The 109,949-nt window shown below is 63.4% G+C and carries 120 protein-coding genes and 1 tRNA gene (2 of these 121 only partly in view); 45 read left to right on the top strand and 76 right to left on the bottom strand.

Annotated elements, in window-relative coordinates:
- The 8 genes from HGP13_RS02645 to gcvA form a co-directional block, all read right to left on the bottom strand.
- Window positions 1–334: the start of an HAD-IA family hydrolase gene (locus HGP13_RS02645; RefSeq protein WP_172221129.1), read on the bottom strand. 350 nt of this gene lie to the left of the window's left edge; 334 of the gene's 684 nt are visible here — the first part of the coding sequence; the start codon lies at window positions 332–334; its stop codon lies beyond the left edge, outside the window.
- Between the two features lie 15 nt (window positions 335–349).
- Window positions 350–1,828: a mannitol dehydrogenase family protein gene (locus HGP13_RS02640; RefSeq protein ID WP_172221126.1), complete on the bottom strand. Its 1,479-nt coding sequence runs from the start codon at window positions 1,826–1,828 to the stop codon at window positions 350–352.
- 154 nt (window positions 1,829–1,982) lie between these two features.
- Window positions 1,983–2,753: an L-iditol 2-dehydrogenase gene (locus HGP13_RS02635; protein ID WP_172234594.1), complete on the bottom strand. Its 771-nt coding sequence runs from the start codon at window positions 2,751–2,753 to the stop codon at window positions 1,983–1,985.
- Window positions 2,754–2,755: 2 nt separating this feature from the next.
- Window positions 2,756–3,754, bottom strand: a complete 999-nt coding sequence (locus tag HGP13_RS02630) for an ABC transporter ATP-binding protein (protein WP_172221123.1) — start codon at window positions 3,752–3,754, stop codon at window positions 2,756–2,758.
- A 50-nt stretch (window positions 3,755–3,804) separates the two neighbouring features.
- Window positions 3,805–4,629: a carbohydrate ABC transporter permease gene (locus HGP13_RS02625; RefSeq protein WP_172221120.1), complete on the bottom strand. Its 825-nt coding sequence runs from the start codon at window positions 4,627–4,629 to the stop codon at window positions 3,805–3,807.
- Between the two features lie 11 nt (window positions 4,630–4,640).
- Complete coding sequence (locus HGP13_RS02620; RefSeq protein WP_172221116.1) at window positions 4,641–5,513, bottom strand: sugar ABC transporter permease; 873 nt, start codon at window positions 5,511–5,513, stop codon at window positions 4,641–4,643.
- Window positions 5,514–5,652: 139 nt separating this feature from the next.
- A complete protein-coding gene (locus HGP13_RS02615; RefSeq protein WP_172221113.1) occupies window positions 5,653–6,963 on the bottom strand; it encodes a sugar ABC transporter substrate-binding protein in 1,311 nt (436 codons plus the stop codon).
- Window positions 6,964–7,187: 224 nt separating this feature from the next.
- Window positions 7,188–8,093: a transcriptional regulator GcvA gene (gene gcvA, locus HGP13_RS02610; protein WP_172221110.1), complete on the bottom strand. Its 906-nt coding sequence runs from the start codon at window positions 8,091–8,093 to the stop codon at window positions 7,188–7,190.
- A 110-nt stretch (window positions 8,094–8,203) separates the two neighbouring features.
- On the opposite strand from gcvA, the gene HGP13_RS02605 reads away from it, so the two are divergent.
- The gene (locus HGP13_RS02605; RefSeq protein ID WP_172221107.1) at window positions 8,204–8,389 is read left to right on the top strand and encodes a hypothetical protein; all 186 of its coding nucleotides are present in this window, start codon (window positions 8,204–8,206) and stop codon (window positions 8,387–8,389) included.
- Window positions 8,390–8,453: 64 nt separating this feature from the next.
- Here HGP13_RS02605 and HGP13_RS02600 read toward each other — a convergent pair whose 3' ends face one another.
- Window positions 8,454–9,413, bottom strand: coding sequence for a sugar-binding transcriptional regulator (locus HGP13_RS02600; protein WP_172221104.1), 960 nt, complete (start codon window positions 9,411–9,413; stop codon window positions 8,454–8,456).
- Between the two features lie 245 nt (window positions 9,414–9,658).
- Here HGP13_RS02600 and HGP13_RS02595 point away from each other — a divergent pair, with 245 nt between their 5' ends.
- Entirely contained in the window at window positions 9,659–10,291 is a 633-nt protein-coding gene (locus HGP13_RS02595; protein ID WP_172221101.1) for an HAD family phosphatase, read from the top strand.
- Here HGP13_RS02595 and HGP13_RS02590 read toward each other — a convergent pair.
- The 9 genes from HGP13_RS02590 to ureC all read right to left on the bottom strand — a co-directional run bounded on the left by HGP13_RS02590 (window position 10,288) and on the right by ureC (window position 17,016).
- Window positions 10,288–11,055, bottom strand: coding sequence for a class II aldolase and adducin N-terminal domain-containing protein (locus HGP13_RS02590; protein WP_172221098.1), 768 nt, complete (start codon window positions 11,053–11,055; stop codon window positions 10,288–10,290). The genes HGP13_RS02595 and HGP13_RS02590 overlap by 4 nt on opposite strands.
- Window positions 11,056–11,142: 87 nt before the next feature.
- Window positions 11,143–11,784: an urease accessory protein UreG gene (gene ureG, locus HGP13_RS02585; RefSeq protein ID WP_172221095.1), complete on the bottom strand. Its 642-nt coding sequence runs from the start codon at window positions 11,782–11,784 to the stop codon at window positions 11,143–11,145.
- A complete protein-coding gene (locus HGP13_RS02580) occupies window positions 11,781–12,221 on the bottom strand; it encodes a DUF3995 domain-containing protein (RefSeq protein ID WP_172221091.1) in 441 nt (146 codons plus the stop codon). The genes ureG and HGP13_RS02580 overlap by 4 nt, the downstream gene beginning before the upstream one ends.
- A complete protein-coding gene (locus tag HGP13_RS02575) occupies window positions 12,218–12,889 on the bottom strand; it encodes an urease accessory protein UreF (protein ID WP_172221088.1) in 672 nt (223 codons plus the stop codon). The genes HGP13_RS02580 and HGP13_RS02575 overlap by 4 nt, the downstream gene beginning before the upstream one ends.
- The gene (locus HGP13_RS02570) at window positions 12,882–13,502 is read right to left on the bottom strand and encodes an urease accessory protein UreE (protein WP_172221085.1); all 621 of its coding nucleotides are present in this window, start codon (window positions 13,500–13,502) and stop codon (window positions 12,882–12,884) included. Before HGP13_RS02570 ends, HGP13_RS02575 begins: the two co-directional genes overlap by 8 nt.
- A complete protein-coding gene (locus HGP13_RS02565) occupies window positions 13,499–14,104 on the bottom strand; it encodes a glutathione S-transferase family protein (protein ID WP_172221082.1) in 606 nt (201 codons plus the stop codon). The genes HGP13_RS02570 and HGP13_RS02565 overlap by 4 nt, the downstream gene beginning before the upstream one ends.
- A 44-nt stretch (window positions 14,105–14,148) precedes the next feature.
- Window positions 14,149–14,688, bottom strand: coding sequence for a hypothetical protein (locus HGP13_RS02560; RefSeq protein ID WP_172221079.1), 540 nt, complete (start codon window positions 14,686–14,688; stop codon window positions 14,149–14,151).
- 56 nt (window positions 14,689–14,744) lie between these two features.
- Window positions 14,745–15,239, bottom strand: a complete 495-nt coding sequence (locus tag HGP13_RS02555) for a DUF29 domain-containing protein (protein ID WP_172221075.1) — start codon at window positions 15,237–15,239, stop codon at window positions 14,745–14,747.
- Window positions 15,240–15,300: 61 nt separating this feature from the next.
- Window positions 15,301–17,016, bottom strand: coding sequence for an urease subunit alpha (gene ureC / locus HGP13_RS02550; protein ID WP_172234593.1), 1,716 nt, complete (start codon window positions 17,014–17,016; stop codon window positions 15,301–15,303).
- A gap of 158 nt (window positions 17,017–17,174) precedes the next feature.
- Between ureC and HGP13_RS02545 the strand changes: the two genes are divergently transcribed.
- The gene (locus tag HGP13_RS02545; protein ID WP_172221072.1) at window positions 17,175–17,552 is read left to right on the top strand and encodes a hypothetical protein; all 378 of its coding nucleotides are present in this window, start codon (window positions 17,175–17,177) and stop codon (window positions 17,550–17,552) included.
- Window positions 17,553–17,626: 74 nt separating this feature from the next.
- Here the strand turns inward: HGP13_RS02545 and HGP13_RS02540 are convergent, their stop codons facing one another.
- The 5 genes from HGP13_RS02540 to HGP13_RS02520 are packed head-to-tail and all read right to left on the bottom strand — an operon-like array spanning window position 17,627 to window position 19,997.
- A complete protein-coding gene (locus tag HGP13_RS02540; protein WP_172221068.1) occupies window positions 17,627–17,932 on the bottom strand; it encodes an urease subunit beta in 306 nt (101 codons plus the stop codon).
- 4 nt (window positions 17,933–17,936) lie between these two features.
- Window positions 17,937–18,524, bottom strand: coding sequence for a HupE/UreJ family protein (locus tag HGP13_RS02535; protein ID WP_172221065.1), 588 nt, complete (start codon window positions 18,522–18,524; stop codon window positions 17,937–17,939).
- A gap of 34 nt (window positions 18,525–18,558) precedes the next feature.
- Window positions 18,559–18,813, bottom strand: a complete 255-nt coding sequence (locus tag HGP13_RS02530) for a DUF1272 domain-containing protein (protein ID WP_172221062.1) — start codon at window positions 18,811–18,813, stop codon at window positions 18,559–18,561.
- A gap of 10 nt (window positions 18,814–18,823) precedes the next feature.
- Window positions 18,824–19,126, bottom strand: a complete 303-nt coding sequence (locus tag HGP13_RS02525) for an urease subunit gamma (protein ID WP_172221059.1) — start codon at window positions 19,124–19,126, stop codon at window positions 18,824–18,826.
- A 28-nt stretch (window positions 19,127–19,154) separates the two neighbouring features.
- Window positions 19,155–19,997: an urease accessory protein UreD gene (locus tag HGP13_RS02520; RefSeq protein ID WP_172221055.1), complete on the bottom strand. Its 843-nt coding sequence runs from the start codon at window positions 19,995–19,997 to the stop codon at window positions 19,155–19,157.
- Window positions 19,998–20,199: 202 nt separating this feature from the next.
- Between HGP13_RS02520 and HGP13_RS02515 the strand changes: the two genes are divergently transcribed.
- The 3 genes from HGP13_RS02515 (at window position 20,200) to HGP13_RS02505 (ending at window position 22,575) form a co-directional block, all read left to right on the top strand.
- The gene (locus tag HGP13_RS02515; protein ID WP_010912831.1) at window positions 20,200–20,454 is read left to right on the top strand and encodes an acyl carrier protein; all 255 of its coding nucleotides are present in this window, start codon (window positions 20,200–20,202) and stop codon (window positions 20,452–20,454) included.
- 4 nt (window positions 20,455–20,458) lie between these two features.
- The gene (locus HGP13_RS02510; protein WP_172221052.1) at window positions 20,459–21,667 is read left to right on the top strand and encodes a beta-ketoacyl-[acyl-carrier-protein] synthase family protein; all 1,209 of its coding nucleotides are present in this window, start codon (window positions 20,459–20,461) and stop codon (window positions 21,665–21,667) included.
- Between the two features lie 203 nt (window positions 21,668–21,870).
- On the top strand, window positions 21,871–22,575 hold the full coding sequence (locus HGP13_RS02505; RefSeq protein ID WP_172221049.1) for a glutathione S-transferase N-terminal domain-containing protein: 705 nt from the start codon (window positions 21,871–21,873) through the stop codon (window positions 22,573–22,575).
- A 50-nt stretch (window positions 22,576–22,625) separates the two neighbouring features.
- On the opposite strand, the gene HGP13_RS02500 is transcribed toward HGP13_RS02505, so the two are convergent.
- From HGP13_RS02500 to HGP13_RS02490, 3 genes are all read right to left on the bottom strand, one after another.
- The gene (locus tag HGP13_RS02500) at window positions 22,626–22,934 is read right to left on the bottom strand and encodes a hypothetical protein (protein ID WP_172221046.1); all 309 of its coding nucleotides are present in this window, start codon (window positions 22,932–22,934) and stop codon (window positions 22,626–22,628) included.
- A gap of 93 nt (window positions 22,935–23,027) precedes the next feature.
- Entirely contained in the window at window positions 23,028–23,639 is a 612-nt protein-coding gene (locus HGP13_RS02495; RefSeq protein WP_172221043.1) for a nucleoside triphosphate hydrolase, read from the bottom strand.
- A 96-nt stretch (window positions 23,640–23,735) separates the two neighbouring features.
- Window positions 23,736–24,836 (bottom strand): hypothetical protein, encoded by a 1,101-nt coding sequence (locus tag HGP13_RS02490; RefSeq protein ID WP_172221040.1) that lies wholly within the window; start codon window positions 24,834–24,836, stop codon window positions 23,736–23,738.
- Window positions 24,837–25,077: 241 nt separating this feature from the next.
- On the opposite strand from HGP13_RS02490, the gene HGP13_RS02485 reads away from it, so the two are divergent.
- The 3 genes from HGP13_RS02485 (at window position 25,078) to HGP13_RS02475 (ending at window position 27,651) form a co-directional block, all read left to right on the top strand.
- Window positions 25,078–25,971 carry a D-alanyl-D-alanine carboxypeptidase family protein gene (locus tag HGP13_RS02485; RefSeq protein WP_172221037.1) on the top strand — a complete coding sequence of 298 codons (894 nt, stop codon included), beginning with the start codon at window positions 25,078–25,080 and terminating at the stop codon, window positions 25,969–25,971.
- 321 nt (window positions 25,972–26,292) lie between these two features.
- A complete protein-coding gene (locus HGP13_RS02480; RefSeq protein WP_172221034.1) occupies window positions 26,293–27,222 on the top strand; it encodes a DUF1003 domain-containing protein in 930 nt (309 codons plus the stop codon).
- 352 nt (window positions 27,223–27,574) lie between these two features.
- Window positions 27,575–27,651, top strand: a tRNA-Arg gene (locus HGP13_RS02475).
- A 220-nt stretch (window positions 27,652–27,871) separates the two neighbouring features.
- On the opposite strand, the gene HGP13_RS02470 is transcribed toward HGP13_RS02475, so the two are convergent.
- On the bottom strand, window positions 27,872–28,240 hold the full coding sequence (locus tag HGP13_RS02470; RefSeq protein WP_172221031.1) for a zinc ribbon domain-containing protein YjdM: 369 nt from the start codon (window positions 28,238–28,240) through the stop codon (window positions 27,872–27,874).
- Between the two features lie 116 nt (window positions 28,241–28,356).
- On the bottom strand, window positions 28,357–29,460 hold the full coding sequence (locus HGP13_RS02465) for a LacI family DNA-binding transcriptional regulator (RefSeq protein ID WP_172221029.1): 1,104 nt from the start codon (window positions 29,458–29,460) through the stop codon (window positions 28,357–28,359).
- Window positions 29,461–30,062: 602 nt separating this feature from the next.
- Here HGP13_RS02465 and HGP13_RS02460 point away from each other — a divergent pair.
- The 3 genes from HGP13_RS02460 to HGP13_RS02450 all read left to right on the top strand — a co-directional run bounded on the left by HGP13_RS02460 (window position 30,063) and on the right by HGP13_RS02450 (window position 33,734).
- Window positions 30,063–31,025, top strand: a complete 963-nt coding sequence (locus HGP13_RS02460) for a sugar-binding protein (RefSeq protein WP_172221027.1) — start codon at window positions 30,063–30,065, stop codon at window positions 31,023–31,025.
- Between the two features lie 115 nt (window positions 31,026–31,140).
- Window positions 31,141–32,679 (top strand): sugar ABC transporter ATP-binding protein, encoded by a 1,539-nt coding sequence (locus HGP13_RS02455; protein WP_172234592.1) that lies wholly within the window; start codon window positions 31,141–31,143, stop codon window positions 32,677–32,679.
- A 59-nt stretch (window positions 32,680–32,738) separates the two neighbouring features.
- Window positions 32,739–33,734 (top strand): ABC transporter permease, encoded by a 996-nt coding sequence (locus HGP13_RS02450; protein WP_172221025.1) that lies wholly within the window; start codon window positions 32,739–32,741, stop codon window positions 33,732–33,734.
- An 11-nt stretch (window positions 33,735–33,745) separates the two neighbouring features.
- On the opposite strand, the gene HGP13_RS02445 is transcribed toward HGP13_RS02450, so the two are convergent.
- The 11 genes from HGP13_RS02445 to HGP13_RS02395 all read right to left on the bottom strand — a co-directional run bounded on the left by HGP13_RS02445 (window position 33,746) and on the right by HGP13_RS02395 (window position 44,506).
- Window positions 33,746–33,961: a hypothetical protein gene (locus HGP13_RS02445; RefSeq protein WP_172221023.1), complete on the bottom strand. Its 216-nt coding sequence runs from the start codon at window positions 33,959–33,961 to the stop codon at window positions 33,746–33,748.
- Window positions 33,958–34,713 (bottom strand): COG4280 domain-containing protein, encoded by a 756-nt coding sequence (locus tag HGP13_RS02440; protein ID WP_172221021.1) that lies wholly within the window; start codon window positions 34,711–34,713, stop codon window positions 33,958–33,960. Before HGP13_RS02440 ends, HGP13_RS02445 begins: the two co-directional genes overlap by 4 nt.
- A 191-nt stretch (window positions 34,714–34,904) precedes the next feature.
- Complete coding sequence (phnN, locus tag HGP13_RS02435; RefSeq protein ID WP_172221019.1) at window positions 34,905–35,534, bottom strand: phosphonate metabolism protein/1,5-bisphosphokinase (PRPP-forming) PhnN; 630 nt, start codon at window positions 35,532–35,534, stop codon at window positions 34,905–34,907.
- Window positions 35,531–36,670, bottom strand: a complete 1,140-nt coding sequence (locus HGP13_RS02430) for an alpha-D-ribose 1-methylphosphonate 5-triphosphate diphosphatase (RefSeq protein ID WP_172221017.1) — start codon at window positions 36,668–36,670, stop codon at window positions 35,531–35,533. Before HGP13_RS02430 ends, phnN begins: the two co-directional genes overlap by 4 nt.
- Before the next feature lie 37 nt (window positions 36,671–36,707).
- On the bottom strand, window positions 36,708–37,415 hold the full coding sequence (locus tag HGP13_RS02425; protein WP_172221014.1) for a DUF1045 domain-containing protein: 708 nt from the start codon (window positions 37,413–37,415) through the stop codon (window positions 36,708–36,710).
- Between the two features lie 152 nt (window positions 37,416–37,567).
- On the bottom strand, window positions 37,568–38,380 hold the full coding sequence (iolB, locus tag HGP13_RS02420) for a 5-deoxy-glucuronate isomerase (RefSeq protein WP_172221011.1): 813 nt from the start codon (window positions 38,378–38,380) through the stop codon (window positions 37,568–37,570).
- Window positions 38,381–38,384: 4 nt separating this feature from the next.
- Window positions 38,385–38,603 (bottom strand): DUF3329 domain-containing protein, encoded by a 219-nt coding sequence (locus HGP13_RS02415; protein ID WP_172221008.1) that lies wholly within the window; start codon window positions 38,601–38,603, stop codon window positions 38,385–38,387.
- Window positions 38,604–38,664: 61 nt separating this feature from the next.
- Window positions 38,665–39,582 carry a myo-inosose-2 dehydratase gene (gene iolE / locus HGP13_RS02410; protein WP_172221005.1) on the bottom strand — a complete coding sequence of 306 codons (918 nt, stop codon included), beginning with the start codon at window positions 39,580–39,582 and terminating at the stop codon, window positions 38,665–38,667.
- Between the two features lie 105 nt (window positions 39,583–39,687).
- Complete coding sequence (gene iolD, locus HGP13_RS02405) at window positions 39,688–41,538, bottom strand: 3D-(3,5/4)-trihydroxycyclohexane-1,2-dione acylhydrolase (decyclizing) (RefSeq protein WP_172221002.1); 1,851 nt, start codon at window positions 41,536–41,538, stop codon at window positions 39,688–39,690.
- A gap of 32 nt (window positions 41,539–41,570) precedes the next feature.
- Complete coding sequence (gene iolC / locus HGP13_RS02400) at window positions 41,571–43,505, bottom strand: 5-dehydro-2-deoxygluconokinase (RefSeq protein WP_172220999.1); 1,935 nt, start codon at window positions 43,503–43,505, stop codon at window positions 41,571–41,573.
- 155 nt (window positions 43,506–43,660) lie between these two features.
- Window positions 43,661–44,506: a MurR/RpiR family transcriptional regulator gene (locus HGP13_RS02395; protein WP_172234591.1), complete on the bottom strand. Its 846-nt coding sequence runs from the start codon at window positions 44,504–44,506 to the stop codon at window positions 43,661–43,663.
- Window positions 44,507–44,663: 157 nt separating this feature from the next.
- Between HGP13_RS02395 and HGP13_RS02390 the strand changes: the two genes are divergently transcribed.
- A complete protein-coding gene (locus HGP13_RS02390) occupies window positions 44,664–45,773 on the top strand; it encodes a Gfo/Idh/MocA family oxidoreductase (RefSeq protein WP_172220996.1) in 1,110 nt (369 codons plus the stop codon).
- A 4-nt stretch (window positions 45,774–45,777) separates the two neighbouring features.
- Here HGP13_RS02390 and HGP13_RS02385 read toward each other — a convergent pair whose 3' ends face one another.
- Window positions 45,778–46,476, bottom strand: a complete 699-nt coding sequence (locus HGP13_RS02385) for a YafY family protein (RefSeq protein WP_172220993.1) — start codon at window positions 46,474–46,476, stop codon at window positions 45,778–45,780.
- 129 nt (window positions 46,477–46,605) lie between these two features.
- Between HGP13_RS02385 and HGP13_RS02380 the strand changes: the two genes are divergently transcribed.
- On the top strand, window positions 46,606–47,241 hold the full coding sequence (locus HGP13_RS02380) for a LysE family translocator (RefSeq protein WP_172220990.1): 636 nt from the start codon (window positions 46,606–46,608) through the stop codon (window positions 47,239–47,241).
- Between the two features lie 37 nt (window positions 47,242–47,278).
- Here the strand turns inward: HGP13_RS02380 and HGP13_RS02375 are convergent, their stop codons facing one another.
- The 8 genes from HGP13_RS02375 to HGP13_RS02340 all read right to left on the bottom strand — a co-directional run bounded on the left by HGP13_RS02375 (window position 47,279) and on the right by HGP13_RS02340 (window position 55,668).
- Window positions 47,279–48,370 (bottom strand): 3-deoxy-7-phosphoheptulonate synthase, encoded by a 1,092-nt coding sequence (locus HGP13_RS02375; RefSeq protein WP_172220987.1) that lies wholly within the window; start codon window positions 48,368–48,370, stop codon window positions 47,279–47,281.
- 202 nt (window positions 48,371–48,572) lie between these two features.
- Window positions 48,573–49,367: an SDR family oxidoreductase gene (locus HGP13_RS02370; protein ID WP_172220984.1), complete on the bottom strand. Its 795-nt coding sequence runs from the start codon at window positions 49,365–49,367 to the stop codon at window positions 48,573–48,575.
- 30 nt (window positions 49,368–49,397) lie between these two features.
- Window positions 49,398–50,393 (bottom strand): inositol 2-dehydrogenase, encoded by a 996-nt coding sequence (gene iolG / locus HGP13_RS02365; protein ID WP_172220981.1) that lies wholly within the window; start codon window positions 50,391–50,393, stop codon window positions 49,398–49,400.
- A gap of 124 nt (window positions 50,394–50,517) precedes the next feature.
- Window positions 50,518–51,285, bottom strand: coding sequence for an ATP-binding cassette domain-containing protein (locus HGP13_RS02360; RefSeq protein ID WP_027040720.1), 768 nt, complete (start codon window positions 51,283–51,285; stop codon window positions 50,518–50,520).
- Between the two features lie 2 nt (window positions 51,286–51,287).
- The gene (locus tag HGP13_RS02355) at window positions 51,288–52,364 is read right to left on the bottom strand and encodes an ABC transporter permease (protein WP_172220978.1); all 1,077 of its coding nucleotides are present in this window, start codon (window positions 52,362–52,364) and stop codon (window positions 51,288–51,290) included.
- Between the two features lie 115 nt (window positions 52,365–52,479).
- Window positions 52,480–53,421: a sugar ABC transporter substrate-binding protein gene (locus HGP13_RS02350; protein ID WP_172220975.1), complete on the bottom strand. Its 942-nt coding sequence runs from the start codon at window positions 53,419–53,421 to the stop codon at window positions 52,480–52,482.
- A gap of 352 nt (window positions 53,422–53,773) precedes the next feature.
- On the bottom strand, window positions 53,774–54,565 hold the full coding sequence (locus HGP13_RS02345) for a hypothetical protein (RefSeq protein ID WP_172220972.1): 792 nt from the start codon (window positions 54,563–54,565) through the stop codon (window positions 53,774–53,776).
- A 71-nt stretch (window positions 54,566–54,636) separates the two neighbouring features.
- On the bottom strand, window positions 54,637–55,668 hold the full coding sequence (locus tag HGP13_RS02340) for a LacI family DNA-binding transcriptional regulator (RefSeq protein WP_172220969.1): 1,032 nt from the start codon (window positions 55,666–55,668) through the stop codon (window positions 54,637–54,639).
- Window positions 55,669–55,837: 169 nt separating this feature from the next.
- Here HGP13_RS02340 and HGP13_RS02335 point away from each other — a divergent pair, with 169 nt between their 5' ends.
- Genes HGP13_RS02335 through HGP13_RS02325 form a run of 3 tightly spaced genes read left to right on the top strand, consistent with a single transcriptional unit; the run spans window position 55,838 to window position 58,509 of the window.
- Window positions 55,838–56,929, top strand: coding sequence for a fatty acid desaturase family protein (locus tag HGP13_RS02335; protein ID WP_172220966.1), 1,092 nt, complete (start codon window positions 55,838–55,840; stop codon window positions 56,927–56,929).
- Window positions 56,930–56,959: 30 nt separating this feature from the next.
- Window positions 56,960–57,274, top strand: coding sequence for a MocE family 2Fe-2S type ferredoxin (locus tag HGP13_RS02330; protein WP_172220963.1), 315 nt, complete (start codon window positions 56,960–56,962; stop codon window positions 57,272–57,274).
- Complete coding sequence (locus tag HGP13_RS02325; protein WP_172220960.1) at window positions 57,271–58,509, top strand: FAD-dependent oxidoreductase; 1,239 nt, start codon at window positions 57,271–57,273, stop codon at window positions 58,507–58,509. Before HGP13_RS02330 ends, HGP13_RS02325 begins: the two co-directional genes overlap by 4 nt.
- 14 nt (window positions 58,510–58,523) lie before the next feature.
- Here HGP13_RS02325 and HGP13_RS02320 read toward each other — a convergent pair whose 3' ends face one another.
- The 5 genes from HGP13_RS02320 to hslV all read right to left on the bottom strand — a co-directional run bounded on the left by HGP13_RS02320 (window position 58,524) and on the right by hslV (window position 62,701).
- Window positions 58,524–59,483: a DUF1402 family protein gene (locus HGP13_RS02320; protein WP_172220957.1), complete on the bottom strand. Its 960-nt coding sequence runs from the start codon at window positions 59,481–59,483 to the stop codon at window positions 58,524–58,526.
- Between the two features lie 233 nt (window positions 59,484–59,716).
- The gene (gene hslU, locus HGP13_RS02315; RefSeq protein WP_172220954.1) at window positions 59,717–61,030 is read right to left on the bottom strand and encodes an ATP-dependent protease ATPase subunit HslU; all 1,314 of its coding nucleotides are present in this window, start codon (window positions 61,028–61,030) and stop codon (window positions 59,717–59,719) included.
- 4 nt (window positions 61,031–61,034) lie between these two features.
- Window positions 61,035–61,634, bottom strand: coding sequence for a DUF2585 domain-containing protein (locus HGP13_RS02310; RefSeq protein ID WP_172220951.1), 600 nt, complete (start codon window positions 61,632–61,634; stop codon window positions 61,035–61,037).
- 4 nt (window positions 61,635–61,638) lie between these two features.
- Window positions 61,639–62,160: a GNAT family N-acetyltransferase gene (locus HGP13_RS02305; protein WP_172220948.1), complete on the bottom strand. Its 522-nt coding sequence runs from the start codon at window positions 62,158–62,160 to the stop codon at window positions 61,639–61,641.
- Entirely contained in the window at window positions 62,150–62,701 is a 552-nt protein-coding gene (gene hslV / locus HGP13_RS02300) for an ATP-dependent protease subunit HslV (RefSeq protein WP_172220945.1), read from the bottom strand. Before hslV ends, HGP13_RS02305 begins: the two co-directional genes overlap by 11 nt.
- A 224-nt stretch (window positions 62,702–62,925) precedes the next feature.
- Here hslV and hisB point away from each other — a divergent pair, with 224 nt between their 5' ends.
- Genes hisB through coaA form a run of 9 tightly spaced genes read left to right on the top strand, consistent with a single transcriptional unit; the run spans window position 62,926 to window position 68,671 of the window.
- Window positions 62,926–63,525 (top strand): imidazoleglycerol-phosphate dehydratase HisB, encoded by a 600-nt coding sequence (gene hisB, locus HGP13_RS02295; protein WP_172220942.1) that lies wholly within the window; start codon window positions 62,926–62,928, stop codon window positions 63,523–63,525.
- A gap of 4 nt (window positions 63,526–63,529) precedes the next feature.
- On the top strand, window positions 63,530–64,006 hold the full coding sequence (locus tag HGP13_RS02290; protein ID WP_172220939.1) for a DUF2628 domain-containing protein: 477 nt from the start codon (window positions 63,530–63,532) through the stop codon (window positions 64,004–64,006).
- A gap of 1 nt (window position 64,007) precedes the next feature.
- Window positions 64,008–64,658: an imidazole glycerol phosphate synthase subunit HisH gene (gene hisH, locus HGP13_RS02285; RefSeq protein ID WP_172220936.1), complete on the top strand. Its 651-nt coding sequence runs from the start codon at window positions 64,008–64,010 to the stop codon at window positions 64,656–64,658.
- A gap of 6 nt (window positions 64,659–64,664) precedes the next feature.
- Window positions 64,665–64,955: a DUF1330 domain-containing protein gene (locus HGP13_RS02280; RefSeq protein ID WP_172220933.1), complete on the top strand. Its 291-nt coding sequence runs from the start codon at window positions 64,665–64,667 to the stop codon at window positions 64,953–64,955.
- A 1-nt stretch (window position 64,956) separates the two neighbouring features.
- A complete protein-coding gene (hisA, locus tag HGP13_RS02275) occupies window positions 64,957–65,706 on the top strand; it encodes a 1-(5-phosphoribosyl)-5-[(5-phosphoribosylamino)methylideneamino]imidazole-4-carboxamide isomerase (RefSeq protein WP_172220931.1) in 750 nt (249 codons plus the stop codon).
- Complete coding sequence (locus tag HGP13_RS02270) at window positions 65,703–66,539, top strand: arginase family protein (protein ID WP_172220929.1); 837 nt, start codon at window positions 65,703–65,705, stop codon at window positions 66,537–66,539. Before hisA ends, HGP13_RS02270 begins: the two co-directional genes overlap by 4 nt.
- The gene (gene hisF, locus HGP13_RS02265) at window positions 66,536–67,330 is read left to right on the top strand and encodes an imidazole glycerol phosphate synthase subunit HisF (protein WP_172234590.1); all 795 of its coding nucleotides are present in this window, start codon (window positions 66,536–66,538) and stop codon (window positions 67,328–67,330) included. The genes HGP13_RS02270 and hisF overlap by 4 nt, the downstream gene beginning before the upstream one ends.
- A gap of 33 nt (window positions 67,331–67,363) precedes the next feature.
- Window positions 67,364–67,687 (top strand): phosphoribosyl-ATP diphosphatase, encoded by a 324-nt coding sequence (locus tag HGP13_RS02260; protein ID WP_172220927.1) that lies wholly within the window; start codon window positions 67,364–67,366, stop codon window positions 67,685–67,687.
- Between the two features lie 24 nt (window positions 67,688–67,711).
- Entirely contained in the window at window positions 67,712–68,671 is a 960-nt protein-coding gene (coaA, locus tag HGP13_RS02255) for a type I pantothenate kinase (protein ID WP_172220925.1), read from the top strand.
- Window positions 68,672–68,742: 71 nt separating this feature from the next.
- Here the strand turns inward: coaA and HGP13_RS02250 are convergent, their stop codons facing one another.
- From HGP13_RS02250 to HGP13_RS02235, 4 genes are all read right to left on the bottom strand, one after another.
- Window positions 68,743–70,284: a DegQ family serine endoprotease gene (locus HGP13_RS02250; RefSeq protein WP_172220923.1), complete on the bottom strand. Its 1,542-nt coding sequence runs from the start codon at window positions 70,282–70,284 to the stop codon at window positions 68,743–68,745.
- Window positions 70,285–70,541: 257 nt separating this feature from the next.
- Entirely contained in the window at window positions 70,542–71,264 is a 723-nt protein-coding gene (locus tag HGP13_RS02245; protein ID WP_172220921.1) for an MBL fold metallo-hydrolase, read from the bottom strand.
- Window positions 71,264–72,430 carry a diphosphate--fructose-6-phosphate 1-phosphotransferase gene (locus HGP13_RS02240; RefSeq protein ID WP_172220918.1) on the bottom strand — a complete coding sequence of 389 codons (1,167 nt, stop codon included), beginning with the start codon at window positions 72,428–72,430 and terminating at the stop codon, window positions 71,264–71,266. Before HGP13_RS02240 ends, HGP13_RS02245 begins: the two co-directional genes overlap by 1 nt.
- A gap of 189 nt (window positions 72,431–72,619) precedes the next feature.
- Complete coding sequence (locus HGP13_RS02235) at window positions 72,620–73,390, bottom strand: L,D-transpeptidase (RefSeq protein ID WP_246707261.1); 771 nt, start codon at window positions 73,388–73,390, stop codon at window positions 72,620–72,622.
- A gap of 238 nt (window positions 73,391–73,628) precedes the next feature.
- On the opposite strand from HGP13_RS02235, the gene HGP13_RS38500 reads away from it, so the two are divergent.
- Both HGP13_RS38500 and HGP13_RS02230 read left to right on the top strand, forming a co-directional pair.
- Complete coding sequence (locus HGP13_RS38500) at window positions 73,629–73,751, top strand: hypothetical protein (RefSeq protein ID WP_281410987.1); 123 nt, start codon at window positions 73,629–73,631, stop codon at window positions 73,749–73,751.
- A 157-nt stretch (window positions 73,752–73,908) separates the two neighbouring features.
- Window positions 73,909–74,532, top strand: coding sequence for a LysE family translocator (locus HGP13_RS02230; RefSeq protein WP_172220915.1), 624 nt, complete (start codon window positions 73,909–73,911; stop codon window positions 74,530–74,532).
- Window positions 74,533–74,588: 56 nt separating this feature from the next.
- Here the strand turns inward: HGP13_RS02230 and HGP13_RS02225 are convergent, their stop codons facing one another.
- Window positions 74,589–77,378, bottom strand: coding sequence for an autotransporter outer membrane beta-barrel domain-containing protein (locus tag HGP13_RS02225; RefSeq protein WP_172220912.1), 2,790 nt, complete (start codon window positions 77,376–77,378; stop codon window positions 74,589–74,591).
- 226 nt (window positions 77,379–77,604) lie between these two features.
- Between HGP13_RS02225 and HGP13_RS02220 the strand changes: the two genes are divergently transcribed.
- A complete protein-coding gene (locus HGP13_RS02220; protein ID WP_172220909.1) occupies window positions 77,605–78,927 on the top strand; it encodes a tetratricopeptide repeat protein in 1,323 nt (440 codons plus the stop codon).
- Window positions 78,928–79,008: 81 nt separating this feature from the next.
- Window positions 79,009–80,463 (top strand): xylulokinase, encoded by a 1,455-nt coding sequence (gene xylB, locus HGP13_RS02215; RefSeq protein WP_172220906.1) that lies wholly within the window; start codon window positions 79,009–79,011, stop codon window positions 80,461–80,463.
- A gap of 32 nt (window positions 80,464–80,495) precedes the next feature.
- Here xylB and HGP13_RS02210 read toward each other — a convergent pair whose 3' ends face one another.
- Complete coding sequence (locus tag HGP13_RS02210) at window positions 80,496–80,858, bottom strand: nuclear transport factor 2 family protein (RefSeq protein ID WP_172220903.1); 363 nt, start codon at window positions 80,856–80,858, stop codon at window positions 80,496–80,498.
- 113 nt (window positions 80,859–80,971) lie between these two features.
- On the opposite strand from HGP13_RS02210, the gene xylA reads away from it, so the two are divergent.
- Both xylA and HGP13_RS02200 read left to right on the top strand, forming a co-directional pair.
- Window positions 80,972–82,297 carry a xylose isomerase gene (gene xylA / locus HGP13_RS02205; protein ID WP_172220900.1) on the top strand — a complete coding sequence of 442 codons (1,326 nt, stop codon included), beginning with the start codon at window positions 80,972–80,974 and terminating at the stop codon, window positions 82,295–82,297.
- A 203-nt stretch (window positions 82,298–82,500) separates the two neighbouring features.
- The gene (locus HGP13_RS02200; protein ID WP_172220897.1) at window positions 82,501–82,704 is read left to right on the top strand and encodes a hypothetical protein; all 204 of its coding nucleotides are present in this window, start codon (window positions 82,501–82,503) and stop codon (window positions 82,702–82,704) included.
- 14 nt (window positions 82,705–82,718) lie between these two features.
- On the opposite strand, the gene HGP13_RS02195 is transcribed toward HGP13_RS02200, so the two are convergent.
- Window positions 82,719–83,699 (bottom strand): GlxA family transcriptional regulator, encoded by a 981-nt coding sequence (locus HGP13_RS02195; RefSeq protein WP_172220894.1) that lies wholly within the window; start codon window positions 83,697–83,699, stop codon window positions 82,719–82,721.
- A gap of 79 nt (window positions 83,700–83,778) precedes the next feature.
- On the opposite strand from HGP13_RS02195, the gene HGP13_RS02190 reads away from it, so the two are divergent.
- From HGP13_RS02190 to HGP13_RS02155, 8 genes are all read left to right on the top strand, one after another.
- Complete coding sequence (locus HGP13_RS02190; RefSeq protein ID WP_172220891.1) at window positions 83,779–84,702, top strand: 3-keto-5-aminohexanoate cleavage protein; 924 nt, start codon at window positions 83,779–83,781, stop codon at window positions 84,700–84,702.
- Window positions 84,703–84,716: 14 nt separating this feature from the next.
- Window positions 84,717–85,346, top strand: coding sequence for an HD domain-containing protein (locus HGP13_RS02185; RefSeq protein WP_172220888.1), 630 nt, complete (start codon window positions 84,717–84,719; stop codon window positions 85,344–85,346).
- Entirely contained in the window at window positions 85,343–86,437 is a 1,095-nt protein-coding gene (locus HGP13_RS02180) for a carnitine 3-dehydrogenase (protein ID WP_172220885.1), read from the top strand. The genes HGP13_RS02185 and HGP13_RS02180 overlap by 4 nt, the downstream gene beginning before the upstream one ends.
- Window positions 86,438–86,441: 4 nt before the next feature.
- Window positions 86,442–87,605, top strand: coding sequence for an acyl-CoA dehydrogenase (locus tag HGP13_RS02175; protein ID WP_172220882.1), 1,164 nt, complete (start codon window positions 86,442–86,444; stop codon window positions 87,603–87,605).
- 58 nt (window positions 87,606–87,663) lie between these two features.
- Window positions 87,664–89,742: an acetate--CoA ligase family protein gene (locus tag HGP13_RS02170; RefSeq protein WP_172220879.1), complete on the top strand. Its 2,079-nt coding sequence runs from the start codon at window positions 87,664–87,666 to the stop codon at window positions 89,740–89,742.
- Entirely contained in the window at window positions 89,735–90,517 is a 783-nt protein-coding gene (locus HGP13_RS02165; protein ID WP_172220876.1) for a carnitinyl-CoA dehydratase, read from the top strand. Before HGP13_RS02170 ends, HGP13_RS02165 begins: the two co-directional genes overlap by 8 nt.
- Window positions 90,518–90,612: 95 nt before the next feature.
- Complete coding sequence (locus tag HGP13_RS02160) at window positions 90,613–91,551, top strand: alpha/beta hydrolase (RefSeq protein WP_172220873.1); 939 nt, start codon at window positions 90,613–90,615, stop codon at window positions 91,549–91,551.
- A gap of 624 nt (window positions 91,552–92,175) precedes the next feature.
- Window positions 92,176–92,496, top strand: coding sequence for a hypothetical protein (locus HGP13_RS02155; protein WP_172220870.1), 321 nt, complete (start codon window positions 92,176–92,178; stop codon window positions 92,494–92,496).
- Here the strand turns inward: HGP13_RS02155 and dapA are convergent.
- The 7 genes from dapA to HGP13_RS02120 form a co-directional block, all read right to left on the bottom strand.
- Window positions 92,455–93,387 (bottom strand): 4-hydroxy-tetrahydrodipicolinate synthase, encoded by a 933-nt coding sequence (gene dapA, locus HGP13_RS02150; protein ID WP_246707260.1) that lies wholly within the window; start codon window positions 93,385–93,387, stop codon window positions 92,455–92,457. The genes HGP13_RS02155 and dapA overlap by 42 nt on opposite strands.
- 32 nt (window positions 93,388–93,419) lie before the next feature.
- Entirely contained in the window at window positions 93,420–93,833 is a 414-nt protein-coding gene (locus HGP13_RS02145) for a hypothetical protein (protein WP_172220863.1), read from the bottom strand.
- A gap of 38 nt (window positions 93,834–93,871) precedes the next feature.
- On the bottom strand, window positions 93,872–94,093 hold the full coding sequence (locus HGP13_RS02140) for a hypothetical protein (RefSeq protein WP_246707259.1): 222 nt from the start codon (window positions 94,091–94,093) through the stop codon (window positions 93,872–93,874).
- A 16-nt stretch (window positions 94,094–94,109) separates the two neighbouring features.
- Complete coding sequence (locus tag HGP13_RS02135) at window positions 94,110–94,301, bottom strand: hypothetical protein (RefSeq protein ID WP_172220856.1); 192 nt, start codon at window positions 94,299–94,301, stop codon at window positions 94,110–94,112.
- Window positions 94,302–94,493: 192 nt separating this feature from the next.
- Window positions 94,494–96,152 (bottom strand): FAD-binding dehydrogenase, encoded by a 1,659-nt coding sequence (locus HGP13_RS02130; protein WP_172220852.1) that lies wholly within the window; start codon window positions 96,150–96,152, stop codon window positions 94,494–94,496.
- A 40-nt stretch (window positions 96,153–96,192) separates the two neighbouring features.
- Entirely contained in the window at window positions 96,193–97,179 is a 987-nt protein-coding gene (locus tag HGP13_RS02125; RefSeq protein ID WP_172220849.1) for a Gfo/Idh/MocA family oxidoreductase, read from the bottom strand.
- 112 nt (window positions 97,180–97,291) lie between these two features.
- Window positions 97,292–98,182 carry a LysR family transcriptional regulator gene (locus HGP13_RS02120; protein WP_172220846.1) on the bottom strand — a complete coding sequence of 297 codons (891 nt, stop codon included), beginning with the start codon at window positions 98,180–98,182 and terminating at the stop codon, window positions 97,292–97,294.
- Window positions 98,183–98,278: 96 nt separating this feature from the next.
- On the opposite strand from HGP13_RS02120, the gene HGP13_RS02115 reads away from it, so the two are divergent.
- The gene (locus HGP13_RS02115) at window positions 98,279–99,274 is read left to right on the top strand and encodes an aldo/keto reductase (RefSeq protein WP_172220843.1); all 996 of its coding nucleotides are present in this window, start codon (window positions 98,279–98,281) and stop codon (window positions 99,272–99,274) included.
- A gap of 212 nt (window positions 99,275–99,486) precedes the next feature.
- On the opposite strand, the gene HGP13_RS02110 is transcribed toward HGP13_RS02115, so the two are convergent.
- The 9 genes from HGP13_RS02110 to infC form a co-directional block, all read right to left on the bottom strand.
- Window positions 99,487–100,089: a nucleotidyltransferase family protein gene (locus HGP13_RS02110; RefSeq protein WP_172220840.1), complete on the bottom strand. Its 603-nt coding sequence runs from the start codon at window positions 100,087–100,089 to the stop codon at window positions 99,487–99,489.
- A 68-nt stretch (window positions 100,090–100,157) separates the two neighbouring features.
- Window positions 100,158–100,742, bottom strand: coding sequence for a 2OG-Fe(II) oxygenase (locus HGP13_RS02105; RefSeq protein WP_172220837.1), 585 nt, complete (start codon window positions 100,740–100,742; stop codon window positions 100,158–100,160).
- A gap of 12 nt (window positions 100,743–100,754) precedes the next feature.
- On the bottom strand, window positions 100,755–103,163 hold the full coding sequence (gene pheT / locus HGP13_RS02100; RefSeq protein ID WP_172220834.1) for a phenylalanine--tRNA ligase subunit beta: 2,409 nt from the start codon (window positions 103,161–103,163) through the stop codon (window positions 100,755–100,757).
- A complete protein-coding gene (locus HGP13_RS02095; protein WP_172220831.1) occupies window positions 103,160–103,582 on the bottom strand; it encodes a GFA family protein in 423 nt (140 codons plus the stop codon). The genes pheT and HGP13_RS02095 overlap by 4 nt, the downstream gene beginning before the upstream one ends.
- Window positions 103,579–104,676, bottom strand: a complete 1,098-nt coding sequence (pheS, locus tag HGP13_RS02090; protein WP_172220828.1) for a phenylalanine--tRNA ligase subunit alpha — start codon at window positions 104,674–104,676, stop codon at window positions 103,579–103,581. Before pheS ends, HGP13_RS02095 begins: the two co-directional genes overlap by 4 nt.
- Window positions 104,677–104,818: 142 nt before the next feature.
- Window positions 104,819–105,220 (bottom strand): 50S ribosomal protein L20, encoded by a 402-nt coding sequence (gene rplT / locus HGP13_RS02085; protein ID WP_023672281.1) that lies wholly within the window; start codon window positions 105,218–105,220, stop codon window positions 104,819–104,821.
- An 88-nt stretch (window positions 105,221–105,308) separates the two neighbouring features.
- On the bottom strand, window positions 105,309–105,512 hold the full coding sequence (gene rpmI / locus HGP13_RS02080; RefSeq protein WP_006201248.1) for a 50S ribosomal protein L35: 204 nt from the start codon (window positions 105,510–105,512) through the stop codon (window positions 105,309–105,311).
- Window positions 105,513–105,694: 182 nt separating this feature from the next.
- Window positions 105,695–106,321 (bottom strand): isoprenylcysteine carboxylmethyltransferase family protein, encoded by a 627-nt coding sequence (locus HGP13_RS02075; protein WP_172220825.1) that lies wholly within the window; start codon window positions 106,319–106,321, stop codon window positions 105,695–105,697.
- A gap of 167 nt (window positions 106,322–106,488) precedes the next feature.
- Window positions 106,489–107,025 (bottom strand): translation initiation factor IF-3, encoded by a 537-nt coding sequence (infC, locus tag HGP13_RS02070; RefSeq protein ID WP_010912915.1) that lies wholly within the window; start codon window positions 107,023–107,025, stop codon window positions 106,489–106,491.
- 221 nt (window positions 107,026–107,246) lie between these two features.
- Here infC and HGP13_RS02065 point away from each other — a divergent pair, with 221 nt between their 5' ends.
- The 4 genes from HGP13_RS02065 to HGP13_RS02050 all read left to right on the top strand — a co-directional run.
- The gene (locus HGP13_RS02065; protein WP_172220822.1) at window positions 107,247–108,017 is read left to right on the top strand and encodes an alpha/beta hydrolase; all 771 of its coding nucleotides are present in this window, start codon (window positions 107,247–107,249) and stop codon (window positions 108,015–108,017) included.
- A 2-nt stretch (window positions 108,018–108,019) separates the two neighbouring features.
- Window positions 108,020–109,162: a benzoate/H(+) symporter BenE family transporter gene (locus tag HGP13_RS02060; RefSeq protein ID WP_172220819.1), complete on the top strand. Its 1,143-nt coding sequence runs from the start codon at window positions 108,020–108,022 to the stop codon at window positions 109,160–109,162.
- A gap of 117 nt (window positions 109,163–109,279) precedes the next feature.
- Complete coding sequence (locus tag HGP13_RS02055) at window positions 109,280–109,756, top strand: DUF2852 domain-containing protein (protein WP_172220813.1); 477 nt, start codon at window positions 109,280–109,282, stop codon at window positions 109,754–109,756.
- 98 nt (window positions 109,757–109,854) lie between these two features.
- A protein-coding gene (locus tag HGP13_RS02050; protein ID WP_172220810.1) for a M48 family metallopeptidase crosses the window boundary here: on the top strand, window positions 109,855–109,949 show its start. The gene runs 664 nt beyond the window's last position; only the first 95 of its 759 coding nucleotides appear in the window; its start codon is at window positions 109,855–109,857; the stop codon falls past the right edge of the window.

Below are 109,949 nucleotides of genomic sequence, written 5' to 3'. Positions count from 1 at the left end.
GTTCCAGCGTGCCCGAGGAGGCGACGCATAACGGCAGGCCGAGCTTCGGCAACATCTCCTTGACGCCGGGAATAGGCTTCAGCTCCTCACGGAACTTTCGCATCAGGTCGACGCGCATGGCGGTCAGATGCTGATCGGTGATCTCCAGGCCGAAGTCGCGGCCGAGGATCTCGCGCACGCTTTTCATGCTCTTGCCGAGGAAATGCTCGTAGGCGGCGTCCTCACTGATGCTGCCGCCGGCAAATTCGATCATGCCGAGCAGCGCCGAGACGGAGAGCGCTTCACTGTCGACCAGCACGCCATCGCAGTCGAAGATGACCAGTTCAGGCGTCATGACGGCTGATAGCTCTCAGAGCTTGCCGGCGATGTAACGCGTCAGCGTGGCACGCGCGCCGTTCGCCCACAGCACGTTGAGCGCATGGGCGAAGGCCTCGACAAACGCCGTGGCGCGGCCGACATCGCCATAGATGTCTTCCATCGCGAGCCAGGCGGCCGGAGCGTCCTTTGCCGCCATTGCCGTTGCCTGCAGCCGGTCCCAGCTCGGGTCGTTGGGCTCGATGACAGCGCCGCTGTCGGTCGTGCCGAAGCAGTAGCGGCACCACAGCGCCGATTCCAGCGCCAGGCCGGCGACGCTGTTCCCTGACTTCAAGCGGTCGGCGATGGTCGGGATGATGAATTTCGGCTGGCGGTTGGAGCCGTCCAGGCAGAGCCGGCGGATGGTGTCGCCGATCTTGGGATTGGAGAAGCGCTTCTCGATGAGCTGGTAATAGTCTTCCAGCACCGTGTCCGGCACCGGCGGCACCGTCGGGATGATCTCGTCATGCTCGAGCTTGTCGAGAAAGCCGCGCACCAGCGGCTCCTGCATCGCCTCATGGACGAAATGGATATCCATCAGTCCGGCCGGATAGGCAATGGTGGCGTGGCCGCCATTGAGGATGCGGATCTTCATCAGCTCATAGGGCGCGACATCCCTGACGAACTGCACGCCGACCTTTTCCAGCGGCGGACGGCCATCGGTGAAACGGTCTTCCAGCACCCATTGCCGGAACGGCTCGCAGAACACCGGCCAGTTGTCCTCGATGCCGAAGTCCTTGGCCAGGATGCCGCGTTCGCGGTCGGTGGTGGCAGGCGTGATGCGATCCACCATGCCGTTCGGGAAGGCGACATGCTCGCTGATCCAGTTCGCCAAATCCTCGTCGATCAGCCGTGCCAGACCAATGACGCCGTCGGAGGTGACGTGACCGTTGTGAGGGATGTTGTCGCAGGACATCACGGTGAACGGCACGGTGCCCTCGTCGCGCCGGCGCACCAGCCCGGCCAGGATGAGGCCGAACACCGTCTTCGGGGTGGCGCCCGGCTGGGTGTCGGCGACGATGTCGGGATGAGCCGGGTTGAAGACGCCCGACGCCGGGTCGATGAAGTAGCCGCCTTCAGTGATGGTCAATGAGACGATCTTGATCGCCGGGTCGGCCAGGCGTTCGATGATGCCGGCCGCATCGCCCGGCATCAGGAAGTCGATCATCGCGCCGGTGACTCGGGCGCTCATATGGCCGTCATCCTGCTCGACCACCGTGGTCAGCCAGTCCTGCTCTTCCAGCTTGCCGCGGCCGATCTTCTCGCCCTCGAACACGCCGGCGCCGACCAGCGCCCAGTCATGGCCGATGCCCGCATTGAACAGATCGTCGAGATAGACCGCCTGGTGCGAGCGATGGAAGTTGCCGACACCAAAATGCACGATGCCGGCCTTCAGCCTGGCACGGTCGTATTTCGGACCGGCAACCTTGGCGGGGAGGTTGGCGAGCGTGGCGGAAGAGAGTTTCACGGTCATCTGTTTACCCTTTGGCCGAGCTTCGGCCTCGTTACTCCGCCTCTCCCCGTCCTCGTGGGAGAGGGTAAGGGACGGCACATGCCTTGCGAGGCCGATACGGCCTCTGATGTTGGCCTCTGCCTCTCGCGGAGGGACGAGAAGAGGCCGGCCCCCCTCAACTCATCCACTGGCCGCCATCGACATTGTAGGTCTGGGCGACGATGTATTCGGCGTCAGCGCTGGCCAGAAACACCGCCATGCCGGCGAGGTCCTCGGGTTTCCCCATCCGGCCGTAAGGTACCCCTTCGCCAACAAGTCTCTTCTTCTCGCCCTTCGGCCGGTTCTCGTATTTGGCGAACAGCGAATCGACCTCGTCCCACATGTCGCTGTCGACGACACCGGGTGCGATACCGTTGACGTTGATGCGGTGCTTGATCAGGTCGAGCCCCGCCGACTGGGTCAGCGAAATGACCGCGGCCTTGGTGGCGCAGTACACAGCCACCAGCGGCTCACCACGCCGTCCGGCCTGGCTTGCAATGTTGATGATCCTACCGCCCTTGCCCCGCGCGATCATCGATCGGGCGGCCGCCTGCAGCATGAACAGCGTGCCGGCGACATTGACGGAGAACAGTTTTTCGTAACTTGCCCGCGAGATCTCGACGATCGGCGCGAGGTCGAACAAGGCGGCATTGTTGATCAAGATGTCGAGGCCGCCGGCCCTGCTCTCCACCGCCTTCACAGCGGCGTCGATGGAGGCCTGATCGGTGACATCGAGTTTGACGGCATAGGCGCTGCTGCCGATCTCGGCGGCCGTGTTTTCGGCAGCCCCGAGATTGATGTCGGCAATGGCGACGGTGGCACCCTCGCGCGCATAGGCCTCGGCAAACGCTTTGCCGATGCCACGGGCCGAACCCGTGATCAGCGCCGATTTGCCGGCCAGGCGCATGCTCACATCGCCTTTCCGTCGGCGCCGAAGCGATGCAGCTTGGCCTTGTCGGGCGTGAGGTAGATGGTGTCGCCGTGATGCACGGCGAGCTCGCCATCGGCGCGCACCGTCAGCGGCCCGACGCCGTCAGCTTGAACGTGCAGGAACGTGTCGGATCCGAGATGCTCGGCGACGCCGACAGTGGCCTTCCATTCGCCTGCCGTGGTCGAGATTTCCAGGTGCTCGGGACGGATGCCGATCGTCTTGGCGCCATATTTGGCGGCCGGTGCGCCTTCGATGAGGTTCATCTTCGGCGAGCCGATGAAGCCGGCGACGAACAGGTTCTTCGGCGTCTTGTAGAGTTCCATCGGCGAGCCGACCTGCTCGATATTGCCTGCGTTCAGCACGACGATCTTGTCGGCCATTGTCATGGCTTCGACCTGGTCGTGGGTGACGTAGATCATCGTGGTCTTGAGCTGATGATGCAGCTCGCTGATTTCCAGCCGCATGGTGCCGCGCAGTGCGGCGTCGAGGTTGGACAGCGGCTCGTCGAACAGGAAGGCGGTCGGCTGGCGCACAATGGCACGGCCGATGGCGACGCGCTGGCGCTGGCCGCCGGAAAGCTGGCCGGGCCGGCGTTCCAGGTAGTTGGTGAGGTTGAGCACCCGCGCCGCGTCTGCCACCTTCTTGTCGATGGTGGCCTTGTCTTCGCCGGCCATCTTCAGCGGGAAGCCGATGTTCTTGGCCACCGTCATGTGCGGATAGAGCGCATAGGACTGGAACACCATGGCGAGCTTGCGCTTGGCCGGCGCCTCGCCGGTGACATCACGGCCGTCGATGTTGATGGTGCCGCCGCTGGTGTCCTCCAGCCCGGCGATCAGCCGCAGCAGCGTGGACTTGCCGCAACCCGACGGGCCGACGAAGACGACGAACTCGCCATTCTCGATCACCAGGTCGAGGCCGGGGATGATGGACGTCGATCCAAAGGACTTGGAGACGTTCTTGAGCGTGATGTTTCCCATGGTTTCCTCCCCGAGGGGTTATTGTCCGTCGTTCGTTGCGTGCGGCGGTCTTATTTCACGGCGCCGAAGGTCAGGCCGCGCACCAGCTGCTTCTGGCTGAACCAGCCCATGATCAGGATCGGCGCGATCGCCAAGGTCGAGGCTGCCGAAAGCTTGGCCCAGAACAGGCCTTGCGGGCTGGAGAAGGAACTGATGAAGGCGGTCAGCGGAGCAGCATCCGTGGTGGTCAAACGGATGGTCCAGAACGCCTCGTTCCAGGCCAGGATGATGTTCAAGAGCATGGTCGAGGCAATGCCTGGCACCGCCATCGGGGTCAGCACATAGATGATCTCATTCCACAGCGAGGCGCCGTCCATGCGCGCCGCTTCCAGGATCTCGCCGGGGATTTCGCGGAAGTAGGTGTAGAGCATCCACACCACGATCGGCAGGTTGATCAGCATCAGCATGACCATTAGGCCGATGCGGCTATCGAGCAGTCCGAGATTGCGGAAGATCAGGTAGATCGGGAACAGCACCGCGACCGCCGGCATCATCTTGGTGGACAGCATCCACATCAAAATATCCTTGGTCCGCTTGGTCGGCGAGAATGCCATCGACCATGCCGCCGGTATGGCGACGAGCAGGGCCAGGATGGTCGAGCCGACCGAGAGCAGCACTGAATTGAAGAAGAACTTGAAGTAGCCGCTCTGCGCCTGAACCTCGGTGTAACTCTCGAATGTTCCCGACGGGATCAGGTTGAAGCCCTGGATCGCCTCCTGCTCCGACTTGAACGAGGTGATGATCGTATAGAGAATCGGGAAGAAGATCAGCAGCGCGACGATCCAGGCCGCAGCCGTCGCGATCGTCTTGTGCTGGGTGGTGACTGCACGGGCCATCTTGTCCTCCCTTATTTGTCGAGGTTCTTGCCGACCGCGCGCATGGCGAAGAAGGCGACGATGTTGGCGAGAATGACGGCGATCACACCGCCCGCGGATGCCTGACCGATTTTGAACTCCAGCAGCGCCTTCTGGTAGACGAGGAAGGGCAGGTTGGTGGAGGCGTAGCCGGGGCCGCCATTGGTGGTGACGAGGATCTCGGCATAGACCGAGAGCAGGAAGATCGTCTGGATCAGGATGACCACGGTGATGGCGCGCGACATGTGCGGCAGCGTCAGATGGATGAAGCGGCTGACAAAGCCGGCGCCGTCCATTTCCGCGGCTTCCTTCTGCTCGCCGTCGAGCGATTGCAGCGCGGTCAACAAGATCAGCGTCGCGAAAGGCAGCCACTGCCAGGCGACGATGATGATGATCGCGGTCATCGGATGCTGCCCGAACCAATCGATCGGTTGCGCCCCGAAGAAGCGCGCTATATCGGCGAACACCCCGTATTGCGGGTGCATGATCATGTTCTTCCAGACCAATGCGGCCACCGGCGGCATGACGAAGAACGGTGAAATGACGAGGATGCGCACGATCCCCTGTCCCCACATCGGCTGGTCGATCAGCAGCGCCAGCAGGATGCCGCCGATCACCGTGATCAGAAGCACGCTGACCACCAGCGTGAGCGTGTTGAGGATCGATTGCAGGAAGGCGGGGTTGGAATAAAACAGCGCGTAGTTGGAGAAACCGACAAACCCGTCGCGGATCGGATTGAGCGGATTGTACTGCTGGAAGGAGAACCAGATGGTGATGACCAGCGGCACGATCATCCAGACGAACAGCAGCACAACGGATGGCGCCATCATGAAACGGGCAAGCGAACGGGTCTGCTGAGTAGCCATGACGGTCACCCTCCAAGTTCAGCTAGATTTTTAGAGTTGTGCCAGATTTTCCAGGATTGTGAAGATGGCCGCCCGAACTGGGACTCGGGCGGCCATTGCCGGTCATGCTACGCGACCGGCTTCGGCACCGGGAGGAGCCTTACTTGATATAACCGCCTTCGGTCATCGTCGCGGTGGCGGCGTCCTGGGCCTGCTTCAGTGCGTCGTCGACGCTCGACTGGCCGGCAAGAGCCGCCGAGAAGAGCTGGCCAACAGTGGTGCCAAGGCCCTGGAACTCAGGGATGGCGACGAACTGCACACCGACATAAGGCACCGGCTTGACGGTCGGGTGCGTCGGGTCGGCGGCGTTGATGGAGTCCAGCGTCATCTTGGCGAACGGAGCCGCCTTCTGGTACTCCGCATTGGCGTATAGCGAGGAGCGCGTGCCCGGAGGAACGTTGGCCCAGCCTTCCTTCGAAGCGACGAGTTCGGCATAGTGCTTGCTCGTCGCCCACGAAACAAACTTCTCGGCGGCGTCAGCCTTCTGCGTACCGGCCGGAATGGCCAGCGACCATGCCCACAGCCAGTTGCCGCGCTTGCCGAGTCCGTTGTCAGGCGCTAGCGCATAACCGACCTTGTCGGCGACGGTCGAGTTCTTCGGATCCGAAACGAAGGACGCCGCGACGGTGGCGTCGATCCACATGCCGCACTTGCCCTGCTGGAACAGCGCCAGGTTTTCGTTGAAGCCGTTGGACGACGCGCCCTCCGGACCGTCGGCCTTCATCATGTCGACATAGAACTGCAGCGTCTTCTTCCATTCCGGCTGGTCGAACTGCGGCTTCCAGTTCTCGTCGAACCAGCGGGCGCCGAAGGAGTTGGACATGGCGGTCAGGAAGGCCATGTTCTCGCCCCAGCCGGCCTTGCCGCGCAGGCACACGCCGTTCACGCCATTGGCGCGGTCGGTCATCTTGTCGGCGGCCTGCTTGATGAAGTCCCAGGTCGGCGCGTCGGGCATCTTCAGCCCTGCCTTCTCCATCAAATCCTTGCGGTACATGACGAAGGAGCTTTCGCCGTAGAAGGGCGCGGCATAGAGCTTGCCGTCGACCGAAAGACCGCCGGCGATGGCCGGGATGATGTCCTTGGCGTCATAGTCGTCGCCGAGCTTATCGAGTGGCAACAGCCAGCTCTGCTTGGCCCAGATCGGAACCTCGTAGGTGCCGATGGTCATCACGTCGTACTGGCCACCCTTGGTGGCGATGTCGGTGGTGACGCGCTCGCGCAGCACGTTCTCTTCAAGTGTAACCCAGTTGAGCTTGATGTCGGGGTTAGCCTTGGTGAAGTCTTCCGTCAGCTTCTGCATGCGGACCATATCGCCATTGTTGACGGTGGCGATGGTGATGGATTCGGCATGTGCGGCGAAAGCGAGAGCGCTGGCCGACAACAAGCCCAGGGTGAGCGTGCGCAGTTTCATCAAATTCCTCCCATGAACCAAGATGAGCATTTGCCTTGGCTTTGAGCAATTACTCACCTGGCGTGAATTATGTCAAGCCGGATTCGATGCTGCAGTGCAGCACTCGGTCTTCCCGGCGCGCGAGGGACTCACGAAAACTCGGGGCGGCAAGCCGCGCCCCCGTGCCGAATTTCAGGCGACGGGACAGGAAGACATGGAGGCCTGAAGCGGCTGCGCTGCGCCTGTCAGCAGGCGATCTCGGCCAGCAGCCAGTCGCGGAAGGCGCGGATCTTCGGCACGTTGCGGCGCGCTTCGGGATAGACCAGCCAGTAGGCATGGCCGTCGTCGCCGACCAGGTCGAACGGTTGGATCAGGCGACCTTCGGCGAGCTCCGCCTTGAACAGCGCCCTGGTCAGGATCGCCACGCCGTGACCGGCAATGGCCGCATTGGCCTCGTAGGCCTGCGCGCCCATGCTGCTGCCGGGCCGCGTGGCAAGGTCGTGCGCGTGCACACCTGCCGTCTCGAACCATTGCGTCCACCAGACGTCGCCCGGATCGAGGATCGGCAGCCGCAACAGGTCGGCCGGCTCCTTGACGCCGCCGATGCTTGCCGCCAGCTTCGGGCTCAGCATCGGCGTGAAATCGGCGTCGAGCAGCTTGTGGGCTTCCAGGCCCGGCCATTTGCCGCCGCCCGAGCGGATGGCGAGGTCGATATCCTCGCGGGCGAAATCCGTCAGCCGGCTCGACGTCTCCAACCGCACGGCAAGCGCGGGATGAGCCATCTGGAACGAGCCCAGATGATGCGCCAGCCAGTTCGAGGCAAAGGTGAGTACCGTGGTGACGCACAACAGCCCGTCCGCGCCGCCGCGCGCCGCGGCATAGGCCTGGCCAAGAATGGCAAAGGCCTCGCTGACGGCGGGCGCGAGGCGCTGTCCGGCTTCGGTCAACTCGATCTGCCGCGGCCGGCGCAGGAACAGCGGTGAACCGACGCGCTCCTCCAGCACCTTGATCTGATAGCTGACCGCAGCTTGTGTCATGCCGAGTTCCACGGCGGCCTTGGTGAAGGAAAGCTGCCGCGCCACCGCTTCGAACACCCGAATCGCCTGCAGCGGCGGGAGTTGCGAAAGCTGTGGCGAGCTCAGATCGGGCATAAGGCCTCCTTATGGGTCCTTATCGACGTTCGATTGGCAAAGCTGCCCGGCAAGACCGACATTCAGTGTCAGCCCGTCATTCGGGTTCAGGATAGCGAAGGTTCACGATCATGACCATGGCGCAACAAAAATGCACTCCCGCTCCCGATCACCGCTGGATTTCGTGGCTCACTGACGGATTCGGCTGGTTCGCGACCAGAAAAAAGGCGCATCTCGACATCAGGGACCTGTCGCCGCATTTGCAGCGCGACGTCGGTTTCCTCGATGGCAACGACCCCTTTGGCAGGCATAGATAGGATTGTTGGCTTTATCGAAAAGCAGTTGCGGTACCGTGACGGCTCGCAAGCGCAGCGGCGCCGGTCAGATGGCGGCCAAAAGGGCCGCGGCCGTCCGCTCATCGGTGATGAGCCCGTTGATCAGCCGCCGGTTGGCCGCAGCCAGGATACCCGGCAGCTTGCGCTCGCCCATGGCGAGCGCAATGACAAGTGATTTTTCGCGTGACGGCAACGACGCCGATGACACCCGGTCGTTGGTGATCCCCTCGATCATGCGGCCTTCCCTGTCGAACACCCAGCCGACGATTTCGGCGACGCCGCCAGCCTTCTGCAGCGCCTTCAACTCGCTTTCGGAAATGAAGCCATCCTCGTAGAGCGGTGCCCTGGGACCGAGATCGCCAATGCCGATGAAGGTGACGTCGGCCTCCGCCGCCAGCGCCAGCGTCGGCTGGATCATCGGCTGGTTGAGCAGCATCTCGCGCTCCTCCGGCGACGAGGCGATGACCGGCAGCGGCATCGGGAAGGAGCGCGCCTTGACCCGGTCGGCCATGGTGAAGATGACGTTGTAGAAGGCGGCCGAACCATCAGGCGAAATGTTGCCGGTCAAGGAGACCACCTTGTGCTGCGGGCATTCCATCGGCGGCAATTGTTCGATCGCCGCCTTCAACGTACGCCCGGTGCCGATGCCCATGACGATCGGCGTCGGCGAGCGCAGCCGCCGCTCGATCTCGGCGGCCGCAGCCTCGGCGATGCCGATGGTGGTGGAGGATGAATTCGGATCGCTCGGCACCACCTCGACCAGGTCGAGCGCGAAGCGTGATCTCAGCCGGGCCGCGAGATCAAGGCAGTTGGCGATCGGATGGTCGACACGAACCTTGATCAAGCCTTCCGACACCGCCAGCGAGACTAGTCGCTGCGCCGTCTGCCGCGAAATGCCGAGCGTGGCAGCGATCTGGTCCTGTGTGTTGCCGGCAACATAATAAAGCCAGCCGGCGCGCGCCGCGTCGTCCAGCCTGTTGCTGCCGCCGTCCTGCCGGGTATTCACGTCCTGCCTCCCAAGGCCGCCGTTCATCGAGGCGGTCCGCTCCTAGTTTCGCAGGGAACGGCGGTCTGCGCAATTGTCAATATAAAGGGCAATTGTTCGCAACTGCGAGACCGGTATTGTCCCGCCATCAGTCTCCGGCTGGAGAAAGCAAGGCGGCTTCGGTTCCAGTCGCAGCCACCTTCTGTGATCCCGACGGTTTATCTCCTGGCGCAAACCCTTTAAGGGATCGAAAAAAGGAGCGCTGCATGACACCGAAGGCGGTTTTCTGGGACATGGACGGCACGCTGGTCGACAGCGAGCCGCTCCACGAGGCGGCCCTGGTGGCGGCGATGCGCAATGTCGGTCTCAAGCCGCCTGCCGACCTGCATGAGCGCGTGCTCGGCGTCGCCGCCTGGCCGGTCTATGAAATGATGCGCGACGAATTCGGCTTGGACCTGCCCTTCGACGATTGGATCATGCGCAAATACGAGCACTATCTGCCGCTGATCGAGGGCCTAAAGCCGCGCCCTGGCGCCATCGAGGTCTTCAACGAATTACGAGCGCTTGGCGTACAGCAGGCGGTGGTCTCCAATTCGGACCGGATGATCGTCGACGCCAATCTGCGCATGGTCGGCCTCTTCTATCCCGGCATGAAGACGATCAGCCGCAACGACGTGCGCGATGGAAAACCGCACGCAGAGCCTTTCCTGCGCGCCGCCTATCTGGCCGATGTCGATCCCGCGTACGCGGTCGCGGTCGACGACAGCTGGCCGGGCGCCATGGCGGGGCTGGCGGCAGGCATGAAGACGATCTTCTGGCCGGAAAAGCCGATGGAAGGACCGCCCGGCGCCGTCGTCATCAACAGCGCCGAGGAATTGCGCGCCGAACTCGGCCTTTAATTCCGGTAGACGGGTTCCTGCTCGTCGAGGATCGCCTTCAACTCGGCGAGATGACGTTCGGCCTGGCCGGGATAGTCGTCCATCTCGCTCGCCGCCTTCTCGGCGATCGCGTCGGACAGTGTGCGCAGCGGCCGGCCGGTCCACAGCGCCTTGATATAGGTCTCGGCGGCTCGCTCGAAATAGAACATGCGGTTGAAGGCATCGGCGACCGTGTCGCCGATGACCATCACACCGTGATTGCCCATCACCATGACCTTGACCTTGGGATCGGTCAGAAGCTGCGAGCAACGCTCGCCTTCTTCCTCGAAGGCCAGCCCGCCATAATGGGCGTCGACGACATGGCGGTTGAAGAACATCGCCGAATTCTGGTCGATCGGCGGCAGCGTCGAGTCGGCGAGCGAGGCCAGCACCGTGGCGTGGATGGAGTGCACATGCATGGCGCAGCGCGCATGCGGCACGTTGCGGTGGATGGCGCCGTGCAGGCCCCAGGCGGTCGGATCGGGCGCGTTGGGGCCGGTCAGCGTTTCGGGATCGTTGGCGTCAATCAGCAGCAGGTCGCTCGCCTTGATGCGCGAAAAATGCACCTGGTTGGGATTCATCAGGAATTTGGTGCCGTCCTCGTTGACCGACAGCGAGAAATGATTGGCCACCGCCTCATGCATGTTGAGCCGCGCCGTCCAGCGGAAGGCCGCGGCGAGATCGACGCGCTCTTCATAGTAGGGCAGGTTGGTCAGCGTTTCTTTCTGCAGGCGGGCAATGCTCATGGAAAATCCTCCGGTTTTGGCGAGAATGCCGCGACCGACGGCTGCCCGCAACGGGTTTTGGTTGGTGCAGGGAGAGCTTCTTGTCTGTCAGGCTGCGGTACTGGTGGCAGCCGCGGTCCTCAGCCCGCCATGCTCGACGATGAAATCGATGACCTCCTGCAACCCCTTGCCACGTGAAAGGTCGGTGAAGCCGAACGGCCGCTTGCCGCGCATGCGGCCGGCGTCGCTCTCCATCACGTCAAGGTTGACGTTCACATAGGGCGCCAGGTCGCTCTTGTTGATGATCAGGAAATCGGAGCGGGTGATCGCCGGTCCGCCCTTGCGCGGGATCTCCTCGCCCTGGCAGACCGAGATGACATAGAGCGTCAGGTCCGCAAGGTCCGGCGAGAAGGTGGCGGCCAGGTTGTCGCCACCGGATTCGATGAAGATGATGTCAAGATCGGGGAATTTCCGGTTGAGTTCGGCGATCGCCTGCAGATTGATCGAGGCGTCTTCGCGGATGGCGGTATGCGGGCAGCCGCCGGTCTCGACGCCGACGATGCGGTCCTCCGGCAGCGCCTGCAGCCGGGCCAGCATCATGGCGTCTTCCCTGGTGTAGATATCGTTGGTGACGACCGCGATCGAGAATTCGTCGCGCAGCGCCTTGCAGAGTTTTTCGGTGAGCGTCGTCTTGCCGGAACCGACAGGGCCGCCAATACCGATGCGAAGAGGGCCGTTGGCTTGGGTCATGTCGGGAACTCCATGATGGCGAGGATGGCGAAGCCGAGCCCGATCAACAGGCAGAGCGGCGAATAATAGCTGGTATCGAGCCGCGCGAAAGGCTGCTCGGGCGCCAGCCGCCGCCACCACGGCGTGAAGCCGGCTATGCCGCGCCCCAGGAACACCAGCCCGATGAGCAGCGCGGTGGCGGCAAGGCCTTCCCTGGGGAAGGGCGAGGCAAAGAAGCCGATGAGCGCCAGCGGCCAGAGCGTCGCCAGGCCGAGACAGGCGGCAATGGCGAAGCTGGCGAACGGCGTCGGCATTTCATCGACGCCGCGAAAACCGACAACAGCGTGGGCGCAGGACGCCGCATCCCTGCCCGGCCAGATGCCGCCAATGCCCCAATAGACATGCAGGGCGGTGATCAGCAGCAGGACGAAGGATAGGCCAAAGGCGAGGACGATCATGAGCGGAACAGCCGCGAATACTGGGTTTCGTGCTTCATCGCCATGACGTCGGAGACGAAGGCACAGCCGCCGAGATCGTCCAGTGTCGAACGGGACGCGCGGGCGGCGGTCGCCAGAGCCAGCGGCTCGAAGCCGGCCAGAAGTGTGGTGGCCTCGCTCTGGCCGACGACACCGAGCCTGATCGTCGCCTGGACGAGATTGGAGAAGAAGGTTTGCAGGAAGGCGGCCAGCGCATCCTGCAGCGCAATGCCATTGCCACCGGCAATGGCGCCGACAGCGATGCAATAGGGGCATTCGGCCGGCAAGCGCTCCAGCACGGGATTGGGCCAGGCGGCGGCAGCCTTGAGGAAGGCTGAACCTTGCAGCATGGTCTCGGTGTGGCGCTCGCGTGAGCCGGCGAGCGCCTCGGCCAGTGCGGCGACGACGTCGAGATCGCCGGCGTGACGTGCGCAGCGCCAGCTCTCGGCAAAGAGCACCGCATCGTTCCAACCTGAACCCATTTCAACCAGCGTCTCCAACCAGCCGGCAAGGCTGGCGGCATCGGCCACCAACCCATCATGCACCGCGCGCTCCAGGCCGTGGCTATAGGCAAAGCCGCCGACCGGGAAGGCCGGCGACAGCCACGCCATCAGCCGCAGCAGGGCGATGTTCGAAGGCTGGTCAGTCATGATCGTGGTGATGGCCGGCGTGCGAATGGCTGTGAGCGTGGGAATGCGATTCGCTGTGCGAATGGGAATGTGCCTCACCATGGCTATGCGCGTGCGCCTCGGCATGGCTGTGATCGTGGCCATGGTCATGACCATGGCCGCCGCCATGCCCGGAATAGGCGCCGCGAACCGGCTTGAACGGTTCGGAGACCTCGCGCACCGTGGCGCCAAGCCCCTCCAGCATCGCCTTGATGACGTGATCGCGCAGGATGACGATGCGATCCGCCTCGATGCCTGCCGCGAGATGACGGTTGCCGATATGCCAGGCAAGCTCGGTCAGATGTACGCCGTCACGGGCGCGGATGTCATAGACCTCCTCCGGCGCCGCAAGGATCTCGACATGACGGCCATCCTCCAGCACCAGTCGGTCGCCATCGTTCAGGGCAACGGGTTCGGGCAGGTCGACCAGCACCTTGCTGCCGTCGGCAAGTTCGATGGCACGGCGGCGCAGATGCCGCTCGTCATGAGGGAGAACCGCTTGGCCGGAGGGCGCCGTTTTTCCGGCATTGCCGGCGGGCAGTACGGAGACGGCGCGCGGGAATTTGGTGAAGTCGGTGTTGAGGTTGAGCTTCATTTCATGGAGCCTCCGTTGGCTTGTGCCCGCGCACGGGCGGGCCGCGCCAGCACGCGGTCGAGATAGGCGTTGACGCGGTCGGACTCGATCGGAAATTTTCCGGCGCGGGCCCAACTGCCCATGTCGCCGAGCAACACGTCGACGGCGGAAAATCGCTCGCCGAGCGCAAAATTTTTGTCGCCAAGCCGGCGGTCCAGCGCCTTGGCTTCCGAAGCAAAATCATAGGCCGCCGCGGGGCCGACATCGACCCGCACTTCCCTGGGCAGCAGGAAGCGGTGGCGCAATTTGTTCCACAGCGGCGCCTCGAACTCGCTCTGGGCAAAATGCATCCAGGAATCCATCTCGGCACGGCCGGCGACACCTGGATTGGCGCCCATGCCTTTGTCCGCGTGCTTGTCGGCCAGATAGACGCAGATCGCCGCCGAATCCGTCACCGTCAGCTCGCCGTCGATAAGGATCGGCACCTTACCCGACGGATTGAGCGCATAGGCTTCCGGCGAGCGCAGTTTGACCTCGACGAATTCATAGGGCTGCCCGAGTTCCTCGAGCATCCAGAGAACGCGGCTGACCCGGGACCCCCGCGATCCGATGGCCTTGTACATGGTAAAATCCTGCCTTTCCCTCGACTCTAGACCATCCGCTGTAGTCATACGATCGTGTCGAAGAGCCGCAGGATGAACGATATCTGATAGATCAGCGTGCCGGCGACGAAGGCGATGTGAAACCGGCGGTTGCGCACCAGGATGGCGGCAATGCACAGCGCGACGAAGACCGGGGTGCGAAACAGATATTCGTTGCCATAGCGGGCAAAGTGCTCGGGCCCCTTCAGCAGCGTGTCGACCACGTCGAGCAGATAGGTCGTCGCCAGGAGGCCGAAAAACCAGGCGCGGCGCGAATAGAAGAAATCCTCGTAGCTGGTGTAGTCCAGCATCGAATCCGGAAACAGCAGCGCACAGAGCAGGAACAGCGTGATCGCGTAGAAGATGAGGAATAGATACTTGCCGAAGGTCCAGGTCTCGATGGCGTAGAGGCCGAACTCCCACCACCAGAAATGCACCAGCAGCAACAGCATGGAGCCGACCCAGGCCAGATGCACGGAATAGAGCCGGTACTGGCCGGGATGCTGGACGATGCGGGCGAGCCCCGATAGCAGGCGGGTGACGCCAAGCCCGATCACCATGCCCATGACGATGCGGATATGTGGGAAGATGTCGTGGGGGAGGCTATTTCGCTGGCCATGCCCTAGTCGCGAATGAGTTGATCCGGCAACCAAGGCGCGCCAGGGAAAAATTCCTGATTGAGCACGTCGGCAATTTGATAAGGACAATCGACGGGGAAATTCCTTTCGGGCATACCCGTTTCGTCAATCGCTTTCAGTCGGGCAAACTCGAATTCGCCAGAAAGCTGCGTTCCCGGATAGGTCTTGAGGCTTGGACTTTCGTCGATCAGCTTCTTGATCTGATACCGCTGCTCTCGAATGGTGAGCAACCAACCTGCCTTGCGTCGTTCCGCCTGGAATTGCCACTTCAGCAGATGCAAAAGCAGCGTGCCAAGTCTGTTCGCAATCTCCCTCTTGTCACTCCGCCCCAAACTCTCGATCTCCTCGGCAAGATTCTCGCGATCGAGGTCGGAAAGACGACCTTCGCGCAATAGCGCGCCCTGTTCGGCGCACCACTGAGCATAGTCTGTCTCAATGGGTGTAGACTTATGTCGCCGCTGTATCTGGATCTTGTTCATGGTCGCATAATGCGCCGTTTTCGATCCCAAGCCAATCGTTACCCGCCAATCACTATTCGCATCAAAACAGAAAATACCGCTGCGCCATCGGCAGCACCGTCGCCGGCTGACAGGTCAGCAATTCGCCGTCGGCGCGGACTTCGTAGGTCTCGGGATCGACCTCGACATGCGGCGTGGCGTCGTTGAGCACCATCGAATGTTTGCCGATGCCGCCGCGCGTGTTCTCGACCGCCACGAACTGCTTGTCGACACCAAGCCTCCCGTGCAAGCCGGACTCGAGTGCTGCCTTCGAAACGAAAGTCACCGACGAGTTGGTCCTGGCCTTGCCATAGGCGCCGAACATCGGCCGGTAATGCATGGGCTGCGGCGTCGGGATCGAGGCGTTGGGGTCGCCCATCGGGGCGGCGGCGATCATGCCGCCGATCAGCACCATATCCGGTTTCACACCGAAGAAGGCCGGATTCCACAGCACCAGGTCGGCGCGTTTGCCGACCGCGATCGAGCCGATATCCTTCGACAGCCCATGCGCGATGGCCGGGTTGATGGTGTATTTGGCGATGTAGCGGCGGACGCGGAAATTGTCGTTGTTGCCGGTTTCCTGCGGCAGCGAACCGCGCTGGCGCTTCATCTTGTCGGCGGTCTGCCAGGTGCGGATCGCCACTTCACCGACACGGCCCATGGCCTGGCTGTCCGACGAGATGATCGAGAAGGCGCCGATGTCGTGCAGGATGTCTTCCGCCGCGATTGTCTCCTTGCGGATGCGACTTTCGGCAAAGGCGATGTCCTCGGGGATCGACGGCGACAGATGGTGGCAGACCATCAGCATGTCGAGATGCTCGGCGAGCGTATTGACGGTGTAGGGTCGCGTTGGATTGGTTGACGACGGGATGACGTTGGGCAAGCCGCAGACCTTGATGATATCGGGCGCATGGCCGCCGCCGGCGCCCTCAGTGTGGAATGCGTGGATGGTGCGGCCCTTGATCGCCGCCACCGTGTTTTCGACAAAGCCCGATTCGTTCAGGGTGTCGGTGTGGATCATCACCTGGACGTCGTACTCGTCGGCGACCGACAGGCAGCAGTCGATGGCCGCCGGCGTCGTGCCCCAATCCTCATGCAGCTTCAGCGAACAGGCGCCGCCCAGCACCATTTCCTCCAGCGCCGCCGGCAACGACGCATTGCCCTTGCCCGACAGGCCGATATTCATCGGAAAGGCGTCGAAGGACTGGATCATGCGCGCCATATGCCAAGGTCCCGGCGTGCAGGTGGTGGCCAGCGTGCCATGCGCAGGGCCGGTGCCGCCGCCGAGCATGGTGGTGATGCCGCTCATCAGCGCTTCCTCGATCTGCTGCGGGCAGATGAAGTGAATATGCGCGTCGAAGCCGCCGGCGGTCAGGATCTTGCCCTCGCCGGCGATGATTTCGGTGCCCGGGCCGATGATGATGGTGACACCGTCTTGCATGTCCGGATTGCCGGCCTTGCCGATCGCGGCGATGCGGCCGTCCCTGAGGCCGATATCGGCCTTGAAGATACCGGCGCTGGCGTCGACCACCAGGGCGTTGGTGATGACGGTATCGACCGCGCCCTGGGCGCGGGAAACCTGGCTCTGGCCCATGCCGTCGCGGATCACCTTGCCGCCGCCGAATTTCACTTCTTCACCGTGAATGGTGAGGTCCTTTTCAACCTCGATGAAGAGTTCGGTGTCGGCCAGCCTGACCTTGTCGCCGACGGTCGGGCCGTACATCTGGGCGTAGGCGGCGCGGGTGATTCTGGCCATCAGCGATTGCTCCCGGAATGCGGTGTGATTGAGCTGCACATTGCCGCCATCCAATGGTCACGCAATGACCCGCTGGGCGACACCTTCTGATCCGATTTGGCGGTTGAGGTTGACAGGTCACCCCAAAACCACAGTTTGCCAAATCGATGGAAGGAAAATCCATGCGCAAAACGATAGTTCTTGCAGCCGCTGCCAGCCTGATGCTGGCCGGTGCCGCCAGTGCCCAGCAGCAACCTGCTCCGGCCACGCCTGCCCCCGCTCCGGCCACGCGCGCCCCCGGCGGTCAGCAGGCCGCGCCGGCGATCCAGAGCGTCAACATTGTCGACATCACCGAGCTGCCAAAGGACACCCAGACGCAGGTCAATCAGGTGATCGCCCAGCGCGGCGATCAAGGCCTGCAGAAACTGCGCAGCTCGATCGACGCCACCCCCAAGGTGAAGTCCGCCCTCGAGGCCAAGGGAATGACCTCGGCGCAAGTGGTCGCGGCCAGTATGGAGCCCAATGGCGCGCTGACCTTGATCACCAAGAAGGCCAGCTGACGAAGCGGGGCGGCGGGCCGGTATCCGGTCCGCCGGCCGCATCGAAGGGTCGCAAGCGGTCGACGCCACCGGTCTCACAGCTTGCCCATCACCTTCTGCTGGAATCCATAGACCTCGCGCTTGCCGCCAAGCGGCACCAGCGTGACGTCGCGTTCCTGTCCGGGCTCGAAGCGCATGGCGGTGCCGGCGGCGATGTCGAGGCGCATGCCGCGCGCCTGTTCGCGGTCGAACTTCAGCCCCTCATTGGTTTCGTAGAAATGGTAGTGGCTGCCGACCTGGATCGGCCGGTCGCCACTGTTTGCGACTTTCAGCGTGACGGTCGGCAGGCCGTTGTTGAGCTCGATGTCGCCTTGAACGGGGATGATTTCGCCGGGGATCATCTGATCACACGACGCCGAAGGCGAGGCCGACGCCGATCGCCGCGCAGGCCGCGCCCGCGACACGGGCCAGACCACGGAACCTGAGACCGAGGCTCAGGCCGGCGGCGATGCCGGTGGCATGAAGCAGCGCGGTGGCGACGGCAAAGCCGGCCATGTACTCGAACCCGCCGGCGTTTTCCGGCACTTCGGTGCCATGGGCATGGCCGTGGAACAGCGCGAACAGGCCGATAATGGCGACACCGGCCAAGATGGGCAGGTCGATGGCCAGCGCCATCAGCAGGCCAAGCGCCACGACGGAGGCCAGTATGCCAGGCTCGACGAAGAGCACCGGCACATGCGCCATGCCGAGGGCCGCGCCGCCAAGCATGACGCCGACAAAGGCTGCCGGCCACGCCCAGATCGCCCTGCCGCCCTTGAGGGCAGCCAACAACCCGACCGCGATCATCACGGTCATATGATCGAGGCCGGACAAGGGATGCATGAAGCCGGCCGTGAAGGACGACGTCGTACCGATACCGACATGGGCGTAGGCGGGCATGGCCGCGGCCAGAAACAGGATCGCCGAGAGGGACAGTCGTTTGGCAGGGATCATTTCTATTTGCCTTCCGTTTCCAGTGTCACGGTATTCACGCGGCCTTGCGCGGGCCGCAGCCCTCGGCCTTGAGGACGCGCTTGGTCGAAGCCGGATATTTCTTCAGCATCGCGGCGGGACGGATCGGCCGGCCCGAAAAATTGCCGCCGCAATTGGGGCAGACGCCGTCCAGCACATGTTCCACGCAATCGGCACAGAAAGTGCACTCGAAGGTGCAGATCAGCGCATCCGCCGCCTCCGGCGGCAGGTCCTTGTCGCAGCACTCGCAGTTCGGGCGCAGGTCAAGCATCCCGGTCTCCTCATCTGATGGGCTCGTGCACGGTCACCAGTTTGGTGCCGTCGGGGAAGGTGGCTTCCACCTGCACGTCATGGATCATTTCGGCGATGCCCTCCATCACCTGCCCGCGGGTGACGACATGAGCGCCGGCCTCCATCAGTTCGGCCACCGGGCGGCCGTCGCGGGCGCCTTCGACGACGAAATCGGTGATCAGCGCGATCGCTTCCGGATGGTTGAGCTTGACGCCGCGCTCCAGCCGCTTGCGTGCCACGATCGCCGCCATGGCGATCAGCAGCTTGTCTTTTTCCCTCGGTGTCAGGTTCATGCGGTTTCCAAAGATGAGGCAGACAGAATCACAGTGACCATAATTTGGGCAGTCCCGCCCTTCCGTTGAGCAATCCGACGAGCGGAACCAGCCGCTGGCGCATTTGGTAGCCGTCCTCGGCGTAAAGCCTCGCAAGAAGCTTGCCAGATGCCTTCACGCTCCAGGCGCTGGCGCCGCCCTGGTCGCCGACGATTTTCCGGACCGGGTCGAGCAAAGCCTCGGCCCGCGGCGACACCAGCAGCAGCGTTGCCACCGCGATTGCGCCGTCGGCCGCCGCCGGACGGGCCAGGGTCGCGGCGATATCTGGGCCGATGCGGAAATCCTCGGCATGGATGAGCAAACCATCCTGGCGAACACGCCAGCGGTCGTGAAAAGTGCCCTGCGCGGCATGTTCGCCCATGGCCAGGCGACCGAAGACGGTGGCCTCCAGCACCAGCGCCTCGGCCCCCGCGGCAAGCTCGACATCCAATGTGCGGGCAAAGGCCGCCCGGTCGAAGACGATGGTTTCCTGCGGCAGCCAGGCGATGCGGCCGTTTTCGCCGACGCTCAGCCTGACCCGCACCTGGGCATGGTCAGATGCGGCGCGGTAGACCTTCTCGCAGGCCTGGGTGGTTATCGACGCCGAGGCTTCTGCGCCGACATCCACTTCCCAGCCGATGCGGTCGCCGCCGGTCAATCCACCGGCGGTGTTGATCAGCACCGCCTCCAGCGGATCGGCCGAAACCGCCGGCAGCCTTATCTTGGCGGAGCCGTCCTGGTAGAGGCGCCGCAGCCGCGTGCGGCCGTCCACGCTGGCGCAGCCCAACTGCGCCAGACCCGCGGCGCGCTGGGCCAAAGGGGCCGAAAACTTGGTATATTCGATCGTATCCACGCCGTCAGGTTAAGCACTGTGGCGGTTTTGTCGATATATAGCTTGTTGCTTGATGGCGTTTCCGTTTCTATAGAGGGAGCCACCTCGGTACGGTCAGGCGATGCTTGGCGGGGGTAGAAGGCGACAATCGCGGCCTGATATCGAGGACAAGAAGGCGCTGTTCAGTTGGCGTCGGGTAACGACAAAGTGGGGAAGAGACCGAATGGCTGACCAACTGGCAACGGATATTATCGAGAAGATCAAGGCCCATGCCGAGCCGGGCGGTGAGGAAATCACCACCAGCACCGAATTGACGTCGCTAGGCATCCATTCGCTCGAGTTGACGGAGATCATTTTCGATCTCGAGGAGCAATATGGCATCGAGATCGAGATGAACACGGTCGATGCCTGGAGCAATCTGAAGAATGTTGGCGACATGGTCGAGGCCGTTCGCGCGCTGATCGCGAAAAAAGCCTGACCAAATGCTGAAACGCGTCGTCATCACCGGCCTTGGCGGGCTATGCGGACTCGGCACCAATGTGCCGGCTATCTGGGGTGAGATGCGCGCTGGCCGTTCGGCCATAGGCCCGATCGAAAATCATTCCCTGCACGATCTGAAGGTCAGGACCGGCTGCGAGGTCAAGGTGCTGCCCGATCACGGCATCGAGCGCAAGCAGCTGGTTTCGATGGACCGCTTCAGCCTGCTGGCGGTGATTGCGGCCCGGGAAGCCTTGCAGCAGTCCGGATTGGCCGCTCATGCCGACAACACCTATCGCATGGGCACCATTGTCGGCGTCGGCGTCTGCGGCTTCGAGACGGTCGAAGAGAATTATCGCGCCATCCTGGTAGAGGGCAAGAATCGCGCCGGCATCTTCACCGTGCCCCGGGTCATGCCGGGCGCCGCCGCCGGCCAGGTCAGCATGCACCTTGGCCTGCGTGGGCCGGTGTTCGGCGTCACTTCGGCCTGCTCGTCGGCCAACCACGCCATCGCTTCGGCTGTCGACCAGATCAGGCTCGGCCGTGCCGATGTCATGGTCGCCGGCGGCACCGATGCGCCGCTGGTCTGGGGTGTGCTCAAGGGCTGGGAGGCATTGCGCGTGCTGTCGCCGGACACCTGCCGGCCTTTCTCGGCCGACCGCCAGGGCCTGGTGCTCGGCGAAGGCGCCGGCATGGCGGTTCTGGAAAGCTACGATCACGCCATGGCGCGCGGCGCCACCATCCTCGCCGAAATCGCCGGCGCCGGCCTTTCGGCCGATGCCTCCGACATCGTCGCCCCGACCATTGAGGGACCGGAAGCTGCCATGCGCTTCTGCCTCGCCGATGCCGGGCTCAATCCCGAAGACGTTGATTATCTGAACGCCCACGGCACCGGCACCAAGGCCAACGACCAGATAGAGACCAACGCGATCAAGCGCGTCTTTGGCGAGCATGCGCGCGCGCTGTCGATCTCCTCGACCAAGTCGATGCATGCCCATTGCCTGGGTGCGTCGGGCGGGCTGGAGATGATCGCCTGCGTCATGGCCATCCGCGAAGGTGTCGTGCCGCCGACCGCGAATTACCGCGAGCCCGATCCCGATTGCGATCTCGACGTGACGCCCAATGTCGCGCGCGAGCGCAAGGTGCGCGCCGCGATCAGCAACGGTTTCGCCTTCGGCGGCACCAACGCGGTGCTGGCCTTCAAGGCAATTTGATCCCGGGCGGTCACCACCGCACCGGGCGGTTGCCACCTGCTCGGGCGGTCAGTCGCATCTCCCCCACGTTCGATTCGATTGACTGTCCGTGCATGGCGAAACTGTCGCCGCCATATTGATCACGTCGTGTCGTACGCCTAATTCTTGGCCGACCCGCCAACACTGCGCCGCTCGTCGCAAATCCCCCCGCCCAGGAGTTTTCAATGGCCGACCTGTCCGCCTTTCCGATCACCACCCGTTGGCCGGCCAAACATCCCGACCAGATCCAGCTCTATTCGGCAACGACGCCGAACGGCGTGAAGGTATCGATCGCCCTGGAAGAGATCGGCCTGCCCTATGAGCCGCATCTGATCAACATCGGCAAGGATGAAAGCTGGACGCCGGAGTTCCTGTCGCTCAACCCCAATGGCAAGATCCCGGCAATCATCGATCCCAACGGCCCGGACGGCAAGCCGATCGGCCTGTTCGAATCCGGCGCCATCCTGCTCTATCTCGCCGAAAAGACCGGCCTGCTCATGCCGGTGGATGCGGCGCGGCGCTACGAGACGATCCAGTGGGTTTTCTTCCAGATGGCGTCGGTCGGGCCGATGTTCGGCCAGGTCGGCTTCTTTCACAAATTCGCCGGCCGCGAGATCGCCGACAAACGGCCGTTGGAGCGCTATCGCGACGAATCGCGGCGGCTGCTCGGTGTGCTTGACCGCAGGCTCAAGGGCCGCAAATGGATCATGGACAATGACTACACCATCGCCGACATCTCGCTGCTCGGCTGGGTGCGCAATTTGATCGGCTTCTACGAAGCACGCGACCTCGTCGGTTTCGATGATTTCGCCAATGTCGCTGCATGGCTGGAGCGCGGCCTGGCCCGGCCGGCGGTGCAAAAGGGCCTGACCATTCCTGCAAGGGGTTGAAACGAGCCCGTTGATTGCCTTTGGCCGGGCGGACGGTGCAGGCCCTTTTGCTACTTCGCCTTGGCTTTCGAACCGCCCCTGCCGAGCACGGAAGCGGCCAGCGAGACGGCACCGCGCGCGGTTGCGACCACGGCGCCCGCGGCAATGTTCGCCGCCGTCCTAACGGCACCGGGCTTGGCCGGCGCCGGTCTGCGCGCGCTGGCGGTCTTTGCGGCCGGCACGACCTTTCTAGGTGCGGCCTTGCCGAAAGCGCCCTTGGCGTCTTTCGAGCGTTCGGCAATCGCTGGGCCAGCACCGGCTTTCGCCTGAGTTGCCTTCGCAGGCCTGGTCTTCGCGGGTTTTTTTGCCTTGGTTGCCATCGGAAAATCCCTTACGCCGAACAAACGGTTTCTCAGGCATAACGGCGGGAAACTCTTAAGGTTCCCGTCAGAAAATACCGAAAATTAAGCGTGTTAACCAATGACCAGGTCGGCGGCCCGGCGCCGGGCCAGCACGCGTTCGATATTGGGCATGTCGTTGGACGCGATCCAGGCGCGCGCATCCTCATCTGAACGGCCATGGCCGTGCCAGCGCTCCATCAAGCGGCGCTCGAGCTCATTGCGCGGCACGTCGACGAAGATCGAGAAATCGAACAGCGGCGCCAGCCGCGACCACGGCTCCTCGTCGAGCAGCAGGTAATTGCCTTCGACGAGGATGAACTTGGTCTCGGTGCCGACGATTGCCGCGGCGGCGCGCGACAGTTCCATGCCGCGGTCGAAGACGGGAATGGCGATGTCGGGTTCGCCGGCCCGGATGCGCTTCATCAGGGTTTCGAAGCCGGCAAAGTCGAAGGTTTCCGGCGCGCCCTTGCGCGCCCGCAGCCCGCGCGCGTCGAGCACGATGTCGTCATAGTGGAAGCCGTCCATTGGGACGACTTCCACCGCCCCTTCCGGCAAAAGGTCATGTAAGCCGGCCGACAATGTCGACTTCCCCGACCCCGGCGGCCCGGCAATGGCGACGATGAAGCGCTTTGCCTTGCCGGCGCGCTTGAAGATGGTGGCGGCGAGATGGGCGATTTCGGACATGGGAGCCTCACTTGCCCTGATGATAGGCACGATGTTTCCGCCGCATCTTGGCGGCAGTCGGTGGAAATTTCAAACCCCGCGCTGGCACAACCCCGCTTAGGCGGCAACAGGCTGACCAATGCGCAGGAACGCGCTGTCGAACGGCACATTTGATGTCGAGCCGCCGGCCGAGAGCCGCATTTGGCCGTCGGCGGTGATAATTTCCTGCGGCGGTTGGCCGCCGGACAGGGGCAGGGCGCCGATGACGTGGCGGAACGAAAAGCTGTGGCCTTCGCCGAGCGCAAAGGCGGTCGCCACGCCTTCGCGCTTCAGCCAGTTGTCGCCGATCGAGGCGGCATGGCCGACAGCGGCGCGTCCGTCCTCGATGCCGAGCACGCCGAGATGCCGGCCGCTCCAAGGCGCGTAGTCGCGCCCGCCATTGCTGAGCCACAGCATGGTGATGGGCAGCTCGGCCGGGTTTTTCAGCACCAGCACCAGGTCGTCCTCGGCCTGGCGCGCCAGTGTCGTCCAGCCCGGTCCGCCATGGTCGGCCTCGACCAGGGTGATGAAATCCTCGCGCCGATCACCCATGCGGTATTGCGTCAGGTCGGCCGTGCCGCCGGCGGCGGCGGGAAAATGGTTGAGGTCGGAGGATCGCGCCGGATAGGCCAGCATGAAGCGGCCGCGCGCCGGATCCGGCTCCAGCGGATCGTCCAGCGTTGCGGCAAATCGCTTCGGCGAAAAGGCCAGTCTGCCGCCACCTTTCATCACCGTCATCGGGTGATGGGCGACGGAAATCGCGCCGGACCCGCCGGAAAACACATGTTCCTGATAGAGGAAGGGATGGCCGTCGATGAGCGTAAAGATCTTGTCGACGCTGGCGCCCATGACCTTGTGCCGCAGCCGGAAGACCGCGCGCCATCCGCCCTCCGTCGCGCCGCTCTCGGTGACGTCCCAGGCGCTGTTGGCGGTCCAGCCATGCAGCGGCGCCTCCTCGACGTCGCTGCGCGAAAACGGCGCGCACAGGAAATCGCCGGAGAGCCGCACCGTGCCTTGCGGCAGGTCCGGAGGCAGCGTCTCGCCGGCATCGACCCAGGGGGCGCGGTGCAGCGGCTTCAGCTGGCGTCCGCCACTCTCGACGGTCATGTCGGCGATATGGCCGACGGTGAGGTCGAGCGAAACCGAAATGCCCCGGGCCTTGATCGTGCTGATGGTCATTGCGTTCTCACCGATTCTAAAGGCGCAAACAGAAGCCTTTCGGCGGGGATTGCGCAAGCACCGCAACCGGCATTTTGCATCAGGTCTTGGTTCCTCGCCCCGCTTCGTGAGGCGAGGAACCCAAATCCCGCGAAGGCTCGACAATCCTGGGTCTGTCAGCCATTAACCAAATGGACGCATCAAGCGCGTTACGTTAGCTTCGCCTCATCTCAGCAACAGCATCGCCAGAACAGTCCTGCCCTTGTCCAACCTGCGTCCCTTTCCGCTCCTCCAGAGAATTTTCGTCGCCCTCGGCCTGTTGCTGCTGGTCGCCGGCTGCTCGACCACGACCCCGCCGGACCAAGTGCTGGCCGTGCCGGCGCCGCCGCAAAAGTATGCGGCCATCGTCGTCGACGCCAAGACCGGCAAGCAGATGTTCGAGGTCAACTCGACGGCGCAGCGCTATCCGGCGTCGCTGACCAAGATGATGACGCTCTACCGCCTGTTCGAGGCGATGGAGTCCGGCCGCGTCACCAAGGAAACGCAGATCCCGGTCTCCGACCATGCCGCCTCCCAGCCGCCGACCAAGATGCGCTTCCGCCGCGGCGAAACGATCGATGTCGATTCCGCCATCCGCGCCATCGTCGTCAAGTCGGCCAATGACGTGGCGGTGGCGGTCGGCGAATATCTCGGCGGCTCGGAGGACCAGTTCGCCGCCATGATGACCTCCAAGGCGCGCTCGCTCGGCATGTCCAGCACCACCTTCCGCAACGCATCCGGCCTGCCCGACGACAGCCAGATGACGACGGCGCGCGACATGGCGGTGCTCGGCATGGCGCTGCGCCAGCGCTTTCCCCAGCATTTCCACTATTTCTCCGAAAGCGACTTCATGTTCCGCGGCAAGCTCGTGCGCGGCCACAACGACATGCTCGGCCGCGTGCGCGGCGTCGACGGCATCAAGACCGGCTATATCAGGGCTTCCGGCTTCAACATCGTCACCTCCTACAATGCCGACGGCCGCCAGCTGATCGTGGTGGTTATGGGCGCCGACTCCGCCCGCCAGCGCAACGACCATGTCGAGGCGCTGATCCAGCGCAGCCTGTCGCCGACCATGGATGGCACCAAGACCAGGCTGATGTTCGCCGAACAGCAGTAGTCCTGCGGCCTGAGCCAACAAAGGTGGGCAGCCGGCTATTGTTTCATGACTGTCACGCAATTGTCCGGAAGCCATGGCATAGGCTGCGAAAACCGACGATGGCTATGCGCCGCCCCGTTGGCGTATCGTCTGCCTGCGACAGGCAGAAGGCCCAAGGTGTGTTGAGATTCAGGTCAGGCCGAGCCGAAAACGATGGCTTTCGAGTACCGGAGCGGAGCGTACTTTTCGTACGTGAGCACCGGAAGCGCAGAAAGCCGTCGTTTGCAGGCCGGCCTCACCTGAATATCATCACACCTTAGCGCCACAGCAGGAGCCCGCACCATGAGCACTGTCCCCAAAACGCCAGAGCAGAAGGCGGCGGACAATGAGAACGACAGCGGCGGCGAATATTTCGAGGCGCCGACCACTGAAGAAGACCTGCACGAGGTTTCGGACGAGCATTTCGACACGCCCGAAGTGCCGGACTCCGAACCATCGGGCCCCGGCGCATCGCGGATAAAGCCGAGGAAAAAACCGTCGGCGATCTCGGGCCGCAAATTCCGCAAGCGCGACCTCGTGCGCATCGACACGCTGCGCCCGAGCCTCGCCGACCGCATTCACGCCGACCACCCGGACCTGCCCAGGGGCGCCCGCATCAGCCGCGAGGAGCTCGGCCGCTACCGCATGCGCTACATGGAGGAGCTGCTGCAGCAGGAGCACGGCGAATTCTCCGAGCTCGACCGCCAGGTGGTGGAATCGATCGCCAGGCAGGACACGATTTCCGAAAACTCGGAAGAGGAGTTCGAGGAGCACCGGACGTTCCCCGACCGCGTCTCCGACAACATGGCTGCCTTCGGCGGCAGCTGGTGGTTCCTGATCTCCTTTGCCAGCGTGCTTTTGGTCTGGATCGGCATCAACCTGTTCGAGGGCTTGAATGGCGCCTTCGACCCCTATCCCTTCATCCTGCTCAACCTCCTGCTCTCCTGCATCGCCGCCATCCAGGCGCCGATCATCATGATGAGCCAGAAGCGCCAGGAGGTGAAAGACCGCTTGCGCTCCTTCAACGAATACCGCGTCAACCTCAAGGCCGAGCTCGAAGTGCGCCATCTCCACGAAAAACTCGACTACCTCATCTCGCGCCAGTGGACGCGGCTGGCGGAGATGCAGCAGATGCAGCTCGAGGCCATGCAGGAGCTGGCAGGCGCCAAGAAGGTGAAGCGGGCCGTGCGTGGCGCGAGAAGGCGGACGGTGAAGAGTGAGGCGGGGCAGTGACGCCTGAAGGGCAGGGAGCCCGCAAAAGACCGGAGGCGATCATGACAGCGATCTCGCGATCGGTTGCCCGGTGACGGCAATTATGCTATAAATTCGCCTATGGTGCTGATTTGCGCCAGCGACCCGCCGCGGAGGCGGGTTTTTCGTTTCAGGCGCCACCTTCTTCCCTCAGGCGCCTTGGCGTCCCGGAGTCTTCGAGGATCAAGGGTGGCATCAGCAATCCCGAAAACGCGTTAATCCGGGTTCACAGCCCTGCAGCCCGCCAATTGCCCGTTGAAGCCCGCGCCGGCTTCCGCTAAGAAGCCGTGACTTGCCGGTTCATCGGCTGGTTCGTTTTCCGGCCCGCCGGGAAGCACCCGTAGCTCAGCTGGATAGAGCGCTGCCCTCCGAAGGCAGAGGTCACAGGTTCGAATCCTGTCGGGTGCGCCAATAAAATCAGATCCCTTCCGGGCATGTGGGTTACGGTTTATACCGGAGACATGGGTAACACTTTTGGCCCGAAGGGGTTTTGGAGTGGTTCGAGCCTGCACGTCTCATCATCGAAACATCCCAAATCGTTGTCCATGAAGGAAGCCAGCCAGATTAGGTCCTCGACCTGCCCTGGTCCCGTGCTGACCGCGTTTACAGCATCGCGGCCAGCCGGTAACGCTCACCGCTTGCGCACGAACTCCGTGCGAAGGACGAGGCCCTTGATCGCCTCATGCCGGCAATCGATTTCATCCGGATTGTCGGTAAGCCGGATCGACTTGATCAGTGTCCCCTGCTTCAGCGTCTGACCGGCGCCCTTCACCTTGAGGTCCTTGATCAGGATCACCGAATCCCCGTTGGCAAGAACATTGCCGGCGGCATCGCGTGGCACAATGCGCCCCGCCTCGGCGGAGGCAGCGATCTCCGAGGCCGGACGCCATTCACCGGTGGCCTCATCGTAGATGTAGTCTTCGTTTTCGTCGGCCATGATCGCCTCTGTCGCTCGAGTTGGACACCTTCCGACCCGATGCGGCGGTCTGGCGCGAGCCATCTATATCAGGCGCGGCCTATTCTCAACCGTGGCTCCCGGGTCGATGCCGGCAACCGCGGACCGCAGGGGGTGCGCCGATGAGCACGCCGAGACCGACGGTCAGCCTTCTCGACCCGTCACGCTCCCGCCACCGCCCGCACACTCTCCCTTTCCACCAAGGGGCACTCCAGCTTAGTGATGGGATAACGCCCCTGCCCGGGCGCCGCCGGCGCTTCGAGCTGCTCGATCGCCCATTGGCCCATCGCCATATGCGGCAGGATCGAGGTCGTCAGCGGCGGGAACAGGTGCCGGGCGATTTCCTCGTCGTCATAGCCGACCACGGAAATGTCCTGGGGGATGTGCAGACCGGCTTCCTTCAGCGCTTCGTAGCAGCCGATCGCGGTGCGGTCGTTCTGGCAGAAGATCGCCGTCGGGCGGTCTTTTAGGGCCAACAACTTCACGGTCGCGGCATAGCCGGCACTGGCCGACCAGTCGCCCTCGACCACCAGGTCCGCGTCGAACGGGATGTCGGCGGTGGCAAGCGCGCGACGATAACCCTTCAGCCGGTCCTGTGCGGCCTGCATCCACGGCTCGCCGGTGATGGTGGCGATGCGGCGGTGGCCGTAGCTGATCAGATGCCGGGTCGAGCTCTGGCCGCCGGCGATCTCGGAAGGCACCACGGCCGGGAAGGCGTAGTCGGCCGTGTAGCAATTGAGCAGGATCACCGGAATGTCGAGGCTGTAGAGGAAATCGGGCGCCGTGATCTCGCGGGTGAAGATGGTCATGTAGATCAGCGCCGAAATGCCCCGCCGGGTCAGTGCCTGGATGGCGCGCGGCTCCATCACGGCGTCGCCCATGGTCTGCGCCACCAGCAGCACATTGCCGGCATTCCACGAAGCCTGGCGCGCGCCTTCGATGGCGACCACCGCCTCCGGGCTGGTCGCCAGCTGGTCGACGGCGAAGCCGATCACCCCGTCAAGCCCATCGAAGGCAGCAACAGGCTTGCGCAGCGCCGAGAAAGCCGGCGCGCTGTAGCCCAGCGTTCTTGCGGCCTCGATCACCCGTTCGCGGGTCTGCTGCGACAGCCGGATGCCTGGCGAATTGTTGAGGACGAAGGAAACGGTCGCCTGCGAACAGCCGGCGGCCCTGGCGATGTCGGTCATGGTGACCCGCCCCTTGGGCTTTGCCGGCGCCTTGCGGCGCTTCGCGATCTCGATGGCCGGATCCCTGGTCTCGCTCATTGCATCCGTGTCCCCAATCCCCAGCCTGTCTAGCGTCAGCCTGCCGGTCCGACAAGGCGGCGCGGCGGCGTCAATTTATAGGAATCGTGCTGCATTTATATTTATTAGTACACTGTTGATCCATCGGTCATGCGGCTCCGGGCATTCAGAAAGGCAGGAACAGAAAGGCTTTGACTGCCGCGCTGGCAAGGCAGCCCATCATTGGCAGATCGGTTGCGACGTCGCACCGATGTGTCCAGGCACGGGTCGGAACTAATACTATTTACTAATACAATGATGCGCTGTAACGTCAATCCGTCGCGTCCGGCCCGATGGATCCCGGGTGCGGCGGGAGTACTCGTGAATGGTCCGATGGTGAGCGGATATTGCCTCCGCAAGCCTTATAGCAGATATGTGATATGTCAGACAAATCGGACTATTTACGAATGAGGGATGAGTCTCTAAAGTCCGTGACCGTGGCAGGACGACGCCATTCTTTCAGTGCCGGGAACCCCTGAGGAGGAGGGGCGTCCAAGCCACAAACGGCAAATCCAGGTGAGCAAGGCAATTCTAGTGAGCAAGACCGGTCAGCCCGAAGGCTGGACCAAAACGGGAGGTTGAACATGAAATCCTTGATACGCAATGCATCCGTGGCCACCGCAGCTCTGCTGCTGGGCCTCACGGCGACGGCCATCGCGCGCGCCGACGACAAGCCGACGCTGGCCTTCGTCGTCAACGGCGCTTCCGATTTCTGGAAAGCGGCCGAAGCCGGCGTCAAGAAGGCGCAGACCGAACTGCCCGGCTACACGCTGGAACTCAAATATCCGGAACAATCCTCGGTCGCCATCCAGCAGCGGCTGATGGACGATCTGGTGACGGCCGGTGTCAAGGGCATCATGGTCTCGGCCGTTGACCCGAAGACCTCGACCGACGGCCTGAACAAGATCGCCTCGGAAACAGCGCTGTTCACCACCGACAGCGACGCCCCGCAGACCAAGCGTGTCGCCTATATCGGCTCGTCCAATGTCGATGCCGGCAAGCAGGCGGCCGAAATCGCCAAGAAGGCGATGCCCAATGGCGGCAAGTGCCTCGGCTTCGTCGGCCTGCTCGGCGCCGACAATGCCAAGGAGCGTATCCAGGGCATGAAGGATGGTCTGGCCGGCACCAAGATCGAACTCGTCGACGTGCGCGGCGACGACATCGACCAGGCCCGCGCCAAGAAGAATGTCGAGGACGCGCTGGTCGCCAGCCCTGACGTCACCTGCATGGTCGGCTTCTACTCCTACAACACGCCGCGCATCTATGAAGCGCTGCGCGATGCCGGCAAGCTCGGCGCGATCACGGTCGTCGGTTTCGATGACGATCCGATCACGCTGGGCGGCGTCAAGGAAGGCACCATTGCCGCTACCGTCGTACAGCAGCCCTTCGAATGGGCCTATCAGGGCATGAAGCTGATGGCCGCCTATCTCAAGGGCGACAAGTCGGGCATCCCGGCCGGCAACCTCATCATCATCCCGACCAAGATCATCGGCAAGGATGACGTCGACGCCTATGCCGCCAATCTGAAGGCAATGTCTGGAAACTAAGACCACAGGCAGTTCAGCCGGCTCAACTCTGCTTGAGCCGGCTGCGCGCATTGACGAAGCCTGCTGAGACCGTCAGTCTGCCGATGGTTCTGCTCGCCAATCGCTGTCAGGCATGATGAATTATTCCGACACATCCATCGCCACGACCACACCGTTCCTCAGCCTCGAGAACGTGCGCAAGACCTATCCGGGTGTTGTCGCGCTCGATGGTTTTTCGATGGAGGTGAGGCCGGGCGAGGTCATCGGCCTCGTCGGTGAGAACGGCGCCGGCAAGTCGACCTTGATGAAGATCCTCGGCGGCGTCACCACGCCGGACACCGGCACGATCACGGTCGACGGCACCGCCCATAAAGGCCTGAGCGTCGAAGGCAGCCTCGGATCCGGCATCGCCTTCGTCCACCAGGAACTCAATCTGTTCGATAATCTCGACGTCGCCGCCAACATCTTCTTTGGTCGCGAACCGCTGCGCGCCGGGCCGCTCAAGCTTGTCGACCGCACGAAGCTGCGGGAGATGGTGGCGCCGCTGTTGAAACGCGTTGGCGCCAATTTCACCGCCGACGCGCAGGTCGCCGACCTGTCGCTCGCCCAGCAGCAGATGGTCGAGATCGCCAAGGCGCTGTCGATCAAGGCAAGGCTGGTCATCCTCGACGAGCCGACATCCAGCCTGCCGCTCGCCGAGACCGACAAACTGCTCGACGTCATCAAGGCGCTGAAGGCCGACGGCATCAGCGTCATCTTCATCTCGCACCGCCTGCACGAGGTCGAGCGCGTCGCCGACCGCGTCGTCGTGCTGCGCGACGGCATGTTGGCCGGCACGCTGCAGAAGCGCGACATCGGCCATGACCAGATGGTCAAGCTGATGATCGGCCGCATGCTGAAGGAGCGCGAGAAGGCCTCCGAGTCCGCGCGGGCGCCGGGCGCCGTCGCCCTTGCGGCCAAGGCCATCCGCACCCCCACCTATCCCAGCCGGCCTGTTAGCCTCGATGTCAGGCGCGGCGAGATCCTCGGCCTTGCCGGCCTGGTCGGCTCCGGCCGCACCGAGCTGGCGCGTGTGTTCTTCGGCATCGACGGCAGCCTTGGCGGCACGCTCGAACTCGACGGCAAGACGCTTGTGCTGGGCTCGGCCGCCGACGCCGTCGCGCACGGCATTTTCCTGGTGCCGGAAGACCGCAAGCTGACCGGCATCCTGCTCGATTTGTCGATCGCCCAGAACATCTCGCTGCCCAATTTGCCGGCGCATGCCAAGCGTTCGCTGGTGTCAGCAAGTGCCGAAACGGCAACCGCCGAAAAGCAGAAAAAAGATCTCGGCATCAAGGCGCCCTCGGTGCAGACGCGCACCGGCACGCTATCGGGCGGCAACCAGCAGAAGGTCGTACTCGGCAAGTGGCTGGCCATGAACCCGAAGGTGATGATCCTAGACGAACCGACGCGCGGCATCGATATCGGCGCCAAGGCGGAAATCTACGGGCTGATGCGCGCGCTGGCCGACGCCGGCGTCGCCGTGCTGATGATCTCAAGCGACATGGAAGAGGTGATCGGCGTGTCCGACCGCATCGCCGTCATGCATGAGGGCCAGATCTCGGGCATTCTCGACAAGGACCAGTTCAGCCAGGAAAACGTGCTGCTGCTGGCGGTGGGCAAGCAGCCGAAATAATCTTTGCCACGGACCCCGCCGAAGCGCGGTCCGCTCGGGCAGGCATTGGGGAGACGACGATGAGCAAGAAAGATCTCGGCCTGCTGATCCTGATCCTGGTGGTGGGCGCAATCGTCGCCATCATCAATCCGCGCTTCCTGCTGCCGATCAACCTCGCCAACACCTCGAACCTGATCGGCCTCTTCGGCATACTGTCGATCGGCCAGGCCTTCGTCATCATCACCGGCGGCATCGAATTGTCGGTGGGCTCGGTGGTGGCGCTGCTGGGCACGCTGTTCATCGACTTCATCGCCGTCCGTGGCATGGGATGGCCTGTCGCCTTCGTGCTCATCCTGGTGCTCGGCGCCATCATCGGCCTGGCGCATGGCTGGCTGATCACGCGGCTGAAATTGCAGCCCTTTGTCGTCACGCTGTGCGGCCTCTTGATCTATCGCGGCGTGGCGCGCTTCTACACCGGCGACGGCACCGCCGGTTTCGCCTTCGGCCAGAATTTTCCGGACCTGGAATTCCTCACCGCCGGCCGGTCCTATGGCGTGCCCAACAGCTTCATTGCGCTGATCGTCATTGCCATCATCATGTGGGTGGTGCTGCACCGCTCGGTGTTCGGCCGCTATCTCTACGCCATCGGCAAGAACGAGGAGGCGGCTAAATATTCCGGCATCCGCACCGGCCGCATCGTCATGGCCGCCTATGTCATCTGCGGCGTGCTGACGGCGCTGTCGGCGATCTATTTCGCCATGTACACGCGCTCGATCTCGCCGGCCAGCCACGGCCAGTTCTATGAGCTTTATGCCATTGCCGCGGCCGTGCTCGGCGGCTTCTCGCTGCGCGGCGGCGAAGGCTCGCTGATTGGTGTTGTCCTCGGCACAGTGCTGCTGCAGGAGCTGCAGAACCTCGTCAATCTGCTCGGCATCCCCTCCTCGCTCAACTTCGCGGTGATGGGCGGCGTCATCCTTATCGGCGTGCTCGTCGACCAGCAATGGGGCGTGTTCCGGGCACGACGTCTGATGATCGACGCGGCCCGCAAGAACGTAGCCGGTGCCCCGGCGGAATAACGCCTTGCCGCCTATCGGCTGATCGTGCGTGCCGCGCGGCGAACGCTTTGCAGCAGGATGCCGAGGCAGCCGACCAGCAGCAACGCACCGCCGAGCAGCGGTGGCAGCGCGAGCAGCTTGACCGCCGCGGTGACGGCGGCCACCAGCACCAGCGCCAGCAGCGCCAGACTACCGTCATCAACGAACATGCCGAAGAATTCTCTGGCAACAAGACGAATGGCGTTCATCGGGCGAGCCCTCCGGCGGTTACGGGGTAGGCGCTGCGCAACCAGCGCACCATGGCAAAGGAAGCCAGCGCGACGATGGCGAAGATGGCGAGCAGAGCGAGATCGGCACTCGGCCAGTCGGCGCCGATGCCTTCGCCGGTCCAGAAAATGCCGAAGCTGGTCAGCATCAGCCCGACGACGAATTTGAGCGAATTCTCCGGCACGCGCGCCAGCGGCCGGTGGACCACCAGCCCGATGAGCATCACCAGGATGAATGCCGCCAGCGCACCAAGGCCGGCATACAGCGTCTGCCCGTGGGCAGCACCCACGGCAATGACGATGAACACCACCTCGACACCCTCGAGCAGCACCGCCTTGAACGAGGCCAGTCCTGCGAGATAGTCGGCGCGGCGGTCATTGGCCTGCTGGTGCAAGGCGGCGGTCTCCTCAGCGAAGGCCGCCTCCTCGTCATGCAGGGCGATGACGCCGACGCTGCGCAAAATGGCCTTTCGCAGCCAGCGCATGCCGAACAGGATCAGCAGCACGCCGACGATGAATTGCAGCGTGGTGATCGGTACCAGCGCCAAAAGCGGTCCGAACGCCAGCACCAGAGCCGCCAGCAACGCCAGCGCCAGGGCCGCACCCGTCAGTGCCGGGCGCCAGCTGCGCGTCACGCCGACCGCAAGCACGATGGTGAAGGCTTCGACCACCTCGACGACGGACGCAAGAAATGCCGCCGTGATCGTCGAAAGGATGGGTGTCAGTGTCTGCATCAGGGCTTCCTGTTCTGTCGTTCGCCCGGGCTTTCTGGGCGGCTTTCCCGGCAAGCGCGGCCCAGAATCACTGGTGCGGTCCGCACCACATAGCGCTCCGGAGGCCGCGGGAAAGCAAGTGAGGCGCCAACGGGGCGGCGCTTTGGGCCGATCGAGGCGCACGCGTTGCAGCCTGAGGATGCACGTCTAAATCAGATCAGACCCGACATGTCCGAAAAGGCCATTGCCTTGCGCAGGATCTCGGCGAAGCGCTCGCCGGCCACCTCGCGCGGACCGCTATTGTCGATCGAGGTCACGCCAGGGCCGGTCAGGGTCACATTGGCGCTGCGCGCCAGACGTGCCAGCACTTCGCCGCGCGATTCACGGCCACGCATCGCCAGCCGCTCGGCCAGCACGTCGGGCGAGGCGGTGATCTCGACAATGGCCAGATTGGCATAGCGCTCGCGCAGCACCGGAATGATGGCGCGCGACACATTGGCAATGGCGACATGGCCGTTGGCGACCGACCAGTCGACATCGGCGGGCAAGCCATAGCGAAGCCCATGCGCCTCCCACGAGATGGCGAAGGCGCCGTCGGCGTCGGCCTCGACAAAGGCGGCGTCGGCCAGGGTGTCGTGGTCCTCGCTCTCCGCATCGCTCGGCCGGGTGATGACGCGGCGGACGAACTCCAGCCGGCTTTCGTCGGCGAAAAGCGCGCGGGCGTAGCCGATCACCGTGTCCTTGCCGGCACCGCTTGGGCCGACGACCGCGACAAAGACGCCATGGCGGATCGGAAACGTTTCAGCGGACAATTCACGCTCGATCAAGGCCGACACCATCATGCGACGCGGCGCCCCTGCCGCCAGACGGTGCGCACCACCGGCACATGGTCGTCGACGCGCACACGCACCAGATCGGCCCTACGGCCCTGCTCGATCATGCCGCGATCGTTGAGGCCAATGGCTTCGGCCGGGTTCTTCGACACCATGGCGACCGCCTGCGGCAGCGAAATACCTTCGACCATATCGCCGAGGAAGAAGGCCGACTGGATCAGGCTGAAGGGAATATAGTCTGAAGACAGGATGTCGAGCAGGCCGTCGCTGGCCAGCGTGCGTGCCGAGACATTGCCCGAATGCGAGGCGCCGCGCATGACGTTGGGCGCCCCCATCAACACGCCCAAGCCCGCTGCCTTCGAGGCACGCGCGGCTTCCTGGGTGGTCGGAAACTCGGCGACCCGCACGCCTTGCTCGATCGCCTCGTCGACATGGCCCGACGTGGCATCGTCATGGCTGGCGAGCACGATGCCGCGCTCACGGCAGGCGGCGGCGATCACCGCCCGGTTTGGCGCCGAATTGCGCGCCGATTCCGCCATCCGCTTCTCGCAGAACAATTTGAAGTCGCGGTCGGTCAATTTCAGCTTGCGCTGGTAGTAGTAGGCATAGGTTTCGAGATTGACGAACTGGCGCTGGCCGGGCGCATGGTCCATCAGCGATGCCAGCTTGACCCTCTCATCGCCGTCGAAATTGGCGAAGGCCTTGAGGCAGTCCGGCGCCGAAACCTCGCAGCGCAAATGGATGAAGTGGTCGGCGCGCAGCCGATCCTGCTGCACACTGTCCTCGATTGCATCGGCCAGCTTGCGGATATCGTCCGATGTCAGGTCGGCGTCCTCGTCCATGCCGACGCGCAGCGCGTCGAGCACCGTAGTGATGCCGGCGGTCGCCACCTGCGCATCATGGGCAAGCACCGCGGCGATCGGGTTCCAGCGCACTTTCGGCCGTGGCGCGTAATGGCCCTCGAGATGGTCGGTGTGCAGTTCGACCAGCCCGGGAATGACATAGTCGCCCCCCATATCCTCGCCGGTCCGGCAAGAACCTGCATCGATGCCGGCGATAAAGCCGTCACGCAGCACCAGCGAACCCTCGACGATCTCGTCGGCAAGCACGATGCGGGCGTTGGAAAGAACGGTCTCGGCGGTCATTTCGGGCAGTCCTTGATTCTTTTGGGGCAGAGCTTGTTCAGGCGATTCTTCTGGCCGGGCGGCGTCCCAGCGCGTGCTGGGAAAGCACCATGAACGGCGCACCGGGTTCGGTTTCGACAAACAGCGTCAGCGCGTCGACCAGCACCGGCTGGCGCAGCACGTCGGCGAACAGGCTGTCGATTGCTGCGCGCAGACGAGGGCTTTCTTGTGACCCGGCCCGGCCGGACAGAGTCATATGGAAACGAAAGGTTTCGAAGACGTAAGGGTAGCCCCACTGGCAGAGGTTGCGGAACTCGGCCGGCTTCAGCGAATCCGGGCTGCGCCGCTCGATCTCGGCCTCGGACAGCGGTGCGCGAAACCGGTCGAAGTCGCGCACGACATCGTCGGCAAAGCGGTTGAGCGGCGGCAACGGCCCCTCCGGCACCAGCGCGAAGAAGCTGTCGATCTGGCTGACGACGAGACGCGGGATCGTCACGACAGGCGTTGCTTCGGCAAAATGGTCGAGCCCCGCGCGCAGCGAGGTCTCGGTCTCGTTGGCAGCCAGGCGGAAGGGGGCTTTCAGCGTCGCGTGGAAACCATAGCGGCGTGCCGAAGCGGTGTGGAAGGCAACTTCCGCCGCAGAGAGGTCGGCCACGGCCTCAACCGGCTTTGTCGCGGCGCCGAACGGGTCACGGCCCAGCCAGTTGGCGGCAATCCGCGCCAGCGGTTCGTCCTGCCGGGGGGTGAAGTAGATGGCATAACGCATGGGAAGTCCTCGTCGGTCCCGCTGCCATAGGTGATTTCCATGACGGATTGACGAAGCTTTGACGGGTTTTCGAAGGCAAATCGACCCAAGAAGTCCTTAGCCGACGATTTTTCCCAGCTGGACCAATAAGTTCAGCCGGAATCTGGAACCGGTCAGGCCTTCATCAACCATTCGTGCTCGGGCGCATTGTGGAATTTCCACGTCCGCTTCGGTCCGGCCATGACATTGAGATAATAGAGGTCGTAGCCATGGCAGGCGGCGCAGGGGTGATAACCCTTGGGCACCAGCACGACATCGCCATCCTCGATCGCCATGGCCTCGTCGAGCGCGCGATGGCCATCCTTGTCGGCGTCGGTATAGACGCGCTGGAAGGCAAAGCCCTGCGGCGGATTGAGACGATGATAGTAGGTCTCCTCGAGATAGGATTCCGCGGGCAGATTGTCCTGGTCGTGCTTGTGCGGCGGATAGCTCGACGTGTGGCCGCCGGGCGTGATGACCTCGACCACCAGCAGCGAGTCGGCCGGCTTGCCTTCCGGCAGGATGTTGGTGACGTAGCGCGTATTGGTGCCCTTGCCGCGCACCTCCTGGCCGAGATCGTCGGGTCCGATCACCCGGACCGGCAGCCCGCCGCTTAAGCCAGGCGCCGAGCAGACCGCGAGTTCCAGCTCCGTATCGGCCGTCACCGACCAGTCCGATCCCTGGGGAACATAGACCGACCACGGCTTGCCTTCGAAGGGCGACATGCGTTCGCCGAGCAGGCCAAGATCCTCGCCGCCGGCTTTCGCGGTGCCCTTGCCGGTGACGAACACCAGGCAGATTTCGCGATCCTCCGTCTTGCCTGAGGCGCCTTCGCCTGATTTCAGCCGATGCAGGTCGAAACCGACATAGGTCCAGCCGGCGTTTTTTGGCGTCACATGGGCAACGCGGCCATGGCCTTTGTCGGCCTTTACCAGCAGCTTCGACATCGGGTTACTCCTTCGGTTCGGCCTCGGCCGTTGCCTTGCTCTCATCGGCTGGCTTGTAGAGATAGAAAAACTGCCAGACGGCATAACCGGCAAAGCCGAGCGCGATGACACCCCAGAACGGCGTGCCGGTGGCGAATTCGATGATCGACCAGATGACGCAGACCGCGACGACGGCGACACGCCGCCATAGCGGGCGGAAGAAGGGGTGCTCGTAATCTTTCATCGGGCCAATCTACAGCAACCTGGCACGCCGTGAACCCATCGCATCAGGCATTCGGGAAACCCTAGGCATTGGGAAAGCCCTGGGTTTCGACCGTGTAGCCGGCGGCGGTCATCACACGCATCAATTCCTTGTGGCCGACCTGCGCCATCTTGAGCGGCGGGTTCTTCTTCGGGTCCTGCTCTGCCTCGACCACGAACCAGCCTTCATAGCCATGGTCGGCGAAGCGTTGCACGATGGCGCCGAAATCCAGCGAACCGTCGCCCGGCACCGTGAAGGCGCCGAGCGCCACCGCGTCGAGGAAGGACTGCTTGGTGCGGTCGAGCTTGTCGATCACGCCCGTCCGCACATCCTTCACATGCACATGGCTGATGCGCTTGTGGTGGTTGTCGATGGCGCGCAGCACATCGCCGCCGGCAAAGGCCAGGTGTCCGGCATCGAGCAGCAGCGGAATGCCTTCGCCGGAATGGCGCATGAAGGCATCGAGCTCCGGCTCGGTCTCGACCACCGCCGCCATGTGATGGTGATAGGAGAGCGGCATGCCTTGCTCGGCGCACCATTCGCCGAATTCGGTCAGCCGCCTTGCATAGGCTTTCATCTCATCGCCAGAAAGTTTCGGCTTGGTGGCGAGTGGCTTGGAGCGGTCGCCCTGGATCGAGCGGCCGACCTCGCCATAGACGATGCAAGGCGCGTTGACCGCCTTGAACAGGTCGATCATCGGCTGGATGCGATCCTTGTTCTTGCCCATCTCCTCATCGACCAGCGTGCCTGAGAACCAGCCGCCGCACAGCGTCACGTCGGCTTTCTTCAGGATCGGCAGCATGACAGCGGGATCGTTGGGGAAACGCCGGCCCATTTCCATGCCGGTGAATCCGGCCGAACGCGACTGGCGCAAACATTCCTCCAGCGACACGTCATCGCTGAGTTCCGCAAGATCGTCGTTCCACCATGCAATGGGGGACATGCCCAGTTTGGCTTTCAAGTCGTCACTCCGGTTTAGAACAGTTCAATCTTTGGCCGCTGGCGCGCCCCTCATCCGCCTGGCGGCGCCTTCTCCCCGTATGGGACGGGGAGAAGGGAGCTAGCATCAATCGCCAACGCTCTGCATTTGCCGCTTCTCGTCATAGGCTTTGCGCGCTGCATTGACCTGCGGACGTGCCGACACTTCCGGCACTGCCACATCCCACCAATGGCCACCGGCATCGGTGGAGACCAGCGGATCGGTGTCGATGACCAGCACGGTGGTGCGGTCGTTCTTTTTGGCCTTTTGCAGTGCGTTTTCCAGCCCGGCGATCGATGGCACTTTCTCTGATATCGCGCCCATGCTCGCCGCATGCGCGGCGAAATCGATGTCGGGCAGGATCTCGTGGCGCGAGTCCTTCAGGAGATTGTTGAAGTTGGCGCCGCCGGTGGCCATCTGCAGCCGGTTGATGCAGCCATAACCCCTGTTGTCGAGCAACACGATGGTCAGCTTGAGGCCGAGCATCACCGAGGTGGCGATCTCGGAATTCAGCATCAGGTATGAACCGTCGCCGATCATGACGACGACCTCTTCACCGGGCTTGGCCATCTTGGTGCCGAGCCCGCCGGCAATCTCGTAGCCCATGGTCGAGAAGCCGTATTCGGCGTGATAGGAGCCCGGCGCGCCGGCCTGCCAAAGCTTGTGCAACTCGCCCGGCAGCCCGCCGGCGGCATGCAGCAGCGTCACGCCGGATCCCATGGCGCGCTGCACGGCGCCGATCACCTGCGCATCGGACGGGAAGGCGGCGTTGGTCGAGGCCGTCACCTTGGCGGCGTCGGCCTGCCAGGCCCTCTTGCCGGTGGCTGCATTGTCGGTCCAGGCGGCAGGCGCCATCCAGCCCTTCAGTGCGGCACCGAGTTCAGCGAGACCCTCGGCCGCATCGGCAACCAGCGGCAGCGCGCGGTGCTTGCCGGCGTCAAAAGGCTGGACGTTCAAGCCGATAATGGTCTTGCCGGAATTCTTGAACAGCGCCCATGAGCCGGTGGTGAAATCCTGCAGGCGCGTGCCGATGGCAAGCACGACATCGGCGTCTTCCCCCAGGCGGTTGGCGGCCGAAGTGCCGGTGACGCCGACCGCCGCCATGTTGAGCGGGTGCTCGTCCGGCAGTGAGGATTTGCCGCCTTGCGTTTCGCAGACAGGAATGCCGGCGCCTTGCACGAATTTGGCCAGCTCATCGGAGGCCTGCGAATAGAGAACGCCGCCGCCGGCGATGACCAGCGGCTTCTTGGCACTCTTGAGCGCTGCCACCGCTGCCGCAAGCTCGTGGCGGTCCGGTCGCGGCCGGCGCTGGTGCCAGACCCGTTCGGCGAAAAAGCTCTCGGGATAGTCATAGGCCTCGGCCTGCACGTCCTGGCAAAGCGACAGGGTCACCGGGCCGCATTCAGCCGGATCGGTCAGCACAGCCATCGCACGGCTGAGCGCCGGGATGATCTGTTCCGGCCGGGTGATGCGGTCGAAATAGCGCGACACCGGACGGAAGCAGTCATTGACCGTCGCCGTGCCGTCGGAAAAGTCCTCGGCCTGCTGCAGCACCGGGTCGGGGATACGGTTGGCGAAGACATCGCCGGGCAGAAACAGGACGGGCAACCGGTTGACATGCGCAAGTGCTGCCGCCGTCACCATATTGAGCGCGCCGGGGCCGATCGACGAGGTCGCAGCCATGAAGCGGCGGCGGAAATTGGCCTTGGCATAGGCGATCGCCGCATGCGCCATTGCCTGTTCGTTATGGGCGCGGAAGGTCGGCAATGCGTCGCGGACCTGGTAGAGCGCCTCGCCGATGCCGGCGACGTTGCCATGGCCGAAGATCGCCCAGACGCCACCGAAGATCGGCACCGTCTTGCCGTCGATCTCGGTCATCTGCCTGCTGAGAAAGCGGGTCAGCGCCTGCGCCATCGTCAGGCGGATTGTCTTGCTCATGGTGGTTTCCTCCGCAGTCTTCTGCCGCGCCTTTATGCTGCTTTACGGCCACGCGCGGCAAGCCACGCCTCGGTCAACTGTTCGAAGCGCGAGGCCATGTCGGCGACAGCCTCGTCATCAGACATCCTGCCGGCCAGCCATTCTTCGGCCGCATGGACGAAGATGGTGCGGCCGACGGCAAAACCCTTGACGATCGGCGCCTTGGCGGTGGCGGCGAAAGCCGCTTCCAGCTCGTCCTGCGGCGCTTCCAGGCCGAGCAGGACGATGCCCCGGCACCAGGGATCATGCTTCAGGATTACCGCTTCGATCTTGGCCCAGGCGCCGCTCGATGCCTGCGGCTCGAGCTTCCACCAGTCGGGCTTGATGCCCAGCGCATAGAGCTCTTCCAGCGCGCGCGGGATTGTCGTGTCGTCGAGCTTGCCGTGCTTGCCGGCGATGATCTCGATGAGCAGTTCCCGGCCGACTTTGCGAGCGGCCTCGAACAGCGCGCGCAGCTTCTGCTGCTGTTCTTCCTTGAGTGCCTGGGGATCGTCGGGGTGGTAGAAGCACAGGCATTTGATGCAGTGATCGACAGGCCATTCGGTGAGCTGCGAGCCGATATCCTGCGAGAATTCGAAGCGCAGCGGCCGCGAACCCGGCAGTTCGACCGGCCGTCCAAGCCAGGCGAAGGAATGCCTGGCGAACTCGAACATCGCCTCGCGGCCATGTTTCTCGTCGAGCAGCATGCCGTAGCCGTCGCGGCCGGCGGCAACCTTTGCCGCTGCCTTGACGGTCAGCACCTTGAAATCGCGGATGCGCGCCGGGTCGGCACCGGCCTTTGCCGCCACATCCTCGAGCTGGATGCGATGGTCGCAGGCTAGCGCCATCAGCGAGGGGATCTGGCGCCGGCGGGTGGTTGCCCAATGAATGTGGTTGATCGCCTCGTCGTTGCGCAGGGCGAGATGCTTGCTGCCGTTCTTGAGGAAGAACTGCAATTCCTCGAAGGTCGGATATTCCGGCGCGCAGAGCAGCCGCGACACGGCAAAGGCGCCGCAGGCATTGGCCCAGGTCGCCGCCGTCGCGTGGTCTTCGCCACCCAGCCAGCCGCGCAGGAAGCCGGACATGAAGGCGTCGCCCGCACCCAGCACATTGTAGATCTCGATCGGGAAACCCTTGCCGACGACGCCGTCTTCGAGATCGTCGCTGATCGGTCCGTCATAGACGATGCAGCCCATGGCGCCGCGCTTCAAGACGATGGTGGCCGAGGACAGCGAACGGATCGTCTTCAGCGCGCTCAGGCAGTCGTCGGCGCCCGACGCGATCATGATCTCTTCCTCGGTGCCGACGATGAGATCGCAATCGGGCAGCACGGTCTTCAACTGGGACGAGACCCGGTCCGACTTGACATAGCGCTCGAAGCCCTCGGCATGGCCGGCGAGACCCCAGAGGTTGGGCCGATAGTCGATGTCGAAAACAACCTTGCCGCCCTTGGTTTTCATGATGCGGATCGCCTTGCGCTGGGCGGCGTCGCTGTTGGGTCGGGAAAAATGCGTGCCGGTGACGACGATCGAGCGCGCCGAGGCGATGAAGGCCTCGTCAATGTCCTCCGGCGCCAGCGCCATGTCGGCGCAGTCGCTGCGATAGAAGATCATCGGCGAAACGCCTTCACTCTCGACCGAGAGCAGCACCAGCGCGGTCAGCCGTTCCTTGTCGGTCTTCAATCCGTCCGTGTTGACACCTTCGCGCTTCAGCTGTTCGCGGATGAAGCGGCCCATCTGCTCGTCGCCGACGCGGGTCAGCAGCGCCGAGCGCAGGCCGAGCCTTGCCGTGCCGACCGAGATGTTGGCCGGGCAGCCACCGACCGACTTGGCGAATGACGTGATGTCCTCCAGCCGCGAGCCGATCTGCTGGCCATAAAGGTCGACGGAGACGCGACCGATGGTGATGACGTCGAGCGGCGCCTGTTTGGCGTCCACGGCTTCGCTCATTGGAACCTCCCGTCAGTCTTGTTGTCAGGAACAACATTGTTTGGGTAACACGCGCGAGCGGCAGCGTGGTGCCGGGAATATGAAATAATAATTCCAATCCGTAGTCAATATGGAATGAGCGTTCCCGAGCCGATTTTGCTTTTTGCGGGGTCCGATCAGTCTTTGCGCTTGCGGGTAGCGTCGCGCCGTTTCTCGCCGACGCCGACGGTCAGCGCCATGGCCAGCGCCATCGTTGCCGACAGCGAACGGAAGCCGGCGAAGTCAGCCTCGGCAACCTCAAACCAGACCTTGGCGAACTGGGCAAGCGGCGAAAACGAGCTGTCGGTGATGGCAACGATCGGCACGCCCTGTTCCGAAATGGTGCGTGCTTCCTCGATGGTGGCCGGCGCATAGGGCGAGAAGCTGATGGCGATGACGGCGTCCACCGGTGTGGCGAAACCGATCATCTCGGCATTCAGCCCGGCGGCCGATTCGATCAACTGGTTGCGGATCTTCAACTTGCCTAGCGCATAGGCGATGTAGGACGCCACCGGATAGGAGCGCCGCTTGGCCAAGACATAGATGGTCTGCGCCTTTGCCAGCAGCGAAATCGCATCTTCCAGATGCGCATCGTCCAGCGTGCGGGAAATGTCGTTGAGCGAGGTGCTGGCGGCGGCGACGAAGCCGTCGAAGATGGCACGATGACCGGCGCCGCCCTCGGCCTTGACGCGCAGCGCCTGCAACCGTTCGTCATAGGATGAGTTGCGCTCGCGCAGCCGCTCGCGAAACACCTGTTGCAAGCTGGTGAAGCCGTCGAAGCCAAGCTGCTGGGCAAAGCGGATCAGGGTCGACGGCTGCACGCCGGCCGAGGCGGCGATGCTGGCGGCGGTGCCGAAGGCGATGTCGTCGGGATTGTCGAGCGCATAGGCGGCGATCTGGGCGATGCGTTTGGGCAGGCTTTCGCGCCGATCGAGGATGGTGGCGCGCAGCGTCTCGAAGTCGCGAGGTACCCGTTCGTCCATCGTCGGCCCGTCCAAGCTCATCGGTGAAAGCATCCTCTCTGCCTCATCATAGCGAGCCTGCGCAAGAACGCCATTAAAAATGAGGCAGACATTCCATTCCCGGAGAAAATGGATTAATTCATCCACCCAGAATTCCAGGCAATGGAGAAAACGGAAAATGGTCGGCGTAGGTCTTATCGGCACGGGCTTCATGGGCAAATGCCACGCTATCGCATGGAGCGCCGTCGGCGCCGTCTTTCCCGACGTCGCCAAGCCAAGGCTCGTCCATCTCGGCGAGGTCAACGAAGAGTTGGCCCAGCGCAAGGCCGGCGAGTTCGGCTTCGCCAAGGCGTCCGGCGACTGGCGTGCCGTCGTCAACGACCCGGAGGTCGACATCGTCTCGCTGACCACACCAAACCAATTTCATCCGGAAATGGCCATCGCCATTCTCGAAGCCGGCAAGCATCTGTGGTGCGAAAAGCCGATGGCGCCGAGCTTTGCCGAAGCCGAGGCGATGGCGGCGGCAGCCAAAAAGTCCGGCAAGATCGCAGCCCTTGGCTACAATTACATCCAGAGCCCGGCCATCCGCCACATCGGCGCGCTGCTCGACCAGAAGATCATCGGCGAGGTCAACCATCTGCGCATCGAGATGGACGAGGATTTCATGGCCGACCCCGAGGCGCTGTTCTTCTGGAAGCACGAGGCCGCTTCCGGTTATGGCGCGCTCGACGATTTCGCCGTCCATCCGCTGTCGCTGGTCTCGGCCCTGTTCGGCCGCGTCGCCAGCGTCATCTGCGACATGGCCAAGCCCTATGCCGACCGCAAGGTGGCTGGCGGCGGCCGCCGCGCGGTCGAGACCTATGATATCGCCAGCGTCTTGATGCATCTGGAAAACGGCATTGCCGGCACACTGCTGGTCAACCGCTCGGCCTGGGGCCGCAAGGGCCGCATCGCCATCCAGATCTTTGGCTCCAAGGGGTCGATCCTGTTCGACCAGGAGCGGATGAATGAAATCCAGCTCTATGTCACGTCAGATCGCCCGACCGAACAGGGCTACCGCACCATATTGGTGGCGCCGCACCACAAGCCCTACGACGCCTTCCTGCCGGCACCCGGGCACGGTCTCGGCTTCAACGACCTCAAGATCATCGAGTGTCACGAATTGCTGACGCGGCTTGCCGGCAGACCGGCGCGGCTGATCGAGTTCGCCGAGGGGCTGGAGATCGAGCGCACCGTGCACGCAATGGCGCGCTCCTTCGAGGACAAGCGCTGGGTGGATGTGCGGTAATACCTCAACCACCGGCAGCGGCGTTCGCCTCCCAGCCGTTCACCCAGACCTGCCGCAAGCGATCGCCTTCGCCCTTGAAGCGTAGCCCGGTCGGCTGGCAATCCTCGATGCGGTCGCTGCGGAAATTGCGGATGGCTTGCCGCAACTCGCACCAAGCGACGATGTTGGCGGTCTCGGCGTAGTAGATGAGCGCGATCGGGCGGATGAGGCGCTCGGAGGTTCGGCCCATCTCGTCGCGATAGGAAAGGTCGAGCTTCTCCTCGTCGCGGATGGCGCGGCGCACAAGCGCCAGGTCGATCGTGCCGGCCGAAGGCGCGGAAAAACCCCAAGCATGCAGCGCATTGGCTTCGAATGTCTGGCGCAAAGGCGGCGGCACGGCGCCGGCGATCTTGGCGCTGACCCGCTTGGCCGCCTGCTTGAGCTCGTCGTCGCCCGTGCGCTCTAGCAGCGCCAGCGACAGCACGATCGCCTCCATCTCCTCGATCGAAAACATCAGCGGCGGCAGGTCGAAGCCAGGGCGCAATATATAGCCGATGCCGCGCCCGCCTTCGATCGGCACGCGCATCGCCTGCAGGGCAGCAATATCGCGATAGATCGACCGTATCGTCACTTCCAGCCGCTCGGCGATCATGGCCGCCGTCACCGGCTGCCTTGCCAACCGCAGGATCTGTATGATCTCGAACAGGCGTGACGCTTTGCGCATTTTTCTCACCCGATGCCGATCACAACTGACACACCATCGTCAGTTGGGCTGATCTATAGGATCGCCTATCGAATTGAAAATCAACAGGTTCCGCAGCGGCTTGGCGGAGCGAGGCGACAGGCAACTGACATGGGTTATGCGGAAAATCTCTGGCTTTTCTTTATCCTGCTGTTCGGCATCATCGTCGTTCCGGGCATGGACATGCTGTTCGTGCTTGCCAATGCGCTGACCGGCGGACGCGACAGGGGCCTGGCCGCGACCGGCGGCATCATGGTCGGTGGCATGGTGCACACGCTGAACGGCGCCATCGGCGTCGGCCTGCTGATGCATTTCGTGCCGATCCTGTTCAAGCCGCTGCTGATCGCCGGCGCCGCCTACATGGCCTTCATCGGCATCATGCTGATGCGCAGTTCCATCACTGTTGGCGAGGGCGGACCCGCCGGCAGCCGCTCCGCATGGAAGGCGTTTCGACAAGGACTCGTAACCTGCCTGATCAATCCCAAGGCATACTTGTTCGTGCTTGCCGTCTATCCGCAGTTCCTGAAGCCGGACTACGGCCCGATCTGGATGCAAGCGACTGTCATGGGCATGATGACGGTCCTGACCCAGGCCGCGATCTATGGTGGGCTCGCGATCACAGCCGGCCGCAGCCGCAATCTTTTGATCGCCAATCCGCGGGCGACCACTCTTGCCGGCCGCGCGGCCGGACTGCTGCTCTTTGCGGTTGCCGTATTTACCGCCTGGGAGGGACTGAGGGCGGCGTAGCCCCTGTTAGCGCCGCCCTGCTATATCACCAACTGTATCAGGCGGCGCCCTGCCGGCTTTCCAGCATGGCGCGGCGCGCTGAGCGGCGCCATTCGACGGCCCCGGCAAGGCCGTGCAGCACGGTCTCGGTGGTCGCCCAGTCGATGCAGCCATCGGTGATGCTCTGGCCGTAGACGAGCGGCTTGCCGGGCACCACGTCCTGCCGGCCGGCAACGAGATTGCTCTCGATCATGAGGCCGATGATGCGCTCGTCGCCCGCCGCCACCTGGCCCGCCACGTCGGCCGCGACCATGGGCTGGTTCTCGGGCTTCTTGGCTGAGTTGGCGTGGCTGACATCGATCATCAGCCGAGGCGCGACACCGATATGGGCGAGTTCCACAGATGCGGCTTCGACGCTTGCCGCGTCATAATTGGGCTGAACACCGCCGCGCAGGATGACATGGCAGTCCTCATTGCCGGTCGTCGTTGCGATGCCGCTGCGTCCGCCCTTGGTCACCGCCATGAAATGATGCGGCTGGGCGGCGGATTTCACCGCCTCGGCGGCGATCCTGAGATTGCCGTCTGTACCGTTCTTGAAGCCGACCGGGCAGGATAGGCCCGAGGCCAGTTCGCGATGGATCTGGCTCTCGGTGGTGCGCGCGCCAATGGCGCCCCAGGCGACAAGGTCGGCAATGTATTGCGGCGTCGTCATGTCGAGGAACTCAGTTGCCGCCGGCAGGCCGAGATTGTTGACCGCCGACAGCACGTTGCGCGCCATCCGCAGCCCCTTGTCGATGTTGAAGCTGCCGTCAAGATCGGGATCGTTGATCAGGCCCTTCCAGCCTACCGTGGTGCGCGGCTTCTCGAAATAAACGCGCATCACGATCTCGAGCCGGTCGGACAGGGTCTCGCGCAGCGCCGCCAGACGGCTGGCATAGTCGACGGCCGCGACCGGATCGTGGATCGAACAGGGCCCGACGACGACGAGCAGCCGGTCGTCGGTTCCGTTCAGGATGGCGTGGATGGCGTTGCGTGACGCGCTCACGGTGCGCGTTGCCGTCAGCGTGCGCGGGATCTCCCGCATCACCTGATCCGGTGTACTCAGTTCTCGGATTTCCTTGACCCGAAGGTCGTCTGTGGTGGTCAACACGGCTTTCTTCTCCTGGGTTTAGGAGACCTGCCGGCTGAAACAAAAAAGCCGCCAGGTCTGGCGGCTGTTCGGATGTTGTTGCTGCAATCTTCAGATCGAGCGCAATCCTCCCGCCGCCAGCGAGCTCCTAAAGTACCAATACGTGGCGGACAGGTTGATCATGCGGCTCATATAGTTGATGCGGAGGCGTTTGTCACGCCCCCTACTCGCCGACCACCCCGGCAATGTTCTGGTCGTAGTCGACCAGCGACCCGGTCATGACGCCGGCCTGCGGGCTGATCATGTAGCTGATCAGCCGGGCGAGTTGTGCCGGCTTCACCAACTGGCCCATCGGTTGCGCGGCCTCGGCCTTTTCCAGCCAGTCATCCGGCGCATCGTGCCATTTCTTCTGCACGATCGCCTCACCTTCGGTGTCCATCCAGCCGGGCAGCACGGCATTGCAGCGGATGCGGTTCTTCCGGTACGAGCTGGCGACATTCTTGGTCAGCGTCATCAGCGCGCCCTTGCTGGTTGAATAGGGCGTCAGGAAGGACTGGCCGGCATGCGCCGACATCGACAGCACGTTGACGATCGAGCCCGGCGCCTTGCGCTCCAGCAGATGGGCGACCAGCCCCTGCATCAGGAAGAAGGGTCCGCGCACATTGGTGTCGAAGATCTGGTCGAAAAGCTCTTCCGACGTTTCGACCAGCGACCCGCGCGCCGACGTGGCGGCGGCATTGACCAGCGCGTTGAGGGTGCCGAAATGCGAGAGTGCTGTCGCTACCGCGCGCTTGCAGTCGGCCACCTTTGAAACGTCGGCGCTGATGAAGATGGCGTCGACGCCGGCTTTCTTGAAGTGAGCGACAGCCTTGTCGCCCTTCTCCTGCGAGCGGCCGAGGAGCGCCAGTGCGCGGCAGCCCTCGTCGGCCAGCGCCTCGGCGACTGCAAAGCCGATACCTTGCGCGCCGCCGGTAACGATGGCGCGTGTCTGTGAATTGCGATCGGCTGATGCGCTCATCGTTCTGCTCCTGTGGCTTGGGTCCGGTTCTTACTTGTCGAGACGGACGGTCTTGCCCGTGGTCGCCGACTTCAGCGCCGCATCCGCCAGCTTCAGCGCCACGAGCCCATCCGCGCCGCTCGGTGCCGCCTTCTTGCCGGAGGTTGCTGCGGTGATGAAGGCAGCGATTTCAAGGGCATAGGCGTCGAGATAGCGGGTCATGAAGAAGTCGTGCAGCGGCGGGCGCGTATAGCCCTTCTCGTTGGCCAGTTCGATCGATACCGGCCGCTGGTTTTCGGCAGCTATCATGCCCTTCGAGCCATGCACCTCGATGCGCTGGTCGTAGCCGTAGGTGGCGCGGCGCGAGTTGGAGATGACGGCCTGCTTGCCGGAAGCGGTTTCGAGGATGACGCTGACCGAGTCGAAATCGCCGGCCTCGCCGATCTTCTTGTCGACCAGCACCGAGGCATGCGCGCTGACCGCCACCGGCTCCTCGCCGAGCAGGAAGCGCGCCATGTCGAAATCGTGGATGGTCATGTCGCGGAAAATGCCGCCCGAGCGGGCGATATAGTCCAGCGGCGGCGGGCCGGGATCGCGCGAAGTGATGGTGACCATCTCGACGGTGCCGATCGCGCCGTCGTCGATCGCCTTGCGCACGGCGGCGAAATGCGGGTCGAAGCGCCTGTTGAAACCGACCATCAGCGTCGCCTTGGCCTTCTCGACCACGGCCAGGCATTTTTCCACACGCTTTACGCTCAGGTCGATCGGCTTCTCGCAGAAGATCGCCTTGCCGGCCTTGGCGAAGCGCTCGATCAGATCGGCATGGGTGTCGGTCGGTGTGCAGATGACGACGGCGTCGATATCCGCGGATTTCTCGATGGCGTCGATGGTGCGCACCGCGGCGCCATAGGCCGATGCCAGTTCCTTTGCCGCCTTCTCGAAGGCGTCGGCAACGGCAACCAGTTTGGCCTGCGGGTTTGAACCGACGGCGCGGGCATGGACCTTGCCGATGCGGCCGGCACCGAGGAGGGCGAAGCGAACAGTCATGGATATTTCCTCTAGGGATGGGTTCGAGAGAGTTGTGTCCGCACCTTCCCCTCCGGGAAAGGTGGCTGGGGTATTTTCTTGGCGCGGCAGATCGTCCCGGAGCAGGGTGACCAGCCGGCCGGCCTCAAGCCGCGAGTTCCGCCTCTCCGGTCTTGGCGCCGGTGATGTAGGAGACGATATCCTGGCCGTCGGTGTTCTCCTTGCGCAGATTGGCGACGATGCGGCCGCGCCGGAAGACGACGATGCGATCGCAAAGGTCGAACACCTGGCGCATATTGTGGCTGATCAGGATCAGCGGCTCGCCATTGTCTTTCAGTGTGCGGATGATGTTTTCGACCTGCGCCGTCTCCTGCACGCCGAGCGCCGCCGTCGGCTCGTCCATGATGATCAGCTTGGAGGCGAAGGTTGCCGTCCTGGCGATCGCCACGCACTGCCGCTGGCCGCCCGACATGTGACGGATGGTGTTGGACAGGTTGGGGATCTTCACCGCCGTGCGGATCAGCGCCGCTTCGGTCGCCTTGCGCATGTATTTGCGGTCGAGGATCGAGAATGGGCCGAGATTGAACAGCACCTTTTCGCGGCCGAGGAACAGGTTCGACGGCACGTCGAGGTCGTCGGCCAGCGCCAGGTTCTGGAACACGGTCTCGATGCCCGCCGTGCGGGCCTCGATAGGCCCGGCAAAATTCACTTCCTTGCCGTCAAACCAGATCTGGCCGCTCGTGCGTTGTTCGACAGCGGTGATCTGGCGCACGAAGGTCGATTTGCCGGCACCGTTGTCGCCCATGATGGCGACATGCTCGCCCTTGCGCAGCTCGAAGTTGGCGCCTTCCAGCGCATGCACGCCGCCATAGCGCTTGGTCAGGTTTTCGGTCTTCAGGACAATGTCTGACATGGTCAAGCCCTCAATGCCCGCAGGCGTTGGCGCCACTGGTCGAGAACGACGGCGCCGACAATGATCACGCCCTTGACCATCTCCTGGTAGTAGGCGTCGAGGCGCAGGAAGGTGAAGCCGGAGATGATGACGCCGAAGATCAGCGAGCCGATCACCGTGCCGACGATCGAGCCGCGGCCGCCCGACAGCGAGACGCCGCCGATGACCGCCATGGCGATGGCGTCGAGTTCATACATCACGCCCATGCCGGATTGCGCGGTGAGATTCTTGGAAGAGAGCACCACCGCGGCAAGCGCGGCGAGTATGCCGGCGATGACGTAGACGAGGATCTTGTGATTGGCGATCTTGATGCCGGACATGCGCGCGGCATCCTCGTTGGAGCCGATCGCGTAACAATGCTTGCCGTACCTGGTGTAGGTCATGATCAGCTGGAACAGGATCGCCAGCGACAGAAAGATGATGACGGGCATCAGGCCTTTGCCGATCGCAGCGAAACCGTCGGTGGGAAACGAGATAGGCTGGCCCTTCGACCACCATTTGGCAATGCCGCGCGCGGTCACCATCATGCCGAGCGTGGCGATGAACGGCGGAATGCGCGTGTAGGCAATCAAGGCGCCGTTGACCAGGCCGGCGAACAGGCCGCAGCCGATCGCCACCAGCACCGGCACGATGACCGGCAGGTCGGTCCAGCCTTGCGCCAGGAACATCGCCTTGGGGTTGGGATTGCCGTTGACGGTCGCCACCTGGGCGAAACTCATGGCGATCATCGCGGTGGCGCCGACGATGGAGCCGGAGGATAGGTCGATGCCGCCGCAAATGATCACCTGCGTGACGCCGATAGCGATGATGCCGACGATCGACACTTGCAGGATGATGATCTGCAGGCGCGCCTCGTTGAAGATGCCGGAGACGTCGCTGCGGGTGTTGAACAGGAAGGAGTCGCCGAGAAAGAGGCGGCCGATGACTTCGAAGATGACGACGAGGATGACGAGCGCCAGGAAAACGTTGAACTCGGCCGGCCATGTCCGCTTCTTTGCGTCATAGCTGACCCCGCCGACGCCATGGGATGTCTGTGACAAGTTTTCTGTCCTCCGTCAGCTGCACTCACCCTCGCCGCCTTACCGGCGTCGAGGGAAACAGGAGCGGCGCTGACTTTCTGTCGAGAGCGCCGCTCTGTATCGAACCGTTCGCTACTCAGTTCTTCTTCAGGAACTTGGCGATGTTCGCCGGTGTGACCAGTTGGAAGGGAATGTAGACCTTGTGGTCGACCTTCTCGCCCTTGGCCAGCTTGAGCGCTGCATCCAGAGCGCCCGCGCCTTGGCCGGCCGCGTCCTGGAACACGGTCGCGTCAAGATCGCCCGCTTGCATTGCCACCAGCGCGTCCTGGGTGGCGTCGACACCGCCGACGACAACAGTCTTCATGTCGATGTTGGCGGCCTTCATCGCCTGGATGGCGCCGATGGCGCTTTCGTCATTGTTGGCGATAACGCCATCGAACTTCTTGCCCGTCGACAGCCAGTTGGTCATCAGGTTCTGCGCTTCGTCGCGGTTCCAGTTCGACGTCTGCTTGTCGATGATCTTGATGAAGCTGCAATCCGGCGTGGCGATCACCTCTTCGATGTCCTTGGTGCGCTGCACGGCTGCCTGATTGGAAAGCTCGCCCATGATCACATAGACATTGGCTTCCTTCTTGCCGGCTTCCTTGAACAGGCGGCAGACTTCCTTGGTCTCGAGCGTGCCGGAATCGGCTTCGTTCGAGGCGACGAAGGCCTGGTTGGCCGGCAGCGTGTCGACATTGACCGGTTGGCGATTGACGTAGACCAGCGGGATCTTGGCGGCAGCGGCAGCGTCCGACATCGCCTGCGTGGCCGAAGTGTCGACCGGATTGACGATGATCGCGTCGACGCCCGAAGCGGCGAAATTCTTGATCTGGTCGAGTTGCTTGGCAACGTCGTTCTGCGCGTCTTCGACCTGCAGCTCAACGCCGCTTATGCCCTTGGCCTGCGCGATCATGCCGTTGCGCAGCACGGTGAGGAAGTTGTCGTCGAACTTGGCCATCGACACGCCGATCTTGGCGGCCATGGCCGATGAACTCATCAGCGCCGCGAAAGCGACGCCCAAAAGCAGTTTCTTCATTGTATTTCTCCTCCACTTTTGGTGTCCGGTTGCACCGATCGATCCGGAATCCCCGATCTCCCCGGGGAATCTCTCCCTGATGCCGTCTCGTTCCGCATTCCCTGCATTTGCTGGAACGCCAACCCTCTGCTTAAAACAGGTGTTACGGAACGAAAGGACCAAAATGTACAGTCGGTGAAATATTTATTCCATTTCGCCACGAGGCGTCAAGGGCGATTCCAAAACCGGAGGCGCGATTTTGGCCGATGCCGGGGAAACGACGTCGAGGCGGGTGAGCAAGTATGTGCCTTGCCAGTGCCGGCCCAAGCCGAGGCAAGTCTGGGAAAATCAGCGACGGGACAGTGCGCGTGGCCTAGAAGTGCCAGATATCCCGTTGCATCAACAGGTCCAGCGGCGCCCGCCAAACCCGATAACGCCCCGCCTGCTCGATCTGCTCAGACACGCCAAGGCTGCTGGTCTGCTCGAAAAAGGCATCAATTCTCTGTCGAGCAAAAAGCTTGCGCCCCCGGGTCGTGTAGTTGCGGATGGGCAGATGATGAGGTGTGATTGAGCGACCCTCCTGCGAGAGCGCAATGCCTGTACAAAACTGCTCTGGAGTGTGAACCCCGACAAAGTCCCGCACCTTCATGACGGTGGAGTATGCCCGCTCTAGCGCCGGAATGTTGTCATGGTGAACGCCAAGAACGCCGCTCGCCCACATCGTCTCATCACCTGTGATCTCCTGGCCCTGAAGAGCAATGCCTTTGCCGCGGAGGCCTCGATATTCTTGCTTCGGACGCCCCTCACGCTTGTACATGATCGAGGTCGTAGGGGAGATGCGGCGGAAACAGCCTGAGATATCGCCTACCGGATATATGTCCGTATCCAGGACAAACAGCCGCTCGCAACGCTGCAGTAATTTGATAATGCCGGCAGCCTTGATGCCAAACATGTACCGATCGCCAAAAGACATATCGGCCATGTCTTTGGCGGTAAGCTCGATCGCTTCGATTGGATAGCCGTCGAAAACGCCCGGCCGGTCGGTCAGGACTGAAATTCTGGCTCCGGGCGTATAATGCAACAGTCGAAGGGCGCTGAAGAGCGCCCCGCGAGCATAGAGCTCGTCCTTGCCGAACGCGATGTACCCGAACCTGTCCTCACCCATCAGCGGTCTATATTGGCGGCCGGATTCTGCGTCAACTCAACTGGGCGATGCCTGACGGCGCAAGAGCATCGTTAGATATTCTCGGGCAGATAGATGTCGAACGGCAGAAAGGTCTGGCCAGGCGCGTTCGCGGCACCTGTCTCGATGGCATGCGCCATCAGGTCGACCAGTTCGCGGCAAAGGGCCGCCAGCGGCGTGGAAATCACCATCGTCAGGATGTTATCGGCCAGCGCCGAGCGCGACACCGCCGTGATCTCGTTGCAGATAACCGCCGGCATCTCGGCCGGCTTGGCTTGCCGCAGAGCCGCGACCGCGCCTTCCATGCCGCCGCCGGCGACGTAACAGCCGACCAGATCCGGATGGCGATCAAGAAGCTCGAGCAACGTGTCTTGCGTGATCTGGTTGGCCTCGAGATTGACCAGCGTTTCCAGCAAGGTGAAGTCCGGTGCCTGTTCGCGAAAGAAGGAGCGAAAGCCGATCTCGCGCAGCTCGTGCCCGTGGAAACGGTGACTGCCGACGAACAGCGCGACCTTGCCAGGCCGTTTCGCCGCCTTCGAGATCATCCAGGCCGCGGTACGGCCGACCTTGCGGTTGTCGAGGCCGACATAGCCTTCGCGAATGCCGGCGGCAAAGTCGGACAGCAGGGAAAACACCGGCAGCCCTTTTCCTTTCATCTCCTCGACCGCGACCGTCAGTGTCGGGTGATCCGGCCCGACCAGCGCCACGGCCCGGCACTTGGTCGCCAGTTTGCGCGCGCGCTCGACGATCTCGTCGGGCGCCAGCGAGTCGGCAAAATCGATGATGGCGACGCCGCGAAAGCGGGGCGATCGCGTCATGGCCAGTTCAAGCTCACGGGCGAACTCGCTGTAGAAGACATAATTGCCCCGCAGCAGCAGGAAGCCGAGCCGATACTCGGGCAATTCATGGCGCATCCGCTGCTTGATCAGCCCTGCGGCGTGGTAGCCGATCTCGGTCGCTGCCTCGTAGACGCGGCGCGCCGTGTCCTGGCGCACCGGCAGGCGGCTGTTGAGCACGCGGTCCACCGTGGCAACACTGACGCCGGAGATGCGCGCCAGATCTGATATGGTCGGCCGTTTCGCCATGCTCGCCTCAATGCAGTGTTCGAGCGTTCCTACATCATTCTGATAGGAAATGATAGAAACTATCTTTGTGATGTTGAGTCTATCATTCGCTTGCGCTATTTCTGGAGCCTCAAGGTAAAGGGCTGGCGGGCATTTGCTCTGGCTGATGCTCTTGCCGAGGGAGGCAATCATGTCCACAACGCCGTCCCGGCGTGACTACAGCCTGACCGGCCGCGACGCCAAGCTCGCCGTGGAGAACGGCCTGTCGGCGGCTGAGTGGTATCACACCGACATTCCCCGCAAGCAGATGAAGGAGCTGATGCAGCGCTCCGACGGACCGGCGATCCGCGACACGGCGATCTGGATTGCCGCGCTGGTCGTCAGCGGCGCCGGTGGCGCCTTGTTGTGGGGCAGCTGGTGGTGCGTGCCGTTCTTCTTCGTCTATGGCGTTCTCTACGGCTCCTCCACCGATTCACGCTGGCACGAATGCGGCCACGGCACGGCGTTCCGGACGCAATGGATGAATGATGCGGTCTATCAGATCGCCTGCTTCATGATCATGCGCAATCCGGTGACCTGGCGCTGGAGCCATACGCGCCATCACACCGACACCATCATCGTCGGCCGCGACCCGGAAATCTCGGTCATGCGGCCGCCGGACCTGGCTCGCGCCGCCCTCGGCTTCGTCGGCGTGCTCGATGCCTGGCATGCGATGTCGGACATGCTGCGCAACGCCGTCGGCAACATCAGCCCGGCCGAAAAGACCTTCATTCCCGAGCAGGAACAGCCCAAGGCGATCCGCATTGCCCGCATCTGGACCGCAATCTATGCCGCAACCATCGCGCTGGCGCTGTACTTCGGTTCATTCCTGCCGCTGATGCTGGTCGGCCTGCCCCGTCTCTATGGCGCCTGGCATCACGTCATGGTCGGCCTGCTGCAGCATGGTGGTCTGGCCGACAATGTCCTCGACCATCGGCTGAACAGCCGCACCGTCTACATGAACCCGATCAGCCGCTTCATCTACTGGAACATGAACTATCATGTGGAACATCACATGTTCCCGATGGTGCCCTATCACGCGCTGCCGAAGCTGCATGCGCTGATCAAGCATGATTTGCCGGCGCCGACGCCGTCGATCCTGGCCGGCTACCGCGAGATGATCCCGGCCTTCCTGCGCCAGCTGCGCAACGAGGACTATTTCCTCAAGCGCGAACTGCCGCCGACCGCCAGGCCGTACCGCGAGGAATTCCATGGCGATGCCGTTGCCGCTGCGGCGGAATGATCGTGCCATACTGATTTATGGGAGGACTGAATGAGCGACTGGGTCGAGGCCTGTGCTGCCGATGACATCGATGACGAAGACGTGATGCGCTTCGATCATGGCGGGCGCACCTTCGCCATCTATCGCAGCCCCGACGACGAATTTTTCGCCACGGACGGACTCTGCACGCATGAGAAGGTGCATCTCGCCGACGGTCTGGTGATGGACGACATTATCGAATGCCCCAAGCACAATGGCCGCTTCAACTACAAGACGGGTGATGCCCGCGGCGCACCGGTCTGCGTCAATCTGAAAACTTATCCCGTCAAGGTCGATGCCGGCAAAGTCCTGATTCAGATCGGATGACTGAGATGGCGCGCGGCATGGTCATCATCGGCGCCGGCGAATGCGGCGGGCGAGCGGCACTCACGCTGCGTGATCTCGGCTATGACGGGCCGGTGACGCTGGTCGGCGACGAGCCGCATCTGCCCTACGAGCGACCGCCGCTGTCCAAGGACGCGATGATCAGCGACGCGCCTGAAATCAAGGCGATCGCCAGCGACGCGATCCTGGCCGAGAAATCGATCCGGCATATCCATTCCATCCAGGCCGTGGCGATCGATCGCGCGGTGCATAGGGTGCGCCTGGCGGATGGTTCGGTGCTTGCCTACGACAAGCTGCTGCTGGCCACCGGCTCGGCCCCGCGCAAGCTGCCGATGCCGGGTCTTGGCGCGCGCTGCGTCTATCTCAGGACCTTTGCCGATGCGCTGGCAATCCGCGCCCATCTCGGCCCCGGCAACCGCATTGCCGTCATCGGGGGCGGCTTCATCGGTCTCGAACTCGCCGCCGCGGCCCGCAAGCTCGGCGCTGCGGTCACCGTCATCGAGGCGCAGCCGCGCATCCTGATGCGCGGCGTGCCGGCCGAGATCGCCGAAGTCATCCATCAGGCGCATGTCGCCGAAGGCGTCGACATAGTGTGCGGCCAAGGCATTGCCACCATCGCCGACGACGGCAGCCAAGTGCGCATAGCGCTTTCCGGCGGGCGCGAAATATCAGCCGACTTTGCCATTATCGGCATTGGCGCCGTGCCGGTGACCGGGCTGGCGGCCGAAGCCGGCCTGACCATCGACAACGGCATCGCTGTCGATGCCGAGCTGCGCAGCAGCGATCCCGACATTTTTGCCGCCGGCGACTGCTGTTCGTTCCCGCTTGCCGTCTATGGCGGACGCCGCGTGCGGCTGGAGGCCTGGCGCAATGCGCAGGAACAGGGCGCGCTGGCGGCGAAAAACATGCTCGGCGCCGCCGAGGCGCATGCCGCGGTGCCGTGGTTCTGGTCGGATCAGTATGGGTTGAGCCTCCAGATCGCCGGACTCTCGGACGAAGGCCGCGGCACCGTGCGCCGCGATCTCGGCGACGGCGCTTTCATCCTCTTCCATCTGGCCGAGGACGGCAGGCTCGTGGCGGCCAGCGGCATCGGTCCCGGCAATGCGGTCGCGCGCGACACCCGGCTGGCCGAAATGCTGATCGGCAAGCGGGCCAAGCCGGCGCCGGAGGCGCTGGGATCACAGGCCGTCAAGCTGAAGTCGTTGCTGGCGGCCTGAAGCCGATCTGAGTCCTAAAATAGCGCCTTGAGCTCCGGCAGCTTGTCGTTGACCAGCCAGCCGTAATAATTCTCTTCCGGCAGTTTGGCCTGTTCGCCGGCGGCGCGGCGCTTGTCGTTCTCCGCTTTCAGCGCATAGGCGCGCTGTTCCGGATTGCCGACATTGTAGAGGGTGGCGGTCAGTCCGGGATTGCCGGAAATGTCGAAGCCGGCAATGCTCTTGTAGGCATCGATCGATTTCCGGATCGTCGCGGCGACATAGGGCAAGGTCAGGTCCGGATCCATGATGGTCTTGTAGACCGAATTGGGGTCGCCGACATCGAGCTTCGGCAGGCCCGACACCTTGTGCACGAGATCGCTCATCTGCAGGGCGGTGAGCGGGTTCAACTGGCCAAGCCCAAAAGTCTGACCGGCATAGTAAGGCTGGAAGAAGGTGGCGCCGAAACGGTCGTCGGGGAAGTCCTCGCCGCCAACATTCTTGCCGCGAAACGCATGGTTCCACACCTGCTCGCGGCATTCCCACAGATCGTAACTGTCGGACATTGCTGCGCATTTCTTGAATTCCGGGCGCTGCACGAAATCGGTGATGTCCTCGCCGTCATAGGCGAAGGACAGCTTGCTGGAGAGATAGGAGATCGCCTTGACGTAGTAGGTCTGCAGCCGGTCATAGGCGTCGACATTGTAGGTGTGCTCGCCGACGATGGCGCCGACAATGTGCATCGGATCGATGCCGTAGGCGGCGGCAGCCTTCTTGATCTTGCCGCGCAGATCGGTGTCGTTCTGCAGCAAGGCATAGACCTTGCGGTATTTCGCCTGGAAGGTGGTGTTGGTCGCCTGCGTGCGCCGGCTCGAAGCGCCTGGAATGTCGGGCTGCTCGGCGTTTCGGTTCCCCGCCGGCACCAATGTCGCCGCATCGGCGGCGAACAGCGTCGCCGCCAGCGTCAAGCCGAGAATGACCAGGATCAGTTTTTTCATGCGCCGCCGCCCAAGCAATTTCAGGAAAAGTATGAAACGGATTTCCGTCCGGAAGTGCGTCAAACCAGAGATCGAGAATTGCCGCGCAAACTAGGGTAGTGCTCAGGGTTGAGTCGAGAGCGCCCCTTAGCCCACCAAGACGAAAGGTGGCCAGATGGTACTATCTGGCCACACATGCTTGTTCTGCCGGAAGTCGTTGCCTGAACCGGCGCCGGACCAGCCGGCGCCGTTGTTTAAAGGATAAATCGCGACAAATCTGTGTTTCGCGACAGATCGCCGACGTGCTTTTCCACATAGGCTGCGTCGATGGTGACCGATGTGCCGTTGCGGTCGGGCGCATCATACGAAATCTCGTCCAGCACCCGCTCCATCACCGTCTGCAGCCGCCTGGCGCCGATGTTCTCGACGCTGGCATTGAGGTCGACGGCAATGCCGGCCAGCGAATCGATGGCGTCGTCGGTGAAGGTCAGGTCGACGCCTTCGGTCTTCATCAGCGCGATGTACTGCTTGATCAGGCTGGCTTCCGTCTCGGTCAGGATGCGGACGAAATCGTCCTTCTCCAACGCGCGCAACTCGACGCGGATAGGCAGGCGGCCCTGCAATTCCGGCAGCAGGTCGGACGGCTTCGAGACATGGAAGGCGCCGGAAGCGATGAACAGGATGTGATCCGTCTTCAACGGCCCGTATTTGGTCGCCACCGTGGTGCCCTCGATCAGCGGCAGCAGGTCGCGCTGCACGCCTTCGCGAGAGACGCCGGCGCCCATGCCGCCTTCGCGCGACGCGATCTTGTCGATCTCGTCGAGGAAGACGATGCCGTCATTCTCCGTCGCATCGAGTGCCCGCCGCACCACTTCGTCCTGGTCGAGCAGCTTGTCGGACTCGTCATTGACCAGCAGCGCGTAGGATTCCTTGACGGTCGTCTTGCGCGACTTGGTTTTCTTGCCACCCATCGCCTTCGACAGCATGTCGTTGATGTTTAGCACACCGATATTGGCGCCCGGCATGCCGGGAATCTCGAATCCGGGCATACCGCCAGTGCCGGTGTCGGCCACTTCGATCTCGATCTCCTTGTCATCGAGTTCGCCGTCGCGCAGCTTCTTGCGGAAACTGTCGCGCGTCGCCGGGCTTGCCGTCTTGCCGACCAGTGCTTCCAGCACGCGTTCCTCGGCGTTGACGTGGGCGCGCGCCTTGACGTCCTCGCGCATCTTTTCGCGCACCAGGCCAATGGCGATCTCGACCAGGTCGCGGATGATCTGCTCGACGTCACGGCCGACATAGCCGACCTCGGTGAACTTGGTCGCCTCGACCTTGACGAAAGGCGCACCGGCCAGACGCGCCAGGCGGCGCGAGATCTCGGTCTTGCCGACGCCCGTCGGCCCGATCATCAGGATGTTCTTCGGCATCACCTCTTCGCGCATCTGGCCTTCCAGCTGCTGGCGGCGCCAGCGGTTGCGCAAGGCGATGGCCACGGCGCGCTTGGCGTCCTTCTGGCCGATGATGAAGCGGTCGAGTTCCGAAACGATTTCGCGGGGAGAAAAGGTGCTCATATCACTAAATTCCACTTTGCCACTGCTTGATGGCCTCGAACGGATGCAGCAGCATGATCACGTTGAGTGTCAGATTGTCCCGGATAAGATAGCCGGTACCCAGTTCGAAAAGGATGGCGAGGCTGACGATCACCCATATAGGTAGCCTGCGCGCCATCACAAATCCCAGCACCATGGCCAGTGTGTCGGACACCGAATTGATGATGCTGTCGCCGTAATAGTCGAGCGAGATGGTACCGGCGCGGTAGCGGTCGATGATGAAGGGACTGTTCTCGAGCAACTCCCAGCCGCCCTCGATGAGAACGGCGAAAGCCAGCCGCAAGCCGATCGGCGAACGCGGGAACAGGAACCTTGTTAGCGCATAGAACAGGAAGCCATGGATGATGTGCGAGAAGGTGTACCAGTCGGTAATGTGTTGGGAATTCTCCGAACTGTTCACCACGCCATGCCAGAGTTTCACATAGCCGCAGGTGCAGATCGGTGTCCGGCCCATGCCATAGAGAGCCCCGGCCTGGAAGATGAGCAGGCCAAGGACGAGCAGAAGACCCATGCGCCAGCTGTCTTCATAGGCCGAATAGCCATCGTCCGCGCCTAGCTTGCTCATCTGGTTATTCCCCAATTTGCCCATCGTCGGCATCGATCGCCATCAGCACGACGTCGCCATGTCTGGATTGCCTGCGATCAATGGCCCGGAATCCGGCCTTTTCATAGGCGCGAATAGCCCTGAGATTGGCCGGATCGGGGTCGATGATGACGCGGGGCACACCTTCGTCGAACAGATCTTCGACGAACTGGCGCACGATTGCCGAACCGTGTCCGATGCCGAGCAGTTCCGGCCGGCCGATCGACAAATCGATGCCAAGCGTGCCGAAGGGCTGGTCGGCATAGGGGTGGTCGTCTTCCAGATGGGGGTCGTAGCTCTGCAGATAGGCGATCGGCTTGCCGTCGAGTTCGACGATCAGCGGCTCGACCGAAATCGAGTCGATATGAGCGCGAATCTCGGCGATTTCCGTCTCCGGATCGTCCCACCATTCGGCCACATGCGGCTCGGCGAGCCAGCCGGCGATCATCGGCAGGTCTTTTTCAGTGACCGGCCGAAAATCATAGAGCACCACCTTCTCAGGCGGCATCGAGCGTTTCGATGACGAAATTGTTGTTGGTGTAGACGCAGATATCGGACGCGATCTGCATCGCCTTGCGGGCGATCTCCTCGGCATCCTTGTCGGTGTCCATCAGCGCGCGCGCAGCCGCCAGCGCGTAATTGCCGCCCGAACCGATGGCCATGACGCCAAATTCGGGTTCGAGCACGTCGCCATTGCCGGTCAGCGCCAGCGAGACCGACTTGTCGGCGACCAGCATCATGGCTTCCAGCCGGCGCAGATAGCGGTCGGTGCGCCAGTCCTTGGCAAGCTCGACGCAGGCGCGCGTCAACTGATCGGGATATTGTTCGAGCTTGGCTTCCAGCCGTTCCAGCAGCGTGAAGGCGTCGGCGGTGGCGCCGGCGAAACCGGCGATCACATTGCCGCCCTTGCCGATACGGCGCACCTTGCGGGCATTGCCCTTCATGATGGTCTGGCCAAGGCTGACCTGGCCGTCGCCGGCGATCACCACCTTGTTGCCCTTGCGCACCGTCACGATGGTCGTGGCGTGCATGGTCAGTTCATTTGACATTCCTGGCTCCGATTCGCGCGATCCCGAAGAGGCGATTGGCGCGGTACGAGTAACTTCGATCGGCCATATGTATGCACGGGACCAATGATTGCAAACCGCTCGATAGCGGCCGGGATGGCAACTGGCAATCGCCGGATCATGCTGCTAGAAGGCTTTCGTTTTCAAGCCGGTGAATGCTCGAAGCTCGTCTCTCGAGCTTTGAACCCTGAGACAAGGACAAGGTCATGGCGCCCCGTTCCGCCGAAGCCAGCCGCAAGACCAAGGAAACCGACATCTCGGTGTCGATTCATGTCGACGGTTCGGGCAAATCCGATATCGCCACGGGTGTCGGCTTCTTCGACCACATGCTGGACCAGCTTTCGCGTCATTCGCTGATCGACATGACGGTCAGGGCGAAGGGCGACCTGCACATAGACGATCACCACACGGTCGAGGACACCGGCATCGCGCTCGGCCAGGCGCTGACCAAGGCGCTGGGCGAACGGCGCGGCATCATGCGCTATGCCTCGATCGACCTCGCGATGGACGAGACGCTGACGCGCGCGGCGATCGACGTGTCCGGCCGGCCATTCCTGGTCTGGAACGTATCCTTCTCGTCGCCCAAAATCGGCACCTTTGACACCGAACTGGTGCGTGAATTCTTCCAGGCGCTGGCCCAAAATGCCGGCATCACGCTGCATGTCACCAACCATTATGGCGCCAACAACCACCATATCGCCGAGACCTGCTTCAAAGCGGTGGCGCGCGCGCTTCGCGCGGCACTCGAGCACGACCCGCGCCAGCCGGACGCGGTTCCCTCCACCAAGGGTTCGCTGAAGGGGTAACGCCATGGCCGCCTATGTCGTGATGGAACCGCCCGGCCGTAGCGAAAAGGTCGACACAACGACTTTTGTCCGCGACGGCTTCACTTGGATCGGCCTGCTGGTGCCGCCGCTATGGTTCGCCTGGCACCGGTTGTGGATCGAAGCCGGGATCGCCTTCGTCGTCATGGGCGCGCTTTCGATGCTTGGCCAAAACCTTGGCCTTGGATTGGCCGGTTCGCTGCTGTCGCTGTTGGTTTCGCTTTATGTCGGCCTGGAAGGGCAGGGGTTGCGCATCGCGGCCCTTCGTCGGCGTGGCTGGCACGAATGGGGCGTGGTTCAGGCCGGTACGCTTGACGACGCCGACATGCGCTATGCCCTCGACGTCGAGGCGCATGCGGAGGAAGCCGCACCGGTGCCGCGCATCGTTCCCGATGCAGCCCTGGCCCGCCCGGCGCAGCCCGGCATGGCGCTGGGCCTGACCCACATCCCGGGACGGCCCTGACATGCGGGTAGCAATCATCGATTACGGCTCGGGCAATCTGCGCTCGGCCACCAAGGCCTTCGAGCGCGCCGCACGCGAAGCCGGCATATCGGCTGAGATCGACCTGACGGCCGATGCCGACCGGGTGCGCACGGCCGATCGCATCGTCCTGCCCGGCGTCGGCGCCTATGCCGACTGCGCGGCCGGCCTGCGTGCCGTCGACGGTATTTGGGAGGCGGTCGAGGACGTCGCCATCGCCAAGGGCCGGCCCTTTCTCGGCATCTGCGTTGGCATGCAGCTGATGTCCGAGCGCGGTCTGGAGAAGACCGTCACCAACGGCTTTGGCTGGATATCGGGCGACGTCAAGGAGATCACGCCGGCCGATCCGGCGCTGAAGATCCCGCAGATCGGCTGGAACACGATCGAGCTTCGGCGTGAGCACCCGCTGTTTGCCGGCATTCCAACTGGCGCGGCGGGGTTGCACGCCTACTTCGTCCATTCCTACCATCTCGACGCGAGGAAGCCGGACGAGGTTCTGGCGGTCGCCGACTATGGCGGCCCGGTGACGGCCACCGTCGCCCGCGACAATCTCGTCGGCACGCAGTTCCATCCCGAAAAGAGCCAAGCTCTGGGCCTGGCGCTGATCACCAATTTCCTTCGCTGGAGGCCCTGACGAACCATGAGCAAGAAGGGCTACTGGGTGGTCATGCTGACGGTGACCGACGCGGAGGGTTACCAGCGCTATCGTGAGGCCATTGGCGATGCCATCTCGCACTTTGGCGGCCGCTACCTTGTGCGCGGCGGACAGGTCACAAACCCCGAAGGATCCGATTTTGGCAGGCATGTGGTGGTCGAGTTCGACTCCTATGAAACAGCCCTCAACTGCTATCGGTCGCAGGGTTACCAGACGGCGTTGCAGCATCGAGTGGCGGCTTCAACCGGTCATTTTGCGACCGTGGAAGGTGCCTAGAATGATCCTTTTTCCTGCCATCGACCTCAAGGACGGCCAATGCGTGCGCCTGAAGCACGGCGACATGGCGACGGCGACCATCTACAACGATGATCCCGCCGCGCAGGCAAAAGCCTTCGAGGACCAGGGCTTCGAGTGGCTGCACGTCGTCGACCTCAACGGTGCCTTCAAGGGCCAGAGCGTCAACAGCGCCGCGGTAGGCGCCATCCTCAAGGCGACGAAGAACCCGGTGCAGCTCGGCGGCGGCATCCGCACGCTGGAACAGATCGAGGACTGGCTCGACCGTGGCCTCGCCCGCGTCATCCTCGGCACGGTGGCGGTGCGCGATCCCGATCTGGTCAAGCAGGCCTGCAAGGCTTTCCCGGGCAAGGTGGCCGTCGGCATCGACGCCAAGGGCGGCAAGGTGGCGGTCGAGGGCTGGGCCGAGGCATCGAGCCTCGGCGTCATCGAACTGGCGAGGAAATTCGAGGGCGCGGGCGTCGCGGCCATCATCTACACCGATATCGACCGCGACGGCGTGCTGACCGGCATCAACTGGCATGCCACCATCGACCTCGCCGAGGCCGTATCGATCCCGGTCATCGCCTCGGGCGGCCTAGCCTCGATCGCCGACATCGTGCGCATGACCATGCCCGACGCACAAAAGCTCGAAGGCGCCATCTCGGGCCGCGCGCTCTACGACGGCCGCATCGATCCGGCCGAGGCGCTGGCGATCCTGCAGGGCCGGCCGGTGGCGGAGGCGAGATCGTGAAAATCACCATCGTCCTCGCCTCCTATGACAGCGGCCACTATCACGGCGGCATGGGCCAGGGTGCGGATGCGCTGATCGCAGGCGGTCTCGTCGACGCCCTGACCATGGCCGGCCACGATGTCGCGGTCGAAGATATCGGTAGGGTCGGCCCCGACCAGGAGCGCGAGATCGCCACTGGCTTTGCCGTCTGCAACGCCGTCTCGGGCGAGGTCCGCATCGCCATCGACAGGGGGCGGTTTCCCATCGTGCTGGCCGGAAACTGCCTGACATCAGCCGGCGCGGTCGCCGGCGAGGGCGCCGATGCGATCATCTGGGCCGACCAGCATGGCGATCTCAATACGCCCGAGACATCGGTATATGGCTTTCTCGACGGCATGGCGCTGGCGACCGTGCTTGGCCTGTGCTGGCGCCCGATGGCAGGGGCCATTCCCGGCTTCAAGCCGATCGATCCTTCGCGTTGCGTGCTCATCAACGCCCGCGATCTCGATCCGGCGGAGGAACAGCTTCTCAAGACCTTGCCGATCATCCGCACGGAATGTCCCGGCGTGGGATCAGCAACCGAAAAGCTGAAAGCCGTAGGTGCGAAAAGCGTCCATATGCATCTCGATCTCGACGTGCACGACCCCAAGGAGTTGCAGGCCAACCGCTACGCCACGTCAGGCGGGCCGAGCCCCGAACAATTGCGCGACGCGGCCTGTGCCATGGCGCTTGCGGTGCCGGTTGTAGGCATCACCGTTTCCGCTTACGATCCGGCCTTCGACGGGCGGTCCGACGTGCCGCCGCTGGTTGGCCAGCTGCTCAACGATCTCATCGCCACGATAGAGGGCCGCTGATGCTGAAAGCCCGCGTCATCCCGTGCCTCGACGTCAAGGACGGCCGTGTCGTCAAGGGCGTCAACTTCGTCGATCTCATCGACGCCGGCGATCCGGTCGAGGCGGCCAAGGCCTATGACGCCGCCGGTGCCGACGAGCTCTGCTTCCTCGACATCACGGCCTCGTCCGACAACCGTGAAACCATCTTCGATGTCATCGCCCGCACCGCCGAACAATGTTTCATGCCGCTGACCGTCGGCGGCGGCGTGCGCCAGGTCGCCGACATCAGGAAGCTGCTTCTGGCCGGCGCCGACAAGGTGTCGATCAACACGGCGGCGGTGAAAAATCCGGATTTCGTCGCCGAAGCAGCTGACAAGTTCGGCAATCAATGCATCGTCGTCGCCATCGACGCCAAGAAGGTCTCCGGCGCCGGCGAAGCCGACCGCTGGGAGATATTCACCCATGGCGGGCGCGAGAAGACCGGCATCGACGCGGTCGAATTCGCGCGTCAAATGGTAGATCGCGGCGCCGGCGAGATCCTTTTGACCTCGATGGACCGCGACGGCACCAAGGCCGGCTACGACATCGCGCTGACGCGCGCGATCGCTGACGCGGTGCGCGCCCCGGTCATCGCTTCGGGCGGCGTCGGCACGCTGGATCACCTTGTCGAAGGCATTCGCGACGGCCATGCCGGCGCCGTGCTGGCGGCATCGATCTTCCATTTCGGCACTTACACCATAGCGCAGGCCAAGGCGCATATGGCCGAGGCCGGTCTGCCGATGCGGCTGGACTCCTCGGTCGTTCGGCCCTAGAGGCTTCCCGGCTAACAAAGGCTCTCAGGCTCCATGGCTGAATTTTCGTTCTCCGATCTGGAGACAATCATCAGGGACCGCGCCAACTCCGGCGATCCGGATTCATGGACGGCCAAACTGTTTTCGCGCGGCATCGACAAGGCGGCGCAAAAACTTGGCGAAGAAGCCGTCGAAACGGTGATTGCCGCCGTCAAGGGCGACACACAGGGCCTCGTTTCCGAAAGCGCCGATCTTATATATCATTGGCTCGTCGTTCTCGGCCTCTCGGGTGTGCCGTTGGGCGACGTGCTCAAGGAGCTCGAAAGCCGCACCGGGCGTTCGGGCATCGCCGAGAAAGCGTCACGGCCCAAGGGCTGACCGCGAGGGAGGGCAGGTATCTCGATGGATCAGCTCGCGCCAACCGAGAAATATTCCCCCTTTCGTTTCTTTTCGGCCGAGCAATGGTCGCGATTCCGTGCCGACACGCCGCTGACGCTGAGCGAGGATGAATTCCGCCGCCTGCGTTCGCTCAACGACCCGGTCGACCTCGAAGAGGTCAAGCGCATCTATCTGTCGCTGTCCCGCCTTCTATCCGCCCATGTCGAGGCGAGCCAGCTTCTGTTTAGGCAGCGTCAGGCCTTCTTCAACGCCGCCGATATCGTCAAGACGCCGTTCATCATCGGCATCGCCGGTTCGGTCGCGGTCGGCAAGTCGACCACGGCCCGCGTGCTGAAGGAGTTGCTGGCGCGCTGGCCGTCGAGCCCCAAGGTCGATCTCATCACCACCGACGGTTTCCTACTGCCCAACGAGGTGCTGCGGCGCGAAAACCTGATGGAACGCAAGGGCTTCCCCGACAGCTATGACGTCGGCGCGCTGCTGCGTTTCCTCTCGGGCATCAAGTCGGCGCTGCCCGATGTCCGCGCGCCGGTCTATTCGCATCTCACCTATGACGTCATTCCCGGCGAGTTCGTCACCATCGACCGGCCCGATATCCTGATCTTCGAAGGCATCAATGTCCTGCAGCCGGGCAAGCTGCCACAGGACGGCAAGATCGTGCCCTTCCTGTCCGACTTCTTCGACTTCGCCATCTACATCGATGCCGACGAGAAGCTGATCCACCAGTGGTACATCTCGCGTTTCATGCGGCTGCGCGAGACCGCTTTCCGCAATCCGGACTCCTTCTTCCACCGCTATTCGCAGCTATCGGAGGATTCGGCGCGCGCCATAGCCGAAGGCCTGTGGACCAACATCAACCTGAAGAATTTACGCGAGAACATCCTGCCGACGCGCGCCCGCGCCGACCTCATCTTGCGCAAGGGCGCCGATCATCTGATCGAGGAAGTGGCGCTGCGCAAACTATAGCGGATACCGATGTGGCGGGCCCGTCACCGACAAGCCCGCCACATCGACATTCACGTCATCCGCATCGCGCCTCAGCCATTGGCAAACGGCACGGCGAGATAGATCTGGCTGCCGTCGCGTTCAACCAGCAGCAGCACCGATTTGCGGCCGGACTTGCTGGCCTGGGCGATCGCCTGGGTCACCTGTTTGGCGCTCTTCACCGGGGCCTGGTTGACGGCGACGATGATATCGCCCGGCTGGATGCCGGCAGCGGCGGCCGCCTTGTCGGGATTGACGCGCGCAACCACCGCGCCATGCTCGTTGTCGGCGAGGTTCATCTGCTGGCGAATGTCTGGCGTGATGTCCATCAGACCGAGGCCGATCGCCGGCGCGCGCGCGCCCTGTCCGGCGCTCGGCGCGCTGGAGTCATCCGTCGATGCGGTCTTCACGTCGTCGCTGTTTTGCCCGACATCGACGGAAATCTGCATCGCTTTGCCCTTGCGCCAGACATCAAGCGGCTCCTTGGCGCCGGGCGCCACATCGGCGACAGCCCGCGACAGGTCCTTGGGGTCCTTCACGTCCTGTCCGGCGAAGCCGGTGATGACGTCGCCAGTCTCGACGCCGGCGCTGGCCGCGGGCGAACTGTCATTGACCTTCGAAACCAGCGCGCCGCCGGGATGATCGAGTCCGATGGCGCTGGCCACGTCAGGCGTCACCGGCTGGATCTCGACACCGAGATAGCCGTATTGGATCGAGCCGTCCTTCTCGAGCTTGGCGACGACCTTCTGGGCCTGGTCGGATGGGATGGCGAAGCCGACACCGACACTGCCGCCATTGGGCGAATAGATCGCCGCGTTGATGCCGACGACATTGCCGTTCACATCGACCAGTGGGCCGCCGGAATTGCCGTGGTTGATCGGCGCGTCGATTTGGATGAAATCGTCGAACGGTCCGCTGTGCAGATCGCGGCCGCGTGCCGAAACGATGCCGGCAGTAACGGTGGTGCCGATGCCGAACGGATTGCCGATCGCCAGCACCTGGTCGCCGGTCATCAACTTGTCGGAGTCGCCCCATTTGACCGTCGGCAAGGGTTTGTCGGCTTTGATCTTTAGCACGGCAAGGTCGTTCTTGGCGTCGCGGCCGACGAGTTTGGCGGGAAGTTCGGTGCCGTCATCGAGCGTCACCTTGATCGAGGAAGCGCCGTCGACAACGTGGTTGTTGGTGACGATGGCACCCTCGGCATCGACGATGAAGCCGGAACCGAGTGCTTCGGCGCGTTGCGCCTGTTGCGGTGGTGTCTGCGGAGCGGGCCTGCCCTGGTCACCGAAGAACTGGCGGAAGTATTGGTCGAACGGCGAGTTGCCGAGAGGCATCCCGTCATCGGCGCTTGCCGGCTGTGCTTTCATGACGGTGGTAATCGTCACCACTGCAGGCTTGTCGGCCGCTACGATCGGTGCAAAGGAGCCGTTGGGCGCCGTAATGCCGGCAACAGGGGTCTGGGTCGTCGCGACAACGTTGCTCACGCCTGTATTACCGGCACTTTGAGCAAACGAAACGACGAAGGGGCTGACGATGAGGGCGGCGCCCAGCAATGCGGCGACGCGATGTCTGCGAAGGATGTTGAGAGATGACATGGTCGTTGTCCGTGCGAGACATTGGGTTCGGCGCCGTGGCCTTGGGAGGGGAAGCGGCCCATTCGGCGTACCGGCCGTCGCGGCTGCCTGTCTCGCTTCAAGCAGCAGCCGTTCAGGTCGATGAAACCGGAATCTAGGATGCGGATGCGGGCGAATTAGGTTTTTTCGGTTATATTACAAAGATTTAATTCTTTGTGAGCCGATGAGCACCCGACCGCCTGGCGATCATTCCTGCCAGCGCACGGTCTTCGCGAAGGTCAGATATCGCCGGTCTGTCTGATGTAAGCCGTTGCAATCTCACGCATACGTTTGCCGTCGAAGCTCGGCCCGTGGCCACCATGACCGACTCGGATCGGCAGGTCGAGCAGCCGCTGCATGGTGTTGATATAGGCGGCACGGTCGGAATCCGGCAGCGAGTCGATCAGTGTGTCGTCGTAGATGGCGTCGCCGCTGAAAAACAGGCCGTCGGCCTCGTCGAACAGCGCGATCGAATCCGGCGAATGCCCGGGCAGATGCAGGACGCGGAATTGCCGGTCGCCGAGATCGATCACGTCGCCCTCATCGAGGGTTCGCGTCAGCGGCGCCGATGGGATCTTGTAGTCGAACGACTTCCAGCCCGGCATTGGCAGTTTCGAAACGGCGCCTTCGAGATCATGGAACATGTAGGCGTAGGTCGCGGCCTCATCCATGCTCTCGAATTGCGCTGCGCTCATCTTCGGCCCGGCCCGCCATGAAAATTCGTGCAGCGAGCCGACATGGTCGAGATGGATGTGTGTGGCGACGACCAGCAGCGGCTTGCCCTTAGGCGTCTCGATCTCCGGCGCCAGCGGACAGATGCCCATGCCGGTGTCGACCAAAAGGTCCGCGTCGCGGTCGCGCAGATGCCAGATGTTGGCGCGCACATAGTCATGCACGAACGGCTCGGTCAGCATCGTCGTCTTGTCGTCGACGATGCTCTTGCTGAACCAGTGAGCATGCATCAGACGAACGGCTTCCCGACCTTGTATTTTTCCGGCACCAGCCGCTTGAGATAGGCCATGCCGGCCTCGGACAGCTGGTTGACGTCGGGCTTCATGAAATTGTCCGGCATGTGGCGGGTCTTGCCGGCGACGTTCTTCAGTGGCACCTTCTTCAGCACCGTCTTTGTGCCATCATATTGCAGCGCCACCGAGCCGCCGCCCTGTTCGGCGACGGAGACGGCGAAGGCGCCGGCGTCGAAGGCCTCCTGCGCGTCGACGGCGCTGATGGCGCCGATATAGCCGCGCGGCATGTAACCGAGCGCGTCGACGCGCGCCCGCTTGCCCGGCAGGCCCTCGGCCAATGCGCGCTCGAGTGCGGCCGGCAGGTCGCTGCCCGACAGCTTGATGTTGCCATGCGCGTCGCGCTCCAGCTTGTCCGGCGGCACTAGGCTTTCGACCAGCGCTTTGCCGTCGGCGGTGCTCACCCCTTCCGAAACGGCGACGATGCAGCGCTTGTGGCGGTCGAGCGTGGCGCGCACGTCGTCGATGAAGCCGGCGGCTGAGAACGGCCGTTCCGGCACGTAAACCAGGTGCGGACCGCTGTCGTGGTCGAGCTGCCAGGCCGCGGCCGCCGCAGTCAGGAAGCCGGCGTGCCGGCCCATCACGATGCCGACATAGATGCCAGGCAAGGCGCGAAAATCGAGATCGACGGACAGGAAAGCGCCGGCGACGAACTCGGCCGCCGAGATGAAGCCGGGCGTATGGTCGTTCTCCTCCAGATCATTGTCGATGGTTTTTGGCGCATGGACGAAAGCGATGGAGCCGCCGGCGGCGTCGGTCAGGATCTGCTGTGTCCCCGACGTGTCGTTGCCACCGATATAGATGAAGGCATCGGCCCCGGCCTTCTTCAGGCCGTTGAGGATCACATCGCAATAGGCCGCATCCGGCTTGTCGCGCGTTGATCCAAGGGCAGCACTCGGCGTTCCGGCTATCAGCCGCAGCCGATCCTCCGGTATGGCGGAAAGGTCGACATAATTGCCGTCACGAATGCCGCGCACGCCATGGATAGATCCCAGCACCTTGGCGCCGGGATGCCGCTTGCGGATCTCCAGCGTGGCACCGACCACGGTCTGGTTGATGACGGCGGTCGGGCCGCCGCCCTGCGCGATAACAAAAGTTTCGGCCATTCCTGACGTCTCCCGAGGCGATGGTTTTCAAGGCACCTTGGCCTGTCTTGCCGCATCGCGCAACGGGGGATTCAGGAGCGTGATCCCGAAAAGCCTGCCCTCGGGTCTGACCCGAGGGTGGAAACCGGTTTCGGCAAAGATCCTGCTCGAACGGGACGATAAAAGCGGCCGCGTCGGCCGCTCAAACGATCACATGACGACGACCGGGTTTTTCTTCGAGACCCGGCTATAGAGGTCGATGATGTCCTGGTTGATCAGGCGCACGCAGCCCGACGACATCGCCTGGCCGATGCTCCACCATTCGGGTGAGCCGTGGATGCGGTAGCCGGTGTCCTTGCCGTCCTGGTAGATGTAGAGCGCCCGCGCGCCGAGCGGGTTGGTGAGGCCGCCGGGCTGGCCGCCTTGCCACTTCACCAGTTCGGGCTTGCGCTGGATCATCTCCGGCGGCGGCGTCCAGACCGGCCATTCCCGGCCATACTGGATGTTGGCGCGGCCAGACCAGCGGAAGCCGTCCTTGCCGATGCCGACGCCGTAGCGGATGGCGTCGCCGCCCGGCTGGACGAGATAGAGCATGCGCTCCTTGAGATGGACGACGATGGTACCGGGCGCCTCGCCGGTGGTGTCGACGACGATCTGGCGGCGGAATTCCGGCTTGACCTTGAGATAGGGCACCTCAGGCACATTGAAGCCGTTGTCGGTCAAAGCGGCATACATGACATCGGCACTGGTGATGTTCTTGTCGACGCTGATCGCGGGCCGCATTGGCGGAACTGAACCGGTGACCGTATTGTCGAGCTGGAGCATCGGCATACCGCCGTCGCCCGAGGTCGAACAGCCGGCGGCGCTGAGCAGCGCCAGCGCGCCTGCCCCTGACAGGATGGCGCGGCGGGAAAGAGGATGATCGGTTTCGATTGCGTCGCCGTTTCGTGGCGGCGTCAGACCTTGCGGCAACTCACGCATGTACCCAAACCCTACGCTGTCGGCGGGAAGCACGGTCCGGCCGGATAGCGGGCATTTTCATCATTCATGGTTGATAAAGCGTGAATGCCTTGCGCTGCCTGCATTTGCGCGGTTCCTGGCGGCATCAGGTGGTGCCGGCTGACCGCCCGCCGAGCGCTCCTGCACAAAAAGACCCAGGTCGGGTCATAATCCCAGCACCGGCCTTTTCTATCCATCAGGCGATCAGCGAGGGGCCTCCATGTGCAAGACGTTAAAAACCGACATCAAGCTTTTCGGCGCTGCCATTGTCGCGGCCGCATCGGTTCTCGGTGCCGATGTCAGCCTCGCCGATATAGTGAGCACGCTGAGCGGCGCGAACTGACGCCGACCTGCCTTTGGCGCAATTGATAGCGCGGCAATTCCAGGAAAGGCGTGTGGCGATCTTCCGCCCGCAATTGCGTAAAAAACGAAAATCGGGCCTCTTTACATTCTCCCGGGGTTCAGGATTTATCCTTTTCCTTAACCCAAGGGAGACAGCCATGTCCTTCGAAAACTGGGCCGCTTTCGCCGCCGCGTCGACCATCCTCCTCATCATTCCGGGTCCAACCATCCTGCTGGTCGTGTCCTATGCGCTGGGTCAGGGCTGGCGCACCGCCTTGCCGATGGCAGTCGGCGTGGCGCTCGGCGACTTCACCGCCATGACCTTGTCGATGCTGGGCATCGGCGCGCTGCTCGCCGCTTCCGCTGGTGTCTTCACCGTCCTGAAGCTGATCGGCGCCGGCTATCTGATCTATCTCGGCGTCAAGCTGTTCCGCGCCGGCGGCGCGCTGAAGGCAGAACCGCGCACCGACAAGGCGTCTTCAGCCAAGATGATGGCGCATGCCTGGCTGGTCACCGCGCTCAACCCGAAAAGCATCACCTTCTTCGTCGCCTTCCTGCCGCAGTTCCTCGAAAGGCATGCCAATTTCTGGACGCAGATGCTGATCTTCGAGACGACCTTCCTGGTGCTCGCCTTCGCCAACGCCTTCGGCTACGCGCTGATCGCGGCGCGCGCCCGCAATGTCGTGCGCAATCCCAAGGCGATCCGCATCTTCAACCGCACCGGCGGCACACTGCTGGTCGGCGCCGGCATCGCCACGGTGGCGATGCGCTCGGGCAATTAGGCGGCCTTTCTTTTCGACCATCTGAAAACCGGCTTCCGGTTTTCAGATGGTCTGATTCACCACTTCACGCTGAATCCCAGATTGCCCTTGAGGATGCGGCGCTTGTCACCGCCGAGATTGGTGGTGTAGTCGCCGGTGGCGAAGATGCTGACCTTGTCTGTCACCTTGGCCACGACACCGCCGCCGAACTCGAACGAGGTCGATCGGCCCTCGGTCGAAATGTCGGTGGTGTCGAAGCTGACAGTGTCGGTGTCGCCGAAATCATGCCAGATGTTGGCTTTGAGGTAAGGCTGCAGCGCCATGCCGTTGATCGTTGTCTCGCCTTGCAGCCGCGCGCCCAGCCGGCCGGTGACGCTGCTGTCGGTGTCGAACGAGATCGACGAGAAGCGATCGTTGGTATCGTCGAGCGACAGATGCTGCCAGACCAGTTGTGCCTGCGGCTCGAGCGTCCAGCCCTGCGCTAGTGCTATGGGATAGCCGCCTTCCAGCGATGCGGTGACGCCGGTGCCGCCGACATCGATGCCGATGTCGCGTGACGACGCCGCGTTGCCGCCGAAGAAGGTGGCCATCAAGACGCCATCCAGGTACCAGCCGCCCTGGCCGATGCGGGTCCAGTAGCCGCCAACGCTGGTGCCGTTGATGTCGAGCTTGCCGACGGACAGGTCGTTCTGTCCCAGCGCCTGGCCGCGGACGTCGCCGCGCATGCTGGCATAGGCGACGAACAGGCCGGCGCGATCGATTCCGCCCGCGGCGGTCTCGCGGCCGAACACGTCGAAGCCTGCCTGAAGGCCGAACAGGGTGCCGTCGAAGGAAGGCGACACCGTTCCCGACCAACCCATCTTGGCGTCCTGACCAAAAATGCGGCCCCAGACCGGTGACATCTCGTTGTCCGACAGCAAGCTCTGCTCGCCACGCCGTTCATGGAAGGTGCCGAGCGTCGTCATCGCCAGGTGCTCGGCCACCGGCGGTAAGGCCGAATCGACCGGAACCTCGATACGGTAGAGCAGAATCTGCTCGCCGGGTGCCGGAGTTGGCAAATCCGGCACTGCGGTCGGCACCACCGGTGGAGGTGGCGGCGGGTCTGCGGGTGGCGCCGGTGGTGGTGGTGGCGGCGGCTCGGGTTGCGGGTCGCTGGCCTGTACCGGCGGTGTCGGATCGACCGGCGGATTGTTGATGTCGCCCTCGGTCGGCACTGGCACCGGCGGAAGCTCGGACGGTGGCGGTGGTGGTGGCTCGGCCGCTGGCGGTTCGGGTTCCGGCTGCGGGGTGGGTTCCAGCGCTGGCGGAGCGGCTGCCGGCGTCGCCGGCGTATTCAGCGTCGAGCGCAGATACCAGTTCTCGTCGCTGCCGGCGCTGACGCCGCCCTTGAACAGATAATATTCGAAGGCACCCGCCGCGACCGGCGCGTCCAGGGCAAAGGCGCTCGCGCTGGATGTGGCGCCGTTGGTCGCCTGCACGACCATGATACCGTCGGCGGTGGTCTGTGCGCCGGCGCCACCGACATTGACCACCGCAATGCCGGTCGATCCGGAGGCGGTCCCGCCCGAAAGGACCAGCCGGTCGGAAGCAGAGTTGTCGTCGCCAAGTTCGGTCTGGATGAGCAGCAGGCCGCCAAGCCCGGTGTAATTGCCCGATATCGTCAGACGGTCAGTGGCGCCGGTTGTGCCGTTGGTCAGGTCGATGCGGCCGGCGTTCATCACTTCGGCCATCTGGCCCGCTGTAAAGGCCTGGATCGATGCGTTGAAGCCGCCGCCATAGAGCGTGCTCGCTGAGTCGACATTGAGCGTACCGGTGCCGGTGCCGCTGTCGCCGAGCACCAGATTGCCGTCCAGCGTCAGTTCGGTGTCATTGTTGGCGTTGATGGTCTCCCAGTTCTGGACCCTGGCAATGCCGTCCAGCTTGACGTTGTCGAAGGTGAGCGTGTCGGTACCCGCACCGCCGGTGATCGCGTTGGTGTCGCCGAGATTGGCGTTGGTGAGGTTGCTGAGCTTGGCGGTGTCGTTGTCGCCGCCGAGGTCGACGGAACCATAGATGATGCCGCCGCCATTCCAGACGAAATTGTCGGCGCCAAAGCTCATCAGCACATCGCCGCCGACCGTGCCGCCGGTGATGGTCACACTGTCATTGCCGCCGCTGACGCTGATGTTGCCGCCGATCGTGCCGCCGGAGAGGATGATGGTGTCCTGGTCGAAGCCGGTGACGAGGTTGCGGTCAATGGTGCCGCCGGACATGTTGAAATAGTTCTTGTCGAGCTTCATGTTGACTCGGCCGATGCGGCCGCCGGTCATCACCGCATGATCGCCATCGTCGAAGAAATCGACGATGCGGCCGCCCGTCATGGTGAAGGTGTCCAGCCCGTCGCCCTGGTTGAGCGATCCGATCTGGCCACCGCTCATGTTGAAATCGTCGATGCCGGCGCCTTGCTGGACATTGCCGGCGACCGTGCCGCCACCGATGGTGAAGAAATCCGTGCCGTCGCCCTGGTCGACCGCGCCGGTAATGGTGCCGGACTGCATGTTGATGCGGTCCGTGCCGACGCCAAAGGTGACACTGCCGCTTATTTGGCCGGTGCCGCCGGCGGGAAAATTCAGCGTGTTGTCGCCGCTGGTATCGGTGAGGCTGCCGCCCGAATCGCCGCTGTCGCAGGTGAAGGTGGTATTCCCCGCCGACGGAACCAGCACGCAAGCCGCCAAGGCTGCCGAATTGGGCAGCAACGCCAGCGCTGTAGTTGCAAGTAAGCTAATAAACCATGGATGGATTTGCCGCGCCCTTCGCCGCAACAAAGCAATCTTCTCGCCATCGTACTCCGAACGGCTGTTCGGAAGCTGTATTTCAAAATGCCGCATCGCGGCCCCTCTCAGATCGCGATTACAAGCCCTCCGCCGCGCCGCAATGAAGCCACAATTCGTTCAATTTTACAAAGCCTAATCTGCATTCCATGGTTGATGAACTGCAAAGGCTACTGGGATAGACCTTAAATAGTGCATGATTGGCACGTCCTTGGCTCATGCTTTAAGATCGCTTTGGCCCGAAGGGTCTGGGGCTTGTCCCAGGTCGATCAAAGGACATTGCATGCCAATCAAGGACACATTCGGCCTGACATTTTCGGGCGCGACGGAAGCGGGGTTCACGCCCTACAGCCAGGCGGTGAGCCAGTTGCAGTGCTTCATCGGCGATCCCGTCGCCTCCGTCGACCGCGCGATCGCGGAGAACCCCGGTTTTGTCATGGCGCATGTCTTCAAGGGCTATCTCTTCGGCCTCGCCACCGAGCGCGACGCAACGGCGGTGGCCAGGACTTGCCATGAGGCGGCCCTGCCGCTTGCGGCGACAACGCGCGAGCAGGCGCATGTCTTAGCCCTTGGCCATCTCGCCGGCGGGCGCTGGCATGACGCCGCCCGCATCCTCGAGGACATCGCCATCGACGCCCCGCTCGACGCGGTGGCGCTGCAGGTCGGGCACCAGATCGATTTCTTCACCGGCAATGCCCGCATGCTGCGCGACCGCATCGCCCGCGCCTTGCCGTCCTGGCAGAACGACATGCCGGGATACCACGCCATGCTCGGCATGGAGGCTTTCGGACTGGAGGAGATGGGCGAGTACGCATTGGCCGAAAAGCTCGGCCGCACGGCGGTCGGGATCGAACCGCGCGACGGCTGGGCTCAGCATGCCGTGGCGCATGTCATGGAAATGCAAAGCCGGCAAAGGGATGGCATCGCCTGGATGCGCGCCGACCCCGAGGCTTGGACGAGGGACAGTTTCCTCCAGGTGCACAATTGGTGGCACCTGGCGCTGTTTCACTACGATCTTGGCGAGACCGACGAGGTGCTGGCGCTCTATGACGGGCCGATCTACGGCACGCCGTCGGCGATGGCGCTGAACATGGTCGATGCCTCGGCGATCCTGTGGCGGCTTTATCTCGGTGGCGTCGATGTCGGTGACCGCTGGTCGGCGCTCGCCGCCAACTGGCCCAAGGTTGGCGCCGGCAACTATGCCTTCAACGATGCGCATGCGATGATGGCCTTTGTCGGCGCCGGGCTCGACGCTCCGGCCCGCACCTTGGTCGAGGCGCAGCGCGAGGCCATGCGCGGCAATGACGACAATGCCGCCTTCACCCGCGATGTCGGCCATCCCCTGACGCTGGCCATCAATGCCTTCGGTGCGGGCAACTACAGCGAGGCCATGCGCCTGATCCGGCCGATCCGAGCGATCGCCCATCGTTTCGGCGGCAGCCACGCACAGCGCGATATCATTGACCTGACGCTGATCGAAGCGGCACTGCGGGCCGGTGACGGCGCGCTGGCCAGGGCGCTCACCGCCGAGCGTTCGACGGCGCGGCCGGACAGTCCGCTGTCGGCGCTGTTCTCACGACGCGCGGCCGATTTGTCAGAGAATTGACCGCAAGCCGATCTTGCCTTAAAAACTGGCTCGGCCAGATTTTTTCGGGATCCGAAAAAAATAAGGACGTGGGAGGAAAACATGTATCTCGGCCTCGACCTGGGCACGTCGGGCGTCAAGGCGCTGCTGATCGATGCCGGACAAACCGTCGTCGGTTCCGGCCATGGCGCGCTTGATGTCTCGCGGCCACATCCCGGCTGGTCCGAGCAGGATCCGTCCCACTGGATACGCGCCTGCGAAGACGCGATCGCCGAACTCAAGGCCTCCCATCCCAAGCAGTTCGCGGCGGTGAAAGGCATCGGCCTGTCGGGCCAGATGCATGGCGCCACCTTGCTCGATGCGGCCGATCATGTGCTGCGCCCCTGTATCCTGTGGAACGACACGCGCAGCCATGTCGAGGCGGCCGCACTTGACGCCGATCCGCGCTTTCGCGCGCTGACCGGCAATATCGTTTTCCCCGGCTTCACCGCGCCAAAGCTCGCCTGGGTGAAGAACAATGAGCCCGCTGTCTTCGCCAAGGTGGCGAAAGTCCTGCTGCCCAAGGATTTCCTGCGGCTTTGGCTGACCGGCGAACACATTTCGGAAATGTCCGACTCGGCCGGCACGTCCTGGCTCGATGTCGGCAGGCGCCGCTGGTCGCCGGACCTGCTCGCCGCCACCTCCCTTGACGAGAGCCAAATGCCGTCGCTGGTCGAGGGCACTGAAAAGGCCGGCGGGCTGCGCGGCGAGCTGGCGTCGAAATGGGGCATCGAGGCCGGCATCCCCATCGCCGGCGGCGCCGGCGACAACGCGGCTTCGGCCTGCGGCATGGGCACGGTCGGCGCCGGCCATGCCTTTGTCTCGCTCGGCACGTCGGGCGTGCTGTTTGCCGCCAACGCATCCTATCTGCCCAACCCGGCAAGTGCTGTGCACACCTTCTGCCATGCGCTGCCCAACACCTGGCACCAGATGGGGGTCATCCTGTCGGCGACCGATTCGCTCAACTGGCTGTCGGAGGTCACGGGCAAAGGCGCAGGCGAGCTGACATCGGAACTCGGCGACACGCTGAAGGCGCCGACCGGCGTGTCCTTCCTGCCCTATCTCTCGGGCGAGCGCACGCCGCACAATGATTCCGCCATCCGCGGGTCTTTCACCGGGCTGGCGCATGAATCGAGCCGCGCGGTGCTGACGCAGGCGGTTCTCGAAGGCGTCGCCTTCGCCTTCCGCGACAGCCTCGAAGCCCTGAAGACGGCCGGCACGACATTGACGCGGGTGACCGCGATCGGTGGCGGCTCACGCTCGCGCTACTGGCTGAAATCGATCGCCACCGCGCTGCAGGTGCCGGTGGATATTCCCGCCGACGGCGATTTCGGCGCCGCCTTTGGCGCAGCCAGGCTCGGTCTTATCACGGCGACCGGTGCCGATCCGCTGGCCGTGTGCACCGCGCCGAGGACGGATGCCACCATCGAACCGGATGCCAAGCTTGGCGGTGCCTATGCGGACGCCTATCACCGCTACCGGGCGCTCTACCCGGCGATCAAGGGCGCCACGGCGTGAGCGGCTTCTTGCCCATGCCGCAGCTTGCCGGTTCATTGCGCCGGGATCTTGTCCAGAAAGCCGGTGACGCTTTTCAGGCGGCCGTTCTCGATGATGCCGATATCGGTGCCTTCGATGACCGAAGGGACGCCCTCCGGGCCGAGGTTCCAGGAGAAGCGGATTTTGTCGGCAAAGCCGTCCGGCGCGCCCTTCAGCGAGAACCGGAAGCCGGCAAGGCGCTGCTGCACGGCGTCGATGAGCGCCGCGACGCCTTCATGGCCATCGCCCTGCATCAGCGGATCGCGATAGCTGACGTCTTCGGTGAAGGTCGCCGTGAGCAATTCGGCGCGGCGGCTGGCGTCGCTTTCGTTCCAGGCGGTGATGTAGCCCTCGGCGATTTTGTTGAGGTCGGTCATGGTCTGTCTCCTTTGTTTGATGGCTTTGACATCAGCTTTTTCGACCAGCCTAGGACCGAAACCAATTACGCCTGAGGTAATCAGGGCGAACTATTCGAGAGAGGACAGAAATCATGAGCAGCGGATTTTTCGGCGACATCCAGACGATCAAATATGAGGGGCCGGATTCGACCAATCCGCTGGCCTACCGGTTCTACAATCCCGACGAGGTGGTCGCCGGCAAACGGCTGGAAGACCATCTGCGCTTCGCCGTCGCCTACTGGCATTCCTTCGCGTGGCCGGGCGGCGACCCCTTCGGCGGCCAGACCTTCGACCGTCCCTGGTTCCCCAAGGCCGGCGGCATCGACACGATGGAACTGGCGAAACTGAAGGCCGATGTCGCCTTCGAGATGTTCTCGCTGCTCGGCGCACCCTATTTCTGCTTCCACGACGCCGATGTCCGGCCGGAGGGCAAGGATTTCTCTGAAAGTGCGGCCCGTCTCGATGAGATCGCCGACTACTTTGCCGGCAAGATGAAGCAGACCGGCGTCAAGCTTTTGTGGGGCACGGCGAACCTGTTCTCCAACCGCCGCTTCATGTCGGGTGCCGCCACCAATCCCGATCCGGATGTCTTTGCCTATGCGGCGGCGACGGTGAAGAGCTGCATCGACGTCACCAAGCGGCTGAAGGGCGAGAACTACGTGCTTTGGGGCGGGCGCGAGGGCTATGAGACGCTGCTCAACACCGACCTTGCCCGCGAGCAGGAACAGGCCGGCCGCTTCCTCAGCCTCGTCGTCGACTACAAGCACAAGATCGGCTTCAAGGGCACCATCCTGATCGAGCCGAAGCCGCAGGAGCCGACAAAGCACCAATACGACTACGATGTCGCCACCGTTTACGGCTTCCTCAAGCGCTTCGGGCTGGAGAAGGAAGTAAAACTCAACATCGAGCAGGGCCATGCCATCCTGGCCGGCCATTCCTTCGAGCACGAACTGGCGCTGGCCAATGCGCTCGGCGTCTTCGGCTCGATCGACATGAACCGCAACGACTACCAGTCCGGTTGGGACACCGACCAGTTCCCCAACAACGTGCCGGAAATGGCGCTGGCCTATTACCAGGTCCTGCAGGCCGGTGGCTTCAAGACCGGCGGCACCAATTTCGACGCCAAGCTGCGCCGCCAGTCGCTCGATCCGCAGGACCTGCTGATCGGTCATATCGGCGGCATGGATTCTTGCGCACGCGGCTTGAAGGCTGCGGCGCGCATGGTCGAGGACAAGGCGCTGTCGGCGCCGCTGGCCGAGCGTTATGCTGGCTGGAACAGCACCGAGGCCAAGGCGATGCTGTCGGGCAAGCGCACGCTGGAAGACATCGCCGAGCGTGTGGTGAAGAAGAAGATCGAGCCGCAGCCGCGCTCCGGCCGCCAGGAGTTGCTGGAAAACATCGTCAACCGCTACGTCTAGGCGGAAGGCCGATTCGTATGCTCGACGGGCGGCTGGATAACACTCCTGCCGCCCTTGGACGGCTTTGCGCCAAATGGCGCATCCGGCGACAAGGTTTTGCCCCTTCGCGCCCCTCAATGACCTCGCTCTTGCCTTCAAACTGCCGTCACGTATCTCGTATAAGAGGGGCCTGTGACGGGTGAAAAGGAAGGAGGCGAACCGATATGCAGCACGAGCGTGAAATCGACGCCCTACTGTCATCCGGCGAGACCGGATCGATCATCGACCGGCTGATGGCGCTGCCGCGGCCGACCGACAATGTGAAGAACGAATGGGATCGTGCGGTCAGCAGCCGGTTTGAAGTCCGTCTAGCGAGGCAGATGCGCTCGCAGATGGACGCCGGCAGCGAGCGACAGAACGCCGCCTAATCCCCTGGATATGATTATCCTCGGCGCAGCCTGACCGGGGCTTCGCCAAAAGCTCTTGAAAACGCTCTGGAAAATGCGGCGGCGGATGAGAATCCCGTCCGCCCGGCAATATCCGCCATGGCCACTCGCGTGTCGACCACCAGCCGGCGCGCGGCCCCCAGGCGCAGCCTCAGATAATAGGCGCCCGGCGTCTCGCCGATCGACTTGCGAAAAATGCTTTCCAGTGTCCGCGCTGTCACGCCGGAACGCTTGGCTATGGCTTCTATGGTCAGCGGCTGGTCGACATGCGCTTCCATCAGCCGGATGGCTTGCGCCAGGCGTGGATCGTAGCCGTCGAGCCGGCCAAGCGAGACCAGCGGCTGCGCATCGGTCGCCACGCGCGCCTGATCGTAAATGAACGCACTTGCCACATCCAGCGCCACGGCCATGCCGAGCCGCGTGCGGATCAGGTGCAGCATCAGGTCCAGGGTTGGCGATGCACCGCCCGTGGTGAAGACCGGCCCGTCGATGATGTATCGATCGGGGCGCACGTCGACGCCGGGAAAGGCGGACGAAAAATCCTCCATGTCCTCCCAATGGGTGGTGGCGCTGCGCCCTTCCAGCAGGCCGGCGCGCGCCACCAGCCATGTGCCCGCCTCGACGCCGCCGCAGGCACGGGCCGAGCGCGCCGCCCGCCGCAGGCCGGCGAGCAAGGCAGACGTGGCATAGTTCTGCGTACCGAAGCCCGCGACCACGACAAGGACATCGGTTGGCTCCGTCGCATCGAACCGGCCGCTGACCGCCACGGGCAGCCCGCATGTCGTCACCGGCGCCTCCCCGGTCACCGAAACCAGTTTGAAGTCGAGCAGGGTTTCGCCGGCGATGCGGTTGGCGGCACGCAGCGGATCGACGGCGCATGCCACGCACATGATGGATGCTCCGGAAAACACCAGCATCGTAACCTTGAGCGGCGACTGCTCGGCGCGAAAGATTGTCGGCTTTTCGTTTTTTATCATGACGCCTTCGTAAAACGTAAAGCAGTCTCTCGCAAGTCGAGCAATGTTGTGCCTCTGTCTCGATTAGGAGGAGAATTCCATGCCGCTTGCGATGAACCGTGAGGTTTTCATTACCTGTGCCGTGACCGGGTCCGGCGGCTCGCAGGATCGCTCTCCGCATGTGCCGCGTTCGCCCAAGCAGATCGCCGATTCGGCCATCGATGCGGCCAAGGCCGGGGCTGCCATCGTCCATTGCCATGTCCGCGACCCCGAAACCGGCAAGCCCAGGCGCGATGTGCATCTCTACCGCGAGGTCACCGAGCGCATCCGCGCGGCAAACGTCGATGTCATCCTGAACCTCACCGCCGGCATGGGCGGCGACATGGTGTTCGGCTCGCCGGAAGCGCCGCTTCCGCTCAACGAAAAGGGCACCGATATGGGCGGCGCCACCAACCGCATGGAACATGTGCGCCAATGCCTGCCGGAAATCTGCACGCTCGATTGCGGCACGATGAACTTCGCCGAGGCCGACTATGTCATGACCAACACGCCCGGCATGCTGCGCGCCATGGGCGGCATGATGACGGCACTCGGCGTCAAACCGGAGATCGAGGCCTTCGACACCGGCCATCTCTGGTTCGCCAAGCAGTTGGTCGAGGAAAAGGTATTGAACCCCGACGCCCTGGTGCAGCTTTGCATGGGCGTGCCGTGGGGCGCGCCTGACGATCTCAACACCTTCATGGCCATGGTCAACAACGTGCCGTCGACCTGGAACTGGTCGGCCTTCGCCATCGGCCGCAACCAGATGGCCTATGCCGCCGCCGCGGTGCTGGCCGGTGGCAATGTCCGCGTTGGCCTCGAAGACAATCTCTGGCTCGACAAGGGCGTGCTGGCTACCAACGCGCAGCTGGTCGAGCGTGCCGCCAGCATCGTCACCAATCTCGGCGCCCGGATACTCGGGCCGGAGGAAGTGCGCAAGAAGCTCAACCTGACCAAGCGGGCGCCGATCGCAGCCGCGGCATAGAGCGGGAGGCAGGCATGACAACCGTCAAATTCACCGCGATGAAGGATGGCGACAAGGACGATTACGAGTTCCTGACCGCCCATGAAATCGACTATGCCGCCAAGACCGGCGATCGGCTGCTCGACGCCCTGGTGCAGCTCGACGAGGGCCTGTCCGGTTACAAGATCACCCGGCTCGGCCATTCGCTACAGGCGGCGACGCGCGCCTGGCGCGACGGCGCCGACACCGACTGGATTGCCTGCGCGCTGCTGCACGATATCGGCGACATCTATGCGCCCTACAACCACGACGAATATGCCGCGTCGATCCTGAAACCCTTCGTGCGCGAGCAATGCACCTGGGTGGTGGAAAAGCATGGCGACTTCCAGCGGCTCTATTACGCCCACCATGTCGGCGGCAACCGCCATGCCCGCGACCGTTTTGCCGGCCACGCCTATTTCGACGATTGCGACCAGTTCTGCGAACGTTGGGACCAGTCGAGCTTCGACCCCGACTACGAGACGCTGCCGATCGAGTTCTTCCGGCCCTTCGTGCTCGAAGTCTTTGCCCGCAAGGCCTACGACCCCTCGGTGATCCGCGCAGGCGAGCGCGTGCCCCTCCTAGATCCCACTATAGCCAAGACAAGAACCGGAGCCTCCGCATGAGCATCATCAACAAGGCAGCCGCCATTGGCGGCGGTGTCATCGGCGCCGGCTGGGTGGCGCGCCTGCTCTTGAACGGCATCGACGTGTCGATCTTCGATCCCGATCCCGAGGCCTCTCGCAAGGTCTCGGAAGTGATGAAGGGCGCGCGCCGCGCCTATAAGCAGATGGTGCCTGGCGGCCTGCCAAAAGAAGGCAAGCTGACCTTCGCCAAGACCATTGCGGAGGCGGTGGCCGATGCCGACTTCATCCAGGAAAGCGTGCCGGAACGACTCGACCTCAAGCACAAGGTGCTGGCCGAGATCGACGCCCACGCGCCGGCCAACGCCATCGTCGGTTCCTCGACCTCCGGCATCAAGCCGACCGACATGCAGGTGGCGATGAAGAGGCACCCGGAGCGGCTGGTCGTCGGCCATCCGTTCAACCCTGTCTATCTCCTGCCGCTGGTCGAGATCGTCGGCGGCGAGCAGACTTTCCCCGAGGCCATCGAGGTCGCCAAGGAGATCTATGCCTCAATCGGCATGAAGCCGGTCGTCATCCGCAAGGAGATCGAGGCTTTCGTCGGTGACCGCCTGCTCGAGGCGGCATGGCGCGAGGCGCTGTGGCTGATCAAGGACGGCATCTGCACGGTCGAGGAACTCGACGACATCATGCGCTACGGCTTCGGCCTGCGCTGGGCGCAGATGGGCATGTTCCAGGTCTATCGCGTCGCCGGCGGCGAAGCCGGCATGCGCCACTTCATGGCGCAGTTCGGCCCCTGCCTGAAATGGCCGTGGACCAAGCTGATGGACGTGCCGGAATTCAATGACGAGCTGGTCGATCTGATCGCCACCCAGTCGGATGATCAGGCGCACGGCCTGTCAATCCGCGAGTTGGAAAAGATCCGCGACGACAATCTGGTCGCGATCATGGATGCGCTGTCGAAGCAGAACAAAGGCAAGGGCTGGGGCGCCGGCGCGCTGCACAAGGACTATACCAAGCAGCTCGCCAAGCTGGCGGCAAAGAAGCCGGGGGCTTCAAAGGCTGCCGAGAAGGCCAAGGCCTCCAAGCCAGTGAAGAAGGCCGAAAAGCCGAAGAAAAAGAAGAAGGGCTGAGACCATGGATTTCGGTCTTTCGGAAGAGCAGAAGCTCATCGTCGAGACGACGCGCGCCTTCGTCGAGAATGAGCTTTACCCGCATGAGCGCGAGGTGGAGCGCACCGGCGTGCTGCGCCGTGACCTGATCGAGGAGATCAAGGCCAAGGCGATCGAAGCCGGCCTCTACGCCGCCAACATGCCGGCCGATGTCGGCGGCGCGGGCCTCGATACGGTGACCTGGCTGCTCTACGAAAAGGAGCTCGGCCGCGCCAACTACGCGCTGCACTGGACCTGCGTGGCGCGCCCGTCCAACATCCTGCTTGCCGGCACGCCGGAGCAGCGCGAAAAGTACCTGTTTCCTTGCATCCGTGGCGAAAAGTGGGACTGCCTGGCGATGACTGAGCCCGGCGCCGGTTCCGATCTGCGCGGCATGAAAGCGACCGCGGTGCAGGATGGCGACGACTGGGTGCTGAACGGCACCAAGCACTTTATCTCCCACGCCGATCTCGCCGACTTTGCCATCGTCTTCATGGCGTCTGGCGAAGAGGATTCGCCGCGCGGCAAGCGCAAGAAGATCACCGCCTTCTTCGTCGACAAGGGCACGAAGGGCTTTGCGGTGCGCGATGGCTATCGCAACGTCTCGCATCGCGGCTACACCAACGCCATCCTCGAATTCGACGATTGCCGCCTGCCGGCAAGCCAGGTACTCGGTGAAGTCCATAAGGGTTTCGAGGTCGCCAATTCCTGGCTCGGCGCCACGCGCCTGCAGGTCGGCGCAACCTGCCTCGGCCGTGCCGAGCGGGCGCTGGGCCACGCCATCGAGTATTCCGCGCAGCGCCAGCAGTTCGGCCAGCAGATCGGCAAGTTCCAAGGCGTATCGTTCAAGCTCGCCGACATGGCGACCGAATTGAAGGCCGCCGACCTGATGGTGTTCGAAGCCGGCTGGAAGTACGATCAGGGCACTGTCACCGACCAGGACATGGCCATGGCCAAGCTGAAGGCCACCGAGATGCTCGCTTTCGTCGCCGATGAAGCCATCCAGGTCCATGGCGGCATGGGGCTGATGGACGACCTGCCGCTGGAGCGCATCTGGCGCGACGCCCGCGTCGAGCGCATCTGGGAAGGCACTTCGGAGATTCAGCGACATATTATTTCGCGGGCGCTGCTGCGTCCGTTCGGAGCTTAGAGCATGATGCGCCAAAGTCTGGATCCGTCAGACACCGCGCTCAAACGAAAAGATCACCATGCATAAACTCGAACGTCTCCTGCGCCCGAAATCGATCGCCGTCTTCGGTGGCGTGCAAGCGGCTGCGGTCGTTGCGCAATCGATCAAGATGGGCTTTGCCGGCCAAATCTGGCCGGTGCATCCGACCAAGGACGAGGTTGCCGGCCGTAAGGCCTATCGCTCCGTCGCCGATCTGCCAGGAGCGCCGGATGCCGCCTTCGTCGGCGTCAACCGGCATCTGACTATCGAGGTCATCAAGGCGCTGGCCGAGCGCGGCGCCGGCGGCGCCGTCTGCTTTGCCGCCGGCTTCCTCGAAACCGAGGCCTATGACGATGACGGCGAGCGCCTGCAAGCCGAACTGGTCGCCGCCGCCGGCCAGATGCCGATCATCGGCCCGAATTGCTACGGCCTGATCAACTATGCCGACGGCGCGCTTTTGTGGCCGGACCAGCATGGCGGCATCAGGCTGGAAGAAGGCGGCAAGGGCGTCGCCATCATCACCCAGTCCTCCAACATTGCCATCAACATGACGATGCAGAAGCGTGGCCTGCCGATCGCTTTCCTGATGACCGCCGGCAACCAGGCGCAGACCGGCCTCTCCGAAATGGCGCTCGGCCTGATCGAGGACGATCGGGTGACCTCGCTCGGCCTGCACATCGAAGCTTTTGACTCCGTGGCCGGCTTCGAACGGTTGGCCGCCAGGGCGCGCGAGTTGAAAAAACCGATCATCGCCATGAAGGTCGGGCGTTCCGAACAGGCCAGGCAGGCGACGGTCTCGCACACCGCCTCGCTCGCGGGCTCGGATGCGGCATCGGGCGCTTTCCTGAGGCGGCTCGGTATTGCGCGCGTCGATTCCATTCCCGCCTTCATCGAGGCGCTGAAGCTGCTGCACATCACCGGCCCGCTGCCCGGCTATCGACTGTCGTCGATGAGCTGCTCAGGCGGCGAGGCGTCCGTCATGGCCGACAGCGCCGAAGGTCGCTGGGTCAACTTCCCGGTTCTCACGGAAAAACACCGCGCCCATGTCAAATCGACGCTCGGGCCGCTGGTCGCGGTCGCCAACCCGCTCGACTACCACACCTTCATCTGGAACAACGAGCCGGCGATGACGGCCACCTTCACCGCCATGGTGTCGGGGGGCTTCGACCTCAACATGCTGGTGCTCGACTTTCCGCGCCCCGACCGCTGCTCGGTCACCGACTGGTGGGCGACGCTGCGCGCCTTCGAATCGGCGCTGAAGACCAACAAGGCGCATGGTGCGATCGTCTCCTCGCTGCCGGAGAACCTGCCGGAAGAATACACCGCCGAACTGATGGCGCGCGGCATGGTGCCGCTGTTCGGCATTTCCGAGGCGATGGATGCCGCGGGCGCAGCGGCCTTTATCGGCTGGGCGTGGGCCGAACCGCAGGCGCAGCCGATCGACACCTCTGCTTCTGGCGCTGCCGGCGGCGATCATGTCACGCCTGATGAGGCGCAAGCCAAGGCGAGGCTGATCAAGGCCGGGCTTCCAGTGCCGAAAGGCGAGCGCGCCGGCAATGCGGTCGAGGCGGTGATCTCTTCGATGGCGCTCGGCTTTCCCGTCGCGCTGAAGGCGCTGGGTGTCGCCCATAAGTCCGAAGTCGGCGCCGTCAGGCTCAACCTCAAGGACGCAGAATCCGTCAGCACGGCGGCGCATGATCTGCTGCCGCTCGGCACCGGGCTCTATGTCGAGCGCATGGTGCGCGATGGCGTCGCCGAACTGATCGTCGGCTTCACCAGGGATCCGATGTTCGGCGCGGTGATGACGCTCGGCACCGGCGGCGTGCTGGTCGAATTGCTGCGCGACAGCGTCACCTTGATGCTGCCGGCGACGCGCGACGACATCGAAGCCGCACTGCGCGGCCTCAAACTGTTCCCGCTGCTCGAAGGCTATCGCGGCCGGCCGAAGGCCGACGTCGCGGCCGCCATCGACGCCATCGCGGGCATTGCTGCCTTCGTGCAGACGAATGCCGGCGAGATCGAGGAACTCGACATCAACCCGCTGATCGTCTGCGTCGAAGGCAAGGGTGCCTGGATCGCCGACGCGCTGCTGGTGCTGGGAGAGAACAAGAATGTCTGACGTCATTTCGACCCGCAGAGAAGGCTCGATCCTCGAGGTCACGCTCGACCGGCCCAAGGCCAATGCCATCGACCTCAAGACCTCGCGGCTGATGGGCGAGACCTTCAAGGCGTTCCGCGACGATCCGGAATTGCGCGTCGCCATCGTCAAAACCGCCGGCGACAAGTTCTTCTGCGCCGGCTGGGACCTGAAGGCCGCGGCCGGCGGCGACGCGGTCGACGGCGACTATGGCGTCGGCGGCTTCGCCGGCCTGCAGGAACTGCGCGACTTGAACAAGCCGGTCATTGCTTGCGTCAACGGCATGGCGGTCGGAGGCGGCTTCGAATTGGCGCTGTCCTGCGACCTCATCTACGCCTCCGATCATTCCTCCTTCGCGCTGCCCGAAATCCGCGCCGGCACGCTGGCCGATGCGGCGACGATCAAGCTGCCGAAGCGGATCCCCTATCATGTCGCCATGGATCTTCTGCTCACCGGCCGCTGGATGGATGTCGCCGAGGCGCATCGCTGGGGCCTTGTCAACGAAGTGCTGCCCAAGGAAAAGCTCGAGGACCGCGTCTGGGAGATCGCCCGCCTGCTCGCCAGCGGCCCGCCGCTGGTCTTCGCCGCGATCAAGGAGACGGCGCGCGTGGCCGAAGCGCTGACCTTCCAGGATGCCATGAACCGGGTGACGCGCCGCCAGTTGGCGACGGTCGATGCGCTCTACGGCTCGGAAGACAACATGGAAGGTTTCCGCGCTTTCGCTGAAAAGCGCGATCCGGTGTGGAAGGGGAAGTGAGCCACTTTACTCGGACCGAAGGTCCGGGGGTGCGTGAAGCGCCGTCACCCGCCATTTCGCGGCGTCCTCCCCGATCAGGGAGGTAAAGGAATCCCATGACCGACTACACCAAGCTCATCGACGCCGAGACCTGGGCCTTCATCGAGCGGACCAATTCCTATTATCCGCCCGATACGATCGATTACACGATCACCCAGCAGCGCGCGATCTACGACCGCATGTGCCGGGAATTCTTTGCCGGCTATCCGCAAGGCGTGGCGGTCGAAACCTCGGCCATAGCGACGCCCACACATGATATCCCGATCCGCATCTACCGCACCGCCCCGCAACCGGCAGCGACAGTGCTCTACATCCACGGCGGCGGCTTCATCCTCGGCGGCTTGGACAGCCATGACGATGTCTGCGCCGAGCTCTGCGCCCGCACCGGCTACGAGGTTGTCTCTGTCGATTACCGGCTGGCGCCGGAACATCTGCATCCGGCCGCCTTCGACGATGCGATGAGCGCATACGAATGGGCTGCGTCCACCCGCGATTGCCCCACCCTGCTATGCGGCGACAGCGCCGGCGGCAATCTCTGCGCCGCCGTTGCTCACGCCACGCGCGGTCACGCGAAGCGGCCGGTCGGCCAGGTGCTGATCTATCCCGGCCTTGGCGGCGACCGCTCGAAGGGTTCCTATCTCACGCATGCCGAAGCGCCGATGCTGACCATGCGCGATCTCGAATTCTACAAGCATATCCGCACTGGCGGCGCAGACCGGACCGGCGATGTAACGCTGTCGCCGCTGGCCGATACCGATTTCGCCAAACTGCCGCCGACGCTGCTGATCACCGCTGAATGCGACCCGCTGTCGTCCGACGGCGAGGCTTATCGCGACTGGATCGTCGCGGCAGGCGGGCGGGCCACCTGGTTCGAGGAGCCGGGTCTGGTGCATGGCTATCTCAGGGCCCGGCACATGGTCGGCCGCGCCCGCGAAAGTTTCACGCGGATCGTCGACGCGGTCGCTGCGCTCGGAGGGGGCGCGTGGCTCTGGTGAACGTGGCTCCACTGCATGACCGCCGCCCGGCAAGGCTACTGCGCGGCAGCTTCGCGGTTCATTCGCACGAGGCGTAATGCAGGCGCAATGCTGGGCGGGCAGACCCAACCCGTGGGTGGCCAACAGCAAGGAAACAGCTGCAATCATGACCAGGCTCGGAAGCGCGTTGGCGCTCATCATCTGTGCCGCGGCGCTCAGCGCATGCGTCGATACGGACGATTATCGCGACCGCCCCTGGCGCGACCATCATTGGCGCGACCGTGACCACGGCCCCGACAGGCCATGGAGGCCTGACAGGCCCTGGCGTCCCGACAGACCTGATCGTCCGGACAGGCCCGACTGGCCGGATCGGCCTGATTGCGGTGGACCAGCAATCGATTGCGCGCCAGCACCCGAGATACAACCCGGCGGCCTGGATTGCGCTGGCGGCCCGGCGACGACGCCGTCGCCCGACTGTATCGAGCCGCATCGGCCGCGCCGTCTGGACCCCTGATCGGGCAGGCATATACGGCCTTTATAACTCAGGCCAAAACCTGCTCTCGAATTCCTATGCAGCCAGCGACTATGTAATTCCGGGCCGCCATTTGACTGGCCGGCCGGACCAACAGCTGGCTTCAGACGAAGATGAGATTACATTCAGTCTGGCTGACCTCCAAGGCCAGCCGCAGGGTGCCGACGGAGTATTTCGTCCTGGCGAACCTCAGGGAACAGGGAACAATCATTGGCCGGCTCGCCGGCCACCCGATCGCCGATACGGTCGTTGATGCGAGGGGACGGCGATACCAGTTCGTCGGCGTCGCACCGCGCGACCGCACAGGACGCTTCGATGTCGAAGCGCTCCGGACTGGCGAATGGATCGTCCAGCCCGGACTGATCTATGCCGCTGATGGCAAGGCGTCCCCGTCAAAGCCGCCACGACGCGGGCGAGGCCTGCACCGGTCTTGATTGCGCGACGCCGGGGATGCTCCCGGACAGCGCCAGCATAGCCTCCTGTATGGCGGCTTCGGTTTCGGGGCGGACTGGGGTCAGCGGCAAGCGGACATCCGGGCTCATGCCCAGCGCCAGGCTGAGCGCATATTTGACCGGCACGGGATTGCTCTCCAGTTCAAGCGCCGCGATCAGCGGCCGCAGGCGATGATGGATCGCCCGGGCGGTGTGGTGGTCGCCCTGCCGACACGCATCATGCATCTCGACGCACAGTCGCGGCGCGACGTTGGAGACCACCGAAATTGTCCCGCGACCGCCCATCGTGTTGAAGCCGAACGCCGTTGCGTCGTGGCCGGAGAGACAGATGAAGCGGCGCCTGAGCACGGCCGGAAGTGTGGATAGCCGGCTCACATCGCCGGTGGCGTCCTTGATGCCGATGATGGTCGGGATCTGCGCCAGGCGCTCGATCGTCTCCTGCGACAGGTCGACGCCGGTTCGCGCCGGCACGTTGTAGACGATGATCGGTATCCTGACCTTGGCTGCGACCGCCTCGAAATGGCGAAAGATCCCTTCCTGGCTCGGCCTGTTATAGTAGGGCGTGACGATGAGGGCGGCGTCGGCGCCAAAGGCTTCGGCGGCTGTCGAAAAGGCGATCGTCGTCTCGGTGCTGTTTGTTCCGGTGCCAGCGATAACTGGCACCCTGCCGCCGGCGATCTTCACGCACAGCGCTATGATATCGAGGCGCTCCTCCCACGACAGGGTCGGCGCTTCACCGGTGGTGCCGCATGGGACCAGCCCGTTGATCCCCTGTTCGATCTGCCAGCGTAACAGCGCGGTCAGCTGCTTCAGATCGACCTCGCCGTCGGTGAACGGCGTTACCAGAGCGGTCATCGCTCCGGTCAGGCGCATTCGGGCTTGTTCTGGTGTCATGGCAATCAAAGTCATCCTGGATGAATTTTTGGATGCAGCGTTTTCATGAGGTGCGAGGAAAGCAGGGCGGACAGCAGCGCGGCAGCCAGATCGATATGATCCGCTTCGGCCATGCCGGCCGTGGTCGGCGGCCTTGCGAGCGTAACTTGAATGGAGCAAAACCAGCGCTCGCCGGTCCTGCTGACGCAAGACACCGAACGCTCCGGCTCCGACACGGCGACAAGCAACAGGACGGCGTCGAGCGTGGCGCCGGCCTCGACCAGGCCGGCAAACTGGCGGCCTTGCCGGGACGATCTGTCGAGGGATAGGGCGCGTGCCGCTTCCCAAAGCTGGTGTTCAAGCAGCCTGCCGACATGCGGCAGGCGATCAAGCAATCCCACGAGATCGGCGCTGTCGGGTCCAGCAGTGGTGTTGGAATTGTCCATGGCCAGTTCGTTCCGGTCAGTTCGGAACCGGGCACGGCTCAGTTGAACAGGGAAAGCCGCACACTTGCCGGGGCGAAGCGTATTGCTCCGGCGCGATGGCCGCTTTCCATCGTGGCGAAACGGACTGCGGAATTCTTGTCAGCAAAGACGCCGCCGGTCAGGCCTTCTTCGTCACGCGCGATCCAGTGGCCTTCGCCATCGCGCCCGACGACGAAGCGGTGAAGGGCGTTTCCGTCAGGGGAGATAGGGGAGCTTTGCATGGTCATCTCCTGCCCTTCAGGAAAGCTGGGCAGCGATCGCGGCGGCGGCCACCAAGGCGCCGACGACCAGGAGCCACCATGTCGTTGTGAAGGGCGCGAGGAGGTTGACCTGTGGGCGACTGCTGTTCGCCGCACGCCTGATCTGTTCGACCTGCGACGCCGGCAAAGGGCGATGGGTGGGCAGATAGAGCCCGTCTGAGAGGAACATCGAAGACTTCCTTCTTTCTGGTACCGCCGCCATCAGGTGGCGGCTGCCTGCAGCGGCTCGGGACCGGCTGCACTCAGAAAGATAAAAACATCGGCATTTGTATTCGAGGCGGCCGAAATCTGAAAAATATAAAAAAGTCATATATTTATCACCCGGGCGTATAGGAGCCCAGGCAACAGTTATGGCGTCGTTTCACGCCACCGAGGCGGCTACCGCCCGGCCGGCGCTGCGGCCGGAAAAGATGCAGCCGCCGAGGAAGGTGCCTTCCAGCGCCGCATAGCCATGCACGCCGCCGCCGCCGAAACCGGCCGCTTCGCCGACGGCATAGAGCCCCGGCACCGGCTGGCCGTCGGCGCCCAGCACGCGGCTGTTGAGATCGGTCTGCAGGCCGCCCAGCGTCTTGCGCGTCAGTATATTGAGGCGCACCGCGATCAGCGGCCCGTTTGCCGGGTCGAGCATCTTGTGCGGCTTGGCCGTGCGGATCAGCCTGTCGCCGAGATAGGCGCGCGCACCGCGCAGCGCGGTGATCTGCATGTCCTTGGAGAACGGATTGTCGAGTTGCCTGTCGCGAGCGCGGATCTCGCGCTCCACCTGGGCAAGATCGAGCAGAGGCTCGCCGCCGGCCAGTGCGTTCATGCGCGCGACCAGCGTCGAAAGGTCGGCCTCGACGATGAAATCTTCGCCCTTCTCCATGAAGGCCTTCACTGGTCCTGGGATGCCTGATGTGGCGCGGCCGAGCACCTGGCGCCAGCTCTTGCCGGTCAGGTCCGGGTTCTGTTCGGAGCCCGACAGCGCGAACTCCTTCTGGATGATCTTCTTGGTCAGGATGAACCAGGAATAGTCGAAGCCGGTGCTCATGATATGGCTGAGCGTGCCCAGCGTGTCGAAGCCGGGATAGAGCGGCACCGGCAGGCGTTTTCCCCTGGCATCGAGCCACAGCGACGACGGGCCGGGCAGGATGCGGATCGCATGCTCGGTCCAGATAGGCGCCCAGTTCCTGATGCCTTCGACATAGTGCCACATACGGTCACGGTTGATGATAGAGCCGCCTGCCTGCTCGGTGATCGCCAGCATGCGGCCGTCGACATGGTCGGGCACGCCGGTGATCATGCGTTTCGGCACCGTCCCCAGCCGCTTGGGCCAGTTTTCCCGCACCAGCTGATGGTTGGCCCCGATGCCGCCCGACGCGACGATCACCGCTTGCGCATGCAGCTCGAAATCGCCGGCGATATCACGCGAGCTCTTGTGGCCGCGCTCGACGGTGCTCGGCTGCAATATATCGCCGCGCACGCCGGTTATGGCAGCACCTGTCCGCGTCAGTTCATTGACGCGGTGACGGAATTTGAAGCGGATCAATCCACGCTTCTGCGCCTCACGCACGCGCAGGACAAAAGGCTCGAGCACGCCGGGGCCGGTGCCCCAGGTGATATGGAAACGCGGCACCGAATTGCCGTGGCCGATGGCATTGCCGCCGCCGCGCTCGGCCCAGCCGACAACGGGGAAGAACTTCAGGCCGCGCTGCAGGAGCCAGGAGCGCTTTTCGCCGGCGGCGAAGCCGACATAGGCCTCCGCCCATTTGCGCGGCCAGAAATCTTCCGGTCGGTCGAAGGCGGCGGTGCCCATCCAGTCCTCGAGCGCCAGATCATGCGAATCGCGGATGCGCATGCGCCGCTGCTCGGGAGAATCGACAAGGAAAAGCCCGCCGAACGACCAGAACGCCTGGCCGCCCAGCGACTGCTCCGGCTCCTGGTCGACGATGATGATCTTCTTGCCGGCCTCGGCAAGCTCGGCGGCGGCAACCAGCCCGGCAAGGCCGGCGCCGACAATGATCACGTCCGCGTCGTCAGCCATTTTTCCTCCCAGGATTAGCCGGCTATTTTATGGCAGAGTGTCAGACAGCTTCCCAGCCGTCCTTGCCGCCGGCGCGGAAGATGGCGTCGATGACCTTCTGGTTGAGCACGGACTCCTCCAGCGTGAAGACGCGTTCCTTGCCTCCTTGCGCCGCGCGCGCAAAAGTCTCGACCTCCAGCCGGTACTGCTGCGTTCCGGGGAAGCGGAACACTTGCGCTTCGGTGTGGTTCTGGTTGTGCAGTTCGACGCGGTGATGGTCGTAGAGCCCGGCATTGAAGGGCGAAAACACTTCGATGAAACCTTTCTCGCCGTGGAACACCATCACCTGCCGCGCCGCCATCTGCGTCGACAGATAGAAGGACAGTTCGAAGTCGCCGAAATCGGCGCGGATCGAGGAATAGATGTCGGTGCCGAATTTCTTGTCGCGCTCGATCGTCGCTTGGACACGGCCAGGCTCCTTGCCGGTCGAAAAGCGCGTCGACACCGTCGGATAGACGCCGATATCGGGCAGCGCGCCGCCGCCGAGATCGAGCTGGTTGCGCATGTTTTTGGGGTCGACATTGTAGTAGGAGAAGGCGCCCTGGACATGGCGCAGCCGGCCGATGGCGCCGCTGGCAATGAGGTCGCGCACCTTGATCCATTGCGGGTGGTAGATGACCATGAAAGCTTCGCAGACCAGCACTTTCTTGGCGTCGCGCAGTTTGATCAGCGGCCCGATGTCCTTGGCGTCGAGTGCCAGGGGCTTCTCGACCAGCACATGCTTTCCGGCCTCGATGGCCTTGGCCGTCCATTCGACATGCTGCGAGGTCGGCAACGGGATATAGACGCCGTCAATGTCCTTGGAGGCGAGCAATTCCTCATAGGAGCCGAAGGCATGGCGGGCGCCAAACCGCTCACCCAATGCCTTGGCCTTCGACAGGTCGCGGCTGGCGATCGCCGACAGCACGCCGTTCTCCGCCTCGACGATTGCCGGCAACAACTGCTCGCGGCCGATCTTGGCCGTCGACAGAACACCCCATCGGAACATCACGCATCTCCATGTCGATTGTATCAGACGAGGTTTGCCCGAAATCGATGGAAAAGCCAATGACCGAAGGCTGACCGCGAGCCGAGACTCCCCACACGGGGAGGGTCGCCTCTCATCCGCTCATCTTGAAGAAATCGACAAACGCCCTCAGCGCTGGCCGCATCTGACGGTGGCTGGGATAATAAACGAAGAACCCGTCGAAGGGGGGGCACCAGTCCTCCAGCACGCGGATAAGCCTGCCGTCGGCGAGCGGGGTGCGGACATAGGGCTCGAAGACGAAGGCGAGCCCGGCGCCGTCGACCACAGCTTGGGCGATCAGATGGTCCTCGTCGAGGATCAGCGGCCCCTGCGCCGCGATCTCGATTTCCTCGCCGTCCTTTTCAAATTCCCAACGATAAAGGATGCCGCTGGAGAAGCGGAAGCGGATGCAGCGATGGTCGGCAAGATCGCGCGGGTGGTGCGGCTTGGGGTTCGCTTCAAAATAAGATGGCGCGCCGACCACCGCGCCGCGAAGGTCCGGCCCGATGCGCACCGCGATCATGTCGCGCTGCAGGCTCTCGCCGAGCCGCACGCCGGCATCGAAACCACCCTCCACCACATCGGTGAAGCGGTCCTCGATGACGATCTCCAGCACGATGTCGGGATAGGCCTGGGCAAAGGCGCCGAGCCGCGGCGTCAGTACCAGATGCGCTGCCGTGCGCGGCACGCTGAGCCTGAGATTCCCGGCCGGCCGGTCGCGCGCCTCGACCGCTGTCTCCAGCGCCAGGTCGATCTCGGAAAGCGCCGGCCGCAATCGCTCCAGCAACTGCGCGCCTTCCTCGGTTGGCGCAACGCTGCGCGTGCTGCGTGCCAGCAGTCGCACACCAAGCCGCGCCTCCAGGCTGGACACTGCATGGCTGACCGCCGACGGCGCGATGGCCAACTCCCTGGCCGCGCCGCGAAAGCTGCCGCACTGGGCAACGGTTGCCAGCACCGCCAGCTGCGAAAGATGTGCTCGGTTCATTGATCTATTTCTTAGAACGGCCCGTGCACAGATGAGCCAATTATCGAACATAAGGCAAGACGCTATCTCCAAGGCATCACAACAAGGAGACGCGTGATGCAAACCCGCAAGCTAGGAACTGAACTGAACGTTTGTCCCGTCGGCCTCGGCTGCATGGGCATGAGCTTCGCCTATGGCGGCCAGCCTGAGGCCGAGGCGATCGCCACGCTGCATCGCGCCGTCGAGATCGGCGTCAACTTCTTCGACACGGCGGAAGTCTATGGCCCTTACGAGAACGAGATCCTGCTCGGCAAGGCGCTGAAGTCGGTGCGGAACAAAGTGACGATCGCCACCAAATTCGGCTTCAAGATCCTGGAGGAAGGCACGGGCCTCGACCGTATGGCCGGCGTCGACAGCCGCCCCGAGCACGTCAAGGCGGTGGCCGAAGCCTCGTTGAAGCGGCTGGGCACCGATGTCATCGACCTCTACTACCAGCACCGCGTCGACCCCAACGTGCCGATCGAGGACACGGTCGGCGCCATGGCCGAACTGGTGCGCGAGGGCAAGGTGCGCGCGCTCGGCCTCTCGGAGGCCAGTGCTGCAACCATCCGCCGGGCGCATGCCGTGCATCCGATCGCAGCCGTGCAGAGCGAATACTCGCTGTGGACCCGCGATCCCGAAGACGACGTGTTCGCCGTCTGCCGCGAACTCGACATCGGCTTCGTCCCCTACAGCCCGCTCGGCCGCGGCCTCTTGACCGGCACCATCGCCAAGCCGGAAACGCTCGAAGATGGCGACTGGCGCCGGACCTTGCCGCGCTTCCAGGCCGAGGCCATGGAAGCCAACGCCAAGGTTATCGCGACGCTGGAAAAGCTGGCGGCCGAAAAGGGCGTAACCTCGGCGCAATTGGCGCTCGCCTGGGTGCTGCACCAGGGCGATTTCATCGTGCCGATCCCCGGCGCGCGAAAAATCCGCCATCTCGAGCAGAACACGGCGTCGGCCGGGGTTGAGCTGAGCGCGGCTGAAGTGGCGGCGATCGGCGATGCACTGTCGCCGGATAAGGTGGTCGGCAAGCGCTATACCGAGGAGTTGTTGGCGCTGGTGAATGGGTGACCATCAGAATCAGCTTGTTTTGAGACGCTGGCGGGACAGCGCCCCCCTCTGTCCTGCCGGACATCTCCCCCACGAGGGGGGAGATTGGATGCCGCCTCGGCTTTCGCTAATCGCCGACGTTGGAGAATGGGCGGGGCGCCGAAGCTGCTGATCTCCCCCCAAGTGGGGGAGATGCCCGGCAGGGCAGAGGGGGGCGCCTCGCGCCAGCGTCCCTACCAAGGCACCACCGTAATCTCTGGCCAGCACTCCTGCGCCCGCTTGCCTTTCGTCTCATGCGTGCGCTGGTTGTCCATCACCCGGTTCGGCGTGATCCGAAACGAAAAAATATCGTCGAGCCCGAACGGCGCCACCAGCTCCAACTCCCCGCCAGCGTCGTAGCGCACCCCAACCGCATGCGTCTTCGAGGCGAAATAGCCGATGGATTGGCTTGAACTGGTGTAGCGCGGGCAAGGCTGCCCGAACTTCTGCGGATACCACAGATGCACCCGCGCCTGGTTGCGCACCTCGACCGGCAGCGCCAGCCCGTCGAAATGCCGGGCTGCCCGGCGGATGACAGCGTCCTCGGCCTCGTAAGACAAATCGCCGTCATCGAAGTAGAAGAGATCAACGTCCTTGATGCCGTAGCCCGACGGCTTGCCGGTCAGATGGTTCCAGACGGTGTTGTAAAGCGCGCCGGAAACCACCAGCCAGTCCGGCAGCGCCAGCGTGCGGGCACGCTCCAGCGCGTCGCGGACCAGCGGGTCCGCCGACACGATGTCGAGAAACGCCGCGCGTTGTGCTTCAAACGAGAGCCCGGAATAGCGCAGATGGTCCATCGCCCTTTGGAGGGCGATTCGCCACCTTCCTGCAATCCCTCAGCTCCCGACTTCGGTTGCTTGAACTTTCACGGGCGCTTGTACATCACATCGGTGCGGATGACGTATTTGCGCCCCGACAGCACCTCGTCACCGCGATGCTCTATCGGATGGTAGAATGCCAGCGCCATGCCTCTCCTGGGTTTCACCACCAGGCTGGTGCCGGCATAGCCAGGCATCTCGCCGCGAAACGAGGTTCCGCCGCCTTCGAAATCGTCCGACAGATAGATCATGAAGGTGAACTGGCTGCGCTCCGACGCGTTGCGTTCGAAATAGCCGTCATTGTGCCAATCGAACTTCTGGCCCGGCCCGTAGCGATAAAAGCGGAAACGTTCGTTCAGCCCGGCCAGCCGCCAGTCGCCGAGGCCGCGATAGAGCATCGGCCGGGCGCGCGCGAAAAGCAGGTCTGCAAGGTCCTCGTCGTCGAAGACGACGCGATCGTTGTTGCGGAGTTCCGTTATCACGCTCGCGCCGCCGCCGCTGTTCACCTTGGCTGCTTCAAAACCACGCCGTTCGCTGTCGGCGATCAGATCGGCGCATTCCTGGTCATCCAGGAACCCGTCGATCGTCCCGATATGCGTTGCCAGCCAGGTGATGGAGAGCTTGGGATCCATCGTCCGCAGTCCTTACGTCCTCAGCACGCCGCCGGTCTGCTTGCCGACATTCTCGATGATGCGCTTGGCCAGCGCCTCGAAATCCTCGTCGGTCAGCGTCTTCTCGACCGGCTGGATCGACACTTCGATGGCGATCGATTTCTTGTCGGCACCAAGCGACGCGCCCTCGAAGATGTCGAACACCGAAACGGCTGATATCAGCTTCTTGTCGGCGGCCAACGCCGCGCGCACCATCGTGCCGGCCTCGACCGTTTTGTCGACGACGAAGGCGAAGTCGCGCTTCACCGCCTGGAAGGCGGAAAGCTCCAGCTTCGGCTTGGTTTTGGTCGGCTTGGCCTTCGGTTCCGGCACGGCGTCGACGAACACTTCGAAGCCGCACAGCGGTCCGGAAACGTCCAGCCCTTCCATCGTCTTCGGATGGAACTCGCCGAACGTGCCGAGCACGGTCTTCGGCCCGAGCTTGATCGTGCCGGAGCGGCCGGGATGATACCAGGCGGGACCACCCGCCTCGATCTGCAGTCGGTCGACCGGCGCGCCGCAGGCTTCCAGTGCCGCGATCGCATCGGCCTTGGCATCGAACACGCCGACCGGGCCGGAATTGCCAGCCCAGTTGCGGCCGGAGCCATCTAGCTTGGCGGTGCCGCGGCGCACGCCGGCGGCCACGCGCCGCTGCTGGTCGGCGCCGTCGCCTTCATAGGTGCCGGACACTTCGAACAGCGCCACATCGCCAATGCCCTTGTCGGCATTGCGCTGCGCAGCGGCAATCAGTCCCGGCAGCAGCGACGGCCGCATGTCGGACATGTCGGCGGCGATCGGGTTGGCAAGCTTCAGCGCCGTCTGGCCGCCGCCGAACAGCTCGGCATGTTTGGCCGGGATGAACGACCAGGTGACGGCTTCCATCATGCCGCGCACGGCAAGTGCGCGCTTGGCGGTGCGGGTGCGGACCTGCAGCGTCGTCAGGATCTTGGAAGTGACCGCATCATGCGCGCCAAGCGGCTGCGGCGCGATGTTGTCGACGCCGTGAATGCGCATCACCTCTTCGACCAGGTCGGCCTTGCCGTCGACGTCGGGCCGCCAGGACGGCACCGCCACATCGACGACGTCGCCCGACCCCTGCGGCTTGAAGCCGAGGCGCGACAGGATGTCGAGGCTTTCCGCCTTTGGCACCTCGATGCCGGTCAGCCGTGTCACTTCCGACAGCGGGAAGGAAACGATCTTGGGCTTGTGACCGGCATAGCCGACAATCTCGGTCTCGGTCGGCGTACCGCCGCAGAAATCGAGCACCAGTTTCGTCGCCAGCTCGACGCCGGGGACCATGAATTCGGGATCGACGCCGCGCTCGAAGCGGTAGCGCGCATCGGTGATGATGCCCAGCGTGCGGCCGGTGCGCGCTGTGGTGATCGGGTCCCAAAGCGCCGATTCGATCAGCACATCGGTCGTGTTCTCGTCGCAGCCCGAATGTTCGCCGCCCATGACACCAGCGATCGATTCGACGCCATTGTCGTCGGCGATGGCGCACATGTCGGGCGTCAGTGTGTATTCGCGGCCATCGAGCGCCAGCACCTTCTCGCCGCCGCGCGCCCGGCGCACGACTAGGTTGCCGGCAACTTTCTTGGCATCGAACACATGCAGCGGCCGGCCGCGGTCGAAGGTGACATAGTTGGTGATATCGACCAGCGCACTGATTGGCCTCAGACCAATGGCGATCAGCCTTTGCTGCAGCCATTTCGGCGACGGGCCGTTCTTCACGCCGCGCACGAGGCGCAAGGCGAAGCCCGGGCAAAGCTCCGGCGCATCGATCGTCACCTTGACCGGCGTCTCGCCCTTGCCGGGAATCTTTTCCACTGCAGCACTTTTCAGCGTGCCGAGTCCGCTTGCCGCCAGATCCCTGGCAATGCCGTAGACGCTGGTGGCATCGGGCCGGTTCGGTGTCAGATTGATCTCGATGACCGGATCGTCGAGATGCGCATAGGACGCAAAGCTGGTGCCGACTGGCGCATCCTCAGGCAGGTCGATGATGCCATTGTGCTCGTCCGAGAGCTCCAGCTCGCGCTCGGAGCACATCATGCCATGGCTCTCGACGCCACGGATCTTGCCGACCGTCAGCGTCACATCGATGCCGGGGACATAGGCGCCGGGCGCCGCGAAGGCGCCGATCAGCCCGGCGCGGGCGTTCGGTGCGCCGCAGACAACTTGAACAGGGGGCTTGCCGTCGCCGGTATCGACGGTCAGCACGCGCAGCCTGTCGGCATCGGGGTGCTGCACCGCCGTCAGCACCTTGGCGATGACGAAGGGTTTCAGGCTCGACTTGTCGTCGACATGCTCGACTTCGAGGCCGATCGAGGTCAGCCGCTCAACGATCTCGTTGAGCGAGGCGTCATTCTCGAGATGATCCTTGAGCCAGGAGAGGGTGAATTTCATGGGACTGTTCCGTCTGGTCTTTTGACGCTTGATTTCAGGTGTCTCGGCAGGTCGCCGGACATATGCAGGTAAGGAAGCTGCTCGCTGACATAGGCATGATGCGTCGGCTCGAAATCGGCCGGCACGTCCATGGCGCCGAGCATGAAGTAGATGTCGTCCTCCAGCCGCTCGTCGACATAGGCGATGGGCGAGCCGCAGACGCCGCAGAAGGAGCGTGTCACCGGGCCGTTCTCATACATCTTCAGCGCCTTGCCGGTGAACGCCACCTGGTCGACCGGGAAGCCGACAAAGGCCGATACCGGCGCGCCGCTCGCGCGCCGGCAATCGCCGCAATGGCAATAGCTGACGTGATGCGGTTCAGCCGAAGCCTCGAACCGCACGGCGCCGCAGCGACAGCCGCCGATGTGGGGCGCTGTCATGCGCTCAATCCGCCGAACAGCGTCGGCATGTCGAGCGGACGGAAACCGTAATGCGACAGCCAGCGCACATCCGCGTCGAAAAAGGCGCGCAGGTCCGGCATGCCGTATTTCAGCATGGCGATGCGGTCGATGCCCATGCCCCAGGCAAAGCCCTGATACTCGTCTGGATCGAGCCCGCCGGCGCGCAGCACATTGGGATGCACCATGCCGCAGCCGAGGATCTCCATCCAGTCGGAGCCTTCGCCGAAGCGCACTTCGCCGGGCCGCGAGCGATCGCACTGGATGTCGACCTCGAGGCTCGGCTCGGTGAACGGGAAGAAGGACGGGCGGAAGCGCATCTTGACCGACGGCACCTCGAAGAACGCCTTGCAGAATTCTTCCAGCACCCACTTCATGTTGGCGACGTTGGCTGATCTGTCGATCACCAGACCCTCGACCTGATGGAACATCGGCGAGTGGGTGGCGTCGGAATCCTGGCGGTAGGTCTTGCCCGGAATGACGATGCGGATCGGCGGCTTTTGCTTCTCCATGGTGCGGATCTGCACCGGCGAGGTGTGCGTGCGCAAAAGCTTGCGCTCACCCTTCTCGTCCGGCTGGAAGAAGAAGGTGTCGTGCATCTCGCGCGCCGGATGGCCTTCCGGGAAATTCAGCGCGGTGAAATTGTAATAGTCGGTCTCGATATCGGGACCTTCGGCGATGGCGAAGCCGAGATCGCCGAAGATCGCCGCGATCTCGTCGATAACCTGGCTGATCGGATGGATGCGGCCGCGTTCGGCCGGCGACTGCCGCACCGGCAGCGTCACGTCGACCTTTTCGGCGGCCAGCCGCGCGGCGATCGCCAAATCCCTGAGTTCGGCCTTGCGGGCCGTCAGCGCCTCGGTGACGCGGTTCTTCAGGCCGTTGATGACAGGGCCCTTGATCTGGCGCTCCTCGGCGGTCATGGCACCAAGCGTCTTCAGCATTTCGGACACGGTGCCCTTCTTGCCGAAGGCAGCGATGCGCACAGCCTCGATGGCCGGCTCGTCGGCGGCCGATGCGATGTCGGCCAGAAGTGAGCTTTCAAGCGTATCCAGGCCGGTGGTTGCGTCGTTCACGGTCAAACTCGCTACGTTGGAAATCTGCACTAACGTGAAGGTCACGTTCAAGTTGGGTATTCAGGCATAAGAAAAACCCGCGCCAGCCGTGCCAGCGCGGGTTCCCCAAATCAGAATTGCGAATGCTTGGGAAGCGCTGGTCTTAGGCGACAGCGCTTTCAAAAGCGTTCGGCGTGGTGTTCTTCAGATATTCGAGCGCGACCTTGGCCTTGGCGACCAGGGCTGCGAAAGCCTGCGGCTCATGGATGGCCATGTCCGACAGGATCTTGCGATCGATCTCGATGCCCGACTTGTTGAGCCCGTCGATGAAGCGGCCATAGGTCAGGCCATGCTCGTGCGTCGCGGCGTTGATGCGCTGGATCCACAGCGCGCGGAACGAGCGCTTGCGGTTCTTGCGGTCGCGATACGCGTACTGCATCGACTTTTCCACCGCCTGCTTGGCGATGCGGATGGTGTTCTTGCGGCGGCCGTAGAAGCCTTTCGCGGCTTTCAGGACCTTCTTGTGCTTGGCGTGCGAGGTGACGCCTCTCTTTACGCGTGCCATGTCATGATCTCCTTAAAAGCAATTCCAGGTGCCTGGCGGCTTTCCGTTCCGAATTGCGTAAAACTGATGCGTGTCCGGACCGAATGCCTTAGAGGCCGTTCGGAAGAAAATTCTTGATGACCTTCTTGCCATCCGGTTCAGCCAGAACCATCGTGCCGCGGGCATTTCGAATGAACTTGTTGGAACGCTTGATCATGCCGTGACGCTTGCCGGCCGCAGCCGACAGGACTTTACCCGTACCTGTGATCTTGAACCGCTTCTTGGCGGCCGATTTGGTCTTCATCTTGGGCATTTTGCTACTCCGTTTCGTTGGCGCACTATCGCGCTTCTTGTTCGCTTCGGGCCGACCAAAGCCCGAAAAGCAAATGAAACCGCCACGGCATGCCCTGCCGGGCGGTTTTCTTGAACGGCGGTCCTATACGTCAAAGACGGCTTGTACGCAACACCTCAGGCCGTGCGACGCTCGGTCCCCGGTCAGGGCAGCGTAAACCACACCGGCAGCATGCCCGACTGCTGCGCGCCGTCGATCAGTTCGAAGGCGGGCAGCGCGATCAGGAACACCAGCCCGTCGAGCAGCGTGGTGAGCAGCAGACGCGGCTTGAAGCTGCCTGTATCGCCCTCTTGGTAAAGGGAGAGGTTCGGGAAGAAGCGCGGCACCTTGTCCAGGTAGGCCTGATAGGGCGCGCCGAGCGCTTCCTTGAGAAACTTCTCCTCGCGCAGGATGACGATGTGGAAGGCGCCCGCGCACAGAGCAGCGAAGAGAACGATGCCGGAGAACGAGCCGATCTGCGCGCCAACGCCGGCCGCGGCCACGGTCGAGAACACATAGAGCGGGTTGCGGGTGATCGAGTAGGGTCCGCCCGTCACCACCTCGGAAGATTTGCGCCCGCCTATATAGAGCGTCGACCAAAGGCGCCCGACGATGCCGAGGAAGATCAGCAGCACGCCGAACATCTCGATCGTTTCATGCACCGGCGTGTCGGGTGGGAAGGTCGATTGGCCGAACAGCAGTGCCAAAAACAGCACCACCACGAGCACGGCAAGCACCAACCGGCGCATCTGCTGGTAATTCCCCAGCCCGTATTTGACTTCATTGTCCAAGGGAATACCCGATCGTCGAAGAGCTTAGCCGGCGATCGCAGCTTTCGCCAAAAAACAGGCGTCCCACCAATCGCCGGGACGGCCTGTAACACAATTCAGGAGGATTTAGCGTAATGGCCACGCCTAACCTTATCGTGACCACGCCGTGATGTCGCTGACGGCGCGCCTTAGCGCGGCGCCAGCACCATCATCATCTGGCGGCCTTCGAGCTTCGGCTCCGCCTCGACCTTGGCGATGGTTGCCACTTCCTCGCGCACCTTGTTCAGAAGCTGCATGCCGAGTTCCATATGCGCCATCTCGCGACCGCGGAAGCGCAGCGTCAGCTTGACCTTGTCGCCTTCCTCGAAGAAGCGGCGCACCGCCTTCATCTTGGTCTCGTAGTCATGGCTGTCGATGTTCGGCCGCATCTTGATCTCCTTGATCTCGATGACCTTCTGGTTCTTGCGCGCCTCGGCCGCCTTCTTCTGGTTGGCGTATTTCAACTTGCCGAGATCGAGGATCTTTACGACGGGCGGTACCGCATTGGGTGATATCTCGACCAGATCGAGCCCGGCCTCTTCGGCGAGCAGCAATGCGTCGTTGATGGAAACATCGCCGCGGTTCTGGCCTTCGGCGTCGATAAGCTGGACCCGGGGAACCCGGATATCACGGTTGGAGCGCGGCCCATCCTTGGTCGGCGCCGCTGCTTTGAAAGGTCTGCGAATGGTCGTGGTCTCCTTGGCCGTTTCGTTCAGGATTTGTCAGTCTTGATGCGTGGACGCGCAATGTGGTGAGCGCGCGGGCGGAGTCAATAGCACAGCATTGACAGAAAATCACCCTGATCACTGCCTGCACCAAACAAAGAAACAGCGCGAGCACTTTTCGCCGCGCCTGTGGCTGTGCCACAAGAACCCCGAGCCAAAAAGAGGGGCCTGAGGAAAAAGCCATGACCGTCACGCCCCCAAGCTTTCTCGATGTAGATGGATCGCGCATCGCCGTGCGCCACACGGCAGGCTCGACGCCTGGCATTGTCTGGCTGGGTGGCTACAAGTCGGACATGCTGGGCACGAAAGCGCAGACGCTTTCGGACTGGGCGGCGAGGGAAGGCCGGGCCTTCCTGCGTCATGACTATTCCGGCAACGGCGAATCCGGGGGCGCGTTTGCCGACGGCACGATTTCGACATGGCTGGCGCAGAGTCTTGCCGTGTTCCGGCATTTCGCCAAGGGCGATCAGATCCTGGTCGGCTCGTCGATGGGCGCCTGGATCGCGCTGCGCATGGTGCAGGAATTGCGCAAGACGGGCGACGCAAACGTCGTCGGCCTGGTGCTGCTGGCGCCGGCGCCGGATTTTACCTCTGAGCTGGTCGAACCGGTGCTGACCGAAGCGCAAAAGCGCGACCTCGCCGAGAAAGGCTTCTTCGCCGAGCCCTCCGACTATTCCACGGAACCCTACATCTACACGCGCGCCCTGATCGCGGACGGTCGTGCCAACCGGGTCATGACCGGGCCGATCGACACCCATTGCCCGGTGCACATCCTGCAGGGCCTGGCCGATCCGGACGTACCGTCGAGCCATGCTTTGAAACTGGTCAGTCTGCTGCCGGCCGACGATGTCACGCTGTCGCTGATCCCCGACGGCGACCATCGCCTGTCGCGGCCCCAGGATCTCGACATGCTGCTGCGGGCGGTCGGCGACATGGCCGCGCGGGGCAAGTGACGATGCGCCTCTCGATCCCGATCTCGGCCTTCGTCGCCGCCATCGTCGGCTTTGGCGGCACGCTGGCCATCGTCATTGCCGCCGCCCACGCCGTCGGTGCGACGCAAATCCAGACGGCGAGTTGGGTGACGACCATTTGCCTGGCCATGGCGATCGAAAGCCTGTGGCTGTCCTGGCGCACGAAAATGCCTGTCATCACCGCCTGGTCGACGCCGGGCCTGGCGCTGATGGCGGCGTCAACCGGCTTTTCAATCGGCGAGGCCATCGCCGCCTTCATCGTCACCGCCATCCTGTTGATCGCCACCGGCCTGTTTCGGCCGTTGACGCAGCTGATCTCCAGGATACCGCCCTCGGTCGCCTCAGGCATGCTGGCCGGCATCGTCGTCACCTTCGTCCTCAATGCGGTCAAGACAATCCCCGTCGACCCCTGGCTGATCCTGCCGCTGATCGCAGTGTTCTTCGTCATCCGCCTGTTCAACCCGGCGCTGTCGGTGCTGGCGGTGCTGATCGGCGGTGGTCTGGCCGCGTTTCTCACCGGCCGCGTCGGCGGCCTGCCGACGCCGGAATTGTCGACGCTGACGCTGATTGCGCCTGATTTCACCGCCAAGGCGATGATCGGCCTGGCGCTGCCGCTCTACCTCGTCACCATGGCTTCGCAGAACCTCTCAGGCCTCGCCGTGCTGCGCGCCGCCGGCTACCACCCGGAGCCTGGCCCGCTGATCGGTGTCACCGGCTTGTTTTCGCTGCTGTCGGCGCCGTTCGGCGGTTCCACCACCAATCTGGCGGCGATCTCGGCGGCGATCTGCACCGGGCCGGACGTCCATCCCGACCCCGCCGAACGCTGGAAGACCGGCCCGTTCTATGCGCTCGCCTATCTTATCTTCGCGATTTTCGGCGCCTCGCTGGTGGCGATCTTCGCCGTCCTGCCGCAGAGCCTGATCGTGCTGGTGGCGGGTCTGGCGCTGATGGCGTCGCTCGCCAACGCGCTGGCGATCGCTCTGAAAGACGAGGGCGACCGCATGGCCGCCACCGTCACCTTTGTCGTCACCGCCACCGGTCTGACGCTGTTTGGCGTCGGCGCCGCGTTCTGGGGCCTGATTGCCGGGCTGGTCGTGCTTTTCCTCGATATGCTCAAAAAGCGATAATCATTTCAGAAGCTTGTCCGGTTTTGGCGGACCTTGTCTTGAATCGCCGTTTTTGCCTTCCCATTTCGATTCCACGCAGCCGTTCCTGGCTGTCTCCAACCGAAGGAATGGGAGAAAATGAACACATCTGCATTGATCCGCCCGGCCTGGACGCCGGCAACCATCGCGTTGATGGTGATCGGCTTCATGGTGTTCTGGCCGCTCGGCTTCGCCATGCTCGCCTACATCATCTGGGGCGACCGGCTCGACGGCTTCAAGCGTGACGTCAACCGCGCTACAGACGGCATCTTCGCCGGCCGCCGCCGCGGGTCGGACAAGGCCGCGCGCTGGGGCAATGGCTCCGCTCGCACCGGCAACGTCGCTTTCGACGACTGGCGCGAAAAGGAGCTTGAGCGCCTTAATGAAGAGCGCCGCAAGCTCGACGAGATGCTGACGCAGTTCGACGAGTACGCCCGCGAATTGCGCCGCGCCAAGGATCAGGACGAGTTCGATCGCTTCATGGCGAACCGCAACAAGTCGACTGCGCCTGCGAAGACCGATCCGAGCACTGAAACCACCAAGCGTGGCAAGGGCTCGAACCTGCTTGACGACTGAGGCCCGGCGACAGGCCAAGGTATGACGACGGCGTCGCGCGAGCGGCGCCGTTTCTTTTTTGTTCTAGTCGTTTCCCTCGAATCGCGTATCGTCCCGTCATGACCGTCGGCTTCTTTCGCAATCTGACCAAGCCTAAGCCCACGCCCGTCGTGGAGCGAGAATATTGTGTCGCCGGCCGCACGCTGCCGCTCAA

This window comes from Mesorhizobium sp. NZP2077, from assembly GCF_013170805.1.
Taxonomy (GTDB): Bacteria; Pseudomonadota; Alphaproteobacteria; order Rhizobiales; family Rhizobiaceae; genus Mesorhizobium.
Note: the sequence above shows the minus strand (reverse complement) of the source record. Positions and strands in the feature narration are given on the sequence as shown.

Bases quoted from the DNA above. Each gene is read 5' to 3' on its own strand.
- HGP13_RS02320 (WP_172220957.1), bottom strand. From the start codon at position 59,483: ATGAAAAAACTGATCCTGGTCATTCTCGGCTTGACGCTGGCGGCGACG.
- HGP13_RS02450 (WP_172221025.1), top strand. From the start codon at position 32,739: ATGAGCAAGAAAGATCTCGGCCTGCTGATCCTGATCCTGGTGGTGGGC.
- HGP13_RS02195 (WP_172220894.1), bottom strand. From the start codon at position 83,699: ATGATAAAAAACGAAAAGCCGACAATCTTTCGCGCCGAGCAGTCGCCG.
- HGP13_RS02105 (WP_172220837.1), bottom strand. From the start codon at position 100,742: ATGGATCCCAAGCTCTCCATCACCTGGCTGGCAACGCATATCGGGACG.
- HGP13_RS02635 (WP_172234594.1), bottom strand. From the start codon at position 2,753: ATGCGCCTGGCCGGCAAATCGGCGCTGATCACGGGTTCGGCCCGTGGC.
- HGP13_RS02580 (WP_172221091.1), bottom strand. From the start codon at position 12,221: ATGATCGTCCTCGCCTTTGGCCTATCCTTCGTCCTGCTGCTGATCACC.
- HGP13_RS02260 (WP_172220927.1), top strand. From the start codon at position 67,364: ATGGCTGAATTTTCGTTCTCCGATCTGGAGACAATCATCAGGGACCGC.
- HGP13_RS02605 (WP_172221107.1), top strand. From the start codon at position 8,204: ATGACCATGGCGCAACAAAAATGCACTCCCGCTCCCGATCACCGCTGG.
- HGP13_RS02500 (WP_172221046.1), bottom strand. From the start codon at position 22,934: ATGGCAACCAAGGCAAAAAAACCCGCGAAGACCAGGCCTGCGAAGGCA.
- HGP13_RS02175 (WP_172220882.1), top strand. From the start codon at position 86,442: ATGGATTTCGGTCTTTCGGAAGAGCAGAAGCTCATCGTCGAGACGACG.
- HGP13_RS02245 (WP_172220921.1), bottom strand. From the start codon at position 71,264: ATGCATGCTCACTGGTTCAGCAAGAGCATCGTCGACGACAAGACGACG.
- HGP13_RS02490 (WP_172221040.1), bottom strand. From the start codon at position 24,836: ATGACCATCAGCACGATCAAGGCCCGGGGCATTTCGGTTTCGCTCGAC.
- gcvA (WP_172221110.1), bottom strand. From the start codon at position 8,093: ATGCCCGATCTGAGCTCGCCACAGCTTTCGCAACTCCCGCCGCTGCAG.
- HGP13_RS02065 (WP_172220822.1), top strand. From the start codon at position 107,247: ATGACCGTCACGCCCCCAAGCTTTCTCGATGTAGATGGATCGCGCATC.
- HGP13_RS02200 (WP_172220897.1), top strand. From the start codon at position 82,501: ATGCAGCACGAGCGTGAAATCGACGCCCTACTGTCATCCGGCGAGACC.
- HGP13_RS02380 (WP_172220990.1), top strand. From the start codon at position 46,606: ATGGGTTATGCGGAAAATCTCTGGCTTTTCTTTATCCTGCTGTTCGGC.
- HGP13_RS02155 (WP_172220870.1), top strand. From the start codon at position 92,176: ATGAGATTACATTCAGTCTGGCTGACCTCCAAGGCCAGCCGCAGGGTG.
- xylA (WP_172220900.1), top strand. From the start codon at position 80,972: ATGAGCAGCGGATTTTTCGGCGACATCCAGACGATCAAATATGAGGGG.
- HGP13_RS02390 (WP_172220996.1), top strand. From the start codon at position 44,664: ATGGTCGGCGTAGGTCTTATCGGCACGGGCTTCATGGGCAAATGCCAC.
- iolG (WP_172220981.1), bottom strand. From the start codon at position 50,393: ATGACTGTTCGCTTCGCCCTCCTCGGTGCCGGCCGCATCGGCAAGGTC.
- HGP13_RS02430 (WP_172221017.1), bottom strand. From the start codon at position 36,670: ATGACCGCCGAGACCGTTCTTTCCAACGCCCGCATCGTGCTTGCCGAC.
- HGP13_RS02395 (WP_172234591.1), bottom strand. From the start codon at position 44,506: ATGGACGAACGGGTACCTCGCGACTTCGAGACGCTGCGCGCCACCATC.
- rplT (WP_023672281.1), bottom strand. From the start codon at position 105,220: ATGGCACGCGTAAAGAGAGGCGTCACCTCGCACGCCAAGCACAAGAAG.
- HGP13_RS02325 (WP_172220960.1), top strand. From the start codon at position 57,271: ATGACTGAGATGGCGCGCGGCATGGTCATCATCGGCGCCGGCGAATGC.
- iolC (WP_172220999.1), bottom strand. From the start codon at position 43,505: ATGAGCGAAGCCGTGGACGCCAAACAGGCGCCGCTCGACGTCATCACC.
- HGP13_RS02620 (WP_172221116.1), bottom strand. From the start codon at position 5,513: ATGGCTACTCAGCAGACCCGTTCGCTTGCCCGTTTCATGATGGCGCCA.
- HGP13_RS02055 (WP_172220813.1), top strand. From the start codon at position 109,280: ATGAACACATCTGCATTGATCCGCCCGGCCTGGACGCCGGCAACCATC.
- HGP13_RS02595 (WP_172221101.1), top strand. From the start codon at position 9,659: ATGACACCGAAGGCGGTTTTCTGGGACATGGACGGCACGCTGGTCGAC.
- HGP13_RS02505 (WP_172221049.1), top strand. From the start codon at position 21,871: ATGGCCGACCTGTCCGCCTTTCCGATCACCACCCGTTGGCCGGCCAAA.
- HGP13_RS02425 (WP_172221014.1), bottom strand. From the start codon at position 37,415: ATGCGTTATGCCATCTACTTCACCCCCCGGCAGGACGAACCGCTGGCG.
- HGP13_RS02495 (WP_172221043.1), bottom strand. From the start codon at position 23,639: ATGTCCGAAATCGCCCATCTCGCCGCCACCATCTTCAAGCGCGCCGGC.
- HGP13_RS02130 (WP_172220852.1), bottom strand. From the start codon at position 96,152: ATGGCTGACGACGCGGACGTGATCATTGTCGGCGCCGGCCTTGCCGGG.
- HGP13_RS02335 (WP_172220966.1), top strand. From the start codon at position 55,838: ATGTCCACAACGCCGTCCCGGCGTGACTACAGCCTGACCGGCCGCGAC.
- HGP13_RS02535 (WP_172221065.1), bottom strand. From the start codon at position 18,524: ATGATCCCTGCCAAACGACTGTCCCTCTCGGCGATCCTGTTTCTGGCC.
- HGP13_RS02225 (WP_172220912.1), bottom strand. From the start codon at position 77,378: ATGCGGCATTTTGAAATACAGCTTCCGAACAGCCGTTCGGAGTACGAT.
- HGP13_RS02280 (WP_172220933.1), top strand. From the start codon at position 64,665: ATGAGCAAGAAGGGCTACTGGGTGGTCATGCTGACGGTGACCGACGCG.
- HGP13_RS02145 (WP_172220863.1), bottom strand. From the start codon at position 93,833: ATGGACAATTCCAACACCACTGCTGGACCCGACAGCGCCGATCTCGTG.
- HGP13_RS02310 (WP_172220951.1), bottom strand. From the start codon at position 61,634: ATGAGCAAGCTAGGCGCGGACGATGGCTATTCGGCCTATGAAGACAGC.
- HGP13_RS02140 (WP_246707259.1), bottom strand. From the start codon at position 94,093: ATGCAAAGCTCCCCTATCTCCCCTGACGGAAACGCCCTTCACCGCTTC.
- hslU (WP_172220954.1), bottom strand. From the start codon at position 61,030: ATGAGCACCTTTTCTCCCCGCGAAATCGTTTCGGAACTCGACCGCTTC.
- HGP13_RS02615 (WP_172221113.1), bottom strand. From the start codon at position 6,963: ATGAAACTGCGCACGCTCACCCTGGGCTTGTTGTCGGCCAGCGCTCTC.
- dapA (WP_246707260.1), bottom strand. From the start codon at position 93,387: ATGCGCCTGACCGGAGCGATGACCGCTCTGGTAACGCCGTTCACCGAC.
- hisH (WP_172220936.1), top strand. From the start codon at position 64,008: ATGCGGGTAGCAATCATCGATTACGGCTCGGGCAATCTGCGCTCGGCC.
- HGP13_RS02565 (WP_172221082.1), bottom strand. From the start codon at position 14,104: ATGTACAAGGCCATCGGATCGCGGGGGTCCCGGGTCAGCCGCGTTCTC.
- HGP13_RS02235 (WP_246707261.1), bottom strand. From the start codon at position 73,390: ATGCGTGAGTTGCCGCAAGGTCTGACGCCGCCACGAAACGGCGACGCA.
- HGP13_RS02185 (WP_172220888.1), top strand. From the start codon at position 84,717: ATGACAACCGTCAAATTCACCGCGATGAAGGATGGCGACAAGGACGAT.
- HGP13_RS02230 (WP_172220915.1), top strand. From the start codon at position 73,909: ATGTCCTTCGAAAACTGGGCCGCTTTCGCCGCCGCGTCGACCATCCTC.
- HGP13_RS02345 (WP_172220972.1), bottom strand. From the start codon at position 54,565: ATGGGTGAGGACAGGTTCGGGTACATCGCGTTCGGCAAGGACGAGCTC.
- hisA (WP_172220931.1), top strand. From the start codon at position 64,957: ATGATCCTTTTTCCTGCCATCGACCTCAAGGACGGCCAATGCGTGCGC.
- xylB (WP_172220906.1), top strand. From the start codon at position 79,009: ATGTATCTCGGCCTCGACCTGGGCACGTCGGGCGTCAAGGCGCTGCTG.
- HGP13_RS02360 (WP_027040720.1), bottom strand. From the start codon at position 51,285: ATGTCAGACATTGTCCTGAAGACCGAAAACCTGACCAAGCGCTATGGC.
- HGP13_RS02460 (WP_172221027.1), top strand. From the start codon at position 30,063: ATGAAATCCTTGATACGCAATGCATCCGTGGCCACCGCAGCTCTGCTG.
- HGP13_RS02305 (WP_172220948.1), bottom strand. From the start codon at position 62,160: ATGCCGCCTGAGAAGGTGGTGCTCTATGATTTTCGGCCGGTCACTGAA.
- HGP13_RS02480 (WP_172221034.1), top strand. From the start codon at position 26,293: ATGAGCACTGTCCCCAAAACGCCAGAGCAGAAGGCGGCGGACAATGAG.
- HGP13_RS02415 (WP_172221008.1), bottom strand. From the start codon at position 38,603: ATGAAAGATTACGAGCACCCCTTCTTCCGCCCGCTATGGCGGCGTGTC.
- HGP13_RS02525 (WP_172221059.1), bottom strand. From the start codon at position 19,126: ATGAACCTGACACCGAGGGAAAAAGACAAGCTGCTGATCGCCATGGCG.
- HGP13_RS02510 (WP_172221052.1), top strand. From the start codon at position 20,459: ATGCTGAAACGCGTCGTCATCACCGGCCTTGGCGGGCTATGCGGACTC.
- iolD (WP_172221002.1), bottom strand. From the start codon at position 41,538: ATGAGCAAGACAATCCGCCTGACGATGGCGCAGGCGCTGACCCGCTTT.
- HGP13_RS02465 (WP_172221029.1), bottom strand. From the start codon at position 29,460: ATGAGCGAGACCAGGGATCCGGCCATCGAGATCGCGAAGCGCCGCAAG.
- HGP13_RS02125 (WP_172220849.1), bottom strand. From the start codon at position 97,179: ATGTTCCGATGGGGTGTTCTGTCGACGGCCAAGATCGGCCGCGAGCAG.
- rpmI (WP_006201248.1), bottom strand. From the start codon at position 105,512: ATGCCCAAGATGAAGACCAAATCGGCCGCCAAGAAGCGGTTCAAGATC.
- HGP13_RS02540 (WP_172221068.1), bottom strand. From the start codon at position 17,932: ATGATCCCCGGCGAAATCATCCCCGTTCAAGGCGACATCGAGCTCAAC.
- HGP13_RS38500 (WP_281410987.1), top strand. From the start codon at position 73,629: ATGTGCAAGACGTTAAAAACCGACATCAAGCTTTTCGGCGCTGCCATT.
- HGP13_RS02330 (WP_172220963.1), top strand. From the start codon at position 56,960: ATGAGCGACTGGGTCGAGGCCTGTGCTGCCGATGACATCGATGACGAA.
- HGP13_RS02640 (WP_172221126.1), bottom strand. From the start codon at position 1,828: ATGACCGTGAAACTCTCTTCCGCCACGCTCGCCAACCTCCCCGCCAAG.
- HGP13_RS02440 (WP_172221021.1), bottom strand. From the start codon at position 34,713: ATGCAGACACTGACACCCATCCTTTCGACGATCACGGCGGCATTTCTT.
- HGP13_RS02470 (WP_172221031.1), bottom strand. From the start codon at position 28,240: ATGGCTCGCGCCAGACCGCCGCATCGGGTCGGAAGGTGTCCAACTCGA.
- hslV (WP_172220945.1), bottom strand. From the start codon at position 62,701: ATGTCAAATGAACTGACCATGCACGCCACGACCATCGTGACGGTGCGC.
- HGP13_RS02570 (WP_172221085.1), bottom strand. From the start codon at position 13,502: ATGAAGCTCAACCTCAACACCGACTTCACCAAATTCCCGCGCGCCGTC.
- HGP13_RS02250 (WP_172220923.1), bottom strand. From the start codon at position 70,284: ATGTCATCTCTCAACATCCTTCGCAGACATCGCGTCGCCGCATTGCTG.
- HGP13_RS02555 (WP_172221075.1), bottom strand. From the start codon at position 15,239: ATGAACAAGATCCAGATACAGCGGCGACATAAGTCTACACCCATTGAG.
- coaA (WP_172220925.1), top strand. From the start codon at position 67,712: ATGGATCAGCTCGCGCCAACCGAGAAATATTCCCCCTTTCGTTTCTTT.
- HGP13_RS02370 (WP_172220984.1), bottom strand. From the start codon at position 49,367: ATGAGCGCATCAGCCGATCGCAATTCACAGACACGCGCCATCGTTACC.
- HGP13_RS02290 (WP_172220939.1), top strand. From the start codon at position 63,530: ATGGCCGCCTATGTCGTGATGGAACCGCCCGGCCGTAGCGAAAAGGTC.
- phnN (WP_172221019.1), bottom strand. From the start codon at position 35,534: ATGATGGTGTCGGCCTTGATCGAGCGTGAATTGTCCGCTGAAACGTTT.
- ureG (WP_172221095.1), bottom strand. From the start codon at position 11,784: ATGACCCAAGCCAACGGCCCTCTTCGCATCGGTATTGGCGGCCCTGTC.
- HGP13_RS02115 (WP_172220843.1), top strand. From the start codon at position 98,279: ATGCAAACCCGCAAGCTAGGAACTGAACTGAACGTTTGTCCCGTCGGC.
- HGP13_RS02135 (WP_172220856.1), bottom strand. From the start codon at position 94,301: ATGTTCCTCTCAGACGGGCTCTATCTGCCCACCCATCGCCCTTTGCCG.
- HGP13_RS02625 (WP_172221120.1), bottom strand. From the start codon at position 4,629: ATGGCCCGTGCAGTCACCACCCAGCACAAGACGATCGCGACGGCTGCG.
- HGP13_RS02060 (WP_172220819.1), top strand. From the start codon at position 108,020: ATGCGCCTCTCGATCCCGATCTCGGCCTTCGTCGCCGCCATCGTCGGC.
- HGP13_RS02180 (WP_172220885.1), top strand. From the start codon at position 85,343: ATGAGCATCATCAACAAGGCAGCCGCCATTGGCGGCGGTGTCATCGGC.
- HGP13_RS02095 (WP_172220831.1), bottom strand. From the start codon at position 103,582: ATGACAGCGCCCCACATCGGCGGCTGTCGCTGCGGCGCCGTGCGGTTC.
- HGP13_RS02170 (WP_172220879.1), top strand. From the start codon at position 87,664: ATGCATAAACTCGAACGTCTCCTGCGCCCGAAATCGATCGCCGTCTTC.
- HGP13_RS02165 (WP_172220876.1), top strand. From the start codon at position 89,735: ATGTCTGACGTCATTTCGACCCGCAGAGAAGGCTCGATCCTCGAGGTC.
- HGP13_RS02385 (WP_172220993.1), bottom strand. From the start codon at position 46,476: ATGCGCAAAGCGTCACGCCTGTTCGAGATCATACAGATCCTGCGGTTG.
- HGP13_RS02560 (WP_172221079.1), bottom strand. From the start codon at position 14,688: ATGGGCATGGTGATCGGGCTTGGCGTCACCCGCCTGCTATCGGGGCTC.
- HGP13_RS02160 (WP_172220873.1), top strand. From the start codon at position 90,613: ATGACCGACTACACCAAGCTCATCGACGCCGAGACCTGGGCCTTCATC.
- HGP13_RS02220 (WP_172220909.1), top strand. From the start codon at position 77,605: ATGCCAATCAAGGACACATTCGGCCTGACATTTTCGGGCGCGACGGAA.
- HGP13_RS02190 (WP_172220891.1), top strand. From the start codon at position 83,779: ATGCCGCTTGCGATGAACCGTGAGGTTTTCATTACCTGTGCCGTGACC.
- hisB (WP_172220942.1), top strand. From the start codon at position 62,926: ATGGCGCCCCGTTCCGCCGAAGCCAGCCGCAAGACCAAGGAAACCGAC.
- HGP13_RS02590 (WP_172221098.1), bottom strand. From the start codon at position 11,055: ATGAGCATTGCCCGCCTGCAGAAAGAAACGCTGACCAACCTGCCCTAC.
- HGP13_RS02530 (WP_172221062.1), bottom strand. From the start codon at position 18,813: ATGCTTGACCTGCGCCCGAACTGCGAGTGCTGCGACAAGGACCTGCCG.
- HGP13_RS02210 (WP_172220903.1), bottom strand. From the start codon at position 80,858: ATGACCGACCTCAACAAAATCGCCGAGGGCTACATCACCGCCTGGAAC.
- pheT (WP_172220834.1), bottom strand. From the start codon at position 103,163: ATGAAATTCACCCTCTCCTGGCTCAAGGATCATCTCGAGAATGACGCC.
- HGP13_RS02630 (WP_172221123.1), bottom strand. From the start codon at position 3,754: ATGGGAAACATCACGCTCAAGAACGTCTCCAAGTCCTTTGGATCGACG.
- HGP13_RS02445 (WP_172221023.1), bottom strand. From the start codon at position 33,961: ATGAACGCCATTCGTCTTGTTGCCAGAGAATTCTTCGGCATGTTCGTT.
- HGP13_RS02120 (WP_172220846.1), bottom strand. From the start codon at position 98,182: ATGAACCGAGCACATCTTTCGCAGCTGGCGGTGCTGGCAACCGTTGCC.
- HGP13_RS02455 (WP_172234592.1), top strand. From the start codon at position 31,141: ATGAATTATTCCGACACATCCATCGCCACGACCACACCGTTCCTCAGC.
- iolB (WP_172221011.1), bottom strand. From the start codon at position 38,380: ATGTCGAAGCTGCTGGTAAAGGCCGACAAAGGCCATGGCCGCGTTGCC.
- HGP13_RS02110 (WP_172220840.1), bottom strand. From the start codon at position 100,089: ATGGACCATCTGCGCTATTCCGGGCTCTCGTTTGAAGCACAACGCGCG.
- HGP13_RS02515 (WP_010912831.1), top strand. From the start codon at position 20,200: ATGGCTGACCAACTGGCAACGGATATTATCGAGAAGATCAAGGCCCAT.
- HGP13_RS02350 (WP_172220975.1), bottom strand. From the start codon at position 53,421: ATGAAGAAACTGCTTTTGGGCGTCGCTTTCGCGGCGCTGATGAGTTCA.
- HGP13_RS02575 (WP_172221088.1), bottom strand. From the start codon at position 12,889: ATGACTGACCAGCCTTCGAACATCGCCCTGCTGCGGCTGATGGCGTGG.
- HGP13_RS02340 (WP_172220969.1), bottom strand. From the start codon at position 55,668: ATGGCGAAACGGCCGACCATATCAGATCTGGCGCGCATCTCCGGCGTC.
- HGP13_RS02240 (WP_172220918.1), bottom strand. From the start codon at position 72,430: ATGGCCGAAACTTTTGTTATCGCGCAGGGCGGCGGCCCGACCGCCGTC.
- HGP13_RS02545 (WP_172221072.1), top strand. From the start codon at position 17,175: ATGCGCAAAACGATAGTTCTTGCAGCCGCTGCCAGCCTGATGCTGGCC.